Below are 113,915 nucleotides of genomic sequence, written 5' to 3' on the forward strand. Positions count from 1 at the left end.
GTGCGGATTGCCCGTGTGAAAGTAGGTAATCGTCAGGCTCCCTAGCAGCAACAGAAACCCCACCCCCAAAAGGTGGGGTTTCTGCGTTTACGGCGTGGGAGCGGACGCGGGAACAGCGTCGTGCGGACTAACGGAAAAAGACCGGGCGGCGGCTTCGCCCGTACGCTCCACACCCGTACCTCAGCGCTTCCCGATCCGCAGCGCGTCTGCATACACCAGCAGTGCTAAATGGCGCGAGTACATTTCCCGCAAATCACATTACCAACGCCATCACGCGCCCGCTCGGCAGCGCAATCCAAGCGGCGCTGCACAAACGCCGCCTCACATCACGACCGCTATTTTCCTTGCGCCAGAAACCGGTGTGCCAGACGAACCCAATACGTCGACCCGATTGGCAATAACTCGTCGTTGAAATCGTAACTCGCGTTATGCAGCATACAAGGGCCGGCTCCATGACCGGCATCCCGATGGCCGCCGTCGCCGTTGCCCAAAAATGCGTAACAACCCGGCTTCGCCAGCAGCATGAACGAGAAGTCCTCGGCGCCCATTGTGGGCTCAACTGCGTCGTCGACATTCTCTGCCCCAACGACCTCCTTCATAACCGAAGCTGCAAAACGTGCTTCTTCGCCACTGTTGATAGTCGGCGGATAATTTCGATGAAAGTGGATCGTGACGGAACAATCGTAAGCGTCGGCTGTACTTTCAGCGATCTTGCGCATGCGCGCTTCGATCAGATCGAGTGTTTCAGTGGTGAATGTCCGAACCGTCCCGGCGATCCAGGCATCATTTGGGACGACATTGACCGCGTCGCCGGCGTGAATCTGGGTAATGGACAGGACTGCAGTATCGAGCGGCTTTTTGTTCCGCGTGATGATGCTCTGCAGCCCGTTTGCGATCTGCACCGCTGTAAAGACGGGATCTCGGCCGTTGTGCGGGAGCGCCGCGTGCGAGCCCACGCCTTTAATTTCGATACGGAACTCGTTGCTCGATGCCATGATCGGGCCTTCGGTCACGCCGAAGTGCCCCGCCGGCATTCCCGGCCAGTTATGAATGCCGAACACCGCATCGACCGGAAACTTGACGAACAGACCGTCGTCGATCATCGCCAGGGCGCCGGCACCGCCTTCTTCAGCCGGCTGGAAAATGAATACGATCGTGCCATCGAATTCGCCGTGTTTGACCAGATGCCGCGCGGCCCCGAGAAGCATCGCGGTATGTCCGTCATGGCCGCATGCGTGCATTTTGCCGTCGTGTTTCGACCGATGATCGAAGCTGTTCAATTCCTGGATCGGCAGCGCGTCCATATCAGCGCGCAGGCCAATGGCGCGAGAACTATTGCCACGCTTCAAGATGCCGACCACGCCGGTTTTGCCTAATCCTCGATGAGTCTCAATGCCCCAGGACTCAAGCGTTCTGGCAACGAGATCTGCAGTCGAAGTCTCTTCGTAACGCAGTTCAGGGTTGGCGTGAATTGTTCGTCGAAGGGTCTGGATTTCGCCGTGAGCGGCCTGGATTTCTGGGATCAGTTTCATGATGGAGTGATATTGCGCTTGTGCTTTGACTTGCGTTGGATCGCTCGGGGTCAAATCGACCCGGGCACGGTGATAAACGATTCTACGCCGAAGGCAATTTTGGCGGCACCATCCAGGCTAACTGCCGATGGACGTAATAAAATCCCGCTCACCTCACCGCTTACTGCTTCTTCGACGAATCTCCGACAATGAACGCCCCGACTGAATTCGCTCGCGCCGTGTGCCCGCACGATTGCCCTGACACTTGCGCGATGCGTGTGACTGTCGAGAATGGCCGGGCGATCAAGATTGCCGGTGATCCCGAGCATCCTCCGACGCAAGGCGCGTTGTGTACCAAGGTCAGCCGCTATGCGGAGCGTGTGTACCATCCGAACCGGCTAACCACGCCGATGAAGCGTGTCGGCCGCAAAGGCGAGGGCCGCTTCGAGTCGATCACCTGGGACGAAGCGCTAGAACTCGCGGCCACCCGTCTATCGGAGATTGCGCGCCGTTCGCCGGAGGCGATCTTGCCTTACAGCTATGCCGGCACGATGGGGCTGGTGCAGGGCGACAGCATTGCGCAGCGGTTCTTTCACAAGCTCGGCGCCTCGCAGCTCGACCGCACGATTTGCGCGGCGGCCGGCGCAGCCGGCTTGAAGTACACGTATGGCGCGGGCATCGGCATGCTCACGGAGTTTTTCGCCGAGAGCGAGGTGATCCTGATCTGGGGCGCGAATCCCATCGCATCGAATTTGCACTTTTGGACCCGCGCCCAGGAAGCCAAGCGTCGTGGCGCGCGTCTGATTGCGATTGATCCGTACCGTTCGCTGACGGCGGAAAAATGCCACCAGCACATTGCACTGAAGCCCGGCACGGACGGCGCTCTAGCACTCGGCATGATGCACGTGCTGATCACGGAGAACCTGCTCGATCACGCTTACATTGCGGCTCACACACTGGGCTTCGCGGAACTGAAGGCGCGTGCGCTCAGTTATCCGCCGTCGCGCGTCAGCGAGATTTGCGGTATCGAAGAGTCGGTGATCGTCGATCTTGCGCGACTTTACGGCAGTACGAAGAAGGCCGCGATTCGCATGAACTACGGGTTGCAGCGGGTGTGCGGTGGCGGCAACGCCGTACGCGCGATTGCTTGCCTGCCGTCGCTGACGGGCGCATGGCGCGAAAGAGCGGGCGGAGCGTTGCTTTCATCGGGAGGCTGGGCACCGGTCGATTCGCATGCGCTGCAGCGTCCGGACCTGATGCCGGGTTGGCCCGCCAAGCCAAGCCGCGTGATCAATATGAACGCGATTGGCGACGCGCTGCTGCATCCGGGCGACGCCGCGTTCGGCCCCAAGCTCGAAGCCATCGTCGTCTACAACTCGAATCCTGTTGCGGTCGCGCCGGACTCGGAGCGGGTCGCGGCGGGTTTCGCGCGCGAAGACCTGTTCACGATCGTCCTCGAGCATTTTCAGACTGACACTGCGGACTATGCCGATCTGCTCCTGCCCGCGACGACGCAGCTCGAACATCTCGACGTGCACAAGTCGTACGGTCACACGCATGTGATGCTCAACTTGCCGGCGATCGCCCCGGTCGGTGACGCACGTCCGAACACGGAAATCTTCCGTGGCCTCGCACGCCGGATGGGTCTCGACGAACCGGCGCTGTTCGAAAGCGACGAAGCCGTCGCACAGGCCGCCTTCCGCTGGCAGGACGGCACGCTGGACGACGCTGACTGGGAGACGCTGAAGAAGGTCGGCTGGGCGAAGCTGAATCTGCCCGACGCGCCTTTCGCCGACGGTGGCTTCAGAACGCCGTCCGGCAAATGTGAGTTCTACAGTGAGCGCCTCGCGCAACAAGGCCTGGATCCGTTGCCCGACTATCTGCCGCCCTACGAATCCGCCGACGGTGCGCCCGAACTCGCCGCGCGTTACCCGCTCGCGATGATCTCGCCGCCCGCCCGCAATTTCCTGAACAGCACGTTCGTCAATATCGAGAGCCTGCGCGCGACGGAAGGCGAGCCGCATCTGGACATCCATCCTGTGGATGCGCACGCGCGGGGCATCGTCGACGGTGTTCAGGTGCGCATCTTCAACGATCGCGGCTCGATGCAAGCGCGCGCCCGCGTCACCGACAAAGCGCGCGAAGGGCTGGTCGTCGGCCTCTCCATCTGGTGGAAAAAGCTTGCGCCAGACGGTCGCAATGCGAACCAGGTGACGAGCCAGGCGCTCACCGATCTGGGCGGATCCGCCACTTTCTACGACTGCCTCGTCGAAGTCGAGCGTGTCTGAGACCCGCTAGCAATCCCTGCAGCGCTCGCCTCCCGCGGGTTGGAGGCTATCGTCTAACCCGGCCGCATTTCGCGAATAGCGACGAGGTGCCCATGCTACGATGCATTTTTAGCACGACCATTCGAAAATAAATCAGGAGACGCTGCATGGACAAAATCTGGCTGAATTCCTATCCGCCCGGCGTTCCCGCAGACATCGACGCAACGCGCTATTCATCGGTTGCCGAGCTGCTCGAAGAGGCCTTTCGCGAGCATCGCGCCAAACCGGCATTCGTCTGCATGGGCCAGGAGATCAGCTACGGCGAGCTCGACGCGCTTTCGCGCAAGCTCGCTGCGTGGTTTCAGGCGAAGGGCCTCGCGCGCGGCGCGCGCATCGCGATCATGATGCCGAACGTGCTGCAATACCCGGTCGCGATTGCCGCGATTCTGCGAGCGGGTTACGTGGTCGTGAACGTGAACCCGCTGTACACGCCGCGCGAACTCGAACATCAGTTGAAGGACTGCGGCGCGGAAGCGATCATCCTGCTCGAAAACTTTGCGGTCACGCTGCAAGCGATCGTGCGCAATACCTCGGTCAAGCACGTCGTTGTGGCGGCGATGGGCGATCTGATGGGCATCAAGGGCACGCTGGTCAACTTCGTCGTGCGCAAGATGAAGAAGATGGTGCCGGTGTGGAATCTGCCGGGTCACATCAGATTCAACACTGCGATCTCGGAAGGCGGGCGCCAGCACTTCAAGCCGGTGCCACAAGGTCCGGACGACGTCGCATTTCTCCAGTACACAGGCGGAACGACCGGCGTGGCCAAGGGCGCGACGTTGCTGCATCGGAACCTGATCGCCAATGTCTTGCAGTCGGAAGTCTGGCTCAATCCGGTTCGCGAGAACCGTCCGGACATCGATCAGTGCATCACCGTCGTAGCATTGCCGCTCTATCACGTGTTTGCGCTGACCGTATGCGGGCTGCTGACGATCCGCACCGGCGGCCTTGGCGTGCTGATTCCGAATCCGCGCGACGTTCCCGGCATGATCAAGGCGCTGCAAGGTTATGCGATCACGACGATCCCCGCCGTCAATACGCTGTACAACGCGTTGCTGAACAGTCCGGACTTCCACAAGCTCGACTTCTCGAAACTGCTCACCGCGAATGGCGGCGGCATGGCCGTGCAGGAGGCGGTCGCTAAACGCTGGTACGAGTTGACGAATACGCCGATCGTCGAAGGTTACGGGTTGTCGGAGACGTCGCCGTGCGTGACGTGCAATCCGGTGACCGTCACCGAATACAGCGGGACGATCGGTTTGCCGCTACCGTCCACGGACGTGTCGATTCGCGACGACGAAGGCAACGAAGTGCCGCTCGGTCAGCCGGGCGAAATCTGCATTCGCGGCCCGCAGGTGATGGCCGGCTACTGGAACCGGCCAGACGAAACCGCCAAGGTGATGACGCCGGACGGTTTCTTCAAATCGGGCGACGTCGGCCTGATGAACGCCCACGGCTTCGTGAAGATCGTCGACCGTAAGAAGGACATGATTCTGGTGTCCGGCTTCAACGTATACCCGAACGAAATCGAGGACGTGGTCGCCAAGTTGCCGGGCGTGTTCGAAGTCGCCGCGGTCGGCGTGCCGGACCAGCACTCGGGCGAGGCCGTCAAGCTGTTCGTCGTGAAGAAGGACGAGGCGCTGACCGACACGGATATCTTCGCGTACTGCAAGACGCAATTGACCGGCTACAAGCGGCCGAAGATCGTCGAATTCCGCGCGGAACTGCCGAAGAGCAATGTCGGCAAGATTCTGCGCCGCGAGTTGCGCGACGGGCGGGCATAAGGCGACCATCAAGGCGCCTGATTTGGCACGAAGCTGACGCAAGCTAATGCATAGCGAAAGAGAAAGCCCCGCAGACGAAGGTCTGCGGGGCTTTCTCTTTCGCCATCACATCGCACCACGCAACACAGCGCAATCCGCCATAAAAAAAGGCGCCCGAAGGCGCCTTGGAGGCAAACTGCTTTTTTACGACTTATTAGAACTTGTGGCGGATGCCGACGCGAGCCGCGAACTGGTTGTTGCTCGTCGAACCCGTCAGGCCGTTGATGCCTGCCGTTGCGTCGACCGGAGCGCCAGCCTGGTTGAGCGTTTCGCCCAGAGCATGCTGGTACACGCCGATCACGTAGACATCGGTACGCTTGGACAGGAAGTAATCCACGCCCACCGAGCCTTGGTGGTACTGAGCGCGGTCCGCACCGTTGATTTCCGCGCCGCGCGTGTAGTCATACGCTGCGCCGACCAGCAATGCCGGGGTCAACTGATACTTGAAGTTGATTTCGCCGTTGTTGAACGTAGCCGACTGGCCAGTGACCTGCGACGCGAACGTCTTGCCGAGGTTGGCGAAGCGGATGTTCGAGTACGTCAGGCCGATCGTTGCCGCGCCGAACGTGTATGCGCCGCCCGCACCGATCACCTGGTACGTGTTAGCCGACGTGAAGCCACCGTAGATCGGGTTCGTCACTGCAGCACCCGCTGCCGTCGTGGTGCCGCCGTTGTTGAACAGGCCGCCCGTCGCTGCCGGCGTGCGTGCGTTCAAGTAGCCGACGCCCAACACGAGAGGACCGTTGTTATAGCCAGCACCCAACGACCAGATCTGGTTGCCGGTGAAGTTGCCTGCCTGGCCACCAAGGCTGTACGTGCCGCCGAACGTCAGGCCGCCGTAGTTCACGCTCGTGAACTTGACCGTGTTGTTGGTGCGGTATGCGTTGTTGAAGTTGTCGATGTCGCCCGGGTGAGCACCGATGTAGCCGCCCCATTGGTCGCCCGATTCCAGCGGACCGACGTAGTCGACGACGGAGTCGTACTGACGACCCAGCGTGACCGTGCCGAACTGGCTCGACAGGCCGACGTAAGCTTGACGACCGAACATCAGGCCGCCTTGACCCAGCTTGCCGTTGGTCACGTCAAAACCGTTTTCCAACACGAAGATTGCCTTCAGACCGCCGCCCAGATCTTCCGTGCCGCGCAGGCCGAAACGCGAGCCTTGCATCACGCCGCTGGACATGTCGTACTTGTGGCTGCCGTTTGCGTTGGTATTCATGTTGATACCAACGTCAATAATGCCGTACAGGGTCACGCTGCTCTGAGCATGTGCGACGCCTGCGAATGCGCCCAGTGCTGCAAGAGCGAGAAGCGACTTTTTCATCGAATGATCTCCAAGGATTACGAATCTTTTGTACAAGGCGAATATTTATCTAGCGTTGAGGCCTTGCTGTCTAACTTCGCGAGAAGTTGCACGTAATGTAACAAAAGGCATACATGGCACAAAGAAAAAGGAGATAGCCAGGAACGCTCCTGTTTCGTTTACGCAACATGGTCTAAAATCGAAAATTGGCCGGTTGATTCATGTGGATTCGCGCTCGCCGCGAAATCGGTTTTGCGCCGTAAAGCCTTGTCGCGCGGACCCGCCGGTTCGAGAAAGCGGTTGTTGAATCAGGGAGTGCTTAATGTTTCTGGACGAGTTGATTAGCGAGTTTGATCGGGGTTTACGCTCAATGACGGGCGTATCGCGGATGAGTCGTCCGTTACCGGTTCCGCAAGAATCGGCGGTGACGGCGCAGGTGCCCGAACTGTCACCGGCGGAGCGTGCGCACGCGGCCGGATTGATGCGCGTGAATCATGTCGGCGAGGTATGCGCGCAGGCGCTGTATCAGGCCCAGAAACTCGCGACCCGGTCGCCGTCGTTGCGTGCCGTGTTCGATCACGCCGCCGTTGAGGAAGAGGATCACCTCGCGTGGACCGCCAAACGTCTCGAAGCGCTCGACTCGCGTCCCAGCCTGCTGAATCCGCTCTGGTATACCGGGGCGCTGGCGATCGGCCTCGCGGCGGGGCGTCTCGGCGACCGCGTGAGTCTCGGCTTCATGGCTGAAACCGAGCGCCAGGTGGAGCAGCATCTCGACAGCCATCTGGATCACCTGCCCGCTGCGGACCACGAGTCGCGCGCAATCGTCGCGCAGATGCGCGCGGACGAAATGGCGCACGGCAAGGCGGCCATGGATGCCGGCGGCGTTGAGTTGCCGTTCCCCGCGCGCGCGCTGATGCGTGCGGCTTCGAAAGTCATGACTCGCACTGCCTATTACATATAAAGGCGCGGCCACCGCGCACTCGCTTCCGAAAGTGGGACGGCGCCTCGCGCGCCGTCCGCCGCAGGTCCCCGAATCGCCCTCTGCTATCTCTTAATTCCCCGCCGCGATCTCTTTCATTCCGTACTGTTCCCTCAGACTTTTCACGTATCACCTTCACAAGTTGCACTAGCTCATTCATTTATAACGGTTTTCCGTTTTATGTCTGATGTGAAGTAGTCGCGCTAAGTCCTTGTTCTAACAAACAAAATTCGCTCGAAAACCGGCTAGCTCCCTTGACCCCTGTTTATCGTTACTCTAAAGTGGGAGACAGTGTGAGAAAGTGTATTTTTGTGTGATCTCACGGGCGGTTTGGGGTAGATTTTCACGAATCGGACAGCGGGCACAAAAGTGCCGAGAGCAACCAGTTGTATGGGAGCGGAGTAGGCGCTAAAGCGCCAACTCCGGTCGACAGGGGAGAACGAAGTGTTCCAAGGGGCGTCGGCGCTGACGCTCGATGCGAAAGGGCGGATGTCGATTCCCTCTCGCTATCGGGATGCGCTGCAAACACAGGCAGAGGGCCGGGTGACGATCACCAAGCACCCGGACGGCTGCCTGTTGCTCTTTCCTCGCCCTGAATGGGAAATCTTCCGCGACAAGGTCGACAAGCTGCCGATGAACGCGGCCTGGTGGAAGCGCATTTTTCTCGGCAACGCAATGGATGTGGATATGGACGGCGCAGGCCGCGTGCTCGTGTCGCCGGAACTGCGCACGGCCGGTGGGCTGGAGAAAGAAGTGACCTTGCTCGGCATGGGGCGTCACTTCGAGTTATGGGACGCACAAACCTACGCCGCGAAGGAACAGGCGGCGATCGCCGAGGGCATGCCCGAAGCGTTGAAGAATTTCACGTTCTGATCGCGGCTTACATATATGGCACCTGCGATGGGAAACGAATTGCAGCATCGCACGGTGCTGCTGGATGAAGCGGTCGATGCGCTGGTCACACGCGCGGACGGCGTGTATGTGGACGGTACGTTCGGGCGCGGCGGTCACAGTCGCCTCGTGCTGGAGCGGTTGAGCGAGTCGGGGCGTCTGATCGCGTTCGACAAGGACCCGCTCGCCATCGCCACGGCGCAGAGAATCGCGGATCCGCGCTTTGGCATCGTGCACGAGAGTTTTGCTTCACTGCGCACCGCGATTGCGGAGCGCGGGGTAGGACGGGTGTCGGGGGTTTTACTGGATCTGGGCATATCGTCGCCGCAAATCGACGATCCGGAGCGGGGCTTCAGCTTCCGCGCCGACGGCCCGCTCGACATGCGGATGGACCCGACGCGCGGCGAGTCCGCGGCTGACTGGCTGGCGCGGGCCACGGTGCAGGAACTGACGGAGGTGATACGAGATTATGGGGAAGAACGGTTTGCTTTTCAGATTGCAAAGGCGCTTGTTGCTCGCCGGGCAGAGTCCGACCGTCTTGGGCCTCTCGTCAGCACGGGCGAGCTTGCCCAAATCGTGGCTAACGTCGTCAAAACCCGTGAGAAGGGCAAGGATCCGGCAACCCGCACCTTTCAAGCTATACGGATTCACATCAATCAAGAGCTTGCGGAGCTGCAAGTCGTTTTAGAAGCAGCGTTGTCGCTGTTGGAGCAAGGGGGGCGGCTGGTGGTCATCAGCTTTCATTCGCTCGAGGACCGGATCGTCAAGCGATTCATGCAGGCGCACGCCAGTGCGCCTGCGGTCGATCGCCGTCTGCCGATCCGCGCCGTCGATCTGCCGAGTCCCCCGCTCAAAATCATCGGCCGCGTGTTTGCGAGCGACGCTGAAGTCGCCGCGAATCCGCGTGCCCGTTCTGCCGTGATGCGTGTGGCGGAGCGGATCGCGCCATGAATCGTCTCAACATCTTCCTGCTGATCATCGTGATGGGTTGCGCCTTGTCGGTCGTCAATGCGACCAATCAGCAGCGCCAGATCTTCATCCAGTTGCAGCGCGCTCAATCGCAGGAGCGCCAGCTGCAGCAGGACTATTCGCAGCTTCAGTACCAGCAGAGCGCGCTCTCGAAGACCTCGCGCATCGAGCAGCTCGCCACCGCTTCGCTGAAGATGCAGTCGGTCACGACCGGCCGCACGCAATATCTGACGCTCGATCCGGGCGCCGCGCGCGCCGAAGACGCGCCGATTCCGACCTCCGGTCCGGCGTCCGCGCCGGCGGCGACCCGTCGCGGAGGCGTGCGATGAAAAAATCGTCAGCTCGCAAGAGCGTCGCCTTTTCGGCCAATCCGATCCTGTCCGTGCGCTTGCCGATGTGGCGCTCGAAACTCGTCGTGTTCCTGCTGTTCATGGCGTTCGTCGCGCTGGCCGCGCGCGCCTTCTGGATTCAGGGGCCCGGCAATGCGTTCTACCTGAAGCAGGGTGAAATCCGCTATCAGCGCCGCCTCGAATTGCCGGCCACGCGCGGCAAGATTCTCGACCGCAACGGGCTCGTGCTCGCCACGAGCCTGCCGGTGCGTGCGATCTGGGCGATTCCCGAATCGGTGCCGGACGACCTCGGCGCGGACAAGCTGAATTCGCTCGGGCAATTGCTCGGCATGACGAACAAGGAACTGCGCCGCAAGCTGTCGGAGGACAAGAACTTCGTCTACGTGAAGCGCCAGGTGCCGGTCGACGTCGCCGCGAAAGTGACGGCGCTGGACATCCCCGGCATTTATGCGCGCGACGAATACAAGCGTTTCTATCCGGAAGGCGAGATCACGGCTCACCTGATCGGCTTCACGAACGTCGAGGACGAAGGCCAGGAAGGCGTCGAACTCGGCGACCAGAAGCTGCTCGCCGGCATGTCGGGCAGCCGGCGCGTGATCAAGGACCGCATGGGCCACATCATCGAGGATGTGGACGAGCAGGTCGTGCCGCACAACGGCCAGGACGTCGATCTGTCGATCGACAGCAAGATCCAGTACATCGCGTACACGAACCTGAAAGCGGCCGTCGAAAAGTTCAAGGCGAAGGCCGGCGCGGCGATGGTGATCGACGTGCGCACTGGCGAAGTGCTCGCGCTCGTCAATTATCCGACCTACAACCCGAACGATCGCTCGCACCTGACCGGCGACCAGTTGCGCAACCGCATCCTGACCGACACGTTCGAGCCGGGCTCGATCATGAAGCCGTTCACGGTGTCGCTCGCGCTCGATCTGCACCGCGTGACGCCGACTACACTGGTAGATACGGGAGGGGGCCGCTTTGTGCTCGATGGCGCACCGATTACCGACGACAGCGGCTTCGGCGTGCTGACGGTGGGCGGCGTGATCCAGAAGTCGAGCAACATCGGCGCGACGAAGATCGCGATGCAGCTCAAGCCCGAAGAGATGTGGAACATGTACACCAGCATCGGTCTCGGTCAGGCGCCGAAGGTCGGTTTCCCCGGCGCGGCGGCGGGCCGTCTGCGTCCGTGGAGAAGCTGGCGCCGCATCGAGCAGGCGACCATGTCGTACGGCTACGGCCTGTCGGTGTCGCTGTTCCAGCTGGGCCGCGCGTACACCGCGATCGCGCATGACGGCGAGATCATGCCGGTGTCGATTTTCCGCACGCCTGGCGACCAGCCGGCCACCGGCCCGCAGATCTTCGCGCCGACCACCGCGCGTGAAGTGCGCGCGATGCTCGAAACCGTGACGGCGCCCGGCGGCACGTCGCCCGATGCGGCGGTGCCGGGTTATCGCGTCGGCGGCAAGAGCGGTACCGCGTACAAGCACGGTGCGCACGGCTACGACCACTCCAAATACCGCGCATCGTTCGTCGGCATGGCGCCGATGCCGAATCCGCGCATCGTCGTGGCCGTGTCGGTCGACGAACCGACGGCGGGCAGCCACTTCGGCGGCCAGGTGTCGGGCCCGGTGTTCTCGGGCATCGTCGGCGATACACTGCGCTCGCTGAACGTGCCGCCGGACATGCCGGTCAAGCAGATGGTCGTGTCCGACGATTCGGCGCCGCCCGCCCCCGGCGCGCCGGCTACGCCGCCGGGCGCCAAGAAGATTTCCACCAGCGCCGGCGCGAAGAAGATGACGATTTCCGCCAGCGCGAAGAGCCACCCCGGAGTCGAGCGATGAGCGCGCTGCGTAAAAAGCATCCAGCGCACCGGCAGATCGCCGACGCCCTGACCTGGCTGCACGCTCACGTGCAGCCAGACGCGCATCTGCATGCCGACACGCGCTCGCTCGCGGCTGGCGACGTGTTTTTCGCCTACGCGGTGGAGGGCGCGGACAACCGCCCATTCATCGACGGCGCGATCGAGCGTGGCGCAGCTGCGGTGCTGGTTCAGCCCGAAGGCTTTGGCGGCACGATCGATCCGTCCATCACGCTCGCCGTGCCGGCGTTGAACGAACTCGCCGGTTCGATTGCGAGCGGCTGGTACAACGATCCGAGCGACAGCATGCTGACGGTCGGCATCACCGGGACGAACGGCAAGACCTCGTGCAGCCAGTGGATCTCGGCGGCGCTGACCGCGCTCGGCCAGCGTTGCGCGATCATCGGCACACTCGGCACCGGTTTGCCGGGTCAGCTCGTGCACACCGGTTTCACGACGCCCGACGCGCCGCAACTGCAGCGCAGCCTCGCGCAATTGCGCGAGGCGGGCGCGCAGGCGGTGGCGATGGAAGTGTCGTCGCACGCGCTGCATCAGGAGCGCGTGAACGGCACCGCGTTCGACATCGCCGTGTTCACGAATCTCACGCAAGACCACCTCGACTATCACGGCACGTTCGACGCCTATGAGGCCGCGAAGGCGCGTCTGTTCGCGTGGCCGGACCTGCGCGCGGCCGTGATCAATCGCGACGATGCCGCCGGCCGCCGCCTGCTCGCCAGCACGCGGGGCCAAGCGCGCACCCTTGCCTACGGACTCGACGCCGCATTGCAGGACGCGCCGCAAGCCGACGCGTTGCTGCTCGCCTCGAACGTACGCGCAACCGCCACTGGTACCGCATTCCAGCTGACCACGTCGGACTGGGGCAACGCCGAAGTCGAAGTGCAAACGCTCGGCGCGTTCAACGTCAGCAATCTGCTCGGCGTGCTCGGCGCGCTGCTCGCCGCCGACGTGCCGTTCGACGCCGCGCTCGCCGAGCTCGCGAAGCTCGAATCGGTGAACGGCCGCATGCAACGCCTCGGTGGTCGCCTGCAAAACGACGAACCGCTCGTTGTAATCGATTACGCACACACGCCGGACGCGCTCGAAAAAACGCTGGACGCGCTGCGCCCGATGGCGGCCGCGCGCGGCGGCGAACTGATCTGCATGTTCGGCTGCGGCGGCGACCGCGACGCGACCAAGCGTCCGCTGATGGGCGCGATCGCCGAGCGATTCGCGGACGCCGTCGTCGTGACCAGCGACAACCCGCGCAGCGAAGACCCGCAGTCGATCATCGAACAGATCGCCGCGGGCATGAAGGACGCGTCGAAGGCGCGCCGCGTCGAGGACCGCGCGAGCGCGATCCTGCAAGCGATCCGCGGCGCCGCGCGCGAAGACGTCATCGTGCTGGCCGGCAAGGGGCATGAGGCAACACAGGAAATCATGGGCAAGAAACGCGCTTTCTCCGATCAGGACCACGCCCGCCTCGCGCTCGCCGCGCGGGCGACGCACGCACGCGGAGGTGGCGAATGAGCATGTTCACGCTGCGTGACGCCGCCGCGCTGATTCCCGGCGCAACCGTGCTCGGCGACGACGGCGTCGCCTTCGAACGCGTGTCGACCGACAGCCGCAGCGCCGGCCCCGGCGATCTGTTCGTCGCGATCAAGGGCGAGCGTTTCGACGCGCACGACTTCCTGCCGGAAGTCGCGGCGCGCCACGTCACGGCCGCGCTCGTCACGCGCACGCCGGACGGCTGGAACGTGCCCGCGATTCGCGTGGCCGACACGCGCGTCGCACTGGGCGCGCTCGCCCGCGGCTGGCGTCGCCAGTTCGGCATGCCGCTCGTCGCGGTGACGGGCAGCAACGGCAAGACCACGGTCAAGGAAATGATCGCGTCGATCTTCGCCGCCGCCGTCGGCGATCACGCGCGTCTCGCAACCGCGGGCAACTTCAACAACGACATCGGTTTGCCGCTCACGCTGTTCCGTCTGCACGCCGCGCATCAACTGGCGGTGGTCGAACTCGGCATGAACCACCCGGGCGAAACCTCGCTGCTCGCAAAAATCGCCGAGCCGACGGTGGCCGTGGTGAACAACGCGCAGCGCGAGCATCAGGAGTTCATGGCGACCGTCGAGGCGGTCGCGCTCGAACACGCGAGCGTGATTCACGCACTCAAGCCCGAAGGCGTCGCGGTTTTCCCGGCGGACGACGCCTACGCGAGCATCTGGCGCGTGGCCGCAACCGGCAACCGCATCATCGACTTCGCGTTGAACAACGATGGCCGCGCGACCGAAGCGGCGGTCACGGGCACGTTCGACGGCAAGCAACTGAGCATCGACACGCCCGAAGGCCATCTCGACGTCACGCTGCAAGTGCTCGGGGACCACAACGCGCACAACGCGTTGGCCGCAACGTCCGCCGCGCTGGCAGCGGGCGTGTCGCTCGACGCGATCAAGCGCGGCCTCGAATCGTTCGGCGCCGTGAAAGGGCGCTTGCAGGTGAAGCAGGCCGTGCTCGGCACGCTCGCCGGCGCCACCGTGATCGACGACACCTACAACGCCAATCCCGACTCGATGCGCGCCGCGATCGACGTGCTGGCCTCGCGCGCCGCACCGCGCGTGCTGGTGATGGGCGACATGGGCGAAGTGGGCGACAACGGTCCGGCGTTCCACCGCGAAATCGGTGCGTACGCCAAAGAGCGCGGCATCGACGCGCTGTACGCGATGGGCGACGCTTCGCGCGACGCCTGCACCGCATACGGCGCGGGCGCGCATCACGTGGCCGACGTCGGCGCGTTGATCGCGCAATTGCAGCAGGCCGGTTTCGGCGCTGCCGCAACGTTTCTCGTGAAAGGCTCGCGCTTCATGCAAATGGAGCGCGTGGTGGACGCCGTAACGAGTCCACAACCCAACGCTGCGGGCTCGACGCCCGCCGCACATTGAAATAGAAGGACCGAAGCATGCTACTGGCGCTGGCGCAATGGCTGCAGAATGACGCAAGCTTCTTGCGCGTGTTCAGTTATCTGACTTTCCGTGCGGTGATGGCGACCATCACCGCGCTGCTGATCGGGCTCGTCTGCGGCCCGGCGGTGATCCGCAAGCTGACCGCGATGAAGGTCGGCCAGGCCGTCCGCAAAGACGGCCCGCAGACTCACCTCGTCAAATCCGGCACGCCGACCATGGGCGGCGTGCTGATTCTGCTCGGCATCGCCGTGGCCACGCTGTTGTGGGCCGATCTGACCAACCGCTTCATCTGGATCGTGATGCTCGTCACGTTCGGCTTCGGTGTGATCGGCTGGGTCGACGACTATCGCAAGGTGGTCTACAAGGACCCGCGCGGCATGTCCTCGCGCGAGAAGTATTTCTGGCAGTCGGTGATCGGTCTGTTCGCGGCGGTGTATCTCGCGTTCAGCGTCTCGGAAGCGAGCAATGTGCGCGTGTTCGATCTGTTCATGGCGTGGGTGCGCAGCGGCTTGTCGATGGGCTTGCCCGCGCGCGCCGACCTGTTGCTGCCGTTCGTCAAGTCGATCAGCTATCCGCTCGGCGTGTGGGGCTTCATCGTACTGACGTATCTGGTGATCGTCGGCGCGAGCAACGCGGTCAATCTCACCGACGGTCTGGACGGTCTCGTGATCATGCCGGTCGTGCTCGTCGGCGCATCGCTCGGCGTGTTCGCGTACGTGATGGGCAGCTCGGTCTATTCGAAGTATCTGCTGTTTCCGCATATCGCCGGTGCCGGTGAATTGCTGATCTTCTGTTCGGCGATGGGCGGCGCGGGGCTCGCGTTCCTCTGGTTCAACACGCACCCGGCGCAGATGTTCATGGGCGACGTCGGCGCGCTCGCACTCGGCGGCGCGCTCGGCACGGTCGCGGTGATCGTGCGTCAGGAAATCGTGCTGTTCATCATGGGCGGCATTTTCGTCGCGGAAACGCTCTCCGTGATGTTGCAGGTCACGTGGTTCAAATTCACCAAGCGCCGTTTCGGCGAAGGACGGCGTCTCTTCAAGATGGCGCCGCTGCATCACCATTTCGAACTGTCGGGATGGAAGGAAACGCAGGTGGTCGTGCGCTTCTGGATCATCACGTTGATGTTGTGTCTGTTCGGTTTGTCCACGCTCAAACTGCGTTAAGCATTAGTCGAAGTTAAGGGAAAGCAAGCGATGTTCGGCGAGAAGTTTCGGGATCGGCAAAAGCCGATGGTGCTCGTGCTGGGACTGGGTGAATCCGGTCTCGCGATGGCGCGCTGGTGCGCGCGGCACGGCTGTCGGCTGCGTGTGGCCGATACGCGCGAGGTGCCGCCGAACCTGTCCGCGCTGGAAGCGCACGGCGTCGACGCTGACTTCGTCGGCGGCCCGTTCTCGACGGTGCTGCTCGAAGGTGTCGAACTCGTTGCTATCAGCCCGGGCCTGTCGCCGCTCGCCGCCGATCTGTTGCCGCTGATCACGGCGGCGCGTGAGCAGGGCATTCCCGTGTGGGGCGAACTCGAGTTCTTCTCGCAGGCGCTGAAGACGCTCGGCGAAAGCGGCTACGCACCGAAGGTGATCGCGATCACCGGCACCAACGGCAAGACCACGACCACGAGCCTGACCGGCCTGCTGTGCGAGCGCGCCGGCAAGAAGGTCGCGGTGGCCGGCAACATCAGCCCGGCCTTGCTCGACAAGCTCAGCGAAGCGATCGATCACACCGCGCTGCCCGACGTGTGGGTGCTCGAACTGTCGAGCTTCCAGCTGGAAACCGCGCACACGTTTTCGCCGGATGCGGCAGTCGTGCTGAACATCACGCAAGACCACCTCGACTGGCACGGCGGGCTCGACGCGTATGCGGCGGCGAAGGGCCGCATCTTCGGTACACAGACCGTGCGCGTGCTGAACCGCGACGACTCGCGCGTGATGTCGCTCGCACCTTCGGGCGACAGCGAAGCGGACACGATCACCTTCGGCGTCACTGAGCCGAAGAATGACGGCGACTACGGTTTGCTGCGCGACAACGGCATGATCTGGCTCGTCGAAGCGCACGATCGCGACCCGAGTGATGAGCCCACGCCGAAGCGCCGTCGCAAGAACGAAGTGGCGACGCCGCCGGCCATCGCGCTCAAGCGTCTGATGCCCGCCGACGCGTTGCGCATTCGCGGCCTGCACAACGCCGCTAACGCGCTGGCCGCTTATGCGCTGGCGCGTGCGATCGGCTTGCCGGGCGCGCCGTTGCTGCACGGTCTGCGTGAGTACCACGGCGAGCCGCATCGCGTGGAGTTGATCGCGTCGATCGACGGCATCGACTACGTGGACGACAGCAAGGGCACCAATGTCGGCGCGACGGTGGCCGCGCTCGACGGCCTCGCGCAGCGCGCGGTGCTGATCGCCGGCGGCGACGGCAAGGGCCAGGCGTTCGAACCGCTCGCCGCGCCGGTGATGCGCTGGTGCCGCGCGGTGATGCTGATCGGCCGTGACGCGCCGCTGATTCGCGCGGCGCTCGAACACTGCGGCATCGCCATGACCGATCACGCGACGCTCGAAGAAGCGACGCGTGCCGCCGCCGCGCTGGCCCAACCGGGCGACGTCGTGCTGCTGTCGCCGGCTTGCGCGAGCTTCGACATGTTCAAGGGTTATGCACACCGTGCCGCCGTGTTTCGCAGCACGGTGGAAGACATCGCGGCCGAACGGGGGACGATGATATGAGCTGGTCGGAACGTTTCGGTTCTCGCCAGGCGGCTGCCGGCGATGCGGGCGGCTCGGGTGGAGCGGCGCGCATGGCGGGCCGCACGGCCGGCAGCGGCCTGGCGAGCGCCGTCAACGGCGTGCGTCCGCTGCGTTCGCGGATGCTCGACTACGATCACTCGCTGCTGTGGGTCGTGGTCGCGCTGCTCGGACTCGGCGTCGTGATGGTGTATTCGGCGTCGATCGCTATGCCCGATTCGCCGAAGTACGCGTCGTATCGCGACTATGCATTCCTCGTGCGCCAGATCATTTTCGTGACGATGGGCGCGGTAATCGGCGTCGTGTCGTTCCGCATCCCGATCTCGACGTGGGACAAGTACGCGCCCAAGCTCTTCCTGATCTCGCTCGTCGCGTTGGTGATCGTGCTGATCCCGCACGTCGGCAAGGGCGTGAACGGTGCGCGCCGCTGGATTCCGCTCGGCATCACGAACATGCAGCCGTCGGAGATCATGAAGCTCGCGGTGACGATCTACGCGGCGAACTACACGGTGCGTAAGCAGGAATACATGCACAGCTTCGCCAAGGGCTTTCTGCCGATGGCGGTGGCGGTTGGTCTCGTCGGGGCGTTGCTGCTGCTCGAACCGGACATGGGCGCGTTCATGGTGATCGCGGCGATTGCGATGGGCGTGCTGTTTCTCGGCGGTGTGAACGGCAAGCTGTTCGGCGGCCTGGTCGCCACGGCCGTGGGCACGTTCAGCTTGCTGGTGTGGGCGTCGCCGTGGCGTCGCGAGCGGATTTTCGCGTACCTCGATCCGTGGGATGACCGTTACGCGCAGGGCAAGGCTTATCAATTGACGCACTCGCTCATCGCGTTCGGGCGCGGCGAGTGGTTCGGCGTGGGCCTCGGCGGCAGCGTCGAGAAGCTCAACTACCTGCCGGAAGCGCATACCGACTTCATCCTCGCGGTGATCGGCGAGGAGTTGGGTTTCGTCGGCGTGCTGGTCGTGATCCTGATGTTCTACTGGATCGTGCGCCGCTCCTTCGAGATCGGCCGTCAGGCGCTCGCACTCGACCGCACGTTCGCGGGCCTGGTTGCGAAGGGCGTCGGCATCTGGTTCGGCGCGCAGACCTTCATCAACATGGGCGTGAATCTCGGCTTGCTGCCCACTAAAGGTCTCACGCTGCCGCTCGTCAGCTACGGCGGCTCGGGCATTTTGCTGAACTGCGTGGCGGTCGCTGTGTTGATGCGCGTGGATTACGAGAACCGTGTGTTGATGCGTGGGGGCAAAGTATGACCGCTCTCCACCAACGCACGCTGATGGTGATGGCCGGCGGCACCGGAGGACACGTGTTCCCGGGTCTCGCGGTCGCGCATCTGATGCAGGCGTGGGGCTGGAAGGTCGTGTGGCTCGGCAATCCCGCGGGCATGGAAGCGACGCTGGTGCCGAAGCACGGCATCCCGATGGAATACGTGCGCTTCGGCGGACTGCGCGGCAAAGGTCTCAAGACCAAGCTGATGCTGCCGCTGAATCTGCTGCGCGCGTGCACGCAGAGCCTCTCCGTACTGCGCCGCGTGAAGCCGGACGTCGTGCTCGGCATGGGCGGCTACATCACGTTCCCGGCTGGATTGATGACCGCGTTGAGCGGCCGTCCGCTGGTGCTGCATGAACAGAATTCGATCGCCGGTCTCGCGAACAAGGTGCTCGCAAAGCTCGCCAAACGCGTGCTGGTTGCGTTTCCGAATGCGCTGCCGCACGGCGAATGGACCGGCAATCCGATTCGTGAGGAACTTGCGCGCGCGATTGCACCCAAAGCACGCTACGCACAACGCACGGGTCCGCTGAATGTGCTGGTGGTGGGCGGCAGTCTCGGCGCGGCGGCGTTGAACGAAGTGGTGCCGCGCGCGGTCGCGCTTCTCGCGCCGAACGAACGGCCGCGCATCGTGCATCAGGCGGGCGCGAAGCATATCGACGCGCTGCGCGAGAACTACGCGGCAGCGGGTCTGCAAAGCGGAGCCGAGGTCGAACTCGTGCCGTTCATCGACGACATGACGAGCGCGTACGCGAAGGCCGACCTCGTGATTTGCCGCTCCGGCGCGATGACGGTGTCGGAGATTTCGGCGGTGGGCGTGGCGGCGTTCTTCGTGCCGTTCCCGTATGCAGTAGACGATCACCAGACCACCAATGCAGCGTTTCTCGCCGATCACGGCGCGGCGCTAGTCGTGCAGCAACGTGACCTGTCGGCGGACACACTCGCCGACTGGTTGCGCAGCCAGACGCGGGAAACTCTCGCGGACATGGCGGAGCGTTCGCGCTCGCTCGCGAAACCCGACGCCACGGAGCAGGTCGCGCAGATTTGCGCGAGCGTGGCGGGTTCGATTTCGGGCGCGAGCCCAGAAGGACAGCAATGAAACATATCGTCAAACACATTCACTTTGTCGGCATCGGCGGTGTCGGCATGAGCGGCATCGCGGAGGTGCTGGTCAACCTGGGCTATCAGGTAAGCGGCTCGGATCTGTCGAGCAACGCAATCACGGATCGCCTCGCCGCGCTCGGCGCGCGCATTGCGATCGGTCACGCGGCCGAGAACATCGAAGGCGCGAACGCGGTGGTGGTTTCCACGGCTGTGCGCAGCGACAACCCCGAAGTGCTGGCCGCGCGTCATCGCCGCATTCCGATCGTGCCGCGCGCGGTGATGCTCGCGGAACTGATGCGCCTGAAGCAGGGCATCGCGATTGCCGGCACGCACGGCAAGACCACGACCACTTCGCTGGTGGCGAGCGTGCTGGCCGCGGGCGGGCTCGATCCGACCTTCGTGATCGGCGGGCGGCTCATCAGCGCGGGCGCGAATGCGCGACTCGGCACGGGCGACTTCATCGTCGCCGAAGCGGACGAGTCGGACGCGTCGTTCCTGAACCTGTTCCCGGTGATCGAGGTCATCACGAACATCGACGCCGATCACATGGACACCTATGGCCACGACTTCGCGCGGCTCAAGCAGGCGTTCATCGAGTTCACGCACCGTCTGCCGTTCTACGGCATCGCAGTGCTGTGCGTCGACGATCCGAACGTGAAGGAGATCCTGCCGTTCGTGTCGAAGCCGATCATCCGCTACGGCCTTGCGCCGGACGCGCAGGTTCGCGCGGTGAACGTTCAGGCGCGCGACGGCAAGATGCATTTCACTGCGATGCGCGAAGACGCGGCGCCGCTCGACATCGTGTTGAACCTGCCGGGCGAGCACAACGTGCAGAACGCGCTGGCCGCGATTGCGATCGCGACTGAACTTGAAGTGAAAGATGCCGATATCCAGCGAGCGCTCGCGGATTTCAACGGCGTGGGCCGGCGCTTCCAGCGTTACGGCGAAGTGCCGGTGGCAACGGAGGGCAAGGTCGCGGGCGCGTACACGCTGGTCGACGACTACGGTCATCACCCGGTCGAGATGGCGGCCACGGTGGCGGCGGCGCGCGGCGCGTTTCCCGGCCGGCGCCTGGTGCTGGCGTTCCAGCCGCACCGCTTCACGCGCACGCGCGATTGCTTCGAAGATTTCGTGAAGGTGCTGTCGACCGTCGACGCGCTCGTGCTGACCGAAGTCTATTCGGCCGGCGAAGCGCCGATCGTCGCCGCGGACGGCCGCGCGTTGGCGCGCGCGCTGCGGGTGGCGGGCAAGGTCGAGCCGGTGTTCGTCGATACGGTGGATGAAGTGCCGGACGCGCTCGCAGCATTGGTGCGCGACGGCGACGTGGTGATTACGATGGGCGCGGGTTCGATCGGCGGTGTGCCGGGTCGTCTCGCGCAGGAACTGAAGGTGTGAGATGAGCAGTAATAAATCGGGCGAACTCGCCAAACAATTCGGCAAAGTGGCAGTGCTGCTCGGTGGAGATTCCGCCGAGCGAGAGGTATCGCTCAACTCCGGACGTCTCGTGTTGCAAGGTCTGCGCGACGCGGGCATCGACGCGCATCCGTTCGATCCGGCCGAGCGTCCGCTCGCCGCGTTGAAGGAAGAAGGCTTCGTGCGCGCGTTCAACGCGCTGCATGGCGGCTACGGCGAGAACGGCCAGATCCAGGGCGCGCTCGACTTCTACGGCATCAAGTACACCGGCAGCGGCGTGCTCGGCTCGGCGCTGGGTCTGGACAAGTTCCGCACCAAGCTCGTGTGGCAGCAGCTCGGCATTCCGACGCCGCCGTTCGAAGCGGTGCTGCGCGGCGACGACTATGACGCGCGCGCGAAAGAAATCGTCGCGAAGCTCGGCTTGCCGCTCTTCGTGAAGCCGGCGAGCGAAGGTTCGAGCGTCGCGGTGATCAAGGTGAAGAGCGCGGACGCATTGCCGGCCGCGCTGATCGAAGCGGTGAAGTACGACAGGATCGTCGTGGTCGAAAAGAGCATCGAAGGCGGCGGCGAATACACCGCGTGCATCGCGGGCGACCTGGACCTGCCGGTGATCCGCATCGTGCCGGCCGGCGAGTTCTACGACTACCACGCGAAGTACATCGCCAACGACACGCAGTACCTGATTCCGTGCGGTCTGGCGGCGGACGAGGAAGCGCGCCTGAAAGTGCTGGCGCGCCGCGCGTTCGACGTGCTCGGCTGCACCGACTGGGGGCGCGCCGATTTCATGCTCGACGGCGAAGGCAATCCGTACTTTCTGGAAGTGAACACGGCGCCTGGCATGACCGATCACTCGCTGCCGCCGAAAGCGGCGCGCGCGGTGGGCATCAGCTATCAGGAACTGGTTGTCGGCGTGTTGGCGCTGACGCTGCAGGACTAAACGGGGCGACCCGAAAGCAACACCATGTGGAACAACGTTCGCCAGCTCAATCTTGCCACCAATGCATTGCATGTGTTGCTGGTGCTCGTGCTGCTGGCGGCGGGCGGTTACTGGCTGATCCAGCGCCCGAATTTCGCGCTGCGCGAAATCCAGATCGACGGCGACACCGAGCACATCAATTCGCCGACGGTGCGCGCCGGCGTAGTGGGGCGGTTGAAGGGCAACTTTTTCACGGTCGATCTCGACGTCGCGCGCCAGGCGTTCGAGCAGATGCCGTGGGTGCGTCACGCGAGCGTGCGGCGGGTCTGGCCGAACGCGCTGGCTGTCACGCTCGAGGAGTACAAACCGCTGGGAACGTGGGGCAGCGATCAGCTGGTCAGCGTCGATGGCGAGCTGTTCACCGCGAACCAGGGCGAGCTGGAAGAAGATCTGCCCGCGTTCGACGGCCCGGACGGCACGGCAAAAGAGGTGGTCGCGCGTTATCACGACTTCCAGAAGTGGTTTGCGCCGTTGGGCGCGACGCCGGACGAAGTGACGCTGTCGCCGCGCTACGCGTGGACGGTGAAGCTGTCGAACGGCACGCAGGTTGAACTTGGACGCGAACGCAATCAGGACACGCTGCTCGATCGCAGCAAGCGCCTGACGGCGGCGTGGAGCGCGGTGACGCAACGTTGGGGAAAGGATATCGAGTATGCGGACTTGCGCTATCCGAACGGTTTCGCGATTCGCGCGGCTGGCATGCGCTTTATCAGCGAACCCGACAAGGGCAAGAAGTAAACGGACATCACACGCAATGAGCACGCTATGAGTAAAGACTATAAAGATCTGCTGGTCGCCCTCGACATCGGGACGTCGAAGGTCGTGGCCATCGTCGCCGAGTTGAAGGGCGAAGGTCACTACGAGGTGATCGGCCTCGGCCAGAGCGAATCGAAGGGGCTCAAGAAAGGCGTGGTGGTGAATATCGAAGCCACCGTGCAGTCGATTCAGCGCGCCCTCGAAGAAGCCGAGCTGATGGCCGACTGCAAGATCACGAATGTGTTCACCGGGATCGCCGGCAGCCATATCCGCAGCTTCAATTCGAGCGGCATGGTGGCGATCAAGGAGAAGGAAGTCACGCAGACGGACGTCGCCCGCGTGATCGAAACGGCCAAGGCGATCAACATCCCGACCGATCAGCAGGTGCTGCATATCCTCACGCAGGAATTCATCATCGACGGTCAGGAAGATGTGCGCGAGCCGATCGGCATGAGCGGCATTCGCCTCGAAGTGAAGGTGCACATCGTCACCGGCGCGGTGAGCGCGGCGCAGAACATCGTCAAGTGCGTGCGCCGTTGCGGGCTCGAAGTGAACGATCTGATTCTGCAGCCGCTCGCGTCGTCGCTCGCGGTGCTGACGGAAGACGAGAAGGAACTCGGCGTGGTGCTGGTCGATATCGGCGGCGGCACGACTGATATTGCGATTTTCAGCGAAGGCGCGATCCGTCATACGGCGGTGATTCCGATCGCCGGCGACCAGATCACGAGCGACATCGCGATGGCCTTGCGCACGCCGACGCCGGACGCCGAAGACATCAAGGTCGATTACGGCATCGCCAAGCAGGCCTTGGCCGATCCGGACGAGATGATCGAAGTGCCGGGTCTCGGCGAGCGCGGTCCGCGCACGCTGTCGCGCCAGGCGCTGGCGGCGGTGGTCGAGCCGCGCGTCGAAGAACTGTTTTCGCTCGTGCAGCAGGTGGTGCGCGAGTCGGGTTACGAGGAACTGCTGAGCTCCGGCGTGGTGCTGACCGGCGGCGCGTCGATGATGCTCGGCATGGTCGAACTGGGTGAAGACATTTTCCTGAAGCCGGTGCGCATCGGCGTGCCGGAATACGCGGGCGGTCTCGCCGACGTCGTGCGCAATCCGCGCTATTCGACGGCGATGGGCCTGCTCGTCGAAGGACGCTCGCAACGCATGCGCGGCCGCAAGGTCGCGGTGCAGTCGGGCTCGATGGGACAGGTGTTCACGCGCATGAAGGACTGGTTCCTCGGTAACTTCTGACGCAACGGTTTTGCTGCACAGATTTAGCTGAACGGGTTTCGAACGGGTTCTAAAAAATACGCGCTGGTGCCGGCGGCCGGCGCGCGACAGGCGGTTGCCCGATCTCCTGCCGAATAACGGCCGAGTGGCTGTAATTTTTTATCTTGACGGAGGCAACATGGAATTCCAGATGCTGGAAACCGAAACGAACGGCACCATCATCAAGGTGGTCGGAGTAGGTGGCGCTGGCGGCAATGCCGTTCAGCACATGATCAACAAAGGCGTGCAAGGCGTCGACTTCATCGTGATGAACACGGACGCGCAGGCACTGTCGCGTTCGCGCGCCACCGCGGTGATCCAGCTCGGCAACACGGGTCTGGGCGCGGGCGCCAAGCCGGAAATGGGCCGCGCCGCAGCGGAAGAAGCCCGTGAGCGCATCGCCGACGCACTGCGCGGCGCACACATGGTCTTCATCACGGCCGGCATGGGCGGCGGCACGGGCACGGGTGCAGCGCCCGTGGTCGCGCAGATCGCGAAGGAAATGGGCATTCTGACCGTCGGTGTGGTCAGCAAGCCGTTCGAGTTCGAAGGCGGCAAGCGCATGCGCGTCGCTGAAGCCGGTTCGCAGCAACTGGAGGATCACGTCGATTCGCTGATCGTCGTTCTGAACGACAAGCTGTTCGAGGTGATGGGCGACGACGCCGAGATGGACAAGTGCTTCCAGTGCGCAGACGATGTGCTGAACAACGCAGTGGCCGGTATCGCGGAAATCATCAACGTCGACGGTCTGGTGAACGTCGACTTCGAAGACGTGAAGACGGTGATGGGCGAGCAAGGCAAGGCGATGATGGGCACGGCGACGGTCGCCGGCGTCGATCGCGCGCGCCTCGCCGCCGAGCAGGCTGTCGCCAGCCCGCTGCTGGAAGGCGTGGATCTGTCGGGCGCGCGTGGCGTGCTGGTCAACATCACGTCGAGCCGTTCGCTGCGTCTGTCCGAAACGCGCGAAGTGATGAACACCATCAAGAGCTATGCTGCAGAAGACGCAACCGTGATCTTCGGCGCGGTGTACGACGATGCGATGGGCGACGCGCTGCGCGTGACGGTCGTGGCAACGGGTCTGGGCCGCGCGGCGAAGAAGCAGCAATCGGCACCGATGACGCTCCTGCGCACCGGCACCGACAACCAGCCGATCGGCGCGATGCAGCACGCAGCGTATGCGCCGTCGGCGTCGCACGCGAGCACGGCCGATTACGGCGCGCTGGACACGCCGGCAGTGTGGCGCACCTCGCGCGATACGGCCGCTTCGCATGTGCAGGCGTTGCAGGAAAAAGGCGTCGACACGTACGACATTCCGGCATTCCTGCGCAAGCAGGCGGACTGAGCGCGCGAGCAGGCTTTCGTTGCCGCGCTGTCTTCAGCAGCGCTGGCCGACGAATGCACGAGCGTGGCGGGTGAACGGCGAACAGGCCGCGTATCGTTCAGATTCGCGGCAAGGAAAAGTGCCCTCTTCGGATTCGCGAAGCGGATTGGGCGACTGTCGCCGGACGGCGGAGCCAGTAGTACGGTAGGGCCCAGCCGGATTTCACTGCGACACGAGAACGTGCGAGCGTGCTTCGCATCGATGCAAAGGACTGAGCATGATTCAAGCAGGTGACAAGCTGCCCGACGCAACGCTTTTCGAGTTTGTCGAAGACGAGCGGGCGGGCTGCACGTTGGGGCCGAACAGCTTCAGCGTGCGCGAGCAGACGGCGGGCAAGCGCGTGGTGATCTTCGGATTGCCGGGCGCGTTCACGCCGACCTGTTCGGCCAAGCATGTACCGGGTTATGTCGAGCACGCCGGGCAGTTGCGCGCTGCGGGCATCGACGAGATCTGGTGCGTGTCCGTCAACGACGCGTTCGTAATGGGCGCGTGGGGACGCGATCAGCACGCCTCGGGCAAGGTGCGCATGATGGCGGACGGCAGTGCGGCTTTCACACGGGCGCTCGGTCTCGAGCAGGATTTGTCGGCGCGCGGCATGGGAATCCGTTCCCAGCGCTACGCGATGGTGGTCGACGACGGCGTGGTCAAGACGTTGAACGTCGAGGCTGCCGGCAAATTCGAAGTCAGCGATGCAGGGAGTATTCTCGCCACGTTGAGCTAGTTGCGCGGCGTCGCGCCTTCGCCTCTCGCCTGCGCGGCTGTGCCGCGTTGTCGCAGGGCAACGGTGAGTAAGACGCTTTTGTGACAGGCCGTTACGCGGGCCGATGACCGGAAACGCCTCCGTTCCGGACATCGGCCCGTCACGCTTTCCCTGACGGGCGCCCATTGGGTAATGCAGCGAAACAGATTGATACGTTCCGCGCAACGACGCTCCTTAGGGTATTGGAGTATAATTCGCGCTATGGAATAAAAAGTCCCGATTGGGATTTTCAATCGAATAGAAGATCACCATGTTGAAGCAGCGCACTATCAAATCAATCGTCAAGACAGTTGGCATCGGCCTGCACTCCGGCCGTAAAGTCAACCTGACGCTCCGCCCGGCGGCGCCGGACACTGGCATCGTGTTTTCGCGCGTGGATCTGCCCACGCCGGTAGACATTCCGGCGTCGGCGATGGCGATTGGCGATACGCGTCTGGCTTCCGTGTTGCAGAAAGACGGCGCGCGCGTGTCGACCATCGAGCACCTGATGTCCGCCTGCGCCGGTCTCGGCATCGACAATCTTTATGTCGACGTCACCGCCGAAGAAATTCCGATCATGGACGGCAGTGCCGGTTCGTTCGTGTTCCTGATCCAGTCGGCGGGTATCGAAGAGCAGAACGCGGCGAAGAAATTCATCAAGGTCACCAAGCCGGTCGAAATTCGCGACGGCGACAAGTTCGCGCGCCTCGATCCGTACTTCGGTTTCAAGCTGAAGTTCACGATCGACTTCCGTCACCCGGCCGTTGACAAGACCGGTCAGGCGCTGGAAGTGGATTTTGCCAACACGTCGTACGTGCGTGAAATCGCGCGTGCCCGCACGTTCGGCTTTGCGCATGAAGTGGAAATGATGCGCGAACTGGGTCTCGCGCGCGGCGGCAGCATGGACAACGCGATCGTGCTCGACGAATACCGCATTCTGAACAACGACGGCCTGCGCTACGACGACGAGTTCGTGAAGCACAAGATGCTCGACGCGATTGGCGACCTGTATGTGGTCGGCCATCCGTTGCTGGCGTCGTACAACGCGTACAAGTCGGGTCACGGCCTGAACAACGCGTTGCTGCGCGAGTTGCTGGCGCACGAAGACTCGTACGAAATCGTCACTTTCGAAGACACCCAGAAGGCGCCACGCGGCTTCGCGTACGAGACGCAAACGGCATTCGCCTAACCCTTTGCTCTGATCGCGCGGAAGCAAGCGCATAAAAAACGGCCCATACGGGCCGTTTTTTTCGTTCAGCGATTTCTCCGATGCCGGGCCGCCATTCTCGCCAGCGCTTCCTGGAGCGGCGACGGCGCGAGCGACTCGGAGAGCGCATGCAGCGCGTCGGCGCCGGTCGGCGTCATACGCGCCTGCTTGACCGGCGGCGGCGCCTTGACCGGCTGCGGTCGCACGCGAATTCTCAGCGCCTTGACCGGCCAGCCTCGTTGCTGCAAATCCGCCAGCAGCCGTGGCTCCAGATGCCGCAGCCGCGCCGCGAGCGCATTGTGCGCGGCAAAGAGGGCCAGCACGCCGTCCTTGATGAAGCCCGGCTCGACGCTCGTCGCCAGATAATCGGGCAGCAGCGCGCGCAGATCCTTTTCCAGCGCGGCAATCTGCTCGACGCCCGCGCGCAGGGCCGCGAAGGCGTCCGTGCGATTGAGCACCTCGGCGACGGGCTGGGGGCGGCGCGCCTTGAACTGCTGCGGCGGCGGCCTTGAAAAGGACGGAAAACGGCTCATGTTTGACGGTAGCGGCGTGTTCGCACCCGATGCGCGTTCACGTTGCGATTGTACCGTGCGGGATGCCTGCGAGCCCGTCTCGATGCGTACTGTCAAAGGTCGCTGCGGCGGGCTTCGGATGCCTTGCCGCCGTCGCGCCTCTGACACAGGCGCTGCCGGGGGCGCGTGCTAAAATGCCCGATTCGAATTCACTCTTGGACTAAGCCGCCGAGGCCCTTCCGACCCCGGAGCGCACGTGCCTGAACAGCACGCCGCGACCCAGCCGAAGCCGCGACGCAGACACCGATCCGATGACCACCGGTTTTCTACAAAAGATTTTTGGCAGCCGCAACCAGCGGCTAGTCAAGCAATATCAAAAGACCGTCGCGGCGATCAATGCGCTCGAACCGCAGATCGAGCAATTGACGGACGATCAACTGCGCGCCAAAACGGGTGAATTCCGCCAGCGCGTCGCGAGCGGCGAGTCGCTCGACAAGCTGCTGCCCGAAGCGTTTGCCGTGTGCCGCGAGGCCAGCAAGCGGGTGCTGAAAATGCGCCACTTCGACGTGCAGTTGATCGGCGGCATGGTCCTGCATTACGGCAAGATCGGCGAAATGCGCACCGGCGAAGGCAAGACGCTCGTCGCTACGCTGCCGGTGTACCTGAACGCGCTGTCGGGCCGCGGCGTCCACGTGGTCACGGTCAACGACTACCTCGCCCAGCGCGACGCCGAATGGATGGCGCGCCTGTACAACTTCCTCGGTTTGTCGGTCGGCATCAACCTGTCGCAGATGGACCACGAAGCGAAGCAGGCAGCTTACGCCGCGGACATCACGTACGGCACGAACAACGAATTCGGCTTCGACTACCTGCGCGACAACATGGTCTACGAGACCGACGCGCGCGTGCAGCGAGCCCTCAACTTCGCGGTCGTCGACGAGGTCGACTCGATCCTGATCGACGAAGCGCGTACGCCGCTGATCATCTCCGGTCAGGCCGAAGATCACACCGAACTCTACGTGCGCATGAACGCACTGCCGCCGCTGCTCGAACGCCAGATCGGCGAAGAGAAGGCGGACGGCACCGGCGTCGAAAAGCCGGGTGACTACACGCTTGACGAGAAGGGCCGTCAGGTGTTCCTGACCGAGTCGGGTCACGAAAAGGCCGAGCGTCTGCTCGCCGAGTGGGGCCTGATCGGCGAGGGCGAAAGCCTGTACGCGCCGCAGAACATCACGCTGATGCACCACGTGTATGCGGCGCTGCGCGCGCACACGCTGTTCTTCAAGGACCAGCATTACGTCGTGCAGAACGGCGAAGTCGTGATCGTCGATGAATTCACCGGCCGTCTGATGGCGGGCCGCCGCTGGTCGGACGGTTTGCACCAGGCCGTGGAAGCGAAGGAACACGTGAAGATCCAGAGCGAGAATCAGACGCTCGCATCGATCACGTTCCAGAACTACTTCCGCATGTACGCGAAGCTGGCCGGCATGACCGGCACGGCCGACACCGAAGCGTACGAATTCAACGAGATCTACGGCCTCGAAACGGTCGTGATCCCGACCAACCGTCCGCCCAAGCGGATCGACAAGCAGGATCAGATCTACAAGACCGCCAAGGAACGCTACGACGCGGTGATCCGCGACATTCGCGAGTGCTACGAGCGTGGTCAGCCGGTGTTGGTCGGCACGACGTCGATCGAAAACTCCGAGCTGCTCTCGCATCTGCTGAAGCAGGCCGGTCTGCAGCACGAAGTGCTGAACGCCAAGCAGCACGCGCGTGAAGCCGAGATCGTCGCCGAAGCGGGCCGTCCGAAGCGCATCACGATCGCCACCAACATGGCCGGCCGTGGTACCGACATCGTGCTCGGCGGCAACGCGGAAAAGCAGGCGTCCTTCATCGAGCAGGACGAGACGCTGGCCGACGAAGAGAAGCAGCGCCGCATCCAGAAGCTGCACGACGAGTGGCAGGCGCTGCACGACCAGGTGAAGGCCGCGGGCGGTCTGCATATCATCGGCACCGAACGTCACGAATCGCGCCGGATCGACAACCAGTTGCGCGGCCGTGCCGGTCGCCAGGGTGACCCGGGTTCGTCGCGCTTCTATCTGTCGCTGGAAGATCCGCTGTTGCGCATTTTCGCGGGCGACCGTGTGCGCGCGATCATGGATCGCCTGAAGATGCCGGAAGGCGAGGCGATCGAGGCGGGCATCGTGTCGCGCTCGATCGAATCAGCGCAGCGCAAGGTCGAAGCGCGCAACTTCGACGTTCGTAAGCAGTTGCTCGAATACGACGATGTGTCGAACGATCAGCGCAAGGTGATCTACCAGCAGCGCAATGAATTGCTTGAAGCGAACGACATCACCGAGACCATCGGTGCAATGCGTCATGGCGTGATCGCCGACATCGTTCACCAGTTCGTGCCGGCAGGCAGCATCGAAGAGCAGTGGGACGTGCCCGAGCTGGAGGAAGTGCTGCGCAACGAATGGCAGCTCGACCTCGCGATCCAGGAAATGATCAACGAGTCGAACTCGATCAGCGCGGACGAGATTCTCGAAGCGGTCGAAGCTGCCGCGGACGAAGCGTACGAGGCGAAGGTCGAACTGGTCGGCCGCGAATCGTTCAGCGCGTTCGAACGCTCCATCATGTTGCAAACGCTGGACCGCAGCTGGCGCGAACATCTGGCCGCACTCGACCATCTGCGTCAGGGCATCCATCTGCGCGGCTATGCGCAGAAGAACCCGAAGCAGGAATACAAGCGCGAGGCGTTCGAACTGTTCGCCGCGATGCTCGACGCGGTAAAGCTCGAAGTCACCCGTGTGGTGATGAACGTGCAGATCCAGTCGCCGGAACAGTTGGAAGAGGCCGCCGAGCAACTGGAAGAGCAGGGCAGCCATCTCGAGAACGTCGAGTTTCGCCACGCCGAGTTCGCCGAAGCCGCGGCCGCAGCGCCGGTCGCCGCCGAAGCAGCCACCGCTGCGATGATCGGCGAAGCGATGAGCCACGGCCACGGTGCGGCGTCGCAAGCGGCAGTGAATGTCGGTGCGGACAACGTGCCGAAGGTCGGCCGCAACGACCCCTGCCCGTGCGGCAGCGGCAAGAAATACAAGCAGTGCCACGGCAAGATCGTCTGATGCCGAAAGCGGCGCGCTCCTGAGCGCGCCGCGTCGTTTTACGCAGTGCTTTGCTGTTGATTTCGCGGTGGTCCGGCAACCTGCCCGGGCCATCAGTTCCGTTTCCTCGATGCCGGCGCCTGCCGGCATTTTCTTCGACAGGTCGCGACCATGGCTGTCAATTTCCCCTCGATCGATCCCGCTCAACTCCACCCCGTCGCCGGCGTTACGCTCGGCTGGGCCGAGGCGAACATCCGCAAGCCGAACCGTAAAGACGTGCTCGTCATCTCCGTCGACGAAAGCGCGACGGTAGGCGGCGTGTTCACGCAGAACCGCTTTTGTGCGGCGCCCGTCACGGTGTGCCGTGAGAATCTGGAGCGTGTGCGCGCTGGCGGCAGGGCGATCCGCGCGCTGGTGATCAACACGGGCAACGCGAACGCGGGCACGGGTGAGCCGGGTCTCGTGGCGGCGCGCGAAACGTGCGCCGAACTCGCGCGTCTCGCCGACATCACGCCGGAACAGGTGCTGCCGTTTTCGACCGGCGTGATTCTCGAACCGCTGCCGGTCGATCGCCTGAAGGCCGGTTTGCCGGCCGCGCTGGCCAACCGTAAGGAAGCGAACTGGTACGACGCCGCGCAGGCGATCATGACCACCGACACGCTGCCTAAAGCCGCCTCGCGCCAGGTCACGATCGACGGCCATACGGTCACGCTGACGGGCATCAGCAAGGGCGCCGGCATGATCAAGCCGAACATGGCGACCATGCTCGGCTTCCTCGCGTTCGACGCAGCGCTCGCGCAGCCGGTGCTGGACGCGCTGGTCAAACACGTCGCGGACCGCTCGTTCAACTGCATCACGATCGATGGCGATACGTCGACCAACGATTCGTTCATCCTGATCGCGTCGGGCAAATCGAGCCTGCCGGCGATCACGTCTACCGATTCGCCCGCTTATGCAGCGCTGCGCGATGCGGTGACCGAAGTCGCCCAGACCCTCGCGCAACTGATCGTGCGCGACGGCGAAGGCGCGACCAAATTCATGACCGTGCATGTCGAAGGCGGCTCGAGCGTTAGCGAATGCCGCCAGATCGCGTATGCGATCGGCCACTCGCCGCTCGTGAAGACAGCCTTCTATGCATCGGACCCGAACCTCGGCCGCATTCTGGCGGCCATCGGTTATGCCGGCGTGGACGATCTCGACGTCGGCAAGATCGATCTGTATCTGGACGACGTGCTGGTCGCGACTGCCGGCGGCCGCAACCCGGCGTACCGTGAAGAAGACGGCCAGCGCGTCATGAAGAAGAGCGAGATCGGCATTCGCGTCGTACTCGGCCGCGGCGATGCGCAAGCCACGATCTGGACTTGCGATCTGTCGCACGACTACGTGAGCATCAACGCCGACTATCGCTCGTAACCAGGTTCATTGCGCGGCCTCCCGCCGCGCAATGGGCCGCTTACTTCACCGTCATGGATAAACTCGAACAGTTTTTGACCCGGGCCGAAGCCGTGCTCGTCCGTCTGGAGGCAATGCTTCCGCCCGCCGCGCCTGAGATCGACTGGTCGGCCGCGGTCGCATTTCGCTGGCGCAAGCGCCAGGGGCGCGGCTATCTGCAGCCGGTACCCGCCATCTCGTCGATCACGCTCGACGACTTGCAGAACATCGATCGTCAGAAAGGGCTGATCGAGCAGAACACGCGCCAGTTCGTGCACAAGCAGCCGGCCAACAACGTGCTGCTGACGGGCGCGCGCGGCACCGGCAAATCGTCGCTGATCAAGGCGTGCCTGAACGCGTACGCGAAGGACGGCCTGCGTCTGATCGAAGTGGACAAGGACGATCTGCACGATCTCGGCGACATCGTCGACCTGATCGCGAAGCGGCCGGAGCGCTTCGTGGTGTTCTGCGACGACCTGTCGTTCGAAGACGGCGAGTCGGGCTACAAGGCGCTGAAGGTTGCGCTCGACGGTTCGATCGCCGCGCAGTCGGATAACGTGCTCATCTACGCGACGTCGAACCGCCGCCATCTGCTGCCCGAGTACATGAGCGACAACGAGACGTACAAGCACACGTCCGACGGCGAGATTCATCCGGGCGAACTGGTGGAAGAAAAGATTTCGCTGTCGGAGCGTTTCGGCCTGTGGGTCAGCTTCTATCCGTTCAAACAGGATGATTACCTGTCGATCATCGCCCACTGGCTGCGGCATTTCGGTTGCGACGACGCCGAAGTCGAGGCCGCGCGCGGCGACGCGCTGGTATGGGCACTCGAACGCGGCTCGCGCTCGGGGCGCGTTGCGTGGCAATTCGCGCGTGACTGGTCCGGCCGGAAGAGCCCCGCATGAGCGACGCGCAGAAGAACGCCGCCGGCCGTCCGGTGACGGAAGTCGCCGTCGGCGTGCTGATTCAGCCGGACGGGCGCTATTTGTTGGCGCAGCGTCCGGCGGGCAAGCCATATGAGGGCTACTGGGAGTTTCCCGGTGGCAAGCTGGAGGCGGGCGAGTCGGTCGAGGCCGCGCTTGCTCGCGAGCTGCACGAGGAACTGGGGATCGACGTAGAGGCAAGCCATCTTTGGCATACGCTCGAACACGATTACCCACACGCCTATGTGCGGCTTTTCTTCTGCAAGGTGACGCAGTGGTCCGGCGAGCCGCATGGCCGCGAAGGCCAGGCATTCGTCTGGCAGGCGTTGCCTGCGGACGTCGCACCGCTGTTGCCGGCGACCATTCCAGTGCTCGAATGGCTCGCGGCGGAAAAGAACTGATAGGCAGAAGGGTACGGCGGGCGCTGTGCTAGTAGCGTCCGCCGTCACAGCGAGCCCGCTCAATGTGGGTTGTAGTCCTCGCCGGGCGTCTCATCCGACGACGCTTCCTGATCGGTCCCACCGATCTTGTATTTCTCAGCGGCCCAGGCGCCGAGATCGATCTGCTTGCAGCGATCGGAGCAGAACGGACGGTAGCGGCTTTCAGGGGTCCAGCGAACATCCTTGCCGCAAGTGGGGCATTTGACGACGGTAGGCATGCGGTCAGGCAGTCAATCGCAAACGGAACAAGTAACGAATATAGGGGCATTTCGCGCCGCTTTAAAGGCGCATCCCTCTATCCGGATCTGGCGGGCGAACGTGGCACGCCAGATTGCGGGCCTGCTTACAGGCTGCAAAGCGTGAGCTGGAACGGTACGTCGACATCCACTGCACGCGGACGCAAATCGCCGTCCTGCACCGTGAAACGCACCCACAGCATGTACTTGTTGGCACTCGCCTCGGGAATCACCCGCAATTCTGGTGCCACCCGAACCTGCATCAGTTGATACGAACGCCCCGATAGCATCTGCTGATAGCTGCCTTGCATCGCCATCACCTTCGACGCCTGGCCGGATTCGCGCGCGAGCCGCAGAACGATGGTGGCCGCGTCACGCAGCGGCAGCAGCGGCGTGACCCACTTGGCGATGTCCTGGCGGCGCTGATCGGGATGAAGCTGTTGCCACGCGTAGTAGGACGGCAGGTCGAATTTGCACGTGCCACCCGGGATAATCGCGCGGCTGCGAATGCTGGCGAGCCACTCGTTGTCTGCAAGATGCTGGCCGGTCTTGCCCTGCATCTGCCCGAGTCCTGCGAGAGTCTGTTCGATTTCGCCGAGCACGGCTTCCAGCGCGTTCTGCTCGATTCCCGGGTTGCCGCGAAACGGCGCCAGCGTTTGCCGTTGACGCTCGAGTTCCTTCATCAGATCGGACTTCAGATCCGCGCGACCCGCAACTTCTGAGATTTCGAACAACGTTGTCAGTGCGACGTGATGTTCCCTGGCGTCTTCCTGAGTCAGAAAGAACGTGAAGCGCTCGAACAGATCTTCGAGGCGCAACAGCGTCCGGATTCGCTCGTTGAAGGGATACTCGTAAAGGATCAAGCGGGCTCGCCTCGGGCGTGGTCGGTGACGGGAATGCAGAACATTCTAATGCCGTGGGACTACCCTAGCAATCACGCACTTTTTCAGCGCGCTTTCGCAACTTTTTTCACGTGTTTCGGGCGCTTTCTGCGTGCTTTGGCTTACACGCTGCCGCAAAGTTCAACGAGAAGGGCGTGGAGCGGCGCGCGGTTTTCATGTGTCGCGCGCGTTTTTCGCTTCGCCGATGACATGGTTTCAGCTCATGCGCCCGCGAGGGACAGATACGCGCGATGCTGCTCGTCGACTTGCGCCTGCAGTGTGCCGAGCGATACGTTGTCGTTGTCGATCACGTCGTCGGCTGCGGCGAGGCGCGCTTCGCGGGTGGCCTGGCGGGCGATGATCGCCAGCACCTGGTCGCGGCTGAAGCCGTTGCGGCTCATGACGCGCGCGATCTGCGTCTCGACGCTGCAATCGACGGTCAGCACGTGGTTCACGCGATGCTTCCAGCTTCCCGACTCGACCAGCAGCGGCACCACGACGATCACATAAGGGCCTCGCGCTTCGCGCTGCTCGCGCCTGGTCTCCGCACGAATCAACGGATGCGTGATGGCTTCGAGACGTTTGCGCGCGCCTTCGTCGCTGAATACGAGCGCACGCATGCGCGCGCGGTCGAGCGAGCCGTCGGCGGCGACGAACTCGGCGCCGAATTCGGCGGCAATCGGCGGCATCGCGATGCCGTGCGGCGCGGTGATGCGATGCGCGATCAGGTCCGTGTCGACGAGTGGCACGCCGTGCGCGGTGAACAGATCGGCGACGGTCGACTTACCGCTGCCAATGCCGCCGGTGAGTCCTACGACAAACATGCTTCAGCCTCCCAGAGCCAGATAGAGCGGTGTGCCGAGAAACAGCGTGAGCGCGCCACCCGCGGCGAGAAACGGCCCGAACGGCAGCGGCTCCTCGAAGCGCATGCGGCCGCGCCACGTCGCCGCGAGGCCGACCACTGCGCCCGTCACCGCCGCGATCAGCACGATCTGCGGCAGGGCGGCCCAGCCGAGCCACGCGCCGAGCGCCGCGAGCAGCTTGAAATCACCGTAGCCCATGCCTTCGACACCGCGCACCAGCCGGAACAGCCAATGCACGGCCCACAGCACAAGGTAACCGAAGATGGCGCCGAGCACCGCATCGTGCAGGCTCGCAAACATGCCGTTGAAATTGACGATGAGGCCAGCCCACAGAAGCGGCAGCGTCATCGAGTCGGGCAGCAGATGTGTGTCGATGTCGATCGCGCTCATCGCGAGCAGCGCCGCGCACAAGCCGAAGGCGGCGAGCGCCGTGGCGCTCGGGCCGAACAGTGCGAGGGCGCCCGCCGCGAACGCGCCGCTGGCAATTTCGAGCAGCGGATAGCGCAGGCTCACGTGTGCGTTGCAGGCGGAGCAGCGTCCGCGCAGCAGCACATAGCTGAGTACCGGCAGATTCTCCCACGCGCGCAGGACGTGCCCGCAATGCGGACACGCGCTACGCGGCACCCACAGGTTATAGCGCGCGGGCAGGCCGTCTTCGGGCGGCGGCTGGTCGCTGGTGTCGCTGATTTCCGCATGCCACGCACGCTCCAGCATGATCGGCAGCCGATGCACGACCACGTTCAGGAAGCTGCCGATCACGAGGCCGAACACGATCGCAAACGCCATCTGCAGGCCGGCGGGCAAGCTGCCGAACGCGACGCCGATGCCGGTCGTGAGGTGGCCGGGCAGCAAGCCCGAGAGCAGACTGGAAGAAGTTTCTGACACGAGTGGAAAAGGCGCCTGCATGGATAAGGGATTGGATTCGGCTGCGATCCTACACCACGTTGCCGAGTTGAATAATGGGAAGATACATCGCGATCACGAGGCCGCCGACCAGCGCCCCCAGCACGACGATCACGAGCGGCTCGCACAGGCTCGACAGCGTGCCGATCTTCTCGTCTACCTGACGATCCGCGAGCGAGGCCACGTCGATCAGCATGGTGTCGAGCGCGCCGGACTCCTCGGCCACCGCCACCGGCTGCACGACCTCGGGCGGAAAGCAGCGTGCCGCGCGCATGGCCGCCGCAAGTCGCTCGCCGCGCCGCAGCCGTGCGGCGATGTCGAGCGTGGCCCGGTCGAAGAAAGCGTTGCCGGTGGCGTGAGTCAATGAATCGAACGCGTCGGCGAGCGGTGTGCCGGCCGATAGCAAGGTGCCGAGCGCGCGGCTCCAGCGTGCCGCGCATAGCGTACCCAGCAACGGCCCGGCGACCGGCATTCTTAGCGACAGACGTGCGAACCGGATGCGCGCAATTTCGGAACGTCGCAGCAGAAACGTCACGGCCGAAGTCGACGCGAAGATCAATGCGATGACGGGCAGGCTCCAGCGCGCCGCGCCCGACGACAACGCGAGCACGAACTGCGTCGGTGCGGGCAGCTTCGCGCCGAAGCCGTCGAAGATCTGTTTGAAGGTCGGCACGACCCACACCAGCAAGGCAGCCGTGATTGCCGTGGCCAGCAACAGGATTGCGACGGGATAGGTCAGTGCCGCGCGCACTTTCGCGCGCTGCGCGGCGGCGCGTTCGCGGTCGTCGGCGATTCTCGCGAGGACGGCGGCCAGCGCGCCGGCCGCCTCGCCCACTTCGACGAGTTGACAGTACAGCGCATTGAATTGCGCCGGGTGCCGCTGCAGCGCCGCGGAAAAGCGCAGGCCCGCGGTGATGTCGCGAGCCAGTGCGCCGACGATTCGCGGCATGCCTTGCCGGTTCGACGACTGCCCTTGCGCCAGCAGATCCAGCGCGGGCGCGAGTGGCAAACCGGCACGCAGCAGACTGGCGAGTTGCCGGGTGAACAGCGTGACGTCCGCGGCGCGCGCTTTGGGACGCGGCGCCGCTCCATGCGCGGCGAGTTCGACGATGAACAGATCCTCGCGTTTGAGCATGACTCGCGCGGTGCCCGCGTCCGGCGCGATCAGCGTTCCGTTTTTGTGAAGACCGTCGGCGGTGACGCCGCGCCATCTGAAGCGCGTGTCGGTCGCAGAAGGCGGATGAGTCGTGACCGTGTTCATGCGACTTCGGTGGCAGCCAGTGCTTCAGCGAGACTGGTGGTGCCGTCTCGTACACGCGCCAACGCCGCGTCGCGCAACGTGGCCACCTGTTCGGTTTGCGCGAGTCGGGCGAGCTCATGCGTGCCGGCGCTTGCGGCGATCAGTTCGCGCATCGCATCGGAGACCGGCATCACTTGATGGACTCCGACGCGGCCTCTGTAACCGATGCCGTGACAAGCCGCGCACCCGGTCGCCGCATACGGATGCCAGCCATCGAGGTGCTGCTCGTCGAAGCCAGCGGCCCGCAGCGCTGCCGCCGATTGCGGCGCAGGCGCCCGGCACGCGACGCACAGGCGCCGCACCAGACGCTGCGCCGTCACCATCCGCAGCGCTGCCGCGAGGTTGTATGGCTCGACGCCGATATCGATCAGGCGCGCGATCGCGGCAGGCGCATCGTTCGTGTGCAGGGTCGAGAGAACGAGATGGCCCGTTTGGGCGGCTTTCACCGCGACATCGGCGGTTTCGTCGTCGCGAATTTCGCCGACCATGATCACGTCGGGATCCTGTCGAAGGAACGCGCGCAGCGCCACCGCGAAAGTGAGCCCGGCCTTTTCGCGCACGCTGACCTGATTGATGCCGGCCAGCTGGATTTCCGACGGGTCTTCCACCGAGCACAGATTGCGCGCCTCGCCGTTCAGCAGATTCAGGAAGCAGTACAGGGAGAGGGTCTTGCCGCTGCCCGTCGGCCCCGTGACGAGCACGAGACCGTGCGGCGCGCGAATCGCCGCGTCGAGCGCCTCGCGTTGGTGTGGGTCGAGACCGAGTGAGTCGAGCGAAAGATCGGTGGGCAATGCGTCGAGCCGGCGTAAGACCAGTTTTTCGCCGAACAGCGTCGGCAGCGAATTAACGCGATAGTCCTCGATCCGACCGGGCGACGTCGCGATACGCAGGCGGCCGTCCTGCGGCACGCGCCGCTCGGCGATGTCCATGCGCGCCAGCACCTTCACCCGCGTAATGAAGGCGTCGCGCAAATGAGCGGGCGGCTGCGGGATTTCATGCAGCACACCGTCGATTCGCAAACGCACGCGCCAGCCGTGCTCGGCCGGCTCGATGTGAAGGTCCGACGCATTACGGCGGGTCGCTTCCTGCAATGTGTCGGTCAACAGACGTACGGCAGGTGCGTTGTCTGGATCGCCGAGTTGGGCCGCGCCAGCTTCAGTGGCGAATGGATTGGGCTTCGTGCGTGCCGTGCCGTCGTTATCGAAAGCGATGGGCCGCGGCGACGTTGCCGCTGCCTGAAAAGATGCTTGCATGGGAAACCGGTGATGAGCCGCCTGTAGAACATGACGGCTTCATCTTCCGGTAACGCGGCTGGCGCCGCCATTCGGCCAAACGGCCAATGGCGCACGCCGTGCGAGTGTGCGATGCTGCCTGCCGCGTATCGGAGATCGACGGCGTGGAGGACCTCAGCCCAGCAGCGTTTTGCTGCCCTTCGTACGCGCCGGCGGTTTGAACAGCTTGACGGTGCGAATCGCCTGATCGTCGCTGCGCATGACTTCGAGTTTGATCTCGCCGATCTGCACGCACACGTCGCCATCGGGAATGTCTTCGAGAATTTCGAGGATCAGGCCGTTGAGCGTCTTCGGGCCGTCGGTGGGCAGTCTGAGTTGCAGCCAGCGGTTCAGCTCGCGCAACGGCATGCTGCCCGCGACGATGCATTCGCCTTTCTCGTTCCAGCCGCCGCGCGAATTGGCGCTACGCGGAATCGACGTGGTGAATTCACCGATCAGTTCCTCGATGATGTCTTCCGGCGTGACGAGACCTTGCAACTCGCCGTATTCGTTGACAACCAGCGCGGTGCGGTGACGGCTTTCCTGGAAGTACTGCAGTTGCTGGAACACGGGCGTGCCGCTCGGCACGAAGTACGGCTCGGCGAGCAGTGCGCGCAGCGTCTCGCGTTCAAGCTCCTGGTTGTGCAGGGCCGCGAGCGTCTTGCGAACATGCAGCACGCCCAGCACCCGGTCGATGTCGCCCTGGTAGACGATCAGCTTGTTGTGATAGCAGGTTTCCAGTTGATGCAGGATCTCTTCGAACGGCGCATCGAAGTCGAGCGCTTCGATCCGGCGGCGCGGGATCATCACGTCGTCGACGGAGATGTTTTCGAGGTCGAACAGGTTCAGCAGAATGCTGCGGTGCTTGGTCGGCATGAAGCTGCCCGACTCCAGCACGATGGTGCGCAGTTCCTCTGTGGACAGGCGCTGGTCGCGCGCGCCTTTCGTATTGATGTGCAGCACGCGCAAGATGCCGTTGGCGAACAGGTTCACGAACCAGACGAGCGGCTTTGCGGCGCGCATCAGCGGCGCGATCAGCAGGCTCGCCGGCAGCGCGATCTTTTCGGGAAACGTCGCGCCGACGATTTTCGGCGTGATCTCCGCGAACACGATGATGAGGAAGGCGACGATGCCGGTTGCGATCGACAGCACCAGATTGTTGTGGCCGAACGTGTGCAAGGCGATCGAGGTGGTGAGCACGGGGATGATCGTGTTGAACAGATTATTGCCGATCAGCACGACACTCAATAGTTGATCGGTGTGGGCAAGCAGACCCTGAGTGGTCTTTGCGCCGAGCGCGTTCTGGCCGGCGAGGTGTTTCAGGCGATGGCGATTGATCGCCATCATCGCCGTTTCGGAAATCGAAAAGAAGCTGGAGCAGATAAGCAGCAGAAAGACGGCGCCAATCTGCGCCCATAAGGGAAGTTGTTCCACGCGTCGTGAAGAATAGGGGGATAGGATGAAGAGAATATAGCAGAGGGCGCGCGGCGAACCGTCTGGCCGGAGGCTGTGGTGTGCTCATGCGCGCATATGCGGCGAGCGTCGCGCGGGATGCAGGAAAATCGCGCGCAAAACAAAAAACCGCCCAGCAAGCTGCGGCGGTTTTTCGAGCCTTGAACTAACAAGGCAAATCTGGTCGGGGTGAGAGGATTCGAACCTCCGGCCTCTACGTCCCGAACGTAGCGCTCTACCAGGCTAAGCTACACCCCGATTTGTACTGCGAACTCGATTCGGACTAACCAAGCGTTTCAGTCTCGTTCAAGACTGTCTTGCCGTCGAGTAAGAACATAATTCTAGCAGGCTATCTTTGAAAATGGAACTGGGAAATGAAGAAATTGCCGCCGCGGCGGCCTGAGCTTCCTGTTTCGCGCACTCGAGCGTGTGATCCAGCGCGCCCGAACGCGTGATCGCCTCGAAAATCGTGTCGAACCGGTCCGTGCCGCCTTGTTCGATCGCTTCGCGCGCCAGTGCCGATTGCTCGGGCGTGCCGCGCTCGATCAGATAGATCAGCGGAAGCGTGGGTTTGCCTTCGCGCAGATCGTCGCCGGCGTTCTTGCCCATCGACTCGGCCGTGCCGGTGTAGTCGAGCCAGTCGTCCATGATCTGGAAAGCTGTGCCGATGCGGCGGCCGAATTCCGCGGCGGCCGCTTCGGTTTTCGCGTCCGAACCGGCCAGCACCGCGCCGAGCTGCGCTGCGGCTTCGAACAGCTTGGCGGTTTTGTAGCGGATCACCTGCATGTAGCGGGCTTCGTCGACGTCCGCGTCGTGCATGTTCAGCAGCTGCAGGACTTCGCCTTCGGAGATGATGTTGGTCGCCTCCGACAGAATCTCCATCACGCGCATCTTGCCCACGCCGACCATCATCTGGAACGAGCGCGAGTACAGGAAGTCGCCTACCAGCACGCTCGCGGCATTGCCGAACAGCGCATTGGCGGTCTGGCGGCCGCGCCGCAGATCGGATTCGTCGACCACGTCGTCGTGCAGCAGCGTCGCGGTGTGGATGAATTCGACGACCGCCGCCAGCTCATGCCGGTGCCCCGTGGTTTCGCCCAACGCGCCCGCCACCAGCAACAGTAGCGCGGGCCGCAGCCGCTTGCCGCCGGCGCTGATGATGTACTCGGAAATCTGGTTGATCAGCATCACGTCGGACGCAAGACGGTGCCGGATGACGCGATTGACCTGCTGCATGTCTTCGGCAATCGGAGCAAGCAGGCTGGCGGCGTTGGAGGAGGGGGTGGCAGTCGACGACATGATGGCTGAATTGGGTAGTGCCGCGAATTATAAGGCGAATCGCGGCAGTTCCGGGTCGCTGGCTGCGGCGCGGCGCACTCGGGGCCACATTCAGGGCCGCGCGCCGGGCCCGTGCGGCAAGGCGCCGGGCTTCGCGCGCGGCGGCTCTCAATGAGTTTTGACCGAGCAGCTAACTCTATGTATAATCACGGGTTTCCGCGCGCGGTGCGTGGGAAAAATGAACACAGAGTGAGGTTCTCAATGTACGCGGTCATAAAAACCGGTGGCAAGCAGTATAAAGTTGCCGTCGGCGAAAAACTTAAAGTAGAACAGATACCGGCAGACATTGACGCTGAAATCACGCTCGACCAGGTTCTCGCAGTGGGCGAAGGCGAATCGATTAAGTTCGGTACGCCGCTGGTCAGTGGGGCTTCCGTCAAGGCTACCGTCGTGTCGCAAGGTCGTCACGCAAAAGTGACCATCTTCAAGATGCGTCGCCGGAAGCACTACCAGAAGCATGGCGGCCACCGCCAGAACTATACCGAACTGCGCATCGACGCGATCAACGCGTAAGCGCACCGGTTAAGGAGCAAATCAAATGGCACACAAAAAGGCAGGCGGATCATCCCGCAACGGCCGCGACTCTGAATCGAAGCGCCTCGGCGTGAAGGTTTACGGCGGCCAGGTTATCAACGCTGGTGGCATCATCGTGCGTCAACGCGGTACGCGTATGCACGCTGGTGAAAACGTCGGTATCGGCAAGGATCACACCTTGTTCGCGCTGACGGACGGCCACGTCCAGTTCTCGACGAAAGGCGCAGCGAAGAAGCACATGGTCAACGTCGTCCCGGCAGCAGTCTGAGTTTACTCAGGCACGGGCTTCAGGACCGGAAAAAGGCCCCGCGAAGTTAGCGGGGCTTTTTTTATTGCAGCGCTTTCGCCTGATTCGCGAGATCGATCGTTCATGACGAGGCGGCTATGCCGTTCGGTCGATTGATCAACCTGCGGCGGGCGCGGCAAAATAGCAGCATCCGATAGCAACAAACCTAGCAGCACCATCTGGCAGTACACCACGGGACGGAGTTACGCATGAAGTTCATTGACGAAGCGAGGATTGAAGTCATCGCCGGCGACGGAGGGGATGGCAGCGCGTCGATGCGCCGCGAGAAATTCGTTCCGTTCGGCGGCCCGGATGGCGGCGACGGCGGCCGGGGCGGCAGTGTGATCGCGGTCGCAGACCGCAACATCAACACGCTGATCGACTACCGCTACGCGAAAAAACACCTGGCGCGCAACGGCGAAAATGGCCGTGGCGCGGACTGCTACGGCAAGGGCGGTGACGACATCACGCTGCGCATGCCGGTTGGCACCACGATTACCGACATGGAAACCGGCGAGCTGATCGCCGATCTGACCGAGCACAACCAGAGCGTGCAGATCGCGCAGGGCGGCGCGGGCGGCCTCGGCAATCTGCATTTCAAATCCAGTACGAACCGCGCGCCGCGTCAGAAGACCGACGGCAAGCCGGGCGAGCGCCGCATGGTGCGCCTTGAACTGAAGGTGTTGGCCGACGTCGGCCTGCTCGGCATGCCGAACGCGGGCAAGTCGACCTTCATCTCGTCGGTGTCGAATGCGAAGCCGAAGATCGCCGACTACCCGTTCACCACGCTCGCGCCGAATCTCGGCGTGGTGCGTGTCGGGCCGAGCCGCAGCTTCGTCATCGCCGACATTCCCGGTCTGATCGAGGGCGCGGCCGAAGGTGCGGGTCTCGGTCACCAGTTTCTGCGTCACCTGCAACGCACTGGTTTGCTGCTGCACATCGTCGACCTCGCACCGTTTGACGATGCAGTCGATCCGGTCGCGGAAGCCAAGGCGATCGTCAACGAACTGCGCAAGTACGACGAGCTGCTGTACGAGAAAACGCGCTGGCTGGTACTGAACAAGCTCGACATGGTGCCCGAAGACGAGCGCGAAGCGCGGGTTTCGGCATTCCTCGAAGGCTTCGGCTGGGATGGTCCGGTGTTCGAAATCTCGGCGCTGACCGGTCAGGGCTGCGAAAATCTCTGCTACGCGGTATTCGATCACATCGCTGCGCATTCGGACGCGCAACGCGCGGCCGAAGCCGAAGATCTCGCCGCCGACGTGCGTTTCCGCGAGAAGCCGGAAGCACCGGCCGGCGCTGACGAATCCAGCGCCGACCCGCAGTAATAAAAAGCTCGAGCGCCGGCGGGCTTGGGCGGGCTGCCGGCATGCATCATGCGTCATCTTGGGAGACAGCGCACAATGCGTTCCGTCATCGCAGATTCACGGCGATTGGTAGTGAAAGTCGGTTCGAGCCTCGTCACGAACGACGGGCGGGGCCTCGATCATGCTGCAATCGGCCGCTGGGCCGCGCAGATTGCCGCGCTGCGTGCGCAAGGCAAGGAAGTGGTGCTGGTCAGTTCGGGGGCCATCGCCGAGGGAATGCAGCGGCTCGGCTGGACCAAACGACCACGCGAAATCGACGAATTGCAGGCGGCCGCGGCCGTCGGTCAAATGGGCCTTGCGCAGGTTTACGAAAGCCGCTTTGCCGAGCACTCCATCCAGACCGCGCAGATTCTGCTCACTCACGCGGACCTGGCCGACCGCGAACGCTATCTGAACGCGCGCTCCACGTTGCTCACGCTGCTGCGTCTGGGAGTGGTGCCGATCATCAACGAGAACGACACGGTCGTTACCGACGAAATCAAGTTCGGTGACAACGACACGCTGGGCGCGCTGGTCGCCAACCTGATCGAAGGTGATGCGCTCGTCATCCTCACCGATCAGCAAGGTCTCTTCACCGCCGACCCTCGCAAGGACCCGAGCGCCACGCTCGTTCAGCAAGCCGATGCGGGCGCGCCGGAACTCGAGGCAATGGCCGGCGGCGCGGGTTCGAGTCTGGGTCGCGGCGGCATGTTGACCAAGATTCTCGCTGCGAAGCGCGCGGCTCACAGCGGCGCGAATACGGTGATCGCGAGCGGACGCGAAGCGGATGTGCTGTCGCGGCTGGCGTCGGGCGAGGCGATCGGTACGCAGCTGATCGCGCGCACTGCACGGATGGCAGCACGCAAGCAGTGGATGGCCGATCATCTGCAGGTGCGCGGCCATGTGGTGATCGACGATGGTGCGGTCGAAAAGCTGACGGCGGGCGGCAAGAGCTTGTTGCCTATCGGCATCGTCGGTGTGCAGGGCGCTTTTGCGCGCGGCGAGGTGATCGCTTGCCTGAGCCCCGCGGGGCACGAAGTGGCGCGCGGCCTGACGAACTACAGCAGCGCGGAAACCAAGCTGATTCAACGGCGTCCGAGCGGCGAGATCGAATCGGTGCTCGGCTACATGCTGGAGCCCGAGTTGATCCACCGTGACAATCTGGTGCTGGTCTGATTTACTGACCGGCAGACGTGTACGGCCGATAAAAAAGCCGTTCCAGCAAAAGCTGGAACGGCTTTTTCATGTCCACGACGATTCAACAAACGCGCTTACGAACACCGCTTCAGTGAATCAACGAGGTCGCGGTACGCTTGTAGCGGATGTTTTCGATAATCTGCGCGGCCTTCCCCGTAGGCATCTTGTTCGCGCACATATAGTCCTGATACAGCGCCGCGTGATAAGCGTTCAGCGCGCCGTTCTCGATGCGCGAAAACTCGTTGGCGACCGTCCTGTCCCAGCCGTCATGATCCGCATTCAGGCCCGCATACAGACGCCATTCGTAAGTGTCGCAGCGGATTCCTTCGTAGTTCACATTGCGAGCGCCGCTTGGGCTCGTCACGACCACGGTATAGCGCACCACGCCGTCGGTGCCCACGCTCAGCGAATTCCGGTCGATCGCGAACTGCAGCGGTGTATTGCCCGACACCTCGAACGGCAGCAGATTCGACTCTTGCGGCAGCGGCGGCAAGGTGTCCACCTGGTTTTCAACCCAGTTGCCTTTACGGTCGAGCAGGTAGACAAACGCGCTGTCGTCTTTATTGGTGGGTTTGCTGGCGCTCGAGCAGCCAGCCAGCAGGGCGCCGGTGGCGACACACGCCACGACGAGTGCAAGTGCTTTCAATATGGTTTCCTCGAAACACTGGCGCGGCTCGAGGAGCCGCGCCAGCAGAGGCGGCATGGACAGCCGCACAGAGTTGTTAATTGCGCACGCCCGGGCGGAACAGCGAGCCGGCGGTTTCGTCGGCCGATTCTTCCAGGCGTTCCGGATCGGCGCCCACCTCGGCCGCTGACCTGGAATCCTGACCGCAATCGGACGCGATCGTGACGTGAACCGATGTTTCGACGCTGACGGTGGTGATGGAAGTCACCGTCATTACCGTGGAATCCGGTGGACTTTCCATCGACGACGCTATCCGGGGATAACGCGGCCCATGGTGCCCGCCAGGTTTTTCCGCACGCGGCGCAGCCCGGCGCATGAAACGGGATAGCTCCGTCAGCGCCAACTGATACACATCCCGCTTGAACTCGATCACACAGTCGAGCGGCACCCAGTACTCGTTCCAGCGCCACGCATCGAACTCAGGGTGGTCGGTGGCGCGCAAGCAGATGTCGCAGTCGCGTCCCACCATCCGGAGCAAGAACCAGATTTGCTTCTGGCCGCGGTAATGACCGCGTACTTCGCGCTTGATGAACTTGTCAGGCACCTCGTAACGCAACCAGTCGCGCGTGCGACCGATCACCTTGACGTGCTCAGGAAGCAGTCCGGTTTCTTCGTGTAACTCCCGATACATCGCTTGCACGGGGGTCTCTCCGTACTTGATGCCCCCTTGCGGAAACTGCCAGGAATGTTCACGGAGCCGTTTGCCCCAAAACACCTCGTTGTGCGCGTTCAAGAGGATGATGCCGACGTTCGGGCGAAAGCCTTCACGATCCAGCATACAACCACCTTCGAATCCTTTAAAATTGCTTTGATTATAAACAGATAACGGACCCGACGCACCGAATCGCACCAGAATGGAACGAATCGCCGCAAAAGCCCCGTATTTGCGGTAGCCTGTCGGTCTTTCCGGGCCTTATCCCTTGTGCATAAGCTTTGCGCGCGGCTTCGGCGCCGCGCTCGGGCAGCGTCGTTGCCGGTGTCAGGCGAACCGTGCTGGCTCAGCGCCGGATCTGTATCGATTTCCCCACCGTTTTCACCTTTCGGGCGGTCCCTCCGGAGCCGCCGCTTTTGGATAATCTGAATGAAAGCTTCCCGTTTCTTTATCGGCACTTTGAAAGAAGCTCCCGCCGACGCCGAAATCGTCAGCCACAAGCTCATGGTGCGCGCCGGCATGATCCGCCGCGTCGCCGGCGGTATCTATAACTACCTGCCGGTCGGCCTGCGTTCGATCCGCAAGGTGGAAGCCATCGTGCGCGAAGAAATGAACCGGGCAGGCGGGATTGAATTGCTGATGCCGTCGGTGCAGCCGGCCGAGTTGTGGCAGGAATCGGGCCGCTGGGAAAAGTACGGCCCCGAGTTGCTGCGCTTTAAAGACCGCAAGCAGTCCGATTTCGTGCTCGGCCCGACGCACGAAGAAGTAGTCACGGACATCGCGCGCAACCAGATCAAGAGCTATCGCCAGTTGCCGGTCAACTTCTATCAGGTCCAGACGAAGTTCCGCGACGAGATCCGTCCGCGTTTCGGCGTGATGCGCGGCCGCGAGTTCATCATGAAAGACGCGTACTCGTTCGACAAGGACGCCGAAGGTCTGCGCGAGTCGTATCGCAAGATGTACGACGCGTACGTGCGCATCTTCACGCGCCTCGGTCTGGACTTCCGCGCGGTGGCCGCGGACAACGGTTCGATCGGCGGTAGCGGCTCGCACGAATTTCACGTGATCGCCGACACGGGCGAAGACGCGATCGCCTACTGCCCGACCTCGGACTTCGCCGCGAACGTCGAAGCGGCCGAAGCGCTGCCGCTCTACGCGCAACGCGCCGAGCCCGCCGAAGCCATGACCAGGACCGCGACGCCCGGCAAGGCGAAGTGCGAGGCCGTCGCCGAACTGCTGAACATTCCGCTCGAACGCACGATCAAGTCGATCGTGCTGGCAACGGAAAACGAAGGTGCCGAGCCGACCATCTGGCTGCTGATGCTGCGCGGCGATCACGATCTGAACGAGATCAAGGCGAGCAAGCTCCCCGGTCTGGCCGACTTCCGCATGGCAACCGAAGCCGAAATCATTGCAACTTTCGGTACGCCGCCGGGTTACCTCGGTCCGATCAACACGAAGAAGCCGGTCAAGGTTGTCGCGGATCGCACGGTCGCGAACATGAGCGATTTTGTGGTCGGCGCGAACGAGGTGGATTACCACATCGCCGGGGTGAACTGGGGCCGCGATCTGCCGGAGCCGGTCGTCGCCGACATCCGCAACGTGAAGAAGGGCGATCCGTCGCCGGACGGCAAGGGCGAGATCGACATCTGCCGCGGTATCGAAGTGGGCCACGTGTTCCAGCTCGGCACCAAGTATTCGGAAGCGATGAACGCGAACTGCCTCGACGAAACCGGCAAGCCGCAGCCGATGGAAATGGGCTGCTACGGTATCGGCATCACGCGTATTCTCGGCGCCGCGATCGAACAGAATTTCGACGACAAGGGCATCATCTGGCCGGAGTCGATCGCGCCGTTCGAAGTCGTGCTGTGTCCGATGGGCTATGACCGCAGCGAGGCCGTGCGCGAGCAGGCCGACAAGCTGTACGCGGCCCTGGTCGAAGCGGGCATCGACGTGATTCTCGACGATCGTGGTGAGCGCCCCGGCGTGATGTTCGCCGACTGGGAGCTGATCGGCGTGCCGCATCGTCTCGTGATCGGCGACCGTGGCCTGAAGGACGGCAAGCTCGAATACCAGGGCCGCCGCGATGCCGAAGCGACGCTGCTGCCGGTCGAGGACGCCGCCCAGACGGTCATCGGGAAAGTGCGCGCGGCGTTGGCGCGCTAAGCGGAGCGGACGGTGGAGTACACCTTCCTCTCGGCCACCGTCCTGCTGATCCTGATCACCGATCCGCTCGGCAACATTCCGCTCTTCATTAGTTGCCTGCGCGGGGTGGCGCCCGAGCGTCGCACGGTCGTCATTCTGCGCGAAGTGGCGATCGCCTTCGCGATCCTGCTGATCTTCATGGTGCTGGGCCAAGGCTTTTTGCGCATGATGAGCCTGAGCGACCAGTCGTTGCGCATCGGCGGCGGGATCGTGCTGTTTCTGATCGCGCTGAGAATGGTGTTCCCGCATCCGGACGGTCCGTTCGGCGGCGACGCGCGCGGCGGCGAGCCGCTCATCGTGCCGCTCGCGATTCCGGCGCTGGCGGGCCCATCGGCGCTGGCGACGGTCATGCTGCTGACGTCGCAGGCGCCCGGCAAGATGTTCGAGTGGATCGGCGCGCTGACCGTCACGATGATCGTCTGCGCGATCGTGCTGATGCTGGCCGAGCGCATTCAGGTCCTGCTCGGCGAGCGCACGATGGCGGCCTTCGAGCGGCTGATGGGTCTCGTGCTGGTGGCGATCTCGGTCGAGATGATGCTCGGCGGCATCCGCTCATTCGTGCAGCACCTGTGAAGCGGGGCCGCGCGAGAACCGTTCTGCAAAGGCATTGAGTGCGCTCACATTGCGCTCCTGGCGCACCAACAAAAAAAGCGGCCCACACGCACACGGGCCGCTTTTTTTACGCCATCTCTTTGCAGGGATCGACACATGCCGCCATGGCAGCGGCGCGGTCGAACAGGTTTCGATCAAGCCCCTTCTGTCAGCGCGCGAATCGTCGGCAGGTTGCGCCAGTAACCCTTTGCGTCCATCCCGCAGCCGAACACGTAGCGGTCCGGCACTTCGAAGCCGCAGTAATCAGGGCGCAGCGGCTTGGCCTTCGGAATGATCTTCTCGCACAGCACCGCGGACAGGAAGCGCTTCGCGCCCATCGCAAGGATGCGGTCGCGGATCGCGGCCATCGTCTCGCCTTCGTCGAGGATATCGTCGAGCACGAGCACGACGCGGTCCTTCACCGACTCGGCCGGCGCGACGCGCCACTGCATCTCGTTGCCGCCCTTGGTGGTGTTGCGGTAGCGAGTCAGATGGATGTAGTCGAACTCGAGCGGGAAATCGAGGTGCGGCAGCAGCATGCCGGTGAACACCGCGGCGCCACCCATCACCGACAGCACGAGCGGGAAATCCTCGCTCATCTCGTCGCGAATGGCGGCCGCCATGCCGCTGATCGACGCGTTGACGTCGCTGGCCGAAACGATTTCTTCGGAGTGGCTAAAAATATGGAGGGCTTCTTCGCGGTTCATGACGTCTGGCGGGCGGTAACTGTATACATAGGGTGAGAGAGCGCCCCGCAGGAAGCTCCCTTGGGCAACGGCGGCCTGCGGTACAGAATAAACCCGCACGAGCCTGGCGTCAGCCGCGCGCGCCGTGCTTCGTGTACGTGGCGTGGCGCGCGCCCATCGTTTTGCTAAAGCTTAGCGCATGCCGGGCAACATGCCCTTCATGCCTCGCATCATCTTCTGCAGATTGCCGCCCTTGAGCTTCTTCATCATCGTGCGCATCTGGTCGTACTGGTTCAGCATGCGGTTGACTTCCTGCACCTGCACGCCCGCGCCCGCGGCAATGCGGCGCTTGCGCGTAGCCTTGATCAGATCGGGCTTGGCGCGCTCCAGCGGGGTCATCGAGTTGATGATGCCTTCCATGCGGCGCATCTGCTTTTCGGCTTGGCCCATGTCGGCGCCGGCGGCGGCCTGCTGGAACTGCGCGGGCAGTTTGTCCATCAGCGACGACAGGCCACCCATGCCCTTCATTTGCGTGAGCTGCGCACGGAAATCGTTGAGGTCGAAGTCGCCGCCTTTCTTGACCTTGTCGGCGAGCTTCTGTGCGGCTTGAACATCCACGCCACGTTGCGCTTCTTCGACGAGAGCGAGAATGTCGCCCATGCCGAGAATCCGGTTCGCCATCCGATCCGGGTAGAAGATTTCGAGGCCGTCGAGTTTTTCGGCGACACCGACGAACTTGATCGGCTTGCCCGTCACGTGGCGCACGGAGAGCGCCGCGCCACCGCGCGAGTCGCCGTCGAGCTTGGTGAGGACCACGCCGGTGAGCGGCAGTGCGTCGCTGAACGCCTTGGCGGTGTTCACCGCGTCCTGGCCGAGCATCGCGTCGACGACGAAGAGCGTTTCCGCCGGCTTCAATTCACGGTGAAGCGCGGCGATTTCCTGCATCATCGCTTCGTCGATACCCAGGCGGCCGGCCGTGTCCACCAGCAGCACGTCGTGGTAGTGGCGCCTCGCCCAGTCCACGGCGGCGCGCGCGATGTCGACCGGCTTCTGTTCCGGTTCCGACGGGAAGAAATCCGCACCGACCTGCTCGGTCACCGTCTTCAACTGTGCGATAGCAGCAGGGCGGTAGACGTCGCACGAAACCGTCAGCACTTTCTTCTTGTACTTCTCGCGCAGCAGCTTGGCGAGCTTGCCGACCGTGGTCGTCTTACCCGCGCCCTGCAGACCCGCCATCAGAATGACGGCCGGCGGCGTGACGGCGAGATTGAGCTCGACCGCCTTGCCTTCGTAGTCGCCGCCGATGATCGCGGTCAGCTCGCGCTGCACCACGCCGACCAGCGCCTGACCCGGCGACAGACTGCTGATGACCTCTTCGCCGAGCGCCTTTTCCTTCACCTTGGCGATGAACTCGCGCACGACGGGCAGCGCCACGTCGGCCTCGAGGAGCGCCAGGCGAACTTCGCGCAGCATTTCCTGGGTGTTCGCCTCGGTGAGCCGGGCTTCGCCGCGCAGCGTCTTGACGACGCGCGCCATCCGTTGAGTCAGATTGTCGAGCATGGGGAGCGATGAACAGTGCGGCCCGCGCAGCACGCAACGTGGAAGACGTCGCGGAGTAGGGGCCTAGTGTAAACTTCGAATATGGATATTGTACTGTATGCCCTCACTGCGCTCCTCTATGGCGGTCTTGCCGTGGCAGGCTGGCGCTCGCACCGGCACGCCGCCGCGCGTCCCATGCTGGAGAGCGTGCCGCCGATGCCCGCTGCCGCGAATGTCCCGGTCGCTTCGGCCGCTTCGGGCATGAGCACGCCGGGCCGCGCGCTGCTGTTCGTCGCGCTGCTCGCCCATGGCGTGCTGCTGCATACCACCATCTTCCCGCAGAACGCGATGGTGTTCGGCTTCGCGTTCGCGCTGTCGGCGATGTTCTGGCTCGGCGCCGGCATCTACTGGATCGAGAGTTTTTTCTTTCCGCTCGATGGCCTGCGTCTGCTCGTGTTGCCGCTCGCGTGCGTCGCGTCGCTGTTGCCGCTGGCCTTCAACGGCGTGCGCGTGCTGCCCTATTCGGCCGCGCCGATGTTCAAGCTGCACTTCCTGATCGCCAACATCGCGTATGGTCTCTTTGCGATCGCGGCGCTGCACGCCATTCTGATGCTGCTCGTCGAGCGGCGTCTGCATGCGATGCGCGGCGGCCCCGCGCAGCGGCACGCGGCCGCCGCGAGCAATGGCTGGCTGTCGAGCTGGCTCGACACGCTGCCGCCGCTGCTGACACTGGAGAAGCTGCTGTTCCGATTGATCGGCGCGGGCTTCGTGCTGCTGACGCTCACGCTCCTATCGGGCATCCTGTTCAGCGAGCAACTGGTCGACCGCGCGTTGCGGCTCGATCACAAGACCGTCTTCGCGATTCTTTCCTGGGTGATGTTCGGCGCGTTGCTGACCGCGCGCAAGGTATCCGGCTGGCGCGGCCGTGCGGCATTGCGCTGGGTGCTGGCGTCGTTCGTCGCGCTGTTGCTGGCGTACGTCGGCAGCCGTTTTGTTTTCGAGGTGCTGTTGCACCGTGCCGTAGTGTGAGCGTGTCCCCATGCGACAAATTTTTTTGCTGATCCTGCTGTTCATCGTCGGCCAATGGCTGGTGAAGGCGGTGCGCCGTCATGATGCGCAAACGGCCCGCCGCACCGGCACGGGCGCGCAGGGCGCCGGCGCTAGAAGTGCGGATGGCGCCGCCAACGGCGGCGCGCATCCGGGCGCCGCGCCGCAACTCGCCGAGCCGATGATCCGCTGCGTCGAATGCGGCGTGCACGCGCCGAAGAGCGACTCGGTCGTGGTGGCGGGGCAGCCGTTCTGCAGCGCCGCGCACGCGCAGCGTCACGGCGCGCGTCCCTCGGGCCGCGACGCTCGATGAGCGTCGAATTCGCCGTCGATGCAGACGGCTGGGTCGCCGCCGCTCGCCAACTGCCATCGCCGAATTTCGAAGCGCGGCCCGCCGGGGCCGTGCCCACGCTCATCGTCGTCCACAACATCAGCCTGCCGCCCGATGAGTTCGGCGGCACGGCGATCGCCGAACTGTTCCAGAACACGCTCGACTGCGATGCACACCCGTACTACGACTCGCACCTGCGCGGCGTGCGGGTGTCGGCGCATTTCGTGATTCATCGCGACGGCGCGCTCGAACAGTTCGTGTCGTGCAACGAGCGCGCGTGGCACGCGGGGCCGTCGAATTTTTTCGGCCGCGAGCGCTGCAACGATTTCTCGATCGGCATCGAACTGGAGGGCAGTGACACCACTGCCTTCGAAGCGGCGCAATACCGCACGCTCGGTGCCCTGGTGAGCGCGCTGAAGGCACGCTATCCGGTCGACGCGCTGGCCGGTCACTCTGACATCGCCCCTGGTCGCAAAACCGATCCAGGGCCGTATTTCGAGTGGCAGCGGCTGCAAAAAGATACGGCGCTTGCGGATCAGTACTTCCCCTATCTCAAGTTTTCCAAAACGCGGTAACGCCCCTTCGCGCGAGTTCGCGTGATGCGAGGAGAGCCAGGCGCAGCCTCGTTCTCCGGGAGATGGCTTCGCAACGCGCGATGCAAAAAGTCAACCCCGACAGGCCAAATAAAACGATTTGACCTGCCTTGAATCTCCACTATACTTGGTGCCGTAGATTCGGTTGCACACTATATCTTGTGTCGAGTGTGCATAACTGTGTGGATAACCCGGTGCATAAATCAGCGGCGCCCCGTTCGGTGGAACATGGCGCCGCAAGCTTTCCAGCAGCGAAAAAAATCTTTGGGGCGCAACCGGTAGAGACCGCCGGCCGCCTCCAGAAGCATTCAGGAAAAGGGCACAGCAAGTGATCGCGACACATCCGATGAAGACCGTTACGAATTCGAACCAGGCTTCATCGCAGTCGCATCCCGCCAACCGGCCCGGCCGGTCTTTTTCCTACCCCTCAGCGCTTCCGCTCGCGGCGGCGCAGCGTTCGATTTAATCCGCGGCACTCGCCGCAACATTTCCAGGACCAGGAGCTTTGCACATGCAAACCACCGACAACGTGACGACCCGGTACGAGGGTTCACCGACTGGCCAGGCCTTTGGCCAGGCACAAGGCGCCCAGGCGCTCGCGCCGCAGACGACCTACGCCGACTACAAGGTGATCCGTCGCAATGGCAGCGTGGTGTCGTTCGAACCGTCGAAGATCGCCATCGCCGTGACGAAGGCGTTCCTCGCCGTCAACGGTGGTCAGGGCGCGGCATCGGCGCGCGTGCGCGAACTGGTCGAGCAACTCACGCAGAGCGTGGTGCGCGCGCTCGTGCGCAGCCGCCCGAACGGCGGCACGTTCCATATCGAAGACATTCAGGATCAGGTCGAACTCGCGCTGATGCGCGGCGGCGAGCATAACGTCGCGCGTGCGTACGTGCTGTACCGCGAGAAGCGCACGCAGGCGCGCGGTCACGACGAGCAGGTCGCCGCGAGCGCGCCGGGTCTGAACGTCACCGACAACGGTGTCACGCGTCCGCTCGATCTGGTCGCGCTGCGCGGCATCATCGAATCCGCTTGCGCGAACCTGGGCGACGCCGTGAGCGCCGACCCGATCATCGCGGAAACGGTGAAGAATCTGTACGAAGGCGTGCCGATGAGCCAGGTCTACGACTCGGCCATTCTCGCTGCGCGCACGATGATCGAAAAGGACCCGGCGTACAGCCAGGTCACCGCGCGCATCCTGCTGCACACGATCCGCCGCGAGATCCTCGAAGAAGAAGTCACGCAAGCCGAAATGGGCGAGCGTTACGCCGAATACTTCCCGCAGTTCATCAAGCGCGGCGTGCAAGCCGAGCTGCTCGACGACAAGCTGCTGCAGTTCGACCTGAAGCGCCTCGGCGCCGCGCTCGACAATAACCGCGACCTGCAATTCGGCTACCTCGGTCTGCAAACGCTGTATGACCGCTACTTCCTGCATCACGACAACGTGCGCATCGAAATGCCGCAGGCATTCTTTATGCGTGTCGCGATGGGCCTGTCGCTGAACGAGATCGACCGCGAAGCGCGCGCGATCGAGTTCTACAACGTGCTGTCGAGCTTCGACTTCATGTCGTCCACGCCCACTTTGTTCAACTCGGGCACGCGCCGTTCGCAACTGTCGTCGTGCTACCTGACGACGGTCGACGACGACCTCGACGGCATCTACGAAGCGCTGAAGGAAAACGCGCTCCTCTCGAAGTTCGCCGGCGGTCTGGGCAACGACTGGACGCGTGTGCGTGCGCTCGGCTCGCACATCAAGGGCACCAACGGCAAGTCGCAAGGCGTCGTGCCGTTCCTGAAGGTCGTCAACGACACGGCGGTCGCCGTGAACCAGGGCGGCAAGCGCAAGGGCGCGGTGTGCGCGTACCTGGAAACGTGGCACCTCGACATCGAGGAATTCCTCGAGCTGCGCAAGAACACCGGTGACGACCGTCGCCGCACGCACGACATGAACACGGCGAACTGGATTCCCGACCTGTTCATGAAGCGCGTGATGGAAGGCGGCGACTGGACGCTGTTCTCGCCGTCCACCTGCCCGGACCTGCACGACCTGTTCGGCGCCGAGTTCGAAGCGGCTTACACGGCTTACGAAGACAAGGTCGCTCGCGGCGAGATCAAGCTGTTCAAGAGAATTCCGGCGGCGCAACTGTGGCGCAAGATGCTGGGCATGCTGTTCGAAACCGGCCATCCGTGGATCACGTTCAAGGATCCGTGCAATGTGCGCTCGCCGCAACAGCACGTCGGCGTCGTCCACTCGTCGAACCTGTGCACGGAAATCACGCTGAACACCAGCGACGCGGAAATCGCGGTCTGCAACCTGGGCTCGGTGAACCTCGTCGCGCACCTGAAGGAACAGGCCGACGGCACGCTCGCGCTCGACCACGACAAGCTCAAGCGCACCGTCAGCGTGGCGATGCGCATGCTCGACAACGTGATCGACATCAACTACTACGCGGTCGCCAAGGCCCGTAACTCGAACCTGAAGCACCGTCCGGTCGGCATGGGCATCATGGGCTTCCAGGACTGCCTGCATCTGCTGCGCACGCCGTACGCGTCGCAAGAGGCGGTCCAGTTCGCCGACACGTCGATGGAAGCGGTCTGCTACTACGCTTACTACGCATCGACCGAACTGGCGCAGGAGCGCGGCCGTTACTCGAGCTACCGTGGCTCGCTGTGGGATCGCGGCATCCTCCCGCAAGACTCGGTGAAGCTGCTCGCCGACGCGCGCGGCGGTTACGTCGAAGTCGATTCGAGCGAGTCGATGGACTGGACCGAACTGCGTTCGCGCATCGCCACCTACGGCATGCGCAACTCGAACTGCGTCGCGATCGCGCCGACGGCGACGATCTCGAACATCATCGGCGTGTCGGCCTGTATCGAACCGACGTTCCAGAACCTGTATGTGAAGTCGAACCTGTCGGGCGAATTCACGGTGGTCAACGACTACCTGGTGCGCGATCTGAAGGCGCGCGGCCTGTGGGACGAAGTGATGGTCGCCGACCTGAAGTACTTCGACGGCACGCTCTCGCGCATCGACCGTATCCCGGCCGACCTGCGCGCGATCTACGCGACCGCGTTCGAACTCGATCCGGTGTGGCTCGTCGAAGCGGCCTCGCGTCGTCAGAAGTGGATCGACCAGGCGCAGTCGCTGAACATCTACATGGGCGGCGCATCGGGTAAGAAGCTCGACGAAATCTACAAGCTCGCATGGGTGCGCGGTCTGAAGACGACCTACTACCTGCGCACGATGGCGGCGACGCACGTCGAGAAGTCGACGGTGGCGCACGGCGCGCTGAACGCGGTGAGCTCGGGCGGCGGCGAAGGCTCCGGCGGTGCGGCAGGTGGCGCAGCGGGCGGCTTCGGCGTGAGCGGCGGTGCGGCGTCGGGCGGCATTCAGGCTGCTGCGGCAGCGCCGGCAGTCGCGGTGGAAGCGGCGCCGGAAGCAGATGGTCCGGTGTGCATGATGCGTCCGGGCGACCCTGGCTTTGAAGAGTGCGAGGCTTGTCAGTAAGCACGCGACAGGCAGCAGGATCGCTGCTTGCTGACGGGTCGTAGGTGATGACCCGCATGCAGCGATCCGCGCACCTGATCGAGGTGCGGCAGAAGTGAAGTCGATGAGCGGTCCAGTTTCGATCGAGTGGCCGAAGCAGGTGAAACGAAGGTGACGCGATCGAAGCCGAGCCGCTCATCGACAGCAGTGCAGGCAACTGAAGACGCAGCAAACTGAAGACGTGAAGCAAGAGACCTGGCAGCAGAGCGGGGCTCGGCAGTCGGCGGCACCAGGCCAAGCGCGCGGCACAGCGCGCTCAGCAAACGGCTTCGAACGATGGACCGCTCAACCAGGTGGCCGCATGCATCGTTCGACATGGCATTGAACTTCACCTCGCTCACGCTGACGAAGTGGCCAATGCGAGGCAGCAGTCAGCAAGCAGTCAGCAAGCAGTCGGCAAGCGCAAGACGCTGCAAACACACTCCGCGATACAGATAGATAGAGCAGCGAAATGTCGCTTCGACACGTTGCTCTTCGAGCTCGCGAAGCACGTCGACGACACGCGTTCAACACGCTTCACTCGAAGCGTCATACACAGTCTGTTGAACAAAGTGTTGTATGAACGTAGCAACGCGAATCGAAAACAGGATTTTTCGCAAGCGAACTCTTTTATCGCTCGTGAAAAGATGGTACAAACCGTTCTAAATTGATGGTGACATTTATGCTCAACTGGGATGACGAGATCACTGCCGTAACTCCCTCGAGCGGCGCGCAACAGAATGCGTTGCGCAACGCAGCGGGACCGGCTGTCGGTTCGCAAGTCGGAACGCGTTCCGCTCCTCATGCTCCCTCGGCTCAAGACGTGTTCGCGAACGACATCGCTGTCGCTCCCGTCGCTCACGCTTCCGGCGCGGCTGCCGTTTCGGAAGCGCGGGTCAATGTCGCCGACAAGCGCATCATCAACGGCCAGACCGACGTCAATCAGTTGGTGCCGTTCAAGTACAAGTGGGCCTGGGAAAAGTATCTGGCTGGTTGCGCCAACCACTGGATGCCGCAAGAAGTGAACATGTCGCGCGACATCGCCTTGTGGAAAGACCCGAACGGTCTGACGGAAGACGAGCGCCGCATCGTCAAGCGCAACCTGGGCTTCTTCGTGACGGCCGACTCGCTGGCCGCCAACAACATCGTGCTGGGCACCTACCGCCACATCACGGCGCCCGAATGCCGCCAGTTCCTGCTGCGCCAGGCGTTCGAAGAGGCGATCCACACGCACGCTTACCAGTACATCGTCGAATCGCTGGGCCTCGACGAAGGCGAAATCTTCAACGCGTATCACGAGGTCACCTCGATCCGCGCGAAAGACGAATTCCTGATTCCGTACATCAACGTGCTGACCGATCCGGGCTTCAAGACCGGCACGCTCGAGACAGACCAGACTCTGCTGCGCTCGCTGATCGTGTTCGCCTGTGTGATGGAAGGCCTGTTCTTCTACGTCGGCTTTACACAAATCCTGGCGCTTGGCCGTCAGAACAAGATGACCGGCGCGGCGGAGCAATACCAGTACATCCTGCGCGACGAGTCGATGCACTGCAACTTCGGCATCGACCTGATCAACCAGATCAAACTCGAAAACCCGCAACTCTGGACGGCTGAGTTCCGCGCGGAAATCCGCGAGATCTTCCAGCAGGCCGTCGAACTTGAATATCGTTACGCAGAAGACACGATGCCGCGCGGGGTGCTCGGCCTCAATGCGTCGATGTTCAAGAGCTATCTGCGCTTCATCTGCAACCGCCGTTGCCAGCAGATCGGTCTCGATCCGCTGTACCCGAACGAGGAAAACCCGTTCCCGTGGATGAGCGAGATGATCGACCTGAAGAAGGAACGCAACTTCTTCGAGACGCGAGTGATCGAATATCAAACGGGCGGCGCGCTGACCTGGGAGTGATCCGGGTTCGTGTCGCAGATGCATTCATCGATGGGGATGCCGCCGGCTTCGGCCGCGGCAAATTTGGTTAGGAGCAGAACCGCCTGATGCAAAGCGTGCCCGGTGCCTTAGCGGCCCACAAACATGACAGGCACTTTGCGAACCCTTCAGTGGGATGGGCAGACTTCCCCCCGGAAAAAGCCGCTGGCGACGCCGCCAGCGGCTCGATCAAGCAATTGCCGGCGTTCCGCTTGAACGCCGACCAGATCTGGCGCGCGGTGCCTTGTGGCACGGCGCGCCTTACCGCATTCATTAGCGTAAGCGCGCGGCACCTGCGTACGCCGATGAATAGCCCGCTTCGTAGCGCGCGCCCTGAGAAGCGTCCGCGGGAAGCGGGTTTTGACGAAGGGTGTAGTTTGAACTGACTCTCATCTGAAAACCTGAAGGAGAAAATGATGGCAACTGCAAAGAAAGCCGCCGCTAAGAAACCCGCAGCGAAGAAGGTCGCAGCAAAGAAGGCTGCTCCGGCTAAGAAAGCTGCGCCGGCAAAGAAAGTCGCTGCCAAGAAAGTCGCAGTGAAGAAGGTTGCAGCGAAGAAGGCAGCACCGGCGAAGAAGGTTGCAGCGAAGAAAGCTGCGCCGGCCAAGAAGGTTGCAGCCAAGAAAGTCGCAGCGAAGAAAGTTGCTGTGAAGAAGGTCGCGGCAAAGAAGGCAGCACCGGCCAAGAAGGCTGCACCGGCGAAGAAAGCCGCAGTGAAGAAGGTTGCAGCGAAGAAGGCAGCACCGGCGAAGAAGGCCGCAGCGAAGAAGGCTGCACCGGCCAAGAAGGCTGCTGCGAAGAAGGCTGCGCCCGCGAAAAAGGCTGCTGCTAAAAAGGCTGCGCCCGCGAAAAAGGCTGCCGCTAAAAAGGCTGCGCCTGCCAAGAAGGCTGCTGCGAAGAAGGCGGCTGCTCCTGCGAAGAAGGCTGCTCCTGCGAAGAAGGCTGTCGCCAAGAAGGCAGCGCCTGCACCCGCAGCGACTTCTGTCTCGAGCGCACCGGCGGCGACGGTGAAGACCGCGCTGAACCCGGCAGCGGCATGGCCGTTCCCGACGGGCAGCCGTCCGTAAGCAGTCGATAAGCAGTAGAAATACTTCGGCACGTCGCACGATGTGTCCGATGATCGAGTGGCGCTTAAGCTGTGATGAGCGCTACTCGGTCAGGGTCCCGTTGCCGGTTTCCGGCGGCGGGATTTTTTTTGCCCGGCGTTTTGACGAGCCCGTTCGCGATCGATGGAGGATCGGCTGAAAGGGGCTCGGAGGGAAAAGCTGGAGGCGAAAAAAGACGCATGCACAGGGGAGGGCATGCGTCTGAGGTCGTCGCGGTGGCGTGTCAGCCGGCCGCGCGAGAGGGAAAGCTTGAGTTAGTGCGTGACGCGCGTAACGCCGCCGCTGGAGAGAAGCCGCACGCGGTCGCCGGCGCGGAAGATTTCGCCGGTGGTGGTTTGCGTGATGGCACGCATGTCGCCATTGTCGAGCCGCACGGTGATCTCGACGCCGTCGCGCATCGCGACGCTGTTTTCAATCGCATTGCCGGCAACTGCACCGCCTATGCCGCCGATGATGCCCGTGGCGACCGAGCCGCGGCCGCCGCCGATCGTGCTGCCGGCCAAAGCGCCCAGGGCGCCGCCACCGACCGCGCCCAAGCCGCTCGGCTGGCCGTTGTTCGAGCTGATGCGTACTGCGCGCACGCTGTCGACCGTGCCCATGCGGACCGTCTGTTCGCGCTGCGCCTGCGACGCCGTGAAGACGTTTGGAGAACTGCTGTTGCTCGCGCAACCCGACATGGCCAGCGAACCGGCGATCAGCGTAGCGACGATCAGGCGACTCGTTGTTCTCATTCCCTAACTCCCATAGCTCTCGGTATCAAGGCAGGCTGTAACCGAATGCCTGCGCGAACCGTTCGTTGATCTCCGCCCGGGTGGGCGCATAGTTTTGCGGGCCTTGCTGCTCGATTTTCAAGGCACCCATCAGACTCGCGAGGCGTCCCGTGGTGGCCCAGCCAAGCTTGTTCTCGATACCGTACAGCAAGCCGCCGCGGAAAGCATCGCCACAGCCGGTGGGATCGAGCACCTGCTTCGCCTCGACTGCCGGAATGCTTTCGATACCGCCGGCATGATGGATCTGTGCACCCTGTTCGCCGAGCGTGACGATCAACGCTTCGACCTTGCCGGCGATCTCTTCGATCGACCAGCCGGTCTTGTTGCTCACCAGCTTGGCTTCGTAATCGTTGACAGCTACGTACGTGGCAAGTTCAATCATGCGCCGCAGCGTAGCGCCGTCGAAGAGCGGCAGACCTTGGCCCGGATCGAAGATGAACGGCACGCCGGCGGCCGCCAGATGTTCCGAATGCTGGATCATGCCGTCGTAGCCGTCCGGTCCCACGATGCCGAGCGTGATGCCTTTCGCTTCGTCAGCGCGGTTCAGATGCGACTGCATCATCGCGCCCGGATGGAACGCGGTGATCTGATTGTTTTCCAGGTCGGTGGTGATCATCGCCTGGGCCGTGTAGGTGTCCGGCACGACGAGCACGCTTTCAGTCGACAGCCCGAGCTGCTCGAAGCGCTCGACGTAACGCTGCGCGTCTACTGCGCCGAGCGTGCCCATGATGCGCGCGTCGCCGCCGAGCAGATGCAGCGCGTAACCGATGTTGCCCGCGCAGCCGCCGAACTCGCGGCGCATGGTCGGCACGAGAAAGCTCACGTTCAGGATGTGGACCTGCTCCGGCAGGATGTGCTCCCGGAAGCGCCCTTCGAAAGTCATGATGTTGTCGTAGGCGAGCGAGCCGCAGATGAGCGTAGCCAAGGCGAGCGTTCCTGTAAAAATGCGATTGTGAGAGGGCGCGCGGCGATGCGACAACGCCGCGCACGAGGCGCGGCGCCGGGCTCGTGCGCGAAGGTTTTTACTTCAGCGCGGCGAGTGCTGCGTCGTAGTTCGGCTCGTTCTTGATTTCGCCGACCAGCTCGGCGTGCACGACCTTGTCGTTCTCGTCGATCACCACCACGGCGCGCGCCGTCAGGCCCGTCAGCGGGCCGCTCGTCACGTCGACACCATACGCTTGCGCGAATTCATGGCCGCGGAACGTGGAGGCCGTGACGACGTTCTCGATACCTTCGGTCGTGCAGAAGCGCGACGCGGCGAACGGCAGATCACCCGACACGACGATCACGGCCGTGTTGGTCAGCTTCGCGGCGGCTTCGTTGAACTTGCGGGTCGAGGTGGCGCAGGTCGGCGTGTCGAGGCTCGGAACGATGTTCAGCACCTTGCGCTTGCCCGCGAAATCGGCGAGCGACAGCGGCTTCAGATCCTTGCCGACCAGCGAGAAAGCGGCTGCGCTCTGGCCCACCGACGGGAACGTGCCGGCTACTTCGATCGGGTTGCCACCCAGCGTGACTTGACTCATGTTGTTGTGCTCCGAAAATTCGTCAGTAATGACGGTGAAAGCGCCCGGTCGTGGCCGGGCGCGCGAGGGTGCGTTACGGATAGAAGATCTGTACGCGGAAATTGGAGGCGACCGCCGTGCCCGTGTCGAGATGCACGATCATGGTTTGCGTCGTGTGCGCCGGCAGGCCCGCAGCGATCGGCGTGCCGGGCGGTACATAGTCTTGCGGCCACAGCACGCGCCGCACGGCCACGTTATTCTGGTCGTCGAGCAGTGTGAGTTCGATGGCGGGATAGGCGAGCGCGATGCCGTAGCGGTTGTGCAGCGGCATCTTCAGTTCGAGCTTGTGCGGGCCGTCGATCTGCCGCAGATCGGATGGTTCGACCTGCAAACCATCGATGTCGTGCGGCGGCGTCAGCTGGCAGCCGAGATACGAGCAAACTTTCACGTACAGCGTCTGTGTGCGCGGCAGATACACCTGCACGGTTTCGCGCTGCCACCATGCGAGTTGCGCGAGCAGCACGAAAACCAGTATCAGCCCCAAGATCGATGCGGCAATCGCCCGGCCCATGCGCCGCGCGTCGGCGGGACGGGTTTCGCGCACGACCGGGAAGGGATCGCTGCCGTCGTTCACGGGGTTGACGGAAAAGGGTTCGCCGCCGGAAGCGGCCGGAGCCGGACCCCCGATGCCGGGACCACCGGGACCGCCCGTGCCTGACCCGCCCGCACCCGCCGCCGTGGCCGCGCCGAAACCGGCCGCGCCCAGATCCGCGGCGGCGCCTAAGCCCGAGGTGCCGAAATGCGGTTCATTGTCGGCGATGCCATGCAAGCTCGCCGCTTCACCCGGAGCCGGTTCGGACGTACGTTCGGTCTTGTGCCAGACCCGCGGCGCTTCTTCCACGGGCGGCTCGTCGTTGGCCTGGTACGCGTAGGGGTCGAGCGGCGCGTCGGCCAGCACGGGTTCGTCGTCGGGGGGCAGGGGCTTGCTGAAGACGTCGGGCGGCAGTTCGGGTTCGACGGGCCGGGGTGTGAGGGTGGCGCCCGCGTCGGTCGAGACGGGCGCGAGCGGCACATTGCGGGCGTTGTGCAGCAGACGGTTGTCGATGGAGGCGTCGGGCGCGGGCGCCGACGGGTCCCACGCTTCGGCGCTGAAGTCGGGGCCTTGCTGACGCACGCCCGACAGCGCCTCGATTGCCGCCGCAGCGGCGACCGGTTTGGCGGTGGAGAAGTCACCGCCCCCGGTAACGTCGAACAGGCTGCTCGACGCGTCGAATACTTCGTGGCAATGCCCGCAGCGCACGAGGCCGCGGCGCTGCGCGAGCTGCGCCGGTTGCAGACGGAAGACGGTTTCGCAGAAGGGGCAACGCGTCGCCAGGAGCATATTGAGCCGTTAAGCCAGAAGGCCGATGGTTGGACAATACGCCTTATTCTAATGGCTTTCGCGGCGCGTTCCCGTGAGACATACCCAACCTTCGTGTTCGCGCCATACGCCGATGTCGATCCAGCGCGCGTAGACCTGCGCGACTTCATCGGCCTGCCGCGCCAGAATCCCGGACAACGCGATCCGGCCGCCCGGCTTGACCTTCGACGAGAGCATCGACGCCATCAGCTTGAGCGGGTTGGACAGGATGTTGGCGACCACGATATCGAACTCACCGGTGGGGCATTCGTCAGGCAAACCGTAGGTGACTTCGGCCCGGTTGCGTTCGCTGTTGTGACGCGCCGACTCGACCGCTTGCGGGTCGATGTCGATGCCGAACACCGGATTCGCGCCGCACTTCTTCGCGAGGATCGCGAGAATGCCGGAGCCGCAGCCGTAATCGAGCACGGACTGCTCTGGCTTGACCGATTGCTCGAGCCACTCCATGCACAGACGAGTGGTCGGATGGCTGCCCGTGCCGAACGCGAGGCCCGGGTCCAGTTCCAGCACGAGTGCTTCGGGGTCAGGCGCATCGTGCCACGACGGCACGACCCAGATGCGTTCGCCGATCGGAATCGGATCGAACTGCGACTGCGTGAGCCGCACCCAGTCCTGCTCTTCGACTTCCCGCACGGTGAACGACGGCGCGGCGTCCAGCCCGATCTCGTTGGCCGCGGCGGTCAGCAGCACCGCCGGCTCGTGTTCCGGCGCGAGCAGCGCGATCACGCGCGAACGCTGCCAGGCCGTGCGATCCGGCGTGAGACCGGGCTCGCCGAACAGCGGCTGTTCGTCGGGCGTGTCGGCGTCCGCGTCTTCGACCGATACGGACAACGCGCCCAACTCGAGCAGTGCGTCGGAAAATTCCTCCGCGTGCTCGCGTGCCAGCTCGGCGATCAGTTCCCGGTAGCTCATGACTTACGCTTCTTCCGGCGCGGCCTGCAGCTTCGCGGCCAACCGGTTTTCGAGGTAGTGAATGCTGGTGCCGCCTTCGACGAACTTCGCGTCCAGCATCAGCTCGCGGTGCAACGGGATGTTGGTCTGAATACCTTCGACCACCATCTCCGACAGCGCGATGCGCATGCGCTTGATCGCCTGCTCGCGCGTCGCGCCGTAAGCGATCAGCTTGCCGATCATCGAATCATAGTTCGGCGGGACGAAATAGCCGTTGTACGCGTGCGAATCGACGCGGATGCCGGGGCCGCCCGGCATGTGCCACGAGGTCAAACGACCCGGCGAAGGAATGAACTTGAACGGATCTTCTGCGTTGATCCGGCATTCGATCGCATGACCCTTGAACACGATGTCGCGCTGACGGAACGCGAGCTTCTCGCCGGCCGCGATGCGGATCTGTTCCTGCACGATGTCGACGCCCGTGATCAGCTCGGTCACCGGATGCTCGACCTGCACGCGCGTGTTCATCTCGATGAAATAGAACTCGCCGTTTTCGTACAGGAACTCGAACGTGCCCGCGCCCAGATAGCCCATCTTCTTGCAGGCGTCGGCGCAACGATCGCCGATGCGGTCGATCAGACGGCGCGCGATACCCGGCGCCGGCGCTTCCTCGATCACCTTCTGGTGTCGGCGCTGCATCGAGCAGTCACGCTCGCCGAGCCAGACCGCGTTCTTGAACGAGTCGGACAGCACCTGGATTTCGATGTGCCGCGGGTTCTCCAGGAATTTCTCCATGTAGACCTGCGGGTTGCCGAACGCGCGACCGGCTTCTTCGCGGGTCATGTTGACCGCGTTGACCAGCGCCGCTTCCGTGTGCACCACGCGCATGCCGCGGCCGCCGCCGCCGCCGGCGGCCTTGATGATGACCGGGTAGCCGACCTGGCGGGCAATCTTCACGATCTCTTTCGGATCTTCCGGCAACGCGCCTTCCGAACCCGGCACGCAAGGCACGCCGGTCTTGATCATGGTCTGCTTGGCCGTGACCTTGTCGCCCATCATCCGGATCGTTTCCGGGCGCGGGCCGATGAAGGTGAAGCCGGACTGCTCGACGCGCTCGGCGAAGTCGGCGTTCTCCGACAGGAAGCCGTAGCCGGGGTGGATCGCTTCGGCGTCGGTCACTTCGGCGGCGCTGATCAGCGCGGGCATGTTCAGATAGCTCAGATTCGAAGGCGCCGGGCCGATGCAGACCGCCTCGTCGGCGAGCTTCACGTACTTGGCTTCCTTGTCGGCTTCCGAATAGACGACGACCGTCTTGACGCCGAGTTCGCGGCAGGCGCGCTGGATACGAAGCGCGATCTCGCCACGATTGGCAATGAGGATTTTTTCAAACATAGCGGGTTTTCGACTCATCAATGGGCGCCGGGTTGGTTGCAACACCGGCCGCCTCAGAGGATCGGTCGCGCGCCTTTTGAACAGCGGGCGCGCGGGCGGCGAACAATGCGTGCCGCGTTAGCCGACCACGAACAGCGGTTGGCCGTACTCGACCGCCTGGCCGTTTTCGACGAGGATTTCCTTCACCACGCCGGACTTGTCCGACTCGATTTCGTTGAGCAGCTTCATCGCTTCGATGATGCAGATCGTCTGGCCTTCCTTGACCGTGTCGCCTACCTGGACGAACGGGTCGGCGCCCGGCGACGGCGCGCGGTAGAACGTCCCGACCATCGGCGAGGTCACCACGTGGCCTTGCGGCGCGGCGACTGCCGGCGTTGCCGGAGCGGCTGCGGCGGCAGTCGCTTCCGCGCCCGGGACTTGCGGCGGTTGCGCGTATTGCGGCGCGTACGAGGCGGACGGTTGCACGTAAACCGGCGGCGCATTCTTGACGATGCGCACCTTGCCTTCGCCCTCGGTCACTTCGAGTTCGGAAATACCGGACTCCGAGACGAGGTCGATCAGAGTTTTCAGTTTACGTAGATCCATCAGGAGGCCCCTTTCAATGCGTAAAGTGCCGGCATTTGCAATCGTGCAGTAGCCGGCTCAAATTAGTCGTGTTGGATTCAGCCGCGCGACGAGCCGGCGGCGAGCCGGTCAAGCGCGAATTCGAGCGCGTACAGATATCCCTTCCAGCCGAGGCCGCAAATCACGCCTTCGGCCTGGTCGGAGAAATACGAGTGATGCCGGAACGGTTCGCGACGATGCACGTTCGATAGATGAATCTCGACGAACGGGATGCCGACCCCCGCCAGTGCGTCCCGAATGGCCACGCTGGTATGCGTGTACGCGGCGGGATTGATCAGTATGAAATCGGTGTTTTCAGTCCGCGCGGATTGGATGCGATCGACCAGTGCGCCTTCGTGATTGCTCTGGAACGACGCGAGCTCGACGCCCGCGTCCGCGTCCGCGGCGCGGTCCGCGAGGGCCTGATCGATCTGCGGCAAGGTCACGCGACCGTAGACCTCGGGTTCCCGGGTGCCGAGAAGGTTGAGGTTGGGTCCGTGCAGTACCAGCAGTCGCGTCATGGTCGCTTCTTTTTCCGTGGAATTGGGCGCACTTTAGCGCTGATTAGAGAAACTTGTCTAGTTTCCCAGACGTACGGAGCGACGCTTGCGTCGATCCGCCGCCGCACCGGGCGCCCATCTTCTCTCAAATTCGTGCGATTTGCGCGTATTTCTGTGCGTTCCGCATGGAATGGGCCAGCAAAAGAATGCGAAATTTAAAGTGCGTCGAGCGTCTGCCGGAGCGCGGCCGGGTCGATCTGCCCTAATTTTGTCGAGCGGACGTTGCCCTTCGCGTCGATCACGACGGTGAACGGCAGCCCGCCCGCGTTGTTGCCGAACGCGCGGGCAAGGTCGGCGCCGCCAAAGCCGGTCACGTAGACCGGGTAGGCCACCTTGACCTTCTGCAGGAAAGCCTGGATGTTTTTCTCCGAATCGACGCCAAGTCCGACGAACTGGATGCCTTTCTTCGCATATTCGCGCTGAAGTTGGGACAGCGCCGGCATTTCCTCGACGCACGGGCCGCACCACGACGCCCAGAAGTTGACGACGATGGGGTGTCCTTTATGCAAACTTAGCGACTGCGGTTTGCCGTCCACGCTGGTGACCGGCGCGGCCCACAGCTGATCGACCGCGCTGCGCGGCGAGCCGGCCTGCGCCGCGTGCGCGACCGCGGAGCCGTCGTTGAGCCAGTGATTGGCCAGCACGCCGCCGCCCGCGGCAACGATGGCGACCAGTGCGCCCGCCAGAATCCGTCTCGTGTTCATGCCTGGACTGTCTAATTAGTGGAAGGGGTGGCTTCGCTGTTGTCGAGCAGCGCCTGGACCGCCTGCAGATTCGCCCGCGCCGTGCGGCCGCGCGCATCGGCCTTGACTGCGCCGCGCAGGTCGTCCGTCTCATACAGCGCGACGTGGATGCCGACCGGTTCCGCGTCGCGCCCTTCGTTCGTGGGGCGCCACAGGAAGCTCAGCGTCTCGACGTAGCCGCGGCCGGCGAAGTGCCGCGTTTCCGACACGTCGTACTGAATGTTGGCGTTCAGAAAGTAGATCGCGACTTCCTTCGGGTTGTCGCAGAACGCCTGCAGATGTACATCCGAGTGTTCGCCAGCCGTGCCGCCGAGCACCGCGCCGGTGAGGTACGGGTTGAACGGCGCGAGCCGTTCCATCCAGTCCAGCGCGATATGGCGCAGCCGCCGCAGCAGCGCTGGCTGGCTGTCGCCCTGAAAGAGCGACTGATATTCACGGATTTCTTCTTCGATCTGGTCGTTATCCGGCAGCCATTCGCCGGCAACGCGAGTCTCGCCGACGACTTGCCGCGCTGCCTTGCGCTTGGCCGTGGCGTAGTCCAGACCGTCTTCGGCGATCATGCGTGCAGCCGCGATGGCGATTTCCTCGCGCACGCGCTGCGGATCGAAATGTGATTTGCGGACCATCCGTCAATCATACTAGAGATTGACGACGGCCTTTTGGGGCGGGGCGCGCCGCGCGGCCGGCGAGGCGGAGCGGGAGCATCATGGGGCGCGCGAATGCTGTCGGTTACAATAGCGTCCTTTGCAGACGGTCGTTCCGGCCGCTTTGCAGCACTCCCATCCCTCGCAAAAAACGCCCGCGCGGCACGACAGGCTTATGCACATCCACATCCTCGGCATCTGCGGCACGTTCATGGGCGGTCTCGCGGTGCTCGCGCGCGGCGCGGGCCACACCGTGACGGGTTGCGACGCCGGCGTCTATCCGCCGATGAGCACGCAGCTCGAGGCGCAAGGCATCCGTCTGATCGAGGGTTACGACGCGGACCAGTTGAACGCCCTGAACGCGGACCTGTTCGTGATCGGCAACGTGGTTTCGCGCGGCAACCCGCTGATGGAAGCGATCCTCGACCGTGGCCTGCCGTACGTCTCCGGCCCGCAGTGGCTCGGCGAGCATGTGCTGAACGGCAAGTGGGTGCTGGCGGTGGCCGGCACGCACGGCAAGACCACCACCAGTTCGATGCTCACCTGGCTGCTCGAAGACGCCGGCCTCAATCCGGGTTTCCTGATCGGCGGCGTGCCGTTGAACTTCGGCGTGTCCGCGCGGCTCACGGATTCGAGCTTCTTCGTGATCGAAGCCGACGAATACGACACTGCGTTCTTCGACAAGCGCTCGAAGTTCGTCCACTACCGGCCCAAGACGGCGGTCCTGAACAATCTCGAATTCGATCATGCTGACATCTTCCCCGATCTCGCCGCGATCGAAACGCAGTTCCATCATCTGATCCGTACGGTGCCGGGCATCGGCCGGGTGGTGACGAACGGCCGTGAAGACGCGCTCGAACGGGTGCTGACGCGCGGCTGCTGGAGCGACGTCGAGCGCTTCGGCGTGCAGGGCGGCTGGGAAACCTTGCCTGCCGAAGACGGCGTGCCGGTCGACGAACGCTTCGCCGTGTATCACAACAGCGAGCGCGTCGGCGTGGTCGAGTGGCAGGTGCAGGGCGAGCACAATCGCATGAACGCGCTGGCCGCGATCGCCGCCGCGCGTAGCGTCGGTGTGCCGCCGGCCCAGGCCGCGAAGTCGCTTGCGAGCTTTCGCAACGTGAAGCGGCGCATGGAAGTGCGCGGCAGCGTCGACGGCGTGACCGTCTACGACGACTTCGCGCATCATCCCACCGCGATCGACACGACCGTGGCCGGGCTGCGCGCGCGCGTCGGCCGCGACAACACGCGGATTCTCGCCGTGCTGGAGCCGCGCTCGAACACGATGAAGCTGGGCGTGATGAAAGCGCAACTGCCCGCCAGTCTCGCCGACGCCGACCTCGTGTTCGGCTACGGCGCGCCGAACGGCCGCGACGCGCTCGGCTGGAATCTCGGCGAGGCGCTCGCGCCGCTCGGCGGCAAGGCGCAGGCCTTCGACAATCTGGACGCGCTGGTCAAAGCGGTGGTTCACGCCGCGCGCCCCGGCGACCAGATTCTGGTGATGAGCAACGGCGGCTTTGGCGGCGTGCATCAGAAGCTGCTCGACGCTCTTTCCGCGCGAGGCAACTCGTGATTCTCTATCTGCACGGGTTCCGCTCGTCGCCCAATTCGTTCAAGGCGCGTGTGCTGGCGGCGCGCCTGGCCGAACTGGGCCGTGCCGACGAATGGTGCTGCCCGATGCTGCCCGTTTCACCATTCGACACGGTCGGGCTCGCCGAATCGTTGGTGAATGCCGCAAAACCGAAGAACGTGACGGTGATCGGCAGCTCGCTCGGCGGCTATTTCGCGACGCATCTGGCGGAGAAGCACGGCTGGCCGGCTGTGCTGCTGAACCCGGCGGTCGTGCCGCAGCGCGACCTGAGCGCCTATCTCGGCGAGCAGCCGTTGTGGCACGGCGGCGGCAGTATCGTCGTCGAACCGCATCATCTCGATGAGCTGCGCGCGCTCGGCGTCGCGTCGATCACGCGGCCCGAACGCTATTATCTGATGGCCGCCACCGGCGACGAAGTGCTCGACTACCGCGAAATGCTTGCGCACTATCCCGGCGCACGCACTACGCTGATCGAAGGAAGTGACCACGCGATCAGCGAGTTCGCGCACTACGTCGACGACGTGCTGGCTTTTTGCGACGCCGAAGACGTCGAGCCGCCGGCGCCGCGCGAAGCGGCATGAAGCAATCGCGGCCCGAAGCGTCCTGATGTTGTGCGCCGACGCGGCGGCCCGAAGCGACGTCCTGAGCAGAGGCTCAGGCGCACGACCTGGCGGCGAAGCCGCCGTCGGTCACCCGATGCATCTGACCCGCAGCGAAGCCGCTGCCTGTCACCAGATTGGAATCAGATTCAAGCCGCTGGCGCGCGTATCCGTACGTAAGGCGCCGCGGATCCACTACCACGAACACGTTGCCGTGCCGCGCATGTAGTGACCGATCGCTGAACGAAATCGGGCGCGCCGGCAGATGCAAGTCAGAACGAGAGTATTGAGTGAACGTTTTCTTCGAGGAATCGGGCAGTTTCAAGGCTGGCAGCGTGCTGTCGCGCCAAGGTGACGCGTTTCAGGTCGAGTTGCCGGGCGGGCGGCGCGCGAAGGTGCGCGCCAAAGACGTGCTGATCGAATTCGACAAGCCGAGCGCGGCCGAACTGATGCAGCAGGCCGACGCCGCCGCGCAGGACATCGACCTGGACTTTCTGTGGGAATGCGCGCCTGACGACGAATTCCCGTTTGCCACGCTCGGCGCCGAGTACTTCGGCGAGCGCTTCGGTTCGATCGAGCGCGCGGCGCTGGTGCTGCGCATGCACGGCGCGCCGGTGTACTTCCGCCGCAAGGGCCGCGGCATGTATCAGCGCGCGCCGCAGGAACAACTGAAGATGGCGCTGGCCGGTCTCGAGCGCAAGCGTCAGCAGGCGCTGGTGCAACAGGGCTACGAGGAAGAGTTGAAGGCCGGCCGTCTGCCGGAAGCCTTCACCGGCAAGACCGCGCTCGCGTTGCTGACCAAGCCGGACAAGAACACGATCGAATACAAGGCGCTCGAAGGCGCGGCGGCCGCGCGCGGCATTTCGCAGGCGCGCCTGATGCTCGAATGCGGCGCGATCCCGTCGGCGCGCGCGCTGCACGAGGCGAAATTCCTCTCCGAGTTCTTCCCGCACGGCACGGGCTTTCCGCCCGTCGCCGTCGGCGGCTTGCCGGAAGATTTGCCGGAAGCGAACGTCGAGGCGTTCTCGATCGACGACATCACCACTACCGAAATCGACGACGCGTTTTCCGTCGAGCATCTGGCCGACGGCCGAGTGCGGATCGGCGTGCACATCGCCGCGCCGGCGCTCGGCATCCAGCGTGGCGACGAAGTCGACGCGATCGCGCGCACGCGTTTGTCGACCGTCTACATGCCGGGCGACAAGATCACGATGCTGCCCGACAGCGTCGTCGAAGCATTCACGCTGGCTGAAGGCGGCTTGCGGCCGGCGCTGTCGCTGTATGTGATCGTCAATCGCGAAACCCAGGAGATCGTCGCGAGCGAAACGCGCGCCGAGCGCGTGTTCGTGAAGAACAACCTGCGTCACAACACGCTCGACGAACTCGTCAACGAAGAGGCGCTCGCCGCCGGCACCGGCGACTATCCGCACAAGGAAGACATCGCCGTGCTGTGGCCGTTCGCGCAGGCGCTGTTCGAAAAGCGCCAGACCGCGCGCGCCGGCTACGGTCTGCGCCGCGAAGTGCAGCGCAATACGGACTTCAACTTCTACGTGGAAGGCGAGCACATCACGATCACGCCGCGCCGGCGCGGTTCGCCGCTCGACACGATCGTCGCCGAGCTGGCGATTCTCGCGAACTCGTCGTGGGGCGCGTTCCTGCACGACCACGGCGTGCCGGGCATCTATCGCACGCAGCGCGCGTTCGGCGCGCCAACCGGCCCGAAGCGCACGCGCATGCAGACCAACGCCGCGCCGCACGAAGGCCTCGGCGTCACGCAATACGCGTGGAGCACGTCGCCGCTGCGCCGTTACGTCGACCTGGTGAACCAGTGGCAACTGATCGCCTGCGTGCAGCATGGCGTGACCGCGAAACTCGCCGCGCCGTTCAAGCCGAAGGACGCCGATCTGTTCGCCGTCGTGCAAGGCTTCGACGACACCTACACTGCGTATGCCGATCATCAGCGCCGTATGGAGTACTTCTGGTGCCTGCGCTGGCTGAAGCAGGAGAACCGCAAGCAGGTGGTGGCGTCGGTGGTGAAGGGCGATCTGGTGCGCCTCGAAGAGATTCCGTTGCTGCTGCACGTGCCGGGCCTCGGCGTGCACGCGCGCGGCACGCGTTTGCAGATGGAAGTGATGTCGATCGACGAGCTGACCGTCGAAGCGTCCGTGCGTCTGTTGCACGTGCTCGACGCACCGACCGTGACGAGCGGCACCGAAGCGGAAGAGGCGGATGAAGGCGATGACGAAATCATCGACGCGGCCGACGACAGCGCCGAAGGCGAAGCCGAGGCGCAGGCCGAAGCCGCAGCAGCCGATGCCGATACCGACAACAACAACGACGACAGTGCAAGCGACGCAGCCGCCGATCAACATATCGCGGAGCCGGGACGATGAGCGCCAATCAGACACGCGAGCGCTATGCGGTCATCGGCAATCCGGTCGGGCATAGCAAGTCGCCGTTCATTCATGGCCGATTCGCCGAGCAAACCGGCGAGCCGGTCGAATACGGCGCGCTGCTCGCGCCGGTCGATGCATTCGTGCCGCACGTGCGCGCCTTCATCGACGTGGGCGGACGCGGCCTGAACGTGACCGTGCCGTTCAAGCTCGACGCCTATGCGTTCGCCACGACGTTGTCGCCGCGCGCGGCGGCGGCGGGCGCGGTGAACACGTTGCGCTTCGACTCGAACGGCATCTACGGCGACAACACCGACGGCTTCGGTCTCGTGCGCGACATCGAGGTGAATCTCGGCGTGTCGCTGAAGGGCGCGCGCATCCTGTTGCTCGGCGCAGGCGGCGCCGCGCGCGGCGTAGTGCTGCCGATGCTGGAGCGCGCACCGCATACGCTCACCATCGTCAACCGCACGGCGGCGAAGGCCGAAGCGCTGGTCGATCAGTTCGCGCAGGCCGCGCGCGACGCCGCGTGCCGCCTGACGGGCGGCAGCGCGCGCGCGATCGAAGCGGGCCAGTACGACGTGATCGTCAACGCGACGGCGGGCAGCCTCGACGCGTCGTTGCCCGACTGCGACGACCGCGCGTTCGGCAACGGCACGCTCGCGTACGACATGATGTACGGCGCGCATCCGACGGTCTTCATGGAGCACGCGCGCAAGCTGGGCGCGCGCGGCGCCGACGGTCTCGGCATGCTGGTCGAACAGGCCGCCGAATCGTTTCACGTGTGGCGCGGCGTGCGGCCCGACGGCGCACCGGTGCTGGCCGAGTTGCGTGCGCTGCTGACGGCGCCGTCGCACGCGTAGACCCGCGCATCGCCGGACGGAACTGACCCATTCGAGGACTGGAACGCACATGACAGCAACGCGGCGCGCAAGCCGGCCCAGTCCGGTGCGATGGGTGGTTTATCTGGGCGCCGTGCTGGTGATCGCCTGGCTCGCGACGCAGGCGTTCTACTTCACGCAGATCGCGGTCTGGAATTACGTGAACCCGCGCTCGACCGCGTTCATGCGCTCGGACGCGTGGCGCCTGTCGCAGGATCGGCCGGATCTGTCGGTGCAGCATACGTGGATGCCGTACGACCAGATCTCGCGCAATCTGAAGCGCGCGATCATCGCTTCCGAAGACGCGAATTTCGTCAACAACAAAGGCTATGAAACCGACGCGATTTTGCAGGCGTGGGAGCGCAACAAGGCGCGCGGCAAGATCGTGCGCGGCGGTTCGACGATCACCCAGCAACTCGCGCGGAATCTGTTTCTGTCCCGTGAGAAGAGCTATATCCGCAAGGGCCAGGAGCTGATCATTACCTGGATGCTCGAAACCTTGATGGACAAGGAACGGATCTTCGAGATCTATCTGAACTCCGTCGAGTGGGGCAATGGGGTCTACGGCGCCGAAGCGGCGGCGCAGTATTACTACAAGACGTCGGCGGCCAAGCTGAGCGCGGCACAGTCCGCACGCCTCGCCGTGATGCTGCCGCGGCCCAGGTACTTCGATGAACACCGCAGCTCCGCCTATCTGACCCAGCGCGCACGCGTGATCGCGCGGCGCATGGGCGCGGCGGAATTGCCGGACTAAACGTTTTTCGCACGTGCGGCGCGGCCGCGTGTGCATGGCCTCGCGGGAAACTCCGATGGAACTGCGGCAGCTGCGTTACTTCATCAGCGTGATCGAACACGGCAGCATGGGCAAGGCGGCGCTCGAACTGGGCGTCGTGACTTCGGCGTTGAGCCAGCAGATCGCGCGCCTCGAAAGCGAGCTGTCGACCCGGCTGTTGCAGCGAACCTCGAGCGGCGTCGTGCCGACCGACGCCGGGCTCGCGTTCTGGCGGCAGGCTCAACTGGCACTGCGCCATATCGACGACGCGGCGCTCGCCGCACGCGAGGCGCGGCTCTCAGGACACGTCAGCGTCGGACTCGCGCCCAGCACCGCTGGCGTGCTCGGTCTGCCCTTCATGCGCGCGATGCGCGAACGCTATCCGGACATCCGGTTGCGCATGGTCGAAAGTCTGTCCGGCTATCTCGCATCGATGCTCGGCGCGCGGACCATCGACCTCGCCATCCTGTTTCAGGAAGCCCCCACCCAACGCTGGAGCGTCATGCCACTGCTCGATGAGCGGCTGTTCGTGATCGGTGCGCGTGATCTGGCCGGCATGCCGACGCAACGCGAAGTGCGTTTGTCGAAGCTCGGCGATCTGCCGCTGATCCTGCCGAGCGGCTCGCACGGCTTGCGAGCCTTGCTGACCTCCGCGTTCAAACGCGCGAAGTATGAGCCGCATCTCGCCGCCGAGGCGGACGGCCTCGCGATCCTGATGGACGCGGTGCGCGGCGGATTGGGCGCGACCATCCAGCCCGGCGCGGCGCTCGCGCGATCGGAGAACGCGATGCTTGCAAGCAGCCGCATCGCGGACACCGACGCGCTCAGGGCGAACCTGCTGGTCAGCGTGTCCGACGACGAATTGTCCCCGGCTGCGCTGGCGGCGCGCGTCGTGCTCGCGGACGTCGCGCGTACGCTGGTGAAAGAGGGCCGCTGGCCCGGCGCGAAGCTCAGATAACTCGATCAAGTCCGTCCCTTCACGAAAACTGAAGACCTCTAGCCCGTTTGCTGATGGCGGCGTTTGCCGCCGCTGACTACAGTTCGCCTCGAAGCAATTACGTTGCATGGGACCGGAGTCAGCGCGCTGTATGGCCGACAGCCACAGCACCAACGCCGGTCGACAGGAGGCAAGCTAGATGGTCGATGTACTCGTGATCGGGGGAGGCAATGCCGCGCTGTGCGCCGCGCTGATGGCGCGCGAAGCGGGCGCATCGGTCCTCCTTCTCGAATCGGCCCCGCGCGAGTGGCGGGGCGGCAACTCACAACATACCCGCAATCTGCGCTGCATGCACGATGCACCGCAAGACGTGCTTGTCGAAGCGTATCCGGAAGAAGAATACTGGCGCGATCTGCTGAAGGTGACGGGCGGCATCACGAACGAGCACCTCGCGCGTCTCGTGATCCGCGCGTCCGCAACCTGCCGTCCGTGGATGCGCAAACACGGTGTGCGCTTTCAGCCGCCGTTGTCCGGCGCGCTGCACGTCGCGCGCACCAACGCGTTTTTCATGGGCGGCGGCAAGGCGCTCGTCAACGCCTACTACCGCAGCGCCGAAGCGCTCGGCGTGCGGGTTCTCTACGACACGCCGGTCGACACGATCGAACTCGATGATGGCCGCTTCGTTGCGGCGCGCAGTGGCAGCCGTCGTTTCGAGGCGCGTGCCTGCGTGCTTGCGGCGGGCGGCTTCGAATCCAATCGCGAATGGCTCAGACAAGCGTGGGGCCAGAATGAGCGCGGCGAATGGCCGGCGGATAACTTCCTGATTCGCGGCACGCGCTTCAACAAGGGCGTGTTGCTCAAGTACATGATCGACGTGGGCGCGGATTCGATCGGCGATCCGTCGCAATCCCATTGTGTCGCGATCGACGCGCGCGCGCCGCTCTACGACGGCGGCATCTGCACGCGGATCGACTGCGTGTCGCTGGGCGTGGTCGTCAATCGTGACGCCGAGCGGTTCTACGACGAGGGCGAGGACTTCTGGCCGAAGCGTTACGCGATCTGGGGACGCCTCGTCGCGCAGCAGCCAGGGCAGACCGGCTATTCGATCATCGACGCCAAGGCGATCGGCCGTTTCATGCCGCCGGTGTTTCCCGGTGAGAAATCCGACACGCTGGCCGGACTGGCTCGCCAGCTCGGTCTGCCGGAAGCGGCGTTCGTGCGGACCATCACCGCGTACAACGACGCCTGCCACGTCGGCACGTTCGATCACACCGCGCTCGACGACTGCCACACCGAACAGCTCGACCCACCGAAGACCCACTGGGCCCGGCCGATCGACACGCCGCCGTTCTACGGCTACGCGCTCAAGCCCGGCATCACGTTCACTTACCTGGGGCTCCAGGTCAACGACCGGGCCCAGGTGCATTTTGGCGGCGAGCCGAGCGAGAACCTGTTCGTCGCGGGCGAGATGATGGCCGGCAATGTGCTCGGCAAGGGCTATACGGCCGGGGTCGGCATGTCGATCGGCACGGCGTTCGGGCGCATCGCCGGCACCGGGGCGGCGCGGGCCGCACAGGCGGCTGCGCAAGCGGAGTGCGCGGGACACGCGGCTCGAAGCGCACGCGAATCATCAGGAGTTCTCAGTGCAGAAAATTGAAGCGCTGACGCGTGAAGCGCAGCAATTGGCCGGCTCGCCTGACCGCGCCGATCACGCCGTCGCGCGTGATCCGCAGTCGCGAGTCATCCGTATCGTGCCGCTGACCGATAACGAAACCGAAGTCGCGCGGCAAATGCAGATATGCAACGCGTGCCGCTATTGCGAAGGTTTTTGTGCGGTATTCCCGGCGATGACTCGCCGCCTCGAATTCGGCAAGGCCGACGTGAATTACCTGGCGAACCTGTGCCACAACTGCGGCGCGTGCTTTCACGCGTGCCAGTACGCACCGCCGCACGAATTCGCGGTGAACGTCCCGCAGGCGATGGCGAAAGTGCGGCTCGAAACCTATACCGAGTACGCGTGGCCGCCCGTGATGGGCGCGCTGTACAAACGCAATGGCTTGACCGTCTCGCTGGCACTGGCCGCCGGGCTCGCGCTGTTCCTGATACTCGGCACCGCGCTGTCGGGTTCGCTGCTCGACTACCGCCCGGGCGCACAGGCGTCGAGCTTCTACGCGATCTTCCCGCACAACCTGCTCGCGCTGATCTTCGGCGCGGTGTTCGGCTTTGCGGCGCTCGCGCTGGGTATCGGCGTGACGCGGTTCTGGCGCGACGTGTCGGCGGGCACGGCCTCGGCGCCGGCGATCGTCGAAGCGACGCGCAACGTGCTCGGCCTTACCTATCTCGACGGCGGACACGGCGACGGCTGCAACGAAGCGGACGACCGCTTCACGCTCGCACGCCGGCGCTTTCATCACTTCACGTTCTACGGCTTCATGCTGTGCTTCGCCGCGACCGTGGTGGCGACGCTGTATCACTACGTGCTGGGCGAGGAAGCGCCGTATCCGATGCTGAGCTTGCCGGTCGTGCTGGGCTCGATGGGCGGCGTCGGTCTGCTGATCGGGCCGGCCGGTCTGCTGTGGCTCAACCTGCGGCGCGACCCCGCGCGCGGCGACGCGAAGCAGCGACCGATGGATCGCGGTTTCATCGCGTTGCTGTTGCTGACGAGCGCCACCGGCCTCGCGCTTCTAATAGGCCGTGACACATCCGCCATGCCCGCATTGCTCGCGTCGCACCTGGGCATGGTGATGGCGCTGTTCGCGACGCTGCCGTACGGCAAGTTCGCGCACGGCATGTATCGCAGCGCGGCGCTCCTCAAGTCCGCGATCGAAAAACGCCGCGGCAGCGGCCCGCAAGCCGGCGCCGACTGAGCCTGAAGCGTGAAGCGTCGCCGGCACCGCAAAGACAGAACAACGGAGACCCCGATGATGAACCCCACAAACACGATCGAGACGAGCGCGGCCACGGTCCGCGTGTCGAAAGTCGGCGCGGTACTGCGCGTGACTAGCGGCAACTTTCTCGAACAGTTCGACTTCTTTCTGTTCGGCTTCTACGCCCCTTACATTTCGAAGGTGTTCTTCCCGACGAGCAGCGAATTCGCGTCGCTGATGCTCACGTTCGCCGTGTTCGGCGCGGGTTTCCTGATGCGGCCGCTCGGTGCGATTTTCCTCGGCGCGTACATCGACCAGGTGGGGCGCCGCAAGGGCTTGATCGTGACGCTGTCGATCATGGCGAGCGGCACGATACTGATCGGCTGCGTGCCGGGCTTCACGTCGATCGGTCTGCTGGCGCCGGCCCTCGTGCTGCTCGGGCGGCTGTTGCAGGGCTTTTCCGCGGGCGCCGAACTGGGCGGCGTGTCGGTCTATCTCGCCGAGATCGCGACGCCGGGCCACAAGGGTTTCTATACGAGCTGGCAGTCGGCGAGCCAGCAGGTCGCGATCGTGATCGCGGCGGCGCTCGGCTACGGCCTCAATCACTGGATGAGCGCCGAGACGATCGGCGCGTGGGGCTGGCGCATTCCGTTCTTTATCGGCTGCGCGATCGTGCCGCTGCTTTTCGCGTTGCGCCGCTCGCTGGAAGAGACAGAGCAGTTCAAGGCGCAGCGGCATCGTCCCAGCGCGCGCGAAGTGTTCGGCACGCTGTTGCAGAACTGGAAGGTCGTGTTCGCGGGCATGCTGCTGGTCGCGATGACCACCACGACGTTCTATCTGATCACGGTCTATACACCGACCTTCGGCAAGACCGTGCTGAAGCTTTCGACCGCTGACAGTCTGATCGTGACGCTGTGCGTGGGCATCGGCAATTTCATCTGGCTGCCGGTCGGGGGCGCGCTGTCGGATCGCATCGGCCGCCGGCCGATCCTGATCGCGATTACCGTGCTGGCGATCCTGACCGCGTATCCGGCGCTGTGGTGGCTGGCGTCGTCGCCGAGTGTCGGCCGCATGCTGATCGTGCTGCTGTGGTTCTCGTTCTTCTTCGGCATGTACAACGGCGCGATGGTTGCCGCGCTCACCGAAGTGATGCCGGAGAACGTGCGCGTGGCTGGTTTTTCGCTCGCGTTCAGCCTCGCCACCGCGATCTTCGGCGGCTTTACGCCAGCGGTGTCGACCTACCTCATCCAGGTGACGGGCGACCGGGCGGCGCCGGGTTACTGGCTGAGCTTCGCCGCCGTGTGCGGCCTGGCCGCGACGTTGATTCTTTATCGTCGCAGCGAGGTGGGGAAGCGGTTTGCGATGTAGCTTTGGTGACGGTTCTGCCTGGGAAAAAGCCCGCCCTTGCGCGGGCTTTTTTCATGCGCGGCGAAACGGGCCCGACGCTCCGGTGAGCGCTCTGCCACCGTCCCCGGCGTGCTTCACGCCGCTACCCCGAGCGGCCGGAACCCCGCCTTCCCACGATCCAATCCGAATCAAAACACCCTGAATCCCATTATTTGAATTCACCATTCACATATTGGAGATTTCTCAAAAACGGTCCTACAATCCAACCCAACACGCAACGTGAGCCGGAAAGCCTCATCCATCCGGCCGCGCAAAAGCGACAGCAAAAAAACTGGAGACAAGGCCAAACCATGCCCGACATCACGAGGCAGCACCCCTGCGCCCGCCACTTCGCGCGTATTCAAGGCTTCTCCTCCGGCCCCGCGCTGTAAGCGCACACACCATCCAAAGCCAATCGCCATGAACAAAGCGATGCCTACTCACGCCGCAAGCGCGTCCGAAGCCGATCACGCGAACAACGCCGCGCCGCGCCCGGCCGCCGCCGCCAAGGCGCGCGCCAGCGTTCAACCGGCCGGCGCCAACGGAATCGCCGTGCCCAGCACGCTGCTCGACATCACGCCGCAACAGGCCGGCACGCAGACGCTGCTGCGCGGTCTGGCGATTCTCGAAGCCGCCGCCGCCGGCGTGCGCGATCTGCGCACCTTCGGCGCCGCGCTCGGCACGACCCGCAGCACCACGCACCGGTTGGTGAGCAGCCTCGTGCAGGCGCGCTATCTGCGTCAGGTGCAAGGCGGCTATCTGCTCGGCCCGAAGCTGATCGAACTCGGCACCATCGCGCTCGAACAGATGCCGCTCACCGCGGTTGCGCGCCCGCACCTCGAATCGCTCGCGGAACAGACGCTCGACACGATTCACCTCGGCGTGCGCGACGGCGACGACGTGCTGTACATCGACAAGATTCCCGGCACCCGTGGCCTCGAAATGCGTTCGCGCGTCGGGCACCGGATGCCGCTGGCGTCGACGGGGATCGGCAAGGCGATGATGCTCGACCTCACGCCGGACGTCTGGCAGACGTTGTTCGAGGCATCGCGCCGCGCGCTCGCCGGCGTCACGTTCAAGCCGGACAACCGCCCCGACGCACCGACCTTCATGCAGCGCATGACCAATTACGCAGCCGGCGGCTATACCTTCGACCTCGAAGAGAACGAAGCGGCGATCCGCTGCGTGGCGGCCCCGGTGCGTGATGCGTCGGGTGCGGTGGTGGCGGCATTGTCGGTGGCGAGCACGATTCCGTACATGCCGCTCGAACGCATGGACGAACTGATCCCGGTCGTGCAGCGCGAAGCGCGCGCGATCTCGGAAGAACTCGGTTGGCGCGCGCCGCAACCGACAACCCGCAGGATCAAACGATGACACAGGCGGGTTCTCTCACACCGGCAGGCAACCATCTGGCCGCGGGCGTCGTCGCCGACGCCGGCCTCGCGAATGCCGCGCTGATTGCGCTCGACTGGGGCACGACCTCGTTGCGCGCCTATCTGTACGACGCCGAGGGCCGGGTGCTGGCGACACGCGCGTCGCCGGCCGGCGTCATGAATCTGCCGCGCAGCGCGGAACAGGGTGGCTTCGACGCCGCTTTCGAGGATGTGTGCGGCGCCTGGCTCGACGCGGCGCGCGGCGTGCCGGTGATCGCGGCGGGGATGGTCGGCAGCGCGCAGGGCTGGCTGGAGGCGCCGTACGTCGACGCACCGGCGAGCGCCGATGCGCTGGTGAGCGGGCTCGTTCGCGTGCAGGCGGCATGTGGCGCGACGCTGCACATCGTGCCGGGCATCCTGCAACGCGGCGAACTGCCCAACGTGATGCGCGGCGAAGAAACGCAGATTTTCGGCGCGCTCAGCGAAGACGCGAACGCCGCGGACTACGGCAAGCGCGCGCTGATCGGCTTGCCGGGCACGCACGCGAAATGGGCGCTCGTGCAGGCAGGCCGCATCGAACGTTTTCATACCTTCATGACGGGCGAAGTGTTCGCGGCACTGCGCGAGCATACGATTCTCGGCCGCACGATGGTCACGCCGGATCGTCCGGATACCGAAGCATTCCTGCACGGTGTGAGCATCGCGCGTGAAAAGGGCCAGGCGGGCATGCTCGCGACCGTTTTCAGCGCCCGCACGCTCGGCCTCACCGGACAACTCGCGCGCGACGAGCAGCCCGACTATTTGTCGGGCCTGCTGATCGGCCACGAACTGGCCGGCCTCAACGCCGTGCTGACGCAACAGCAGAGCTCGCTCGCCGCACAGAGCCTGCGCCTGATCGGCAATGAAGCGCTATGCGAGCGTTATCGACTCGCACTCGCGCAATTCGGCTGCACCCAGGTGGAACTGGTCAAGCAGGCCACCGAGCGCGGCCTGTGGCGCGTCGCCTCGCAGGCGGGGCTCGTCAATCCGGCCGCTCACGCGGCGCGCGCCGACTAAGCGGCGTGCCAGGCCATCTCCGTGCCGCTTACGAAACAAGGAACCGACATGCAACCTCACATCAATCTGCCCGCACCGTACATGCCGCACGCGGGCCTGATCGCGGCGTTCGAAGTCTGTCCGCTGATCGCGATCATGCGCGGCGTGACTCCCGCCGACGCGGCCGATCACGGTCAGGCGCTGTACGAAGCGGGCTTTCGCATCGTCGAAGTGCCGTTGAATTCGCCGCAGCCGTTCGACAGCATCGCCGCGATCCGCAAGGTGTTGCCGGCGGATGCGATCGTCGGCGCGGGCACGGTGCTGCATCCGAGTTTCGTCAACGACGTGAAGTCGGCGGGCGGCGAGCTGATCGTGATGCCGCATAGCGATCCCGAAGTCGTCGCCGCCGCTAAAGCGCAGGGCCTTGCCTGTGCGCCGGGCGTCGCCACGCCGACCGAAGCGTTCATCGCGTTGAAGAACGGCGCGGACGTGCTCAAAATGTTCCCCGCCGAACAGCTCGGCTGCCAGGTCGTCAAGGCATGGCGCGCGGTGATCGCGGCGCAGGTGCCGCTGGTGCCGGTCGGCGGCATCACGCCGGACAACATGGGACCGTTCCTGAGCGCCGGTGCGAACGGCTTCGGCCTCGGCTCGGCGCTGTACAAGCCGGGTCAGAGCGCCGCCGTGACCGCCTCGCATGCGAAGGCGTTCATCAACGGCTTGCGCATCGCCCGCGCGGGTGCGAAGAAATGAAACGGCTCGCCGGCAAAGCCGCCCTCGTGACCGGCGCCGGACGCGGCATCGGCGCGGCGATCGCACTCGCGTTCGCGCGGGAGGGCGCGTCGGTCGTGCTCGCGGAACTGGATATCGACACCGCCCAGCAGACGGCGGCGCACATCAAGGCGCAAACCGGGGCGCGCGTGCTTGCGGTGCGCACGGACGTCACGCAGTCCGCCTCGGTTCAGCAGGCGGTGAGCGAGGCGCAGCAGGCGTTCGGCGCAGTGGACGTGCTGGTGAACAACGCGGGCATCAACGTGTTTTGCGATCCGCTCACCATGACCGACGACGATTGGCGGCGCTGCTTCGCGGTCGATCTCGACGGAGTGTGGAACGGTTGCCGCGCGGTGTTGCCGGGCATGGTCGAACGCGGCGCGGGCAGCATCGTGAATATCGCGTCGACGCATGCGTTCAAGATCATTCCGGGCTGCTTTCCGTACCCGGTGGCCAAACACGGCGTGATCGGCCTGACGCGCGCGCTCGGCATCGAATACGCGCCGCGCAACGTGCGCGTCAACGCGATCGCGCCAGGGTACATCGAAACGCAATTGACGCACGACTGGTGGAACGAACAGCCCGACCCGGCCGCCGCGCAGCAGGCGACGCTCGATCTGCAGCCGATGAAGCGCATCGGCCGCCCGGAAGAAGTGGCGATGACGGCGGTGTTTCTCGCCTCGGACGAAGCGCCGTTCATCAACGCCAGTTGCATCACCGTGGATGGCGGCCGCTCGGCGCTGTACCACGACTGATTCACGACGGATTTTTGCAGTACGCAGGTTTGCGCAGGGGCGCAAAAGTACACCGGACGACGCGCTGGCCGCGTGTGTCATCACCGGTACAAGAAGACGCGGCCGCTTACCTTCTCGTTATCAATTAGTCAGGAGACACGCATTATGAAACGTAGAATTTTCCTCACGCTGGCAGCAGCGGCGACGGGTGTGCTCTTCAACGCACCGGTCGCGCAGGCGGCCGATCCGGTCAAGATCGGCTTCCTCGTGAAGCAGCCGGAAGAGCCGTGGTTCCAGGACGAATGGAAGTTCGCGGAAATCGCTGCGAAGGAGAAGGGCTTCACGCTCGTGAAGATCGGCGCGCCGTCGGGCGAGAAGGTGATGAGCGCAATCGACAACCTGTCGGCACAGAAGGCGCAAGGCTTCGTGATCTGCACGCCCGACGTCAAGCTCGGACCGGGCATCGTCGCGAAGGCGAAGGCCGACAAGCTGAAGATGATGACGGTGGACGACCGCCTCGTCGACGGCGCGGGCAAGCCGATCGCATCGGTGCCGCATATGGGCATCTCGGCGTACAACATCGGCAAGCAGGTCGGCGACGGTCTCGCGGCCGAAATCAAGAAGCGCGGCTGGGACATGAAGGACGTGGGCGCGATCGACGTGACCTACGAACAGCTGCCGACCGCGCATGACCGCACCAGCGGCGCGACCGACGCACTGGTCGCCGCCGGCTTCCCGAAGGCGAACGTGATCGCCGCGCCGCAAGCGAAGACGGACACGGAAAACGCGTTCAACGCCGCCAACATCGCACTGACGAAGAACCCGCAGTTCAAGCACTGGGTGGCTTACGCGCTGAACGACGAAGGCGTGCTCGGCGCGGTGCGCGCAGCGGAAGGCCGCGGCTTCAAGGCCGACAACATGATCGGTATCGGCATCGGTGGTTCGGACTCGGCATTGAACGAGTTCAAGAAGCCGACGCCGACGGGCTTCTACGGCACGGTCATCATCAGCCCGAAGCGCCACGGCGAAGAAACCTCGACGCTGATGTACGACTGGATCACGCAAGGCAAGGAACCGCCGCTGCTCACGCTGACGACCGGCATGCTGGCCACGCGTGAGAACGTCGCCGATGTGCGCCAGAAGATGGGCCTCGCGTCGAACTAAGCCTGTGACACGCGGTGCAATGAAGTGAACTGCCGGCGCGTCACGCTCGAAACGTGACGCGCCGGCAGCAGCAATAAAAGATCAGCAGTAGAGACAAGCCATGTTTGCGCCTGCCCGTGAGGTACGAAGTTCGAGGCACGGCGAGGCGCGGTTCACATGAAACGGCAACTATCTTGCATAAGTTCGGGATAAGCACTCAAGCGCTACGCCCGGCGACTGCAACAAGTTACATGGGACCGGAGTAAGAGCTTTGCATGGGACCGGAGTCAGTGCTGAAGCACGAACGCCGGCCGACAGCCAAAGCACTCACACCGGTCGACATAGGAGGCGAAGTGTCAGCGACGCTACGTTTTGACAATATCGGCAAAGTCTTTCCAGGCGTGCGTGCGCTCGACGGTGTGTCCTTCGACGTCAACGTCGGCCAGGTTCACGGCCTGATGGGCGAAAACGGCGCAGGGAAATCGACCCTGCTGAAGATACTCGGCGGTGAATATCAGCCCGATTCGGGCCGCGTGCTGATCGACGGCAACGAGGTGCGCTTTTCGAGCGCGGCGTCGTCGATCGCGGCGGGAATCGCGGTGATTCACCAGGAACTGCAGTACGTGCCCGATCTGACGGTCGCGGAAAACCTGCTGCTCGGCCAGCTGCCGAACTCGCTCGGCTGGGTCAACAAGCGCGAAGCCAAACGCTTCGTGCGCGAACGTCTCGAAGCAATGGGCGTGGCGCTCGATCCGAACGCGAAGCTGCGCAAGCTCTCGATCGCGCAACGGCAGATGGTCGAAATCTGCAAGGCGCTGCTGCGCAACGCACGGGTGATCGCGCTCGACGAGCCGACCAGTTCCCTGTCGCATCGCGAGACAGAGGTGCTGTTCAAGCTGGTGCGCGATCTGCGCGCCGACAACCGGGCGATGATCTACATCTCGCACCGCATGGACGAGATCTACGAGTTGTGCGACGCCTGCACGATCTTCCGCGACGGCCGCAAGATCGCTTCGCATCCGACGCTCGAAGGCGTGTCGCGCGACACCATCGTCAGCGAGATGGTGGGGCGTGAAATTTCGGACATCTACAATTATTCGGCGCGCCCGCTCGGCGAAGTGCGCTTCGCGGCGAAAGCGATCGAAGGCCATGCGCTCGCGCAACCGGCCAGCTTCGAAGTGCGGCGCGGCGAGATCGTCGGCTTCTTCGGACTGGTGGGCGCGGGCCGCAGCGAGCTGATGCATCTGGTCTACGGCGCGGATCACAAGAAGGGCGGCGAACTGCTGCTCGACGGCAAGCCGATCAAGGTGCGCAGCGCGGGCGAAGCGATCAGGCACGGCATCGTGCTGTGTCCGGAAGACCGCAAGGAAGAGGGCATCGTCGCGATGGCGACGGTCTCGGAGAACATCAACATCAGTTGCCGACGTCACTATCTGCGCGCGGGGATGTTCCTCGACCGCAAAAAGGAAGCGGAAACCGCGGACCGTTTCATCAAGCTGCTGAAGATCAAGACGCCGAGCCGCCGCCAGAAGATCCGTTTCCTGTCGGGCGGCAATCAGCAGAAGGCGATTCTGTCGCGCTGGCTCGCCGAACCCGATCTGAAAGTCGTGATTCTCGACGAGCCGACGCGCGGCATCGACGTCGGCGCGAAGCATGAAATCTACAACGTGATCTATCAGCTGGCCGAACGCGGCTGCGCGATCGTGATGATTTCGTCGGAATTGCCGGAAGTGCTCGGCGTGTCCGACCGCATCGTCGTGATGCGTCAGGGCCGGATTTCCGGCGAACTGGCGCGCCAGGATGCCACGGAGCAATCGGTGTTGAGCCTCGCGCTGCCGCAAAGCTCGACCGCGCTGCCTGAGACGACCGCAGCCGCCGCCCAGCACGCGGCCTGAACCTTATTTGGACGCAAGTCCGGCAACCCGTGGGGATACGGGAGGAGTATTGAACATGCAAGCCAGAGAAAACCTCGCGCAACAGGCCGCCAAAAGCGCCGCCGATGCGCTGATTCCGCAAGCCAACGACAAGGCGAAATGGTGGCAGCAGATCACCGAGTACAGCCTGATCGTGATCTTCGTCGTGATGTTCGTCACGATGTCGCTGACCGTCGATCACTTCTTCTCGATCGAGAACATGCTCGGCCTCGCGCTGTCGATTTCGCAGATCGGCATGGTCGCGTGCACGATGATGTTCTGTCTCGCCTCGCGCGACTTCGACCTCTCCGTGGGCTCGACCGTCGCGTTCGCCGGTGTGTTGTGCGCGATGGTGCTCAACGCCACGGGTAATACGTTTATCGCGATCATCGCGGCGGTCGCGGCGGGCGCGGTGATCGGTTTCGTCAACGGCGCGGTGATCGCGTATCTGCGCATCAACGCGCTGATCACGACGCTCGCGACGATGGAAATCGTCCGCGGCCTCGGCTTCATCGTGTCGCACGGTCAAGCCGTGGGCGTGTCGTCGGAGACATTCATCGAGCTGGGCGGCTTGAGCTTCTTCGGCGTGTCGCTGCCAATCTGGGTCACGCTGCTGTGCTTCATCGTGTTCGGCGTGATGCTCAACCAGACCGTGTACGGCCGCAATACGCTCGCGATCGGCGGCAATCCGGAAGCGTCGCGTCTGGCGGGTATCAATGTCGAACGCACGCGCGTCTACATCTTCCTGATTCAAGGTGCGGTGACCGCGCTGGCCGGTGTGATTCTGGCGTCGCGCATCACGTCGGGTCAGCCGAATGCCGCGGAAGGCTTCGAGCTGAACGTGATCTCGGCGTGCGTGCTGGGCGGCGTGTCGCTGCTCGGTGGGCGCGCGACGATTTCCGGCGTCGTGATCGGCGTGCTGATCATGGGCACCGTCGAGAACGTGATGAACCTGATGAACATCGACGCGTTCTATCAGTACCTCGTGCGTGGCGCGATTCTGCTCGCCGCCGTGCTGCTCGACCAGTTGAAGAATCGCGGCTCGCGCGACTGAACCCGCGACTGAACCCGTCACTTATCCAATCAGCTCTCAAAGGAATCGAACGATGTCGTCTCCGGCCAATGCAAATGCCCGTCTCGCGGACAGCGCGTTCGCGCGCTATCCGAGTCTCGTCGACCGTACGGTGTTGATCACGGGCGGCGCGACCGGTATCGGCGCATCGTTCGTCGAGCATTTCGCGGCGCAAGGCGCACGCGTCGCGTTCTTCGATATCGACGCGAGCGCCGGTGAAGCGCTCGCCGACGAACTCGGCGATTCGAAGCACAAGCCGCTGTTCCTGACGTGCGATCTGACCGACATCGACGCGCTGCAGAAAGCGATCGCCGATGTGAAGGCCTCGCTCGGGCCCATCCAGGTGCTGGTCAACAACGCGGCGAACGACAAGCGCCACACGATCGGCGAAGTGTCGCGCGAGTTTTTCGACGCGGGCATCGCGGTGAATATCCGCCACCAGTTCTTCGCGGCCCAGGCCGTGATGGAAGATATGAAGGCGGCCAACAGCGGCTCGATCATCAACCTCGGCTCGATCAGCTGGATGTTGAAGAACGGTGGCTATCCGGTGTACGTGATGTCGAAGTCGGCGGTGCAGGGTTTGACGCGCGGTCTCGCGCGCGACCTCGGACACTTCAACATTCGCGTCAATACGCTGGTGCCGGGCTGGGTGATGACGGAGAAGCAGAAGCGCTTGTGGCTCGACGACACCGGCCGCCGCCAGATCAAGGAAGGGCAGTGCATCGACGCCGAGCTTGAGCCGTCCGACCTCGCGCGCATGGCGCTGTTCCTTGCCGCCGACGACAGCAAGATGATCACCGCGCAGGACATCGTCGTCGATGGAGGCTGGGCGTGAGCGCTGACATGCCGTCGCACGCCGCTGCGTCGCGCGCGTCGTTGCTGATCGACACGCAATGCACGCTCGGCGAAGCCGCGACGTGGTGCGCGAGAACCGGCCGCTTCTACTGGACCGATATCGAAGGCGCGCGCCTGTGGCGCTACGATCCGCGCGACGGCGGCAGCACGTTCTGGCCGATGCCCGAGCGGCTCGCGACGTTCGCGCTGTGTGCGAATCCCCGCTACCTGCTGCTCGGTCTCGCCACGCATCTGGCGTTTTTCGATCTGACGACGGGCAAGACGCAGCGCATCGTCGACGTCGAACCCGGCTTGAACACGCGCGTGAACGACGGCCGTTGCGACCGTCAGGGGCGCTTCGTGTTCGGCACGAAAGACGAAAGCGGGCTGGCGCAACCGGTCGCCGGCTTTTACCGGCTTAATCACGATCTGTCGCTGGAGCGCCTGCCGTTGCCTGCGCCGGCCATCTCGAACAGCATCGCGTTCAGTCCCGACGGCGCGACGATGTACTACTGTGATTCGAAGGTGCCGGAAATCCGCTCGTGTGACTATCGCGCGGACGGCAGTGTCGCCAACGATCGGCTGTTTGCGCGCGTGACCGACGCGGGCGTGGAGCCGGACGGCTCGACCGTCGATCGCGACGGCGGGCTGTGGAACGCGCAGTGGGCAGGCGCGAGCGTAGTGCGCTACGGTCCCGACGGTGTGGAAACCGAGCGCGTCGACGTGCCGACCGCGCAGCCGAGTTGCGTCGCGCTCGGCGGTCCCGAACTCGACACGCTGTACATGACGAGCGCGCGCGCCGACCTCGACGCCGCCGCGCTTGCGGCCGATACTCGGGCGGGCGGCGTGTTCGTCGCGCCGGTCGAACGGCACGGTTTGCCCGAGCCGGAGTTCCAGGGCGCGCCCGCCTAGCGCAGAATGAGGCAGCACCGTTCGCGGGGCCGCACTGCGGGCACGTCTCGCCATGTTTTTGAAAGTGAACCAGAAGGTAATGTCGCAATTCCAGTGGCAGCAAATCGGCAGCATGCAGTTGGACCCAGAGGCGACCCGTTCCAGAAAGTCGCCCTACAGCATCCGTCAGCAATGACGGCAACGTCCCTCGCCTCTCGATGGAGCCAGATATGACTGTTGCGAATCTTGTTTCCGCTTCCTCACCCGTTTCTTCGCTCGCTTCTTCTTCCGCTTCTTCGTCCGCTTCCGCTTCTACGTCCGCTTCTGCATCGACCTCGCAGAGCCGGCGCTCGCGCCTCGCCGCGGCCGCCAATCCGGTGCTGGCCGGGCCGAGCACGTCGGCGGTGGCGGTCGGCGAAGGCAGCGCCGGCGATGTCGCGTGCATCACGCTCGCCAACGCGCATTTGCGGCTCGACGTCGCGCCGACGCTCGGCGGCGGCGTCACCCGTTTCGACTGGCGCAACGACGGTGCGCTCACGCCGATTTTCCGGCGCTGCCGCCACGTCGGTGCCGACACGCAGCCGAACCAGCTTGCCTGCTATCCGCTGCTGCCGTATTCGAACCGGATCGGCGGCGGGCATTTCAACGTGGCGGGGCGGCGCGTCGAGGTACCGCGCAATCGCGCCGACGAACCGTTGCCGATTCACGGCGACGGCTGGCTCTCGGCGTGGCAGGTGGTGGAGTCGGATCGCGAAAACGTGCGCCTGACGCTCGATCGGCATGACGGCAAGCCGTACGCGTACCGCGCGGCGCAAACCTATACGCTGGACGGCCCGACGCTCGTCGTCACGCTGGAGATCGAAAACGCCGGGCGCGACGCGCTGCCGTTCGGGCTGGGTTTGCATCCGTTCTTCGTGCGCGATGCGGACACCGAGCTGTCGGCGGCGGCCGGCGGTCTGTGGCTCTCCGGTGAAGACTGGCTGCCGATGCGCCATGTGCCGGCGCCGCCCGCGTGGCAATTCGGCGTCGCGTATCCGTTGCCGGAGACCATCGTCAACCATGCTTTTACCGGCTGGAGCGGCCAGGCGGCGGTGGTGTGGCCGAAGCGCCGTCTGTCGTTGAACATCGCCGCCGATACCGATTACTACGTGCTGTACACGCCGCCCGGTGAAGAGTTTTTCTGCTTCGAGCCCGTCGATCATCCGATCAACGCGATGAATCTGGCCGGCGGCGCATCTGAAAACGGCATGACGCTGCTCGCGCGCGGCGAGCGGCTGACGCGGACGTTCCGGTTTACCGTCGAACGTACCGGGCTGCGTTCGATGCCCGGCGCGCGCGGGGCGCGGCGGCAGTAAGTCGTGGGGCGGGGCGGCGGGCGACGTTTGGGCGCGGGCCGCCGCGCAGGACAGGTAAAATACCCGCCTCTTCCGATTACCGGCTCGCCGCGAGACCCACCATGTCCCATTTCATCCAGACACTCAACGACGCCTGGCAGCGCACCAACTCACTGCTGTGCGTCGGCCTCGATCCCGAGCCGAGCAAATTTCCCGGCGCGCTCGCCGGCCGGTCCGATGCGATTTTCGATTTCTGCCGCACGATCGTCGATGCGACCGCGCCGTACGCGTCGTCGTTCAAGCCGCAGATCGCCTACTTCGCCGCGCATCGCGCGGAAGACCAGCTCGAACAACTGATCGCCCACATTCACGCGAACCATCCCGGCCTGCCGGTGATTCTGGACGCGAAGCGCGGCGACATCGGCAGCACCGCCGAACAGTACGCGCTCGAAGCGTTCGAGCGCTACCAGGCGGACGCGGTGACGGTGAATCCGTACATGGGTTTCGACTCGATCCAGCCGTATCTGGAGCACGAAGGCAAGGGCGTGATCGTGCTGTGCCGCACGTCGAATGCGGGCGGCTCCGATCTGCAATTCCTGGAGACGGGCGGCCGTCCGCTGTACCAGGTCGTCGCGCAACTGGCGGCGGACAAGTGGAACGCGAGCGGCCAACTGGCGCTGGTGGTCGGCGCGACGTTCCCGAAGGAAATCGAAGTAGTGCGGGGGATCGTCGGCGATATGCCGTTGCTGATTCCGGGCATCGGCGCGCAAGGCGGCGATGTCGAGGCGACCGTCAACGCCGGGCGCACCGCGAACGGCACGGGCATGCTGATCAACTCGTCGCGCGCGATCATCTACGCGGGCAAGGGCGACGATTTCGCGCAAGCCGCCGCGAAGGCCGCGATGGAAACGCGTGACCGGATCAACGCGTTCCGGTAAGCGCGGGAAGCCGTGGCTGGTGAAGCCGGCGACGCCGGCCACGCAGTAATGGCCGGCAGTTTGAACGGCCCGGGTGCGGGCCGGTTTCAGAAGATCGGTTCGGAACCGTTCAGACCGTTGTGCCTGATGGGAGTTGGACGAGGTTCACAAGACCTGGCCGACCGGCTGGCTAGCCAAGCACCGCGGCTAACCACCGAAAGCTCTGCTCAACGCACCGGTCCCAGCCGCGCAATCAACCCCGCATGCTGTGGATGCTCCGCCTTCAGCGCATCCATATCCGCGATCTCAAACTCGCTGAATTCGAATCCCGGGGCGACCGTGCAACCCACCAGCGCGAACGTCGCCGGATCGGCGCATTCCGCCGCGAACCAGAGGCCCGCCGGCACCACTGCCTGAAACACGGCGTCGCGATGCGTCAGCGCATTGCCCAGCTTATGCGTGACCAGCGTGCCGCTCGCATCGAGCACGTGGACATTCAACGGCTCGCCCGCATAGAAGTGCCAGACTTCGTCGGACCTGATCCGATGCCACGCCGAATGCGCGCCGTCGCAGAGCAGGTAGTAGATCGCGGTCGACGCCGAGCGATTCTGCGTTGAACCGCCGTCGCGAATCACACGCTGCGCCGACCGATACGTCTCGTTAAAAAAACCGCCTTCCGGATGCGGCTTCAGATCGAAGCGGCGGATCAGTTCGTCCCTGCTTGCGTGCGAATCCGGCATCGTTCCCGCCTGTCGAACGAGGGTCAATGTTCGCGCTCGTCGAGCAGCGCGAGCACGCCGCGCAGCGCATGCGCCGCGGCCTGCACGCGGATCTGTTCGCGGTCGCCCTTGAAGATCTTCGTTTCCACCGACGTATGCAGCCGGTTGCTCCAGCCGAACGACACCATGCCGACCGGCTTGGTCTCGGTGCCGCCGCCCGGTCCGGCGACGCCGGTGATCGACAGCGACACCTGCGCGCGGCTGTTGCGCAGCGCGCCCTCGGCCATTGCGCGCGCCACCGGCTCACTGACCGCGCCGTGCTTGTCGATCAGATCGCCGGGCACGCCGATCATCTCGCTCTTCGCCTGATTCGAATACGTGACGAAGCCGCGCTCGAACCAGCCGCTGCTGCCGGAAATGTCGGTAATGGCGGTCGCCACCATGCCGCCCGTGCAGGACTCGGCGGTGACGAGCATCAGGCGTTCGTCGCGCAGACGGTTGCTCACGCGAATCGCGAGCTGGTGAACGACGGAATCGGTAGGCATGGCGTCAATCCGGAAAACGGGAGCCGGCGATCAGGCACGGCAGGCGGCGATTGCCGGGTGGCGGTTACACCGACATGCGCCAGAGCGCAATCACGAGCAACGTGAAAAAAGCGGCGACCAGGTCATCGAACATGATGCCAAAGCCGCCTTTCAGACGGCGGTCGAAATAACTGATGGGCGGCGGCTTCACCATGTCGAAGAAGCGGAACACGATGAATGCCCACAGCTGGCCGGTCAGCGTGGCCGGCGTGACCATCAGCAGCACCAGCCAGAAGGCGATGATTTCATCCCACACGACCGGCGACGGATCGTCGATGCCGAGCCGCCTGGCGGTAAAACCGCAAATCGCAATGCCGCCGATGAAGCCCACGCCGATCAGCACGCCCCACTCGATCACGGTCAGATAGCGGCTCAGCACGGCGAACGACGCCCACGCGAACAGCGTGCCGATCGTGCCCGGCGCCACCGGCGACAAGCCGCTGCCGAACCCCAGCGAGAGCAGGTGCAACGGATGCGAGAGCATGAAACGCGCGGTGGCGCGGCGCGGCTGAGGCCGTGGCGCACGAGGTTGCGGCGTCTGGGGCGGCTCGCCGCCGATGAGATCGTCGGCGGGGCGGAGCGGGGGGTCAGTCTGCATGGAAGTGATCGAAGCCTTGCAACGTCAGGGTGAGTGGCGCGCCGGCGGCATCGCGCCAGTCGATGGCGGGGCGGTCGTCTGCCGCCGGGAGTGCGCTTATTGTACCGACGCGGGTGACCGGTACGGCCGCCCCGCGTCCGGCCGCTTCGACCGCGGCGCGCGCCGTGGCCGGTGCGGTGAAGCACAGTTCGTAGTCGTCGCCGCCGGCGAGTGTGCAGCGTCGTTGAATGTCGGGCGCGAGGCGGCGCAGCGCGGCGGAGCGCGGCACGGCGTCGGCATCGACCGTGGCGTGCATGCGCGAGCGTTCGAGGATGTGCAGCAGATCGCCCGCGAGGCCGTCCGACAGGTCCAACGCCGCATGCGCGATGCCGCGCAGCGCCAGCCCGAGCGGTACACGCGGCTCCGGCCGTTCGAGGGCGCGACGAAACGTCGCAGTGTCGTCGGCATCGGCCGACCACTCGCCGCGTAGCACGCCGAGGCCGGCGCGCGCGTCGCCGAGGGTGCCGGAAATCCAGATGTCGTCGCCCGGCTGGGCGGCGTCGCGACGCAGCGCCGCTCGCGGCGGCACGCTGCCGAACACGGTCACGCACAGATTCAGCGGGCCGCCCGTCGTGTCGCCGCCGATCAGTTCGCAGCCGTAGCGCCCGGCCAGCGCGAATAGTCCTTCGCTGAACGCGGCGAGCCAGGCTTCGTCCGCTTTCGGCAACGAGAACGCCAGCGTGAACGCCTGCGGCTGCGCGCCCATCGCGGCGAGGTCCGACAGATTCACCGCGAGTGTCTTGTGACCGAGCGCTTCGGGATCGACATCGGCGAGGAAGTGGCGGCCTTCTACCAGCATATCCGTCGATATCGCCAGCATTTCGCCCGCGCGCGGCGCGAGCAGGGCGCAGTCGTCCCCGATGCCGAGCGCGCCGGCGGCGGCGTCGGACGGTCGAGCGGCGGCGGCCCGGCGGGCAAAGAAACGGTCGATCAGCGAAAACTCGGAGAGCATATTGGCCAATGGTGAACGGGATAAGTGCCGCGAACTGCGGCTAACGGCGCGCATTGTACGAAGTCGCTACGCGATCGGCGCCGGATTCCCCGGCCGCACCGCTTCGGGTCGCTCTTGGGCGGCGCATGGCGGCCCGTCCGTTCGCGCCGTTTAAGTCGCGGCAGTTGTACCCGTATTGAAGGAATCGCGTAGGCAATTGGGGCTACAATGCCGTCGAACGTCTATTCTAATCCGCACTTCGAAGCCCGCCTTATGTCGAATCCCGTCAATAGCAAACTCCGCGAAGCCGCACTCGATTACCACGAGTTCCCGACCCCCGGGAAGATCGCCATCGCCCCGACCAAGCAGATGATCAACCAGCGCGACCTCGCGCTGGCGTATTCGCCTGGCGTCGCGTTCGCGTGCGAGGAAATCGTCGAAAACCCGCTGAACGCCGCGCGTTTCACCGCGCGCAGCAACCTGGTCGGCGTCGTCACGAACGGTACCGCGGTGCTGGGTCTGGGCAACATCGGGCCGCTCGCGTCGAAGCCGGTCATGGAAGGCAAGGCCGTTCTGTTCAAGAAGTTCGCCGGCATCGACGTGTTCGATATCGAGCTGAACGAGTCGGACCCGCACAAGCTGGTCGACGTGATCGCCGCGCTGGAGCCGACTTTCGGCGGCATCAACCTGGAAGACATCAAGGCGCCGGACTGCTTCATCGTCGAGCGCGAGTGCCGCAAGCGCATGAAGATTCCGGTCTTCCACGACGACCAGCACGGCACCGCGATCGTCGTTGCGGCGGCCATCACCAACGGTCTGAAGGTGGTCGGCAAGGACATCAAGAACGTCAAGCTGGTGTCCTCCGGCGCGGGCGCGGCTGCGCTGGCCTGTCTGGATCTGCTGGTCGACATCGGCCTGCCGCTCGAAAACATTACCGTGACCGACCTGGCCGGTGTGGTCTACAAGGGTCGCGTCGAACTGATGGACCCGGACAAGGAGCGCTTTGCGCGTGAAACCGACGCCCGCACGCTCGCCGAAGCGATCGGCGGCGCGGACGTGTTCCTCGGCCTGTCGGCCGGCGGCGTGCTCAAGCAGGACATGGTCAAGCAGATGGCCGACAAGCCGCTGATTCTGGCGCTGGCCAATCCGACACCGGAAATCCTGCCGGAACTGGCACTCGAAGTGCGCCCGGACGCCGTGCTGTGCACGGGCCGCACCGATTACCCGAACCAGGTGAACAACGTGCTGGTGTTCCCGTTCCTGTTCCGCGGCGCACTGGATGCCGGCGCGACGACAGTCACGCGGGAAATGGAAATTGCCGCGGTCAACGCGATCGCCGAACTGGCGCGCCAGGAGCAGAGCGACATCGTCGCGACGGCCTATGGCATTCAGGATCTGTCGTTCGGCCCGGAATATCTGATTCCGAAGCCGTTCGACCCGCGTCTGATCGTCAAGGTCGCGCCGGCGGTGGCGAAGGCTGCGATGGATTGCGGCGTCGCCGAGCGTCCGATCGAGGACATGGATGCGTACGAACAGCATCTGCAGCAGTTCGTGTATCACAGCGGAACGACCATGAAGCCGATTTTCCAGCTCGCGCGCAGCGTCGAGCCGGAGAAGAAGCGCATCGTGTTCGCGGAAGGCGAAGAAGAGCGCGTGCTGCGCGCGATGCAGATCATCGTCGACGAAAAGCTGGCAAAGCCGATTCTGATCGGCCGTCCGGCGGTGATCGAGCAGCGCATTGCGCGTTACGGTCTGCGCCTCGTCGCGGGTCAGGACTACACGGTCGTGAACACCGATCATGACGAGCGTTACCGCGATTTCTGGCAGGAATACGCGAAAATGATGTCGCGCAAGGGCATCACGCCGCAAATGGCGAAGCTCGAGATGCGTCGCCGCACCACGCTGATCGGCGCGATGCTGGTGAAAAAGGGCGAAGCGGACGGGATGATCTGTGGCACCGTCAGCACGACGCACCGGCATCTGCACTTCATCGATCAGGTGATCGGCAAGAAGGCAGGCGCCAAGGTCTACGCGGCGATGAACGCGCTCGTGTTGCCGAATCGCCAGATTTTCCTGGTCGATACGCATGTGAACGTCGATCCGACGCCGGAGCAGCTCGCCGAAATCACGATCATGGCCGCCGACGAAGTACGCCGTTTCGGTATCGAGCCGAAGGTCGCACTGGTCTCGCACTCGAACTTCGGTTCGAGCAACGCGCCGACCGCGCAGAAGATGCGCGACACGCTGGAGATCCTGCGGGAACGCGCGCCGGAACTGCAGGTGGATGGCGAGATGCACGGCGACGTCGCGCTCGACGCGAATCTGCGCCGCGAAGTGCTGCCCGATTCGACGCTCGAAGGTGACGCGAACCTGCTGGTGCTGCCGAACATCGACGCGGCCAACATCTCGTACAACCTGCTGAAGACGGCGGCCGGCAACAACATCGCGATTGGCCCGATGCTGTTGGGCGCGGCCCAGCCGGTGCACGTGCTGACGCCGTCGGCGACGGTGCGCCGGATCGTCAATATGACGGCGCTGCTGGTGGCGGACGTGATCGCTGCCCGCTGATCCGTTCGGCTGATGCATGGCGCCGGATGGTCGGGTGCCATGCAAAAAAACGGCGTGCCCGCAATGGGCACGCCTCAGGGCAAGCAGGGGATTGCCACCCAAAAAACGGCAATGAGCACATTCCACCTTCACAACGACTGCCGGCGCCGCAGCGCTCGCCACGGCATGAAGGCGCATCCAGGCGACCTGCTGATTAGCCCGAATTTCCCTTCAATTTGCACAGTCAGGCTAAGTTTAGTCCGATTAGGCTAAACACTCTGTCAAAAATCGTCAAAGGCCCGACTGCGGCCTTTTCCACACGATCGAGAACGCTTAGGCTACCCGTCGAACGTTGATTCCAAAGGCCATTAGCGATACCCTTACGACTTTCATGGTCGTCAAACTCGTGATCTAACAGCGGGGAACCCTGATACATGGCACGCAAGTGGCTGCGCATCAAAAGCGTGCTGACCGTTGTTCTTACGCTGTGCGCGTTATCTGGCTCCGTGCCTGGCGCGTTTGCACGCGACTACACGGCGCCCGCCGATGCGAACGCACAAGGGGTGGGTACGGTCGCGCTGGCGCAGTTGCCGCGCGAAGCGGTCAATACATTGAACTTGATTGCCGCGGGCGGGCCTTACCCGTATGAGAAGGACGGCATCGTATTCGGCAATCGCGAAAGGTTGCTGCCGGCCCATCGGCGCGGCTATTACCACGAATACACCGTCCCCACGCCTCGCGCGCGTAATCGCGGGGCGCTTCGCATCGTCTGCGGTGGTCCGCTACAGCGAACCGATAATTGTTACTACTCGGACGACCACTACACCAGTTTTAATCGTATTGTTGAATGACATCGGGATGAACGGTATGAGCGACAACGTCTACGCGCACGACACCGGAGTCGCGACGGATCTTTTCGCGGCCGGCGACGGCAATTTGTTCCAACGCGTCATGAAGATGCGCGCCGGCGATCAGGGCCGCGACAACCAGGGCGAAGCAGGCGCCGTGGTTTCATCGAACGAGGAGCCCATGAGTCTTTTCAAGACCGTGCGACCGAACATCGTGCAGTCGATCCGCGCGTTCCGCGTGCAGGATCTCGCCGACGAGGCCGGCCAACTCGGTCAGCACTTTCTGTACGCGTATTGCGCCAACGCGCTGTCCAAGCAGGAAGTGCTCGAGACCATCGCCACCTCGTTCCTGTTCCCGAAGCATTTTGGCAAGAACTACGACGCGCTCTACGATTGCCTGACCGACCTCGTCCATAAGGCCGGCGCGCAGCCGGGCTTTGTGATCGTGCTCGAACAGTTGCCGGTCGCGCAGAAGTTCGACAAGGAAGGGCGCGAGACCCTACTGGACGTGTTCCGTGAGGCGGCCGAATTCTGGGCCGAGCGCAAGGTGGCGTTCCGCGTGTTTTACTCGTTCGCCTGAATTTTGCCTGACTGGGCATTACGAGTCGCGGTAGACGCCGCAGTGAGAAAGAGCAAAAGGCCCGCCAATCGGCGGGCCTTTTGCTTTTGGCGGGGCTTGCTTGCGCCTACGCGTGGCTGTTGTGCAACTGCTTACCAACCACCCCAGCGAGCCGCCAGCGCGGAAAGCACCGCTATCCCCGCGGTCTCGGTGCGCAGTACGCGTGGTCCGAGGCCGACCGCGGTAAATCCGTGCTCGGTGGCCGCTGCTTCTTCGGCAGCGGAAAAACCGCCTTCGGGGCCGACCAGCACGGTCACGCGGCCGGTCGGAGGTGTGGCCGGCAGCGCCGAAAAACTGATGCTGGCGCGCGGCGATAGCAGAATGCGCAATTCGCCTTCGCCGGGTTCGCGGGACAGCGCGCCCAGCCAGGTGGCGATCTCGCGCACCGGCATGACTTCCGGCAGGCGGTTGCGCCCGCATTGTTCGCACGACGCGCGCACGATGCCTTGCCAATGCGCATGCCGGCGCTGTGCCCGCTCGCCGGAAAGCCGCACGACACTGCGTGTGGTGGTCAGCGGCATGAAGCACGAAGCGCCGAGTTCGACCGCCTTTTCGATCAGCCAGTCCATCTTGTCGCCACTGGCAATGCCTTGCGCGAGCGTGAGGTGATAGGGCGCCTCGACCTCGATCGGGCGGAACTCGTGAATTCTGACTTTGGCCGAGCGGCGTTCTATCTCGACGAGCTCGGCGCTGTACTCGCCGCCCTCGCCGTTGAAAAGCACGATCGAATCACCGGGCTGCAAACGCAGCACCAGAACATGGCGCACGACGTCATCGGGAAGCGGCATGATGTCGTTGGGGTTTAGCGCCGTACCGACGAAAAAGCGGGGCATCAAAAAAATACTCATTAGCTCAGGAAAGGTGGCGAGCGAGCGCCCAGCGGTAGCCGTCCAGATCTTCGACCTGAGCGAACCGGTCGCCCCAGAATTGATCTTGCGGCTCGCTCAGCGATTTTGCACCGGCAGCCAGTGCCCGCGCATAAACCGCGTCGACATCGTCGACATAGACATAGAACGATTGCGGGGCGATTGCGCCCGCGCTTTTGGGTGTTTTCGCAGCCGAGCCGAACGCGCCTTCCGGCGCGAACATCACGATCAACTGGCCTTGATAGGTCATTTCGACGTGCATGACGACACCGTCGTCCTGAACACTGTCGCGAACTTCGAAGCCGAATGCCGCAGAGAAAAACGCAGTCGCGGCACGCGCGTCGCGTACCGTCAGATAGGGGGTCAACCAGGGCACACCGGCTGGGCGGGGGGCGGTCATGGACTTCTCCGGATCTTGAAGGTTTGCGGGACGCATGCTGCGGATTCAGACGGGTGCACCTAACGATGTATCGAGACGCGATCCGACCCAACCGGGCATTGTGCCCACACGTTAGCTTAATGGCTTTAAGAATTGGCCTAGTTTATCGCGCACAGAGCGGGACGCCGAGAAGAGTCCCGCATGCATGGACGGATCGTAGTGTTTCAGCGATCCGATACGCCGAGCGGCGACGCGCTCCGTCAGCGTGTCGGCGGCGAGTTCGGCGGGATCGAGCGTGTCGCTGGCGGTCGCCATCATCCACAGCGAGCCGTAGAGCGGGACGAAGGTGTTCATCGTGCGGACGGCGCTGAAGGCGGCGCGCAGATCGTCGAGCAGGCCGGCGATGCGTCGAGCGTGGAAATAGGGCGAGCCGAGATGGAGCGAGAGTGCGGCGGGCGTACGCATCGTCCGCTTGAGTTGCGCGTAGAAGGCGGGCGTGTACAGGCCGGCGGCGGGCGAATCCGGCGGCGTCAGATCGAACACCACCAGGTCGAACTGCGCCGACGCCGCTGCCGCGACATACCGCGCGGCGTCGCCGACCACCAGTTCGACACGCGGATCGTCGAGTGCGCCGCCGTGCACCTCGGGCAAATGCTCGCGGCTCAGACGGACCACTTCCGCATCCAGCTCCGCTACCACGATGCGTTCGATGTCCGGATGCGCCAGCAACTGCCGCGCGGCGCCGCCGTCGCCGCCGCCCAGCACCAGCGCCGCGCGCGGCGCCGGATGCGCGAGCGCGATCGGATGCGTCATGCACTCGTGGTAGATGAACTCGTCGCCGGTGGACGTCATCGGGCGACCGTCGAGCGTGAAAAGCCGGCCGAGCTGCGGCGTGTCCCACACCTCGATGCGCTGATAGGGCGAATCGACGCGCGCGACGAGCCGCGCATGCGGAAATCCGTAGACGGCGTCGGGACTCGGTTGGAACAGCAGCGGAGCGCTCACGAATGTCGGGGCTCCAGCGGGAGCGCAGTGGGTCGGGTTGTCCGATTGTAAAGCGCGAAGCGCGCCGAGAGCCCGGTATGTGCGGTGAAACTCACAGCCAGGCGGCTTTCCGGGCCGGAGGCGGGGCAACGTTCTGTTAGAATGTCTCGCTTTCAGCCTTGTCCGTTTGCTCTGCCCGTTTCGCGCTCCTGGCGCCGCATCGTGCGCCGAAGCGAACTGGCATTCGAGCTCCCGGTCCTCAAGCGCGCACCGCTTTCTGACTCTGTCTCCGGACTCGACATGACGACCTCGTCTCCCGCACCCACCTCTTTGATGGCCAACGCAATCCGCGCGTTGTCCATGGACGCCGTTCAAAAAGCGAATTCCGGTCACCCGGGCATGCCGATGGGCATGGCCGAAGTCGGCGTGGCTTTGTGGTCGCGTCATCTGCGTCACAACCCGAAGAACCCGCAGTGGGCTGACCGCGACCGTTTCGTGCTGTCGAACGGCCACGGCTCGATGTTGCTGTACTCGCTGCTGCACCTGACCGGCTACGATCTGCCGATGGAAGAGCTGAAGAACTTCCGCCAGATGCATTCGAAGACGCCGGGCCACCCGGAATACGGCATCACGCCGGGCGTTGAAACCACCACCGGCCCGCTCGGCCAGGGTCTCGCGAACGCGGTCGGCATGGCGCTCGCCGAGTCGCTGCTCGCCACCGAATTCAACAAGCCCGACGCGAAGATCGTCGATCACCACACGTATGTGTTCGTCGGCGACGGCTGCCTGATGGAAGGCATCTCGCACGAAGCGTGTTCGCTGGCCGGCGTGCTGAAGCTGAACAAGCTGATCGCGTTCTACGACGACAACGGCATCTCGATCGACGGCGAAGTGGTGCATTGGTTCCACGACGACACGCCCAAGCGCTTCGCAGCGTACGGCTGGAACGTGATCCCGAACGTGGTCGGCCACGACGTCGACGCAGTGGACGCCGCGATCAAGCAGGCCAAGCTGTCCGACAAGCCGACGCTGATCTGCTGCAAGACCGTGATCGGCGAAGGCTCGCCGAACAAGGCCGGCAGCCATGATTCGCACGGCTCGGCGCTCGGCGACAAGGAAGTCGCGGCCACGCGCGAAGCGATCGGCTGGAAGTGGGAGCCGTTCGTGATTCCGCAGGAAGTCTACGCGGCGTGGGATGCGAAGGAAGCCGGCGCGCACGTCGAAGGCGAATGGGACAAGGCATTTGCGGCCTACGCGGCCAAATACCCGCAGGAAGCGGCCGAATTCAAGCGCCGTGACGCGAAGCAACTGCCGGCGGACTGGAAAGAAAAAGCGAAGGCGATCATCGCCGGCGCGAACGAGCGCGCGGAAACCATCGCGACGCGTAAGGCATCGCAGCAGGCCATCGAAGGTTTGTCGGTCGTGCTGCCCGAACTGCTCGGCGGTTCCGCCGACCTGACCGGCTCGAACCTGACCAACTGGAAGGCCGCGAAGCCGGTGCGCGTGAATGCGGAAGGCAAGGCTGCCGGCAACTACGTGAACTACGGCGTGCGCGAATTCGGCATGAGCGCCGCGATCAACGGCGTTGCGCTGCATGGCGGCTTCAAGGCGTTCGGCGGCACGTTCCTGACGTTCTCGGACTACAGCCGCAACGCGCTGCGCGTTGCCGCGCTGATGAAAGCGCCGTCCATTTTCGTGTTCACGCACGACTCGATCGGTCTGGGCGAAGACGGCCCGACCCACCAGTCGATCGAACACGTCGCGAGCCTGCGCCTGATTCCGAACCTGCAAGTGTGGCGCCCGGCCGACACCGTCGAAACGGCGGTGGCCTGGACCCACGCGGTCGAACATCACGGCCCGTCGTGCCTGATCTTCAGCCGTCAGAACCTGGCGTTCTCGGAACGCACGGACGCGCAGATCGCCAACATCGAGAAGGGCGGCTACGTGCTGCGCGACTGGAACGACGAGATCGTCGCGCGCAAGATCATCCTGATTGCCACCGGCTCGGAAGTCGAGCTGGCGCTGAACGCAATCGAGCCGCTGGCACGCGAAGGCATCGCGGCGCGCGTCGTGTCGATGCCGTCGACCACGGTGTTCGACAAGCAGGACGCCGAGTACCGCGAGCGCGTGCTGCCGCACGGCGTGCGCCGCGTCGCGGTCGAAGCGGGCGTGACGGATTTCTGGCGCAAGTACGTGGGTCTGGAAGGCGGCGTGGTCGGGATCGACACGTTCGGCGAATCGGCCCCGGCTGGCGTGCTGTTCAAGCATTTTGGCTTCACCGTCGAGCACGTGGTAGAGACGGCTAAAGCCGCACTCGGCTGATATGGAGCAGGCGTTGCCGCATGGCGTGCGAACGTGCGGCAACGCAGCCTGTCAGACGAACGAGACGTATTTTTTCAGCCATCAGGAGATAGACCATGACGATTCGCGTCGCAATCAACGGCTACGGCCGGATCGGCCGCAATACCCTGCGCGCCTTCTATGAAAACGGCAAGAAGCACGATATCGAAATCGTCGCCATCAATGATCTCGGCGATGCCAAGACCAACGCTCACCTGACGCAATACGACACGGCGCACGGCAAGTTTCCGGGCGAAGTATCGGTGGACGGCGACTACCTGGTCGTCAACGGCGACAAGATCCGCGTGCTGGCCAACCGCAACCCGGCCGAACTGCCGTGGGGCGAGCTGAACGTCGATGTCGTGATGGAATGCACGGGCTTTTTCACGACCAAGGAAAAGGCTAGCGCGCACATCAAGGGCGGCGCAAAGAAGGTCATCATCTCGGCGCCGGGCGGCAAGGACGTCGACGCAACGATCGTCTACGGCGTGAACCACAACGTGCTGAAGGCATCGGACACGGTGATCTCGAACGCATCGTGCACGACGAACTGCCTGGCACCGCTCGTCAAGCCGCTGAACGACAAGATCGGCCTCGTGAACGGCCTGATGACGACGATCCACGCCTACACGAACGACCAGGTTCTGACCGACGTGTACCACGAAGATCTGCGCCGCGCGCGCTCGGCGACGCACAGCCAGATCCCGACCAAGACCGGCGCGGCTTCGGCGGTCGGTCTCGTGCTGCCGGAACTGAACGGCAAGCTGGACGGCTACGCGATTCGTGTCCCGACGATCAACGTGTCGGTCGTCGATCTGTCGTTCATCGCCGCGCGCGACACGACGGTCGAAGAAGTCAACGCGATCATGAAGGAAGCGTCGGAAGGCGCGCTGAAGGGCATCCTCGGCTACAACGATGCACCGCTCGTGTCGATCGACTTCAACCACAACCCGGCTTCGTCGACGTTCGACTCGACGCTGACCAAGGTGTCGGGCCGTCTGGTGAAGGTGTCGAGCTGGTACGACAACGAGTGGGGTTTCTCGAACCGCATGCTGGACACGGCTGTGGCGCTCGCCAACGCGAAGTAAGTTATCGCGCCTCCCTCGTGCGCTCTGCGCTGTGAAGCCGGTCTCGGGCGGCACGGCAGGGCAAGGCAAGGCAAGGGCAAAAAAAGCCGCTCCTCGGAGCGGCTTTTTTACATCTGCGGCGTGGGGAAATGAACGCCGGCGCGTTGCGCCGCGTTCGAGATGTGGGTTTCGATCGCCTTGCCCGCCGCCGCGGAGTCGCGGGCGCTGAGCGCGTCCAGAATCGCGCGATGCTCGGTGTACGTGGATAGCACCAGCTCCCGCCGGTAAAACGGCATCCGCTGGCTTTCCTTCATGATTTCCGCGCTGCTTTGCAGGATCGATTCGATTGCCGCATTGCCGGCAATGCTCACGATCCGCATGTGGAACGCGTAGTCGAGGCGCGCGGCTTCGTCGAGTTCGTCGCAGGCGAGCGCGGTTTGCATCTCCGTGATGTTGTTCTCGAACCAGGCGAGGTCGGCGTCGCTCACGGCGAGCGCCGCCATGCGCGCGACGAAGCCTTCCAGCGCGAAGCGCATCTGATAAGTGTCCGGCAGCGACGACTGCTCGGCGAAACGCCACGATTGCGCAGCCGCGGCCTGCGCGCTTTCCACATACACGCCCTTGCCGGGCCGGATCACCAGCAGACCGAGCGCCTCGAGCGTGGAGAGCGCCTCGCGCAGCGACGCGCGGCTGATCGACAGTTCTTCGGAAAGTTGACGTTGCGCCGGCAGCAGACTGCCCACCGGATAGTCGCCCGCTTCGATCCGTTCGCGGATGGTCGCGATGGCGGCATCGGTGACGGTATGCGGAACGTTTTTCATCGTGGCTCACAGGGTGGCGCGGTCTGACCAGCATTGTAATACGCTGTCTGAACACGTGCGCCGTCACGCGGACGAGAATGGTGACCCGACCCGAAACGGCTGGAAAAACAACGGGTAAACACTGTTCTATGAATCCTTGACGCCAGTATATCGGCTTCCTACTATTGGCCATAACAGCACTGGTCGGACCAGTCTGAACAGGTAAGATCGAAACCAGGAGGAAGCCGTGTTGAAATTTTTCAATTCGCTGTTTGGCCGGGTCGTCATAGCGCTGGTGGCGGGCATTGTGATCGGCGCGGTTTATCCGCATTTCGCGCAATCGCTGCGGCCACTCGGCGACGGCTTTCTCAAGCTGATCAAGATGGTGATCGGTCCGATCGTGTTCTGCGTGGTGGTGAGCGGCATGGCGCATGCCGGCGATCTGCGCAAGGTCGGGCGCGTCGGGCTGAAGGCGGTGGTCTACTTCGAAATCATGACGACGATCGCGCTCGTGATCGGCGCGGTGCTCGCCTACGTCACGCGACCCGGCGTCGGCATGAACATCGATCTACGTTCACTCGATCCGGCCTCGCTCGCCACCTACACCGCGCACGCGAAGAGCCTGAAAGACACTGCCGGCTTCCTGCTGAAAATCATTCCCGACACGGCGATCAACGCATTCGCGACCGGCGACATTCTGCAGATTCTGGTGTTTTCGGTGTTGTTCGGCTCGGCGCTGTCGCTGCTCGGCAAGAAGGCGCAGCGCGTGAGCAGCCTGATCGACGAACTGTCGCAGGTGTTTTTCCGCGTAATGGGCTTCATCATCAAACTTGCGCCGCTCGGCGTGCTCGGTGCGATTGCATTCACGACCGGCACCTACGGCGTCGAGTCGCTCAAGCAGCTCGGCATGCTGGTGCTCGTGTTCTACGCGAGCTGTTTCGTGTTCGTCGCGGTGGTGCTGGGTGTCGTGATGCGGCTCGCCGGCTTCAGCCTCTTCAAGCTGATTCGCTATCTGCGCGAGGAACTGTCGATCGTGCTCGGTACGGCATCGTCGGACGCCGTGCTGCCGCAGATCATGCGCAAGCTCGAATGGATGGGCGTGAAGGATTCGACCGTCGGCCTCGTGATTCCGACCGGCTATTCATTCAATCTCGACGGTTTTTCGATCTATCTGACCCTGGCGGTGATCTTCATCGCACAGGCCACCAACACGCCGTTGTCGATGCACGACCTGATCGTGGTGGTGCTGGTGTCGCTCGTGACGTCGAAGGGCGCGCACGGTATTCCCGGCTCGGCCATCGTGATTCTGGCGGCGACCTTGTCCGCGATTCCGGCGATTCCCGTGCTCGGGCTTGTGCTGATCCTGCCGGTGGACTGGTTCGTCGGCATTGCCCGCGCATTGACCAACCTGATCGGCAACTGCGTCGCGACGGTGGTGGTGGCCGTATGGGAAAACGACATCGACCGGGCGCGCGCTCATCGCGTGCTGAACCGCGACGCGGCCTTGCGTTACGTGCCGGCGGGGGATGACGCGGGCGCCGAGCCGATCGCTGGCGAACACGCCCAGGCGATCTGACGCGAGCTGCCCGACACACGCGACAGATCCGCTATCTGAACCGAGATTTCGCGCGCCGACGCGCGCGCTTTCCACAGCGGCGGATACCGTGACTCCGCCGCTTGTCCTTCATCTTTCCGCAGCCTGACCGAGACTATGGCCAATCCGATCCTCGACCCCAACGCTCCTGCCTTCACGCGCCGCTACATGAACCTCGCCGACCCGCGTCTGGGCGCGAAGGCGCTCTTCGCCAGCGACGAATTCTTCGCGCCGAAGGAACGCATGCTCGAACCGCAGCCGGCGGTCTTCATCCCCGGCAAATACGACGACCATGGCAAGTGGATGGACGGCTGGGAAACCCGCCGCAAACGCACCACCGGTCACGACCATTGCGTGATCCGGCTCGCGCGGCCGGGCGTCGTGTACGGCGTCGACATGGATACGAGCCACTTCACCGGCAATTTCCCGCCCGCCGCGTCGATCGACGCCTGTTATGCGGACGGCGACGTGCCGCCCGACAATGCCGACTGGCAAACGCTCGTGCCGGCCACCACGCTGCAGGGCAACCAGCACCACTACGTCGAAGTGAACGACGCGCGTGCGTTTACTCATCTGCGTGTGAATCTGTATCCGGACGGCGGCCTCGCGCGGCTACGCGTGTACGGCCAACCGAAGCGCGACTGGGAGCGAGTCGAGCGCGGCACGCTGCTGGATCTCGCCGCGATCGAAAACGGCGCGTACCTCGTCGCCGCGAATAACCAGCACTTTGGACCGGCTTCGCAGATGCTGATGCCGGGCCGCGGCGTCAACATGGGCGACGGCTGGGAAACGCGACGCCGCCGCGAGCCGGGCAACGATTGGGCGATCGTTGCGCTGGCGCGACCGGGCGTGATCCGCAAGGTCGAAGTGGACACCGCGCATTTCAAGGGGAATTTCCCCGACCGCTGTTCGCTGCAGGCGGCGTCGGTCACGGGCGGCACGGACGACTCGCTCGTCACGCAGGCGATGTTCTGGCCGGTGCTGCTCGGCGAACAGAAGCTGCAAATGGACCACGTCCACACCCTCGCGGACGGCCTTGCGTCGCTGGGGCCGGTCACGCACGTGCGTTTCAATATCTTTCCGGACGGCGGCGTGTCGCGCCTGCGTCTGTGGGGCGAGATCGCTTAATGGAGCCGCGTGATGAAGACATTGCAGATGGAACGTTTGACGCGGGCGTCCTTCGCACCGTTCGGCGAAGTCATCGAGCTGGACGGCGCGCGCCATTTCGCGATCAATGGCGGCACGACCGAGCGCTATCACGATCTCGCTGCCGTCGACGTGACGGCGCAGGGCGGCCGCCCGCTGATCAACCTGTTTCGCGCGCAGCCGCGCACGCTGCCGGTCGACATCACGATGATGGAGCGGCATCCGCTCGGCAGCCAGGCTTTCATTCCCTTACGACAGGGCCGCTACCTGGTGGTGGTCGCGCCGCCGGGCGAGTTCGATCCGGCGCGTATGCGGGCCTTCTGGACCGACGCCTGGCAGGGCGTGAACTACGCAAAAGGAGTCTGGCATCACCCGCTGCTGGCGCTCGATCAGGTGAGCGACTTCGTGGTGGTCGATCGTGGCGGCGAAGGCAACAATTGCGATGAACTGCCATTAGCCGAGCCGTGGCGGCTGGCGTTTGAAATAAGCGCCGAACTTATCGCATAGCAGCACATAGACCGCCGCCGTGAACGTAAAAAGACCCGGCCGATTCACATCGGCCGGGTCTTTTTCATTGCCGCCTCGCGCACCCCGGCGCGAGCGGCGCAACGGCGTCAATGCTTGCGATGCGGGCAATTCTCCTTCGTACAGGCGCCATACAGCGCCAACGCGTGTTCCTGCAGCTTGAAGCCGCGTTCCTTCGCAATAGATTGTTGACGGCTCTCGATTTCGGCATCGAAAAACTCTTCCACAAGCCCGCAGTCGAGACACACGAGATGGTCGTGATGCGACCCTTCGTTGAGTTCGAACACCGCCTTGCCCGATTCGAAATTGCTGCGCGAGAGCAGACCCGCCTGCTCGAATTGCGTCAGCACGCGATACACGGTTGCGAGGCCGATATCGAGTTCCTCGTGCAGGAGGTTGCGGTACACGTCTTCGGCCGTCAGATGACGTACCGGGCTGTGCTGAAAAATCTCAAGAATTTTGAGGCGCGGAAGGGTCGCCTTGAGCCCGATATTCTTGAGATCGGTTGGATTGGTCATGACAAGGGATCCCTAGAGTACAATGCTGGGCTCTCATAGTAATGTGTTTTTGCCGTTCTGGTCATCTTCGATGGAATGAAACTCGCGCGGCCCGCCAGCGGGCCCGCACGGTGAGTGAAATGATTTCAAAATCTCAATTGATCTACCGGGGGAGCCGCATGCGGGGTACCTTGATCGCTGTTGCGACTGTCGCGGTTCTTGCCGGATGTTCCACGTACGACAGCCTCACGCAGCGAGTCGCGCAAAGCATCACGCCGTACCGGATCACGGTGGTGCAAGGCAATTTCGTTTCGAGTGAAATGGCGTCGCAAATGAAGGTCGGCATGACGCGCGCGCAGGTGCGCCAACTGCTCGGCACGCCGCTTTTGACCGACATGTTCCACGCGGACCGCTGGGACTACGTGTTCTATTTCAAGCGCGGCTCGACCGCTATCGTGCAGCAGCGCGACTTCGTCGTGTTCTTCTCGGGTGACATCGTCGCGAGCTGGACGGGTGGCGACGACTTGCCGTCCAACCTCGAATTGCTGGCCGAGATCGACGGCGACCGCCGTGGCAACCGAAGGGCGGTGGCGAACGCGCCGAGCGCGGCCAGCGCCGCCGAGGCGAATGCCGCAAGCGCGCCGGCGGCCACGGCGCAAGCCCCGGCCACGCCGGACACCGCGCGTTCGCCGTCGGTCGAGGGCGCCGCCGCAGCCGGCGCGCCGTCCATGGACGCCAACGCGGAGGCCGCGCAAGCCGCCAATCGTGCGACCAATGCGGTGCAGTCGCCGTCGAACGGGCCGTCGTCGGTGCGTTCCACGGCGCCGACCGCGAACGGGGGGGGCGTGCCGTCGCAAGGGCCGACCTCCGGCGGGCAGCCGCAGTTCCAGTTCCACCGTCCGCCGCCGCCGGGCCCGACCACGCAGAGCAATCCGGTCGGACCGACGGGCCCGCAAAGCAGCAACAGCGGCTCGACGTCCAACGCGCCAGTGACGTCGTCGCCGTCGACATCGGGAACGGGCGACTAATCTCGCTGTCCTTGCTTTAAGGCGGGCACGGCGCCATGCGCGCGGCGCCCGCCGGATTCTCCGCTTGTCCAATGAGTGCGGCGCCCGGGCGTGCTGCCCGCCGCCGCCGCGTTTGCCCGCATTTGCCGGGTTTTGTCTTTTCGAACCCTCGTAGCCATGAAAATTGCCATTGCTGGCGCATCGGGCCGTATGGGCCGCATGCTCATCGAAACCGTCCTCAATGATCCCGCCGCCACGTTGTCCGGCGCGCTCGTGCGCGCGGCCTCCGCGCAACTCGGGCAGGACGCCGGTGCGTTTCTCGGCAAGCAGACGGGCGTGCTGATGACCGACGACATCGAGCGCGTGTTCGCCGAGTCCGATTACCTGATCGACTTCACGCGCCCGGCCGGCACACTGGAGCATCTTGCAGCGGCGCAGCGCCACAACGTGAAGATGGTGATCGGCACGACCGGCTTCGACAACGAGCAGAAAGCGCAACTGCGCGCCGCGGCGGACAAGGTCGCCATCGTGTTCGCGTCGAATATGAGCGTGGGTGTGAACGTCACGCTCAAGCTGTTGGAATACGCGGCGAAGCATTTCGCGACGGGCTACGACATCGAGATCATCGAGGCGCATCATCGTCACAAGGTCGACGCGCCGTCCGGCACCGCGCTGACCATGGGCGAAGTGATCGCCAACGCGCTCGGCCGCAATCTCGACGACTGCGCGGTCTACGGCCGCGAAGGCGTGACCGGCGAGCGCGATCCGTCCACGATCGGCTTCTCGGCGATTCGCGGCGGCGATATCGTCGGCGATCATACGGTATTGTTCGCGGGCACCGGCGAGCGCATCGAAATCACGCACAAATCGTCGAGCCGGCTGTCGTATGCACAAGGCTCGCTTCGTGCAGTGCATTTCCTAGAAGGCCATAAGGCCGGCTTTTTCGACATGCAGGACGTGCTCGGCCTGCGTTGAGCGGGCCTTGCGCGGTTTATGCACGTAGGCCCGGCGGCATCGCGGCCCCGGCGCACGCCCTGAATTCACTTTTCCCCTGCGAGGTCAGATGGCAGGCAGCAGCGGCATCATCCATTACCTGCAAACCAGCGACGCGATCACGCACGGGGTCGCGTATGTGCTGCTGGCCATGTCGATTGCGAGCTGGTGCTTTCTGATCGTCAAGAGCTGGATGCTGACTCGCGCCAAACGTCAGGCCACACGGGCGATTGCGCAGTTCTGGCAGGCGCCGACGCTGTCCGAGGGCGTCGCGGTGTTGCGGCGCGCGGACCGGGAGCGCGTCTTCCTGCCGCTCGCCGAAGCGGCGCTGCATGCGGCCGAGGTGGATATTCCGGGCGCGCTGCTCGCGCGTGTCGAGCGCGGCGAGCGGGTGTTGCGCTCGTTGCGCCTGGCGCTCAACGCGTCGCAGCGGCGGCTCGAATTCGGCCAGGTGCTGCTGGCGTCGGTGGGCGCCACGGCGCCGTTCGTCGGCTTGCTCGGGACCGTATGGGGCATCTATCACGCGCTCGGCAGCATCGCCGCGGCGGGTCAGGCGCAAATCGAGAACGTCGCGGGCCCGGTCGGCGAAGCGCTGATCATGACCGCGTTCGGTCTGGTGGTCGCGATTCCGGCGGTGCTGGCGTACAACGTGCTCGGGCGTCTCGTGCGGCAGTTGTCCGAAGAACTCGACGGCTTCGCGCACGATCTGCACGCGTACGTGTGCGCGCCCGCCGAGCAGGCTCACGCGCCGGTGCGGGCGGAGCAGGCTTCGACCCACTAGGCGCGCGGTTCACAGAAGCCGAGGCATCACGCCCAGGCCAGCAGGCCCGGCATCAGACTTCAAGCGGAAAGCGCGCACGGAAAGCTCAGACGGAAGGAGGCGATCATGGCATTCGGCGGACTCGAGAAAAAGCAGACGGCTGCGCCGATGGCCGAGATCAACATGACCCCGTTGATCGACGTGATGCTGGTGCTGCTGGTGATTTTCATCATTACCGCGCCGTTGTTCACGCACGCGATCCGGCTCGATCTGCCGAAAGTCGCGGCCACGCCCGCGCGCGAGACGCCGCAAACCATTTCCCTGTCGATCGACGCCGCCGGCAAGCTGTACTGGAACGGCAACCTCATCACGCTCGCGCAGATGCGCACGCAGTTCGCGCAGGCGGCGAGCCAGGCGAAGCAGCAGTCGGAGCAGCCGGAGATTCATCTGCGCGCGGAGCGCTCGACGCGCTACGAGGTCATTGCCCAGGTGATGGGCGCGGCGCAGCAGGCCGGGCTCGAGCGGATCGGTTTCGTGACGGACCCGCCGCCGACGGACGCGGGGCATTAAACCCCGCGCCGCGCTGCACACGCACAGCTCTGCGCCCGCGCACCATCCCGCGCGGCGTAGCCGTCCGCGAACGGTATAATCAGCCCTTTCCCCGCCGACGGGGAAACGACGTCATTTCATTCAGCAGAGCACCAAAGCGGCCGGTGCGAAAGCACCGAACCCAGCGATCCCATCACACCATGCACGAAAAATACGTTCCCTCCGACGTCGAATCCGCCGCGCAAGGGCAATGGCGCGCCATCGACGCGTACAAGACGACGGAAACCACCGACAAGCCCAAGTTCTATTGCGTCTCGATGCTGCCGTACCCGTCGGGCAAGCTGCACATGGGGCACGTGCGCAACTACACGATCAATGACGTGATGTACCGCTATCTGCGGATGAACGGCTACAACGTGCTGATGCCGATGGGCTGGGACGCGTTCGGTATGCCGGCGGAAAACGCCGCGATGGCCAACAACGTGCCGCCCGCGAAGTGGACCTACGACAACATCGCTTACATGAAGAAGCAGATGCAGTCGATGGGCCTCGCGATCGACTGGACCCGCGAAATCGCGACCTGCAGTCCCGACTACTACAAGTGGAACCAGTGGCTGTTCCTGAAGATGCTCGAAAAGGGCATCGCGTACAAGAAGACCGGCACCGTCAACTGGGACCCGGTCGATCAGACCGTGCTCGCCAACGAGCAGGTGATCGACGGCCGCGGCTGGCGCTCGGGCGCGCTCGTCGAGAAGCGCGAAATCCCGATGTACTACATGCGCATCACGCAGTACGCGGACGAATTGCTGAACGACCTCGACGGCCTCGGCTGGCCCGAGCGCGTCAAGATCATGCAG

105 protein-coding genes and 1 tRNA gene (1 of these 106 running past the window's edge) are annotated in these 113,915 nt (G+C 64.0%); 70 read left to right on the forward strand and 36 right to left on the reverse strand.

The window, feature by feature from the left end; genetic code table 11:
* Positions 1-335 precede the first annotated feature (335 nt).
* Positions 336-1,532, reverse strand: a complete 1,197-nt coding sequence (locus tag ACZ9H4_RS10895; RefSeq protein ID WP_476119040.1) for a M20 aminoacylase family protein — start codon at positions 1,530-1,532, stop codon at positions 336-338.
* A gap of 188 nt (positions 1,533-1,720) precedes the next feature.
* Here ACZ9H4_RS10895 and ACZ9H4_RS10900 point away from each other — a divergent pair, with 188 nt between their 5' ends.
* Both ACZ9H4_RS10900 and ACZ9H4_RS10905 read left to right on the forward strand, forming a co-directional pair.
* Complete coding sequence (locus ACZ9H4_RS10900) at positions 1,721-3,799, forward strand: molybdopterin-containing oxidoreductase family protein (protein ID WP_476119041.1); 2,079 nt, start codon at positions 1,721-1,723, stop codon at positions 3,797-3,799.
* Positions 3,800-3,945: 146 nt separating this feature from the next.
* Complete coding sequence (locus ACZ9H4_RS10905) at positions 3,946-5,619, forward strand: long-chain fatty acid--CoA ligase (RefSeq protein ID WP_408150321.1); 1,674 nt, start codon at positions 3,946-3,948, stop codon at positions 5,617-5,619.
* Positions 5,620-5,812: 193 nt separating this feature from the next.
* Here ACZ9H4_RS10905 and ACZ9H4_RS10910 read toward each other — a convergent pair whose 3' ends face one another.
* Entirely contained in the window at positions 5,813-6,982 is a 1,170-nt protein-coding gene (locus ACZ9H4_RS10910) for a porin (RefSeq protein WP_408150319.1), read from the reverse strand.
* Between the two features lie 301 nt (positions 6,983-7,283).
* On the opposite strand from ACZ9H4_RS10910, the gene coq7 reads away from it, so the two are divergent.
* The 18 genes from coq7 (at position 7,284) to lpxC (ending at position 27,784) form a co-directional block, all read left to right on the forward strand.
* Complete coding sequence (gene coq7, locus ACZ9H4_RS10915) at positions 7,284-7,922, forward strand: 2-polyprenyl-3-methyl-6-methoxy-1,4-benzoquinone monooxygenase (RefSeq protein ID WP_408150317.1); 639 nt, start codon at positions 7,284-7,286, stop codon at positions 7,920-7,922.
* Positions 7,923-8,384: 462 nt separating this feature from the next.
* Complete coding sequence (gene mraZ / locus ACZ9H4_RS10920) at positions 8,385-8,813, forward strand: division/cell wall cluster transcriptional repressor MraZ (protein WP_120289375.1); 429 nt, start codon at positions 8,385-8,387, stop codon at positions 8,811-8,813.
* A 15-nt stretch (positions 8,814-8,828) separates the two neighbouring features.
* Positions 8,829-9,782, forward strand: coding sequence for a 16S rRNA (cytosine(1402)-N(4))-methyltransferase RsmH (rsmH, locus tag ACZ9H4_RS10925; protein WP_408150315.1), 954 nt, complete (start codon positions 8,829-8,831; stop codon positions 9,780-9,782).
* Positions 9,779-10,129, forward strand: a complete 351-nt coding sequence (ftsL, locus tag ACZ9H4_RS10930; protein WP_408150313.1) for a cell division protein FtsL — start codon at positions 9,779-9,781, stop codon at positions 10,127-10,129. Before rsmH ends, ftsL begins: the two co-directional genes overlap by 4 nt.
* A complete protein-coding gene (locus ACZ9H4_RS10935) occupies positions 10,126-11,991 on the forward strand; it encodes a peptidoglycan D,D-transpeptidase FtsI family protein (RefSeq protein ID WP_408150311.1) in 1,866 nt (621 codons plus the stop codon). The genes ftsL and ACZ9H4_RS10935 overlap by 4 nt, the downstream gene beginning before the upstream one ends.
* Complete coding sequence (locus tag ACZ9H4_RS10940; protein ID WP_408156781.1) at positions 11,988-13,535, forward strand: UDP-N-acetylmuramoyl-L-alanyl-D-glutamate--2,6-diaminopimelate ligase; 1,548 nt, start codon at positions 11,988-11,990, stop codon at positions 13,533-13,535. Before ACZ9H4_RS10935 ends, ACZ9H4_RS10940 begins: the two co-directional genes overlap by 4 nt.
* The gene (locus ACZ9H4_RS10945) at positions 13,532-14,944 is read left to right on the forward strand and encodes a UDP-N-acetylmuramoyl-tripeptide--D-alanyl-D-alanine ligase (RefSeq protein ID WP_408150308.1); all 1,413 of its coding nucleotides are present in this window, start codon (positions 13,532-13,534) and stop codon (positions 14,942-14,944) included. Before ACZ9H4_RS10940 ends, ACZ9H4_RS10945 begins: the two co-directional genes overlap by 4 nt.
* A 17-nt stretch (positions 14,945-14,961) precedes the next feature.
* Positions 14,962-16,131, forward strand: coding sequence for a phospho-N-acetylmuramoyl-pentapeptide-transferase (gene mraY, locus ACZ9H4_RS10950; protein WP_063497428.1), 1,170 nt, complete (start codon positions 14,962-14,964; stop codon positions 16,129-16,131).
* Positions 16,132-16,161: 30 nt separating this feature from the next.
* Positions 16,162-17,676: a UDP-N-acetylmuramoyl-L-alanine--D-glutamate ligase gene (gene murD, locus ACZ9H4_RS10955; RefSeq protein ID WP_408150305.1), complete on the forward strand. Its 1,515-nt coding sequence runs from the start codon at positions 16,162-16,164 to the stop codon at positions 17,674-17,676.
* Positions 17,673-18,950 (forward strand): putative lipid II flippase FtsW, encoded by a 1,278-nt coding sequence (ftsW, locus tag ACZ9H4_RS10960; protein ID WP_476119042.1) that lies wholly within the window; start codon positions 17,673-17,675, stop codon positions 18,948-18,950. The genes murD and ftsW overlap by 4 nt, the downstream gene beginning before the upstream one ends.
* On the forward strand, positions 18,947-20,065 hold the full coding sequence (murG, locus tag ACZ9H4_RS10965; RefSeq protein WP_408150301.1) for an undecaprenyldiphospho-muramoylpentapeptide beta-N-acetylglucosaminyltransferase: 1,119 nt from the start codon (positions 18,947-18,949) through the stop codon (positions 20,063-20,065). Before ftsW ends, murG begins: the two co-directional genes overlap by 4 nt.
* Positions 20,062-21,465: a UDP-N-acetylmuramate--L-alanine ligase gene (murC, locus tag ACZ9H4_RS10970; RefSeq protein ID WP_408156787.1), complete on the forward strand. Its 1,404-nt coding sequence runs from the start codon at positions 20,062-20,064 to the stop codon at positions 21,463-21,465. The genes murG and murC overlap by 4 nt, the downstream gene beginning before the upstream one ends.
* A 1-nt stretch (position 21,466) precedes the next feature.
* On the forward strand, positions 21,467-22,420 hold the full coding sequence (locus ACZ9H4_RS10975) for a D-alanine--D-alanine ligase (protein ID WP_476119043.1): 954 nt from the start codon (positions 21,467-21,469) through the stop codon (positions 22,418-22,420).
* Between the two features lie 24 nt (positions 22,421-22,444).
* Positions 22,445-23,197 (forward strand): cell division protein FtsQ/DivIB, encoded by a 753-nt coding sequence (locus ACZ9H4_RS10980; protein WP_168665836.1) that lies wholly within the window; start codon positions 22,445-22,447, stop codon positions 23,195-23,197.
* Between the two features lie 27 nt (positions 23,198-23,224).
* Entirely contained in the window at positions 23,225-24,457 is a 1,233-nt protein-coding gene (gene ftsA, locus ACZ9H4_RS10985) for a cell division protein FtsA (RefSeq protein WP_007180311.1), read from the forward strand.
* A 157-nt stretch (positions 24,458-24,614) separates the two neighbouring features.
* Complete coding sequence (gene ftsZ, locus ACZ9H4_RS10990; protein WP_408150294.1) at positions 24,615-25,817, forward strand: cell division protein FtsZ; 1,203 nt, start codon at positions 24,615-24,617, stop codon at positions 25,815-25,817.
* A gap of 256 nt (positions 25,818-26,073) precedes the next feature.
* The gene (locus ACZ9H4_RS10995; RefSeq protein ID WP_408150292.1) at positions 26,074-26,577 is read left to right on the forward strand and encodes a peroxiredoxin; all 504 of its coding nucleotides are present in this window, start codon (positions 26,074-26,076) and stop codon (positions 26,575-26,577) included.
* Between the two features lie 289 nt (positions 26,578-26,866).
* A complete protein-coding gene (gene lpxC / locus ACZ9H4_RS11000; protein ID WP_408156791.1) occupies positions 26,867-27,784 on the forward strand; it encodes a UDP-3-O-acyl-N-acetylglucosamine deacetylase in 918 nt (305 codons plus the stop codon).
* 65 nt (positions 27,785-27,849) lie between these two features.
* Here lpxC and ACZ9H4_RS11005 read toward each other — a convergent pair whose 3' ends face one another.
* A complete protein-coding gene (locus ACZ9H4_RS11005) occupies positions 27,850-28,335 on the reverse strand; it encodes a DciA family protein (RefSeq protein ID WP_408150327.1) in 486 nt (161 codons plus the stop codon).
* Positions 28,336-28,625: 290 nt separating this feature from the next.
* Here ACZ9H4_RS11005 and secA point away from each other — a divergent pair, with 290 nt between their 5' ends.
* The 4 genes from secA to ACZ9H4_RS11025 all read left to right on the forward strand — a co-directional run bounded on the left by secA (position 28,626) and on the right by ACZ9H4_RS11025 (position 34,176).
* The gene (secA, locus tag ACZ9H4_RS11010; RefSeq protein ID WP_408150288.1) at positions 28,626-31,442 is read left to right on the forward strand and encodes a preprotein translocase subunit SecA; all 2,817 of its coding nucleotides are present in this window, start codon (positions 28,626-28,628) and stop codon (positions 31,440-31,442) included.
* 150 nt (positions 31,443-31,592) lie between these two features.
* Complete coding sequence (gene argJ / locus ACZ9H4_RS11015) at positions 31,593-32,834, forward strand: bifunctional glutamate N-acetyltransferase/amino-acid acetyltransferase ArgJ (protein ID WP_408156795.1); 1,242 nt, start codon at positions 31,593-31,595, stop codon at positions 32,832-32,834.
* 53 nt (positions 32,835-32,887) lie between these two features.
* On the forward strand, positions 32,888-33,757 hold the full coding sequence (locus tag ACZ9H4_RS11020; RefSeq protein WP_408149830.1) for an ATP-binding protein: 870 nt from the start codon (positions 32,888-32,890) through the stop codon (positions 33,755-33,757).
* Positions 33,754-34,176, forward strand: a complete 423-nt coding sequence (locus ACZ9H4_RS11025; protein ID WP_121315761.1) for an NUDIX domain-containing protein — start codon at positions 33,754-33,756, stop codon at positions 34,174-34,176. The genes ACZ9H4_RS11020 and ACZ9H4_RS11025 overlap by 4 nt, the downstream gene beginning before the upstream one ends.
* A gap of 59 nt (positions 34,177-34,235) precedes the next feature.
* On the opposite strand, the gene yacG is transcribed toward ACZ9H4_RS11025, so the two are convergent.
* From yacG to ACZ9H4_RS11070, 9 genes are all read right to left on the reverse strand, one after another.
* On the reverse strand, positions 34,236-34,433 hold the full coding sequence (gene yacG / locus ACZ9H4_RS11030) for a DNA gyrase inhibitor YacG (protein WP_408149827.1): 198 nt from the start codon (positions 34,431-34,433) through the stop codon (positions 34,236-34,238).
* A gap of 125 nt (positions 34,434-34,558) precedes the next feature.
* The gene (gene zapD, locus ACZ9H4_RS11035; RefSeq protein WP_042320771.1) at positions 34,559-35,314 is read right to left on the reverse strand and encodes a cell division protein ZapD; all 756 of its coding nucleotides are present in this window, start codon (positions 35,312-35,314) and stop codon (positions 34,559-34,561) included.
* Between the two features lie 239 nt (positions 35,315-35,553).
* Complete coding sequence (gene coaE / locus ACZ9H4_RS11040) at positions 35,554-36,156, reverse strand: dephospho-CoA kinase (protein ID WP_476119044.1); 603 nt, start codon at positions 36,154-36,156, stop codon at positions 35,554-35,556.
* Positions 36,157-36,159: 3 nt separating this feature from the next.
* Positions 36,160-37,101, reverse strand: coding sequence for a prepilin peptidase (locus ACZ9H4_RS11045; protein ID WP_476119045.1), 942 nt, complete (start codon positions 37,099-37,101; stop codon positions 36,160-36,162).
* 28 nt (positions 37,102-37,129) lie between these two features.
* Positions 37,130-38,359, reverse strand: a complete 1,230-nt coding sequence (locus ACZ9H4_RS11050) for a type II secretion system F family protein (protein ID WP_408149820.1) — start codon at positions 38,357-38,359, stop codon at positions 37,130-37,132.
* The gene (locus ACZ9H4_RS11055; protein WP_476119046.1) at positions 38,356-39,651 is read right to left on the reverse strand and encodes a GspE/PulE family protein; all 1,296 of its coding nucleotides are present in this window, start codon (positions 39,649-39,651) and stop codon (positions 38,356-38,358) included. Before ACZ9H4_RS11055 ends, ACZ9H4_RS11050 begins: the two co-directional genes overlap by 4 nt.
* Positions 39,652-39,804: 153 nt before the next feature.
* Complete coding sequence (locus ACZ9H4_RS11060) at positions 39,805-41,103, reverse strand: HlyC/CorC family transporter (RefSeq protein WP_408149816.1); 1,299 nt, start codon at positions 41,101-41,103, stop codon at positions 39,805-39,807.
* Positions 41,104-41,302: 199 nt separating this feature from the next.
* Positions 41,303-41,379: transfer RNA gene (locus ACZ9H4_RS11065), tRNA-Pro, on the reverse strand.
* A gap of 48 nt (positions 41,380-41,427) precedes the next feature.
* Positions 41,428-42,420: a polyprenyl synthetase family protein gene (locus ACZ9H4_RS11070; protein ID WP_042320787.1), complete on the reverse strand. Its 993-nt coding sequence runs from the start codon at positions 42,418-42,420 to the stop codon at positions 41,428-41,430.
* Between the two features lie 240 nt (positions 42,421-42,660).
* Between ACZ9H4_RS11070 and rplU the strand changes: the two genes are divergently transcribed.
* The 4 genes from rplU (at position 42,661) to proB (ending at position 45,801) form a co-directional block, all read left to right on the forward strand.
* Entirely contained in the window at positions 42,661-42,972 is a 312-nt protein-coding gene (rplU, locus tag ACZ9H4_RS11075) for a 50S ribosomal protein L21 (protein WP_007180329.1), read from the forward strand.
* Positions 42,973-42,997: 25 nt separating this feature from the next.
* On the forward strand, positions 42,998-43,261 hold the full coding sequence (rpmA, locus tag ACZ9H4_RS11080) for a 50S ribosomal protein L27 (RefSeq protein ID WP_476119048.1): 264 nt from the start codon (positions 42,998-43,000) through the stop codon (positions 43,259-43,261).
* 227 nt (positions 43,262-43,488) lie between these two features.
* Positions 43,489-44,607 carry an Obg family GTPase CgtA gene (cgtA, locus tag ACZ9H4_RS11085; protein WP_408149813.1) on the forward strand — a complete coding sequence of 373 codons (1,119 nt, stop codon included), beginning with the start codon at positions 43,489-43,491 and terminating at the stop codon, positions 44,605-44,607.
* A gap of 75 nt (positions 44,608-44,682) precedes the next feature.
* On the forward strand, positions 44,683-45,801 hold the full coding sequence (gene proB, locus ACZ9H4_RS11090; protein ID WP_042320793.1) for a glutamate 5-kinase: 1,119 nt from the start codon (positions 44,683-44,685) through the stop codon (positions 45,799-45,801).
* Between the two features lie 109 nt (positions 45,802-45,910).
* Here proB and ACZ9H4_RS11095 read toward each other — a convergent pair whose 3' ends face one another.
* The gene (locus tag ACZ9H4_RS11095; RefSeq protein ID WP_408149811.1) at positions 45,911-46,468 is read right to left on the reverse strand and encodes a CNP1-like family protein; all 558 of its coding nucleotides are present in this window, start codon (positions 46,466-46,468) and stop codon (positions 45,911-45,913) included.
* 76 nt (positions 46,469-46,544) lie between these two features.
* Positions 46,545-47,285 carry an RNA pyrophosphohydrolase gene (locus tag ACZ9H4_RS11100; RefSeq protein WP_408149809.1) on the reverse strand — a complete coding sequence of 247 codons (741 nt, stop codon included), beginning with the start codon at positions 47,283-47,285 and terminating at the stop codon, positions 46,545-46,547.
* 303 nt (positions 47,286-47,588) lie between these two features.
* On the opposite strand from ACZ9H4_RS11100, the gene ACZ9H4_RS11105 reads away from it, so the two are divergent.
* Together ACZ9H4_RS11105 and ACZ9H4_RS11110 are read left to right on the forward strand one after the other, a co-directional pair.
* Positions 47,589-49,325, forward strand: coding sequence for a proline--tRNA ligase (locus tag ACZ9H4_RS11105; protein WP_476119050.1), 1,737 nt, complete (start codon positions 47,589-47,591; stop codon positions 49,323-49,325).
* Positions 49,326-49,337: 12 nt separating this feature from the next.
* Entirely contained in the window at positions 49,338-49,937 is a 600-nt protein-coding gene (locus tag ACZ9H4_RS11110; protein WP_408149805.1) for a MarC family protein, read from the forward strand.
* Between the two features lie 173 nt (positions 49,938-50,110).
* Here ACZ9H4_RS11110 and ACZ9H4_RS11115 read toward each other — a convergent pair whose 3' ends face one another.
* Entirely contained in the window at positions 50,111-50,662 is a 552-nt protein-coding gene (locus tag ACZ9H4_RS11115) for a hypoxanthine-guanine phosphoribosyltransferase (RefSeq protein WP_042320806.1), read from the reverse strand.
* Positions 50,663-50,833: 171 nt separating this feature from the next.
* Positions 50,834-52,201, reverse strand: coding sequence for a signal recognition particle protein (gene ffh / locus ACZ9H4_RS11120; protein ID WP_476119051.1), 1,368 nt, complete (start codon positions 52,199-52,201; stop codon positions 50,834-50,836).
* Positions 52,202-52,282: 81 nt separating this feature from the next.
* Here ffh and ACZ9H4_RS11125 point away from each other — a divergent pair, with 81 nt between their 5' ends.
* The 4 genes from ACZ9H4_RS11125 (at position 52,283) to ACZ9H4_RS11140 (ending at position 57,659) form a co-directional block, all read left to right on the forward strand.
* A complete protein-coding gene (locus ACZ9H4_RS11125; protein ID WP_408149801.1) occupies positions 52,283-53,209 on the forward strand; it encodes a cytochrome C assembly family protein in 927 nt (308 codons plus the stop codon).
* 10 nt (positions 53,210-53,219) lie between these two features.
* Positions 53,220-53,540: a PP0621 family protein gene (locus tag ACZ9H4_RS11130; protein WP_408149799.1), complete on the forward strand. Its 321-nt coding sequence runs from the start codon at positions 53,220-53,222 to the stop codon at positions 53,538-53,540.
* Positions 53,537-54,133 carry a 1,6-anhydro-N-acetylmuramyl-L-alanine amidase AmpD gene (ampD, locus tag ACZ9H4_RS11135; RefSeq protein WP_408149797.1) on the forward strand — a complete coding sequence of 199 codons (597 nt, stop codon included), beginning with the start codon at positions 53,537-53,539 and terminating at the stop codon, positions 54,131-54,133. The genes ACZ9H4_RS11130 and ampD overlap by 4 nt, the downstream gene beginning before the upstream one ends.
* A 529-nt stretch (positions 54,134-54,662) precedes the next feature.
* Entirely contained in the window at positions 54,663-57,659 is a 2,997-nt protein-coding gene (locus ACZ9H4_RS11140; protein ID WP_476119053.1) for a ribonucleoside-diphosphate reductase subunit alpha, read from the forward strand.
* On the opposite strand, the gene ACZ9H4_RS11145 is transcribed toward ACZ9H4_RS11140, so the two are convergent.
* Entirely contained in the window at positions 57,653-58,039 is a 387-nt protein-coding gene (locus ACZ9H4_RS11145) for a hypothetical protein (protein WP_476119054.1), read from the reverse strand. The genes ACZ9H4_RS11140 and ACZ9H4_RS11145 overlap by 7 nt on opposite strands.
* Before the next feature lie 320 nt (positions 58,040-58,359).
* On the opposite strand from ACZ9H4_RS11145, the gene ACZ9H4_RS11150 reads away from it, so the two are divergent.
* From ACZ9H4_RS11150 to ACZ9H4_RS11160, 3 genes are all read left to right on the forward strand, one after another.
* Positions 58,360-59,583: a ribonucleotide-diphosphate reductase subunit beta gene (locus ACZ9H4_RS11150; protein WP_121315744.1), complete on the forward strand. Its 1,224-nt coding sequence runs from the start codon at positions 58,360-58,362 to the stop codon at positions 59,581-59,583.
* Positions 59,584-59,669: 86 nt separating this feature from the next.
* Positions 59,670-59,987: a hypothetical protein gene (locus ACZ9H4_RS11155; protein WP_121315743.1), complete on the forward strand. Its 318-nt coding sequence runs from the start codon at positions 59,670-59,672 to the stop codon at positions 59,985-59,987.
* A 30-nt stretch (positions 59,988-60,017) separates the two neighbouring features.
* Positions 60,018-60,668 carry a histone H1-like DNA-binding protein gene (locus ACZ9H4_RS11160; protein ID WP_408149792.1) on the forward strand — a complete coding sequence of 217 codons (651 nt, stop codon included), beginning with the start codon at positions 60,018-60,020 and terminating at the stop codon, positions 60,666-60,668.
* 293 nt (positions 60,669-60,961) lie between these two features.
* On the opposite strand, the gene ACZ9H4_RS11165 is transcribed toward ACZ9H4_RS11160, so the two are convergent.
* The 10 genes from ACZ9H4_RS11165 to ACZ9H4_RS11210 all read right to left on the reverse strand — a co-directional run bounded on the left by ACZ9H4_RS11165 (position 60,962) and on the right by ACZ9H4_RS11210 (position 69,214).
* Positions 60,962-61,438: an outer membrane lipoprotein gene (locus ACZ9H4_RS11165; RefSeq protein ID WP_168667277.1), complete on the reverse strand. Its 477-nt coding sequence runs from the start codon at positions 61,436-61,438 to the stop codon at positions 60,962-60,964.
* 25 nt (positions 61,439-61,463) lie between these two features.
* A complete protein-coding gene (locus tag ACZ9H4_RS11170) occupies positions 61,464-62,402 on the reverse strand; it encodes a carbohydrate kinase family protein (protein WP_476119055.1) in 939 nt (312 codons plus the stop codon).
* Positions 62,403-62,499: 97 nt separating this feature from the next.
* On the reverse strand, positions 62,500-63,000 hold the full coding sequence (gene tpx, locus ACZ9H4_RS11175) for a thiol peroxidase (protein ID WP_408156809.1): 501 nt from the start codon (positions 62,998-63,000) through the stop codon (positions 62,500-62,502).
* A gap of 73 nt (positions 63,001-63,073) precedes the next feature.
* Positions 63,074-64,360, reverse strand: coding sequence for a zinc-ribbon and DUF3426 domain-containing protein (locus tag ACZ9H4_RS11180; RefSeq protein WP_408328389.1), 1,287 nt, complete (start codon positions 64,358-64,360; stop codon positions 63,074-63,076).
* A 48-nt stretch (positions 64,361-64,408) separates the two neighbouring features.
* Positions 64,409-65,311: a 50S ribosomal protein L11 methyltransferase gene (gene prmA / locus ACZ9H4_RS11185; protein ID WP_408156813.1), complete on the reverse strand. Its 903-nt coding sequence runs from the start codon at positions 65,309-65,311 to the stop codon at positions 64,409-64,411.
* 3 nt (positions 65,312-65,314) lie between these two features.
* Positions 65,315-66,682: an acetyl-CoA carboxylase biotin carboxylase subunit gene (accC, locus tag ACZ9H4_RS11190; RefSeq protein ID WP_020071265.1), complete on the reverse strand. Its 1,368-nt coding sequence runs from the start codon at positions 66,680-66,682 to the stop codon at positions 65,315-65,317.
* A gap of 117 nt (positions 66,683-66,799) precedes the next feature.
* Entirely contained in the window at positions 66,800-67,267 is a 468-nt protein-coding gene (accB, locus tag ACZ9H4_RS11195; protein WP_408149782.1) for an acetyl-CoA carboxylase biotin carboxyl carrier protein, read from the reverse strand.
* 77 nt (positions 67,268-67,344) lie between these two features.
* Positions 67,345-67,806: a type II 3-dehydroquinate dehydratase gene (gene aroQ, locus ACZ9H4_RS11200; protein WP_476119056.1), complete on the reverse strand. Its 462-nt coding sequence runs from the start codon at positions 67,804-67,806 to the stop codon at positions 67,345-67,347.
* Between the two features lie 194 nt (positions 67,807-68,000).
* Positions 68,001-68,549 carry a TlpA family protein disulfide reductase gene (locus ACZ9H4_RS11205; RefSeq protein ID WP_476119057.1) on the reverse strand — a complete coding sequence of 183 codons (549 nt, stop codon included), beginning with the start codon at positions 68,547-68,549 and terminating at the stop codon, positions 68,001-68,003.
* Positions 68,550-68,560: 11 nt separating this feature from the next.
* Positions 68,561-69,214, reverse strand: coding sequence for a UDP-N-acetylmuramate--alanine ligase (locus ACZ9H4_RS11210; protein ID WP_408149777.1), 654 nt, complete (start codon positions 69,212-69,214; stop codon positions 68,561-68,563).
* Between the two features lie 193 nt (positions 69,215-69,407).
* Here ACZ9H4_RS11210 and mpl point away from each other — a divergent pair, with 193 nt between their 5' ends.
* From mpl to pyrF, 20 genes are all read left to right on the forward strand, one after another.
* On the forward strand, positions 69,408-70,802 hold the full coding sequence (gene mpl / locus ACZ9H4_RS11215) for a UDP-N-acetylmuramate:L-alanyl-gamma-D-glutamyl-meso-diaminopimelate ligase (protein WP_476119060.1): 1,395 nt from the start codon (positions 69,408-69,410) through the stop codon (positions 70,800-70,802).
* Positions 70,799-71,401, forward strand: a complete 603-nt coding sequence (locus tag ACZ9H4_RS11220; protein ID WP_408328386.1) for a YqiA/YcfP family alpha/beta fold hydrolase — start codon at positions 70,799-70,801, stop codon at positions 71,399-71,401. The genes mpl and ACZ9H4_RS11220 overlap by 4 nt, the downstream gene beginning before the upstream one ends.
* Positions 71,402-71,709: 308 nt before the next feature.
* Entirely contained in the window at positions 71,710-73,812 is a 2,103-nt protein-coding gene (locus tag ACZ9H4_RS11225) for a ribonuclease catalytic domain-containing protein (RefSeq protein WP_408149771.1), read from the forward strand.
* Positions 73,809-74,672 carry a shikimate dehydrogenase gene (gene aroE, locus ACZ9H4_RS11230; RefSeq protein WP_408156821.1) on the forward strand — a complete coding sequence of 288 codons (864 nt, stop codon included), beginning with the start codon at positions 73,809-73,811 and terminating at the stop codon, positions 74,670-74,672. The genes ACZ9H4_RS11225 and aroE overlap by 4 nt, the downstream gene beginning before the upstream one ends.
* 49 nt (positions 74,673-74,721) lie before the next feature.
* The gene (mtgA, locus tag ACZ9H4_RS11235; RefSeq protein ID WP_408149767.1) at positions 74,722-75,444 is read left to right on the forward strand and encodes a monofunctional biosynthetic peptidoglycan transglycosylase; all 723 of its coding nucleotides are present in this window, start codon (positions 74,722-74,724) and stop codon (positions 75,442-75,444) included.
* Positions 75,445-75,499: 55 nt separating this feature from the next.
* A complete protein-coding gene (locus ACZ9H4_RS11240) occupies positions 75,500-76,420 on the forward strand; it encodes a LysR family transcriptional regulator (protein WP_408149765.1) in 921 nt (306 codons plus the stop codon).
* 178 nt (positions 76,421-76,598) lie between these two features.
* Complete coding sequence (tcuA, locus tag ACZ9H4_RS11245) at positions 76,599-78,056, forward strand: FAD-dependent tricarballylate dehydrogenase TcuA (RefSeq protein ID WP_408156823.1); 1,458 nt, start codon at positions 76,599-76,601, stop codon at positions 78,054-78,056.
* Positions 78,043-79,266 carry a tricarballylate utilization 4Fe-4S protein TcuB gene (gene tcuB / locus ACZ9H4_RS11250; protein ID WP_476119062.1) on the forward strand — a complete coding sequence of 408 codons (1,224 nt, stop codon included), beginning with the start codon at positions 78,043-78,045 and terminating at the stop codon, positions 79,264-79,266. The genes tcuA and tcuB overlap by 14 nt, the downstream gene beginning before the upstream one ends.
* Before the next feature lie 57 nt (positions 79,267-79,323).
* Positions 79,324-80,634: a tricarballylate/proton symporter TcuC gene (gene tcuC, locus ACZ9H4_RS11255; protein WP_476119290.1), complete on the forward strand. Its 1,311-nt coding sequence runs from the start codon at positions 79,324-79,326 to the stop codon at positions 80,632-80,634.
* Between the two features lie 438 nt (positions 80,635-81,072).
* Complete coding sequence (locus ACZ9H4_RS11260; protein ID WP_408149758.1) at positions 81,073-82,026, forward strand: IclR family transcriptional regulator; 954 nt, start codon at positions 81,073-81,075, stop codon at positions 82,024-82,026.
* The gene (locus ACZ9H4_RS11265; protein ID WP_476119064.1) at positions 82,023-83,081 is read left to right on the forward strand and encodes a 2-dehydro-3-deoxygalactonokinase; all 1,059 of its coding nucleotides are present in this window, start codon (positions 82,023-82,025) and stop codon (positions 83,079-83,081) included. Before ACZ9H4_RS11260 ends, ACZ9H4_RS11265 begins: the two co-directional genes overlap by 4 nt.
* Positions 83,082-83,129: 48 nt before the next feature.
* Entirely contained in the window at positions 83,130-83,810 is a 681-nt protein-coding gene (locus tag ACZ9H4_RS11270) for a 2-dehydro-3-deoxy-6-phosphogalactonate aldolase (protein ID WP_121315721.1), read from the forward strand.
* Positions 83,807-84,583, forward strand: a complete 777-nt coding sequence (locus ACZ9H4_RS11275; RefSeq protein WP_408149754.1) for an SDR family oxidoreductase — start codon at positions 83,807-83,809, stop codon at positions 84,581-84,583. The genes ACZ9H4_RS11270 and ACZ9H4_RS11275 overlap by 4 nt, the downstream gene beginning before the upstream one ends.
* Positions 84,584-84,727: 144 nt before the next feature.
* Positions 84,728-85,726 (forward strand): arabinose ABC transporter substrate-binding protein, encoded by a 999-nt coding sequence (locus tag ACZ9H4_RS11280; protein WP_168667246.1) that lies wholly within the window; start codon positions 84,728-84,730, stop codon positions 85,724-85,726.
* A gap of 332 nt (positions 85,727-86,058) precedes the next feature.
* On the forward strand, positions 86,059-87,600 hold the full coding sequence (gene araG / locus ACZ9H4_RS11285; RefSeq protein ID WP_408147739.1) for an L-arabinose ABC transporter ATP-binding protein AraG: 1,542 nt from the start codon (positions 86,059-86,061) through the stop codon (positions 87,598-87,600).
* Positions 87,601-87,655: 55 nt separating this feature from the next.
* Positions 87,656-88,672, forward strand: a complete 1,017-nt coding sequence (gene araH / locus ACZ9H4_RS11290) for an L-arabinose ABC transporter permease AraH (protein WP_408147741.1) — start codon at positions 87,656-87,658, stop codon at positions 88,670-88,672.
* A 52-nt stretch (positions 88,673-88,724) separates the two neighbouring features.
* On the forward strand, positions 88,725-89,525 hold the full coding sequence (locus tag ACZ9H4_RS11295; RefSeq protein WP_408156455.1) for an SDR family NAD(P)-dependent oxidoreductase: 801 nt from the start codon (positions 88,725-88,727) through the stop codon (positions 89,523-89,525).
* An 8-nt stretch (positions 89,526-89,533) separates the two neighbouring features.
* Positions 89,534-90,436 carry an SMP-30/gluconolactonase/LRE family protein gene (locus ACZ9H4_RS11300; protein WP_408147884.1) on the forward strand — a complete coding sequence of 301 codons (903 nt, stop codon included), beginning with the start codon at positions 89,534-89,536 and terminating at the stop codon, positions 90,434-90,436.
* 209 nt (positions 90,437-90,645) lie between these two features.
* Complete coding sequence (locus ACZ9H4_RS11305; protein ID WP_408147745.1) at positions 90,646-91,770, forward strand: aldose 1-epimerase; 1,125 nt, start codon at positions 90,646-90,648, stop codon at positions 91,768-91,770.
* Between the two features lie 101 nt (positions 91,771-91,871).
* A complete protein-coding gene (gene pyrF / locus ACZ9H4_RS11310) occupies positions 91,872-92,687 on the forward strand; it encodes an orotidine-5'-phosphate decarboxylase (protein ID WP_476119066.1) in 816 nt (271 codons plus the stop codon).
* 206 nt (positions 92,688-92,893) lie between these two features.
* Here the strand turns inward: pyrF and ACZ9H4_RS11315 are convergent, their stop codons facing one another.
* From ACZ9H4_RS11315 to thiL, 4 genes are all read right to left on the reverse strand, one after another.
* A complete protein-coding gene (locus tag ACZ9H4_RS11315) occupies positions 92,894-93,406 on the reverse strand; it encodes a cupin domain-containing protein (protein WP_408156457.1) in 513 nt (170 codons plus the stop codon).
* A 23-nt stretch (positions 93,407-93,429) separates the two neighbouring features.
* Positions 93,430-93,930, reverse strand: a complete 501-nt coding sequence (locus ACZ9H4_RS11320) for a CinA family protein (RefSeq protein WP_408147751.1) — start codon at positions 93,928-93,930, stop codon at positions 93,430-93,432.
* Positions 93,931-93,994: 64 nt separating this feature from the next.
* Positions 93,995-94,567 (reverse strand): phosphatidylglycerophosphatase A family protein, encoded by a 573-nt coding sequence (locus tag ACZ9H4_RS11325; protein ID WP_408147753.1) that lies wholly within the window; start codon positions 94,565-94,567, stop codon positions 93,995-93,997.
* Positions 94,557-95,558, reverse strand: a complete 1,002-nt coding sequence (gene thiL, locus ACZ9H4_RS11330) for a thiamine-phosphate kinase (RefSeq protein WP_408147755.1) — start codon at positions 95,556-95,558, stop codon at positions 94,557-94,559. Before thiL ends, ACZ9H4_RS11325 begins: the two co-directional genes overlap by 11 nt.
* A gap of 207 nt (positions 95,559-95,765) precedes the next feature.
* Between thiL and ACZ9H4_RS11335 the strand changes: the two genes are divergently transcribed.
* From ACZ9H4_RS11335 to ACZ9H4_RS11345, 3 genes are all read left to right on the forward strand, one after another.
* A complete protein-coding gene (locus ACZ9H4_RS11335) occupies positions 95,766-98,105 on the forward strand; it encodes an NADP-dependent malic enzyme (RefSeq protein ID WP_408147757.1) in 2,340 nt (779 codons plus the stop codon).
* 413 nt (positions 98,106-98,518) lie between these two features.
* Complete coding sequence (locus ACZ9H4_RS11340) at positions 98,519-98,935, forward strand: ribonuclease (protein ID WP_408147759.1); 417 nt, start codon at positions 98,519-98,521, stop codon at positions 98,933-98,935.
* A 16-nt stretch (positions 98,936-98,951) separates the two neighbouring features.
* Positions 98,952-99,512, forward strand: coding sequence for a barstar family protein (locus tag ACZ9H4_RS11345; protein ID WP_408147760.1), 561 nt, complete (start codon positions 98,952-98,954; stop codon positions 99,510-99,512).
* 131 nt (positions 99,513-99,643) lie between these two features.
* Here ACZ9H4_RS11345 and ACZ9H4_RS11350 read toward each other — a convergent pair whose 3' ends face one another.
* The 3 genes from ACZ9H4_RS11350 to speE form a co-directional block, all read right to left on the reverse strand.
* Positions 99,644-100,384 (reverse strand): 16S rRNA (uracil(1498)-N(3))-methyltransferase, encoded by a 741-nt coding sequence (locus tag ACZ9H4_RS11350; RefSeq protein WP_476119069.1) that lies wholly within the window; start codon positions 100,382-100,384, stop codon positions 99,644-99,646.
* Between the two features lie 19 nt (positions 100,385-100,403).
* Positions 100,404-100,817: a VOC family protein gene (locus ACZ9H4_RS11355; RefSeq protein WP_121315707.1), complete on the reverse strand. Its 414-nt coding sequence runs from the start codon at positions 100,815-100,817 to the stop codon at positions 100,404-100,406.
* A gap of 111 nt (positions 100,818-100,928) precedes the next feature.
* Positions 100,929-101,801, reverse strand: a complete 873-nt coding sequence (gene speE, locus ACZ9H4_RS11360) for a polyamine aminopropyltransferase (protein WP_408147764.1) — start codon at positions 101,799-101,801, stop codon at positions 100,929-100,931.
* 279 nt (positions 101,802-102,080) lie between these two features.
* Here speE and tkt point away from each other — a divergent pair, with 279 nt between their 5' ends.
* Together tkt and gap are read left to right on the forward strand one after the other, a co-directional pair.
* Positions 102,081-104,102, forward strand: a complete 2,022-nt coding sequence (gene tkt / locus ACZ9H4_RS11365) for a transketolase (protein WP_476119071.1) — start codon at positions 102,081-102,083, stop codon at positions 104,100-104,102.
* Positions 104,103-104,197: 95 nt separating this feature from the next.
* A complete protein-coding gene (gene gap / locus ACZ9H4_RS11370; RefSeq protein ID WP_408147768.1) occupies positions 104,198-105,208 on the forward strand; it encodes a type I glyceraldehyde-3-phosphate dehydrogenase in 1,011 nt (336 codons plus the stop codon).
* A 107-nt stretch (positions 105,209-105,315) separates the two neighbouring features.
* Here gap and ACZ9H4_RS11375 read toward each other — a convergent pair whose 3' ends face one another.
* Complete coding sequence (locus tag ACZ9H4_RS11375) at positions 105,316-106,008, reverse strand: FadR/GntR family transcriptional regulator (RefSeq protein ID WP_408147769.1); 693 nt, start codon at positions 106,006-106,008, stop codon at positions 105,316-105,318.
* Between the two features lie 226 nt (positions 106,009-106,234).
* Here ACZ9H4_RS11375 and ACZ9H4_RS11380 point away from each other — a divergent pair, with 226 nt between their 5' ends.
* The 3 genes from ACZ9H4_RS11380 (at position 106,235) to ACZ9H4_RS11390 (ending at position 109,234) form a co-directional block, all read left to right on the forward strand.
* Entirely contained in the window at positions 106,235-107,563 is a 1,329-nt protein-coding gene (locus ACZ9H4_RS11380) for a C4-dicarboxylate transporter DctA (protein ID WP_476119073.1), read from the forward strand.
* A 135-nt stretch (positions 107,564-107,698) separates the two neighbouring features.
* Complete coding sequence (alc, locus tag ACZ9H4_RS11385; RefSeq protein WP_408156465.1) at positions 107,699-108,709, forward strand: allantoicase; 1,011 nt, start codon at positions 107,699-107,701, stop codon at positions 108,707-108,709.
* A gap of 12 nt (positions 108,710-108,721) precedes the next feature.
* The gene (locus ACZ9H4_RS11390) at positions 108,722-109,234 is read left to right on the forward strand and encodes an ureidoglycolate lyase (RefSeq protein WP_476119075.1); all 513 of its coding nucleotides are present in this window, start codon (positions 108,722-108,724) and stop codon (positions 109,232-109,234) included.
* 107 nt (positions 109,235-109,341) lie between these two features.
* On the opposite strand, the gene fur is transcribed toward ACZ9H4_RS11390, so the two are convergent.
* Complete coding sequence (gene fur, locus ACZ9H4_RS11395; protein ID WP_035548620.1) at positions 109,342-109,770, reverse strand: ferric iron uptake transcriptional regulator; 429 nt, start codon at positions 109,768-109,770, stop codon at positions 109,342-109,344.
* 158 nt (positions 109,771-109,928) lie between these two features.
* On the opposite strand from fur, the gene ACZ9H4_RS11400 reads away from it, so the two are divergent.
* From ACZ9H4_RS11400 to leuS, 5 genes are all read left to right on the forward strand, one after another.
* Entirely contained in the window at positions 109,929-110,777 is an 849-nt protein-coding gene (locus tag ACZ9H4_RS11400) for an outer membrane protein assembly factor BamE (RefSeq protein WP_408147777.1), read from the forward strand.
* A gap of 156 nt (positions 110,778-110,933) precedes the next feature.
* Positions 110,934-111,731 (forward strand): 4-hydroxy-tetrahydrodipicolinate reductase, encoded by a 798-nt coding sequence (gene dapB / locus ACZ9H4_RS11405; protein ID WP_476119076.1) that lies wholly within the window; start codon positions 110,934-110,936, stop codon positions 111,729-111,731.
* A gap of 88 nt (positions 111,732-111,819) precedes the next feature.
* A complete protein-coding gene (locus tag ACZ9H4_RS11410; RefSeq protein ID WP_476119077.1) occupies positions 111,820-112,530 on the forward strand; it encodes a MotA/TolQ/ExbB proton channel family protein in 711 nt (236 codons plus the stop codon).
* A 105-nt stretch (positions 112,531-112,635) separates the two neighbouring features.
* Positions 112,636-113,079, forward strand: coding sequence for an ExbD/TolR family protein (locus tag ACZ9H4_RS11415; protein ID WP_476119078.1), 444 nt, complete (start codon positions 112,636-112,638; stop codon positions 113,077-113,079).
* 179 nt (positions 113,080-113,258) lie between these two features.
* Positions 113,259-113,915, forward strand: the start of a protein-coding gene (gene leuS / locus ACZ9H4_RS11420) for a leucine--tRNA ligase (RefSeq protein ID WP_476119079.1). 1,935 nt of this gene lie beyond the right edge of the window; only the first 657 of its 2,592 coding nucleotides appear in the window; its start codon is at positions 113,259-113,261; its stop codon lies beyond the right edge, outside the window.

The sequence above is a fragment of the Paraburkholderia sp. TE9906 genome (genome assembly GCF_056279605.1).

What these genes read in the sequence shown, in the direction of transcription:
- ACZ9H4_RS10905 (WP_408150321.1), top strand. Translation starts at nt 3,946, where the DNA reads ATGGACAAAATCTGGCTGAATTCCTATCCGCCCGGCGTTCCCGCAGAC.
- ACZ9H4_RS11400 (WP_408147777.1), top strand. Translation starts at nt 109,929, where the DNA reads ATGCGGGGTACCTTGATCGCTGTTGCGACTGTCGCGGTTCTTGCCGGA.
- ACZ9H4_RS11320 (WP_408147751.1), bottom strand. Translation starts at nt 93,930, where the DNA reads ATGCCTACCGATTCCGTCGTTCACCAGCTCGCGATTCGCGTGAGCAAC.
- yacG (WP_408149827.1), bottom strand. Translation starts at nt 34,433, where the DNA reads ATGCCTACCGTCGTCAAATGCCCCACTTGCGGCAAGGATGTTCGCTGG.
- ACZ9H4_RS11100 (WP_408149809.1), bottom strand. Translation starts at nt 47,285, where the DNA reads ATGCTGGATCGTGAAGGCTTTCGCCCGAACGTCGGCATCATCCTCTTG.
- accC (WP_020071265.1), bottom strand. Translation starts at nt 66,682, where the DNA reads ATGTTTGAAAAAATCCTCATTGCCAATCGTGGCGAGATCGCGCTTCGT.
- ACZ9H4_RS11295 (WP_408156455.1), top strand. Translation starts at nt 88,725, where the DNA reads ATGTCGTCTCCGGCCAATGCAAATGCCCGTCTCGCGGACAGCGCGTTC.
- rplU (WP_007180329.1), top strand. Translation starts at nt 42,661, where the DNA reads ATGTACGCGGTCATAAAAACCGGTGGCAAGCAGTATAAAGTTGCCGTC.
- ACZ9H4_RS11155 (WP_121315743.1), top strand. Translation starts at nt 59,670, where the DNA reads ATGCAAAGCGTGCCCGGTGCCTTAGCGGCCCACAAACATGACAGGCAC.
- ampD (WP_408149797.1), top strand. Translation starts at nt 53,537, where the DNA reads ATGAGCGTCGAATTCGCCGTCGATGCAGACGGCTGGGTCGCCGCCGCT.
- ACZ9H4_RS11140 (WP_476119053.1), top strand. Translation starts at nt 54,663, where the DNA reads ATGCAAACCACCGACAACGTGACGACCCGGTACGAGGGTTCACCGACT.
- fur (WP_035548620.1), bottom strand. Translation starts at nt 109,770, where the DNA reads ATGACCAATCCAACCGATCTCAAGAATATCGGGCTCAAGGCGACCCTT.
- ACZ9H4_RS10945 (WP_408150308.1), top strand. Translation starts at nt 13,532, where the DNA reads ATGAGCATGTTCACGCTGCGTGACGCCGCCGCGCTGATTCCCGGCGCA.
- murG (WP_408150301.1), top strand. Translation starts at nt 18,947, where the DNA reads ATGACCGCTCTCCACCAACGCACGCTGATGGTGATGGCCGGCGGCACC.
- ACZ9H4_RS11410 (WP_476119077.1), top strand. Translation starts at nt 111,820, where the DNA reads ATGGCAGGCAGCAGCGGCATCATCCATTACCTGCAAACCAGCGACGCG.
- ACZ9H4_RS11180 (WP_408328389.1), bottom strand. Translation starts at nt 64,360, where the DNA reads ATGCTCCTGGCGACGCGTTGCCCCTTCTGCGAAACCGTCTTCCGTCTG.
- rsmH (WP_408150315.1), top strand. Translation starts at nt 8,829, where the DNA reads ATGGCACCTGCGATGGGAAACGAATTGCAGCATCGCACGGTGCTGCTG.
- aroQ (WP_476119056.1), bottom strand. Translation starts at nt 67,806, where the DNA reads ATGACGCGACTGCTGGTACTGCACGGACCCAACCTCAACCTTCTCGGC.
- accB (WP_408149782.1), bottom strand. Translation starts at nt 67,267, where the DNA reads ATGGATCTACGTAAACTGAAAACTCTGATCGACCTCGTCTCGGAGTCC.
- ACZ9H4_RS11005 (WP_408150327.1), bottom strand. Translation starts at nt 28,335, where the DNA reads ATGAGCCGTTTTCCGTCCTTTTCAAGGCCGCCGCCGCAGCAGTTCAAG.
- murD (WP_408150305.1), top strand. Translation starts at nt 16,162, where the DNA reads ATGTTCGGCGAGAAGTTTCGGGATCGGCAAAAGCCGATGGTGCTCGTG.
- lpxC (WP_408156791.1), top strand. Translation starts at nt 26,867, where the DNA reads ATGTTGAAGCAGCGCACTATCAAATCAATCGTCAAGACAGTTGGCATC.
- mtgA (WP_408149767.1), top strand. Translation starts at nt 74,722, where the DNA reads ATGACAGCAACGCGGCGCGCAAGCCGGCCCAGTCCGGTGCGATGGGTG.
- tcuC (WP_476119290.1), top strand. Translation starts at nt 79,324, where the DNA reads ATGAACCCCACAAACACGATCGAGACGAGCGCGGCCACGGTCCGCGTG.
- tcuA (WP_408156823.1), top strand. Translation starts at nt 76,599, where the DNA reads ATGGTCGATGTACTCGTGATCGGGGGAGGCAATGCCGCGCTGTGCGCC.
- ACZ9H4_RS11125 (WP_408149801.1), top strand. Translation starts at nt 52,283, where the DNA reads ATGGATATTGTACTGTATGCCCTCACTGCGCTCCTCTATGGCGGTCTT.
- pyrF (WP_476119066.1), top strand. Translation starts at nt 91,872, where the DNA reads ATGTCCCATTTCATCCAGACACTCAACGACGCCTGGCAGCGCACCAAC.
- ACZ9H4_RS11240 (WP_408149765.1), top strand. Translation starts at nt 75,500, where the DNA reads ATGGAACTGCGGCAGCTGCGTTACTTCATCAGCGTGATCGAACACGGC.
- ACZ9H4_RS11300 (WP_408147884.1), top strand. Translation starts at nt 89,534, where the DNA reads ATGCCGTCGCACGCCGCTGCGTCGCGCGCGTCGTTGCTGATCGACACG.
- ACZ9H4_RS11205 (WP_476119057.1), bottom strand. Translation starts at nt 68,549, where the DNA reads ATGAACACGAGACGGATTCTGGCGGGCGCACTGGTCGCCATCGTTGCC.
- ACZ9H4_RS10900 (WP_476119041.1), top strand. Translation starts at nt 1,721, where the DNA reads ATGAACGCCCCGACTGAATTCGCTCGCGCCGTGTGCCCGCACGATTGC.
- ACZ9H4_RS11350 (WP_476119069.1), bottom strand. Translation starts at nt 100,384, where the DNA reads ATGCCCCGCTTTTTCGTCGGTACGGCGCTAAACCCCAACGACATCATG.
- ACZ9H4_RS10995 (WP_408150292.1), top strand. Translation starts at nt 26,074, where the DNA reads ATGATTCAAGCAGGTGACAAGCTGCCCGACGCAACGCTTTTCGAGTTT.
- ACZ9H4_RS11315 (WP_408156457.1), bottom strand. Translation starts at nt 93,406, where the DNA reads ATGCCGGATTCGCACGCAAGCAGGGACGAACTGATCCGCCGCTTCGAT.
- ACZ9H4_RS11335 (WP_408147757.1), top strand. Translation starts at nt 95,766, where the DNA reads ATGCCGTCGAACGTCTATTCTAATCCGCACTTCGAAGCCCGCCTTATG.
- ACZ9H4_RS10980 (WP_168665836.1), top strand. Translation starts at nt 22,445, where the DNA reads ATGTGGAACAACGTTCGCCAGCTCAATCTTGCCACCAATGCATTGCAT.
- ACZ9H4_RS11375 (WP_408147769.1), bottom strand. Translation starts at nt 106,008, where the DNA reads ATGAAAAACGTTCCGCATACCGTCACCGATGCCGCCATCGCGACCATC.
- ftsW (WP_476119042.1), top strand. Translation starts at nt 17,673, where the DNA reads ATGAGCTGGTCGGAACGTTTCGGTTCTCGCCAGGCGGCTGCCGGCGAT.
- ACZ9H4_RS11025 (WP_121315761.1), top strand. Translation starts at nt 33,754, where the DNA reads ATGAGCGACGCGCAGAAGAACGCCGCCGGCCGTCCGGTGACGGAAGTC.
- ACZ9H4_RS10910 (WP_408150319.1), bottom strand. Translation starts at nt 6,982, where the DNA reads ATGAAAAAGTCGCTTCTCGCTCTTGCAGCACTGGGCGCATTCGCAGGC.
- ACZ9H4_RS11345 (WP_408147760.1), top strand. Translation starts at nt 98,952, where the DNA reads ATGAGCGACAACGTCTACGCGCACGACACCGGAGTCGCGACGGATCTT.
- ACZ9H4_RS10895 (WP_476119040.1), bottom strand. Translation starts at nt 1,532, where the DNA reads ATGAAACTGATCCCAGAAATCCAGGCCGCTCACGGCGAAATCCAGACC.
- ACZ9H4_RS11275 (WP_408149754.1), top strand. Translation starts at nt 83,807, where the DNA reads ATGAAACGGCTCGCCGGCAAAGCCGCCCTCGTGACCGGCGCCGGACGC.
- tpx (WP_408156809.1), bottom strand. Translation starts at nt 63,000, where the DNA reads ATGAGTCAAGTCACGCTGGGTGGCAACCCGATCGAAGTAGCCGGCACG.
- tkt (WP_476119071.1), top strand. Translation starts at nt 102,081, where the DNA reads ATGACGACCTCGTCTCCCGCACCCACCTCTTTGATGGCCAACGCAATC.
- ACZ9H4_RS10935 (WP_408150311.1), top strand. Translation starts at nt 10,126, where the DNA reads ATGAAAAAATCGTCAGCTCGCAAGAGCGTCGCCTTTTCGGCCAATCCG.
- ACZ9H4_RS11055 (WP_476119046.1), bottom strand. Translation starts at nt 39,651, where the DNA reads ATGCAAGCATCTTTTCAGGCAGCGGCAACGTCGCCGCGGCCCATCGCT.
- aroE (WP_408156821.1), top strand. Translation starts at nt 73,809, where the DNA reads ATGAGCGCCAATCAGACACGCGAGCGCTATGCGGTCATCGGCAATCCG.
- mraY (WP_063497428.1), top strand. Translation starts at nt 14,962, where the DNA reads ATGCTACTGGCGCTGGCGCAATGGCTGCAGAATGACGCAAGCTTCTTG.
- ACZ9H4_RS11045 (WP_476119045.1), bottom strand. Translation starts at nt 37,101, where the DNA reads ATGCAGGCGCCTTTTCCACTCGTGTCAGAAACTTCTTCCAGTCTGCTC.
- ffh (WP_476119051.1), bottom strand. Translation starts at nt 52,201, where the DNA reads ATGCTCGACAATCTGACTCAACGGATGGCGCGCGTCGTCAAGACGCTG.
- ftsA (WP_007180311.1), top strand. Translation starts at nt 23,225, where the DNA reads ATGAGTAAAGACTATAAAGATCTGCTGGTCGCCCTCGACATCGGGACG.
- ftsL (WP_408150313.1), top strand. Translation starts at nt 9,779, where the DNA reads ATGAATCGTCTCAACATCTTCCTGCTGATCATCGTGATGGGTTGCGCC.
- ACZ9H4_RS11260 (WP_408149758.1), top strand. Translation starts at nt 81,073, where the DNA reads ATGAACAAAGCGATGCCTACTCACGCCGCAAGCGCGTCCGAAGCCGAT.
- ACZ9H4_RS11265 (WP_476119064.1), top strand. Translation starts at nt 82,023, where the DNA reads ATGACACAGGCGGGTTCTCTCACACCGGCAGGCAACCATCTGGCCGCG.
- ACZ9H4_RS11160 (WP_408149792.1), top strand. Translation starts at nt 60,018, where the DNA reads ATGGCAACTGCAAAGAAAGCCGCCGCTAAGAAACCCGCAGCGAAGAAG.
- argJ (WP_408156795.1), top strand. Translation starts at nt 31,593, where the DNA reads ATGGCTGTCAATTTCCCCTCGATCGATCCCGCTCAACTCCACCCCGTC.
- ACZ9H4_RS10940 (WP_408156781.1), top strand. Translation starts at nt 11,988, where the DNA reads ATGAGCGCGCTGCGTAAAAAGCATCCAGCGCACCGGCAGATCGCCGAC.
- ftsZ (WP_408150294.1), top strand. Translation starts at nt 24,615, where the DNA reads ATGGAATTCCAGATGCTGGAAACCGAAACGAACGGCACCATCATCAAG.
- ACZ9H4_RS11130 (WP_408149799.1), top strand. Translation starts at nt 53,220, where the DNA reads ATGCGACAAATTTTTTTGCTGATCCTGCTGTTCATCGTCGGCCAATGG.
- ACZ9H4_RS11415 (WP_476119078.1), top strand. Translation starts at nt 112,636, where the DNA reads ATGGCATTCGGCGGACTCGAGAAAAAGCAGACGGCTGCGCCGATGGCC.
- araH (WP_408147741.1), top strand. Translation starts at nt 87,656, where the DNA reads ATGCAAGCCAGAGAAAACCTCGCGCAACAGGCCGCCAAAAGCGCCGCC.
- alc (WP_408156465.1), top strand. Translation starts at nt 107,699, where the DNA reads ATGGCCAATCCGATCCTCGACCCCAACGCTCCTGCCTTCACGCGCCGC.
- ACZ9H4_RS11325 (WP_408147753.1), bottom strand. Translation starts at nt 94,567, where the DNA reads ATGCAGACTGACCCCCCGCTCCGCCCCGCCGACGATCTCATCGGCGGC.
- ACZ9H4_RS11355 (WP_121315707.1), bottom strand. Translation starts at nt 100,817, where the DNA reads ATGACCGCCCCCCGCCCAGCCGGTGTGCCCTGGTTGACCCCCTATCTG.
- ACZ9H4_RS11280 (WP_168667246.1), top strand. Translation starts at nt 84,728, where the DNA reads ATGAAACGTAGAATTTTCCTCACGCTGGCAGCAGCGGCGACGGGTGTG.
- dapB (WP_476119076.1), top strand. Translation starts at nt 110,934, where the DNA reads ATGAAAATTGCCATTGCTGGCGCATCGGGCCGTATGGGCCGCATGCTC.
- gap (WP_408147768.1), top strand. Translation starts at nt 104,198, where the DNA reads ATGACGATTCGCGTCGCAATCAACGGCTACGGCCGGATCGGCCGCAAT.
- ACZ9H4_RS11150 (WP_121315744.1), top strand. Translation starts at nt 58,360, where the DNA reads ATGCTCAACTGGGATGACGAGATCACTGCCGTAACTCCCTCGAGCGGC.
- cgtA (WP_408149813.1), top strand. Translation starts at nt 43,489, where the DNA reads ATGAAGTTCATTGACGAAGCGAGGATTGAAGTCATCGCCGGCGACGGA.
- rpmA (WP_476119048.1), top strand. Translation starts at nt 42,998, where the DNA reads ATGGCACACAAAAAGGCAGGCGGATCATCCCGCAACGGCCGCGACTCT.
- ACZ9H4_RS11070 (WP_042320787.1), bottom strand. Translation starts at nt 42,420, where the DNA reads ATGTCGTCGACTGCCACCCCCTCCTCCAACGCCGCCAGCCTGCTTGCT.
- ACZ9H4_RS11020 (WP_408149830.1), top strand. Translation starts at nt 32,888, where the DNA reads ATGGATAAACTCGAACAGTTTTTGACCCGGGCCGAAGCCGTGCTCGTC.
- mpl (WP_476119060.1), top strand. Translation starts at nt 69,408, where the DNA reads ATGCACATCCACATCCTCGGCATCTGCGGCACGTTCATGGGCGGTCTC.
- ACZ9H4_RS11105 (WP_476119050.1), top strand. Translation starts at nt 47,589, where the DNA reads ATGAAAGCTTCCCGTTTCTTTATCGGCACTTTGAAAGAAGCTCCCGCC.
- ACZ9H4_RS11210 (WP_408149777.1), bottom strand. Translation starts at nt 69,214, where the DNA reads ATGGTCCGCAAATCACATTTCGATCCGCAGCGCGTGCGCGAGGAAATC.
- secA (WP_408150288.1), top strand. Translation starts at nt 28,626, where the DNA reads ATGACCACCGGTTTTCTACAAAAGATTTTTGGCAGCCGCAACCAGCGG.
- murC (WP_408156787.1), top strand. Translation starts at nt 20,062, where the DNA reads ATGAAACATATCGTCAAACACATTCACTTTGTCGGCATCGGCGGTGTC.
- proB (WP_042320793.1), top strand. Translation starts at nt 44,683, where the DNA reads ATGCGTTCCGTCATCGCAGATTCACGGCGATTGGTAGTGAAAGTCGGT.
- coaE (WP_476119044.1), bottom strand. Translation starts at nt 36,156, where the DNA reads ATGTTTGTCGTAGGACTCACCGGCGGCATTGGCAGCGGTAAGTCGACC.
- coq7 (WP_408150317.1), top strand. Translation starts at nt 7,284, where the DNA reads ATGTTTCTGGACGAGTTGATTAGCGAGTTTGATCGGGGTTTACGCTCA.
- ACZ9H4_RS11305 (WP_408147745.1), top strand. Translation starts at nt 90,646, where the DNA reads ATGACTGTTGCGAATCTTGTTTCCGCTTCCTCACCCGTTTCTTCGCTC.
- ACZ9H4_RS11050 (WP_408149820.1), bottom strand. Translation starts at nt 38,359, where the DNA reads ATGAACACGGTCACGACTCATCCGCCTTCTGCGACCGACACGCGCTTC.
- ACZ9H4_RS10975 (WP_476119043.1), top strand. Translation starts at nt 21,467, where the DNA reads ATGAGCAGTAATAAATCGGGCGAACTCGCCAAACAATTCGGCAAAGTG.
- prmA (WP_408156813.1), bottom strand. Translation starts at nt 65,311, where the DNA reads ATGAGCTACCGGGAACTGATCGCCGAGCTGGCACGCGAGCACGCGGAG.
- ACZ9H4_RS11165 (WP_168667277.1), bottom strand. Translation starts at nt 61,438, where the DNA reads ATGAGAACAACGAGTCGCCTGATCGTCGCTACGCTGATCGCCGGTTCG.
- ACZ9H4_RS11115 (WP_042320806.1), bottom strand. Translation starts at nt 50,662, where the DNA reads ATGAACCGCGAAGAAGCCCTCCATATTTTTAGCCACTCCGAAGAAATC.
- ACZ9H4_RS11270 (WP_121315721.1), top strand. Translation starts at nt 83,130, where the DNA reads ATGCAACCTCACATCAATCTGCCCGCACCGTACATGCCGCACGCGGGC.
- ACZ9H4_RS11340 (WP_408147759.1), top strand. Translation starts at nt 98,519, where the DNA reads ATGGCACGCAAGTGGCTGCGCATCAAAAGCGTGCTGACCGTTGTTCTT.
- ACZ9H4_RS11390 (WP_476119075.1), top strand. Translation starts at nt 108,722, where the DNA reads ATGAAGACATTGCAGATGGAACGTTTGACGCGGGCGTCCTTCGCACCG.
- thiL (WP_408147755.1), bottom strand. Translation starts at nt 95,558, where the DNA reads ATGCTCTCCGAGTTTTCGCTGATCGACCGTTTCTTTGCCCGCCGGGCC.